This window comes from Phorcysia thermohydrogeniphila (assembly GCF_004339575.1).
Taxonomy (GTDB): domain Bacteria; phylum Aquificota; class Aquificia; order Desulfurobacteriales; family Desulfurobacteriaceae; genus Phorcysia; species Phorcysia thermohydrogeniphila.
Genome location: NZ_SMFV01000001.1, coordinates 282,730 through 396,654, shown reverse-complemented (window position 1 = coordinate 396,654; position 113,925 = coordinate 282,730). Strand labels below are relative to the sequence as shown.

At 44.6% G+C, this 113,925-nt stretch carries 113 protein-coding genes and 1 tRNA gene (2 of these 114 cut by a window edge); 63 read left to right on the top strand and 51 right to left on the bottom strand.

Translation table 11 applies throughout. From position 1 onward, the window contains the following. The 15 genes from CLV27_RS01965 to murC all read left to right on the top strand — a co-directional run. On the top strand, positions 1-500 hold the 3' portion of the coding sequence (locus CLV27_RS01965; protein ID WP_243644846.1) for a nickel-dependent hydrogenase large subunit. 664 nt of this gene lie to the left of the window's left edge; 500 of the gene's 1,164 nt are visible here — the last part of the coding sequence; its start codon lies beyond the left edge, outside the window; the stop codon is at positions 498-500. An 11-nt stretch (positions 501-511) separates the two neighbouring features. Continuing rightward, positions 512-1,249, top strand: a complete 738-nt coding sequence (locus tag CLV27_RS01960) for an NADH-quinone oxidoreductase subunit B family protein (RefSeq protein ID WP_132525285.1) — start codon at positions 512-514, stop codon at positions 1,247-1,249. 9 nt (positions 1,250-1,258) lie between these two features. Further along, the gene (locus tag CLV27_RS01955) at positions 1,259-2,161 is read left to right on the top strand and encodes a Coenzyme F420 hydrogenase/dehydrogenase, beta subunit C-terminal domain (RefSeq protein ID WP_132525283.1); all 903 of its coding nucleotides are present in this window, start codon (positions 1,259-1,261) and stop codon (positions 2,159-2,161) included. A gap of 1 nt (position 2,162) precedes the next feature. Then, positions 2,163-2,450 carry an ArsR/SmtB family transcription factor gene (locus CLV27_RS01950; protein ID WP_132525281.1) on the top strand — a complete coding sequence of 96 codons (288 nt, stop codon included), beginning with the start codon at positions 2,163-2,165 and terminating at the stop codon, positions 2,448-2,450. Positions 2,451-2,723: 273 nt separating this feature from the next. Continuing rightward, the gene (locus CLV27_RS01945; RefSeq protein WP_132525279.1) at positions 2,724-3,803 is read left to right on the top strand and encodes a hydrogenase small subunit; all 1,080 of its coding nucleotides are present in this window, start codon (positions 2,724-2,726) and stop codon (positions 3,801-3,803) included. Positions 3,804-3,831: 28 nt separating this feature from the next. Then, positions 3,832-5,562, top strand: a complete 1,731-nt coding sequence (locus tag CLV27_RS01940) for a nickel-dependent hydrogenase large subunit (protein ID WP_132525277.1) — start codon at positions 3,832-3,834, stop codon at positions 5,560-5,562. A gap of 47 nt (positions 5,563-5,609) precedes the next feature. Next, positions 5,610-6,251 carry a Ni/Fe-hydrogenase, b-type cytochrome subunit gene (gene cybH, locus CLV27_RS01935; protein WP_132525275.1) on the top strand — a complete coding sequence of 214 codons (642 nt, stop codon included), beginning with the start codon at positions 5,610-5,612 and terminating at the stop codon, positions 6,249-6,251. A 72-nt stretch (positions 6,252-6,323) separates the two neighbouring features. Further along, positions 6,324-6,860 (top strand): HyaD/HybD family hydrogenase maturation endopeptidase, encoded by a 537-nt coding sequence (locus CLV27_RS01930; protein ID WP_132525273.1) that lies wholly within the window; start codon positions 6,324-6,326, stop codon positions 6,858-6,860. Continuing rightward, complete coding sequence (locus CLV27_RS01925) at positions 6,861-7,100, top strand: HypC/HybG/HupF family hydrogenase formation chaperone (protein ID WP_132525271.1); 240 nt, start codon at positions 6,861-6,863, stop codon at positions 7,098-7,100. Between the two features lie 2 nt (positions 7,101-7,102). Beyond that, positions 7,103-7,453, top strand: a complete 351-nt coding sequence (locus CLV27_RS01920) for a hydrogenase maturation nickel metallochaperone HypA/HybF (RefSeq protein ID WP_132525269.1) — start codon at positions 7,103-7,105, stop codon at positions 7,451-7,453. A 3-nt stretch (positions 7,454-7,456) separates the two neighbouring features. Further along, complete coding sequence (locus tag CLV27_RS01915; RefSeq protein ID WP_132525267.1) at positions 7,457-8,155, top strand: class I SAM-dependent methyltransferase; 699 nt, start codon at positions 7,457-7,459, stop codon at positions 8,153-8,155. A gap of 2 nt (positions 8,156-8,157) precedes the next feature. Beyond that, positions 8,158-8,883 carry a hydrogenase nickel incorporation protein HypB gene (gene hypB / locus CLV27_RS01910; RefSeq protein WP_132525265.1) on the top strand — a complete coding sequence of 242 codons (726 nt, stop codon included), beginning with the start codon at positions 8,158-8,160 and terminating at the stop codon, positions 8,881-8,883. Positions 8,884-8,960: 77 nt separating this feature from the next. Then, positions 8,961-10,217, top strand: coding sequence for a TolC family protein (locus tag CLV27_RS01905; RefSeq protein WP_132525263.1), 1,257 nt, complete (start codon positions 8,961-8,963; stop codon positions 10,215-10,217). Next, on the top strand, positions 10,214-11,452 hold the full coding sequence (locus tag CLV27_RS01900) for an efflux RND transporter periplasmic adaptor subunit (RefSeq protein ID WP_132525261.1): 1,239 nt from the start codon (positions 10,214-10,216) through the stop codon (positions 11,450-11,452). Before CLV27_RS01905 ends, CLV27_RS01900 begins: the two co-directional genes overlap by 4 nt. Positions 11,453-11,464: 12 nt before the next feature. Continuing rightward, a complete protein-coding gene (gene murC, locus CLV27_RS01895; protein WP_243644831.1) occupies positions 11,465-12,817 on the top strand; it encodes a UDP-N-acetylmuramate--L-alanine ligase in 1,353 nt (450 codons plus the stop codon). A 6-nt stretch (positions 12,818-12,823) separates the two neighbouring features. Here the strand turns inward: murC and gatB are convergent, their stop codons facing one another. Further along, on the bottom strand, positions 12,824-14,281 hold the full coding sequence (gatB, locus tag CLV27_RS01890; RefSeq protein ID WP_132525259.1) for an Asp-tRNA(Asn)/Glu-tRNA(Gln) amidotransferase subunit GatB: 1,458 nt from the start codon (positions 14,279-14,281) through the stop codon (positions 12,824-12,826). A 70-nt stretch (positions 14,282-14,351) separates the two neighbouring features. On the opposite strand from gatB, the gene CLV27_RS08520 reads away from it, so the two are divergent. The 12 genes from CLV27_RS08520 to CLV27_RS01840 all read left to right on the top strand — a co-directional run bounded on the left by CLV27_RS08520 (position 14,352) and on the right by CLV27_RS01840 (position 28,646). Beyond that, positions 14,352-14,564, top strand: coding sequence for a hypothetical protein (locus CLV27_RS08520; RefSeq protein ID WP_207891590.1), 213 nt, complete (start codon positions 14,352-14,354; stop codon positions 14,562-14,564). Continuing rightward, positions 14,552-14,962 carry a DUF8196 domain-containing protein gene (locus CLV27_RS01885; RefSeq protein ID WP_207891589.1) on the top strand — a complete coding sequence of 137 codons (411 nt, stop codon included), beginning with the start codon at positions 14,552-14,554 and terminating at the stop codon, positions 14,960-14,962. Before CLV27_RS08520 ends, CLV27_RS01885 begins: the two co-directional genes overlap by 13 nt. Before the next feature lie 169 nt (positions 14,963-15,131). After that, complete coding sequence (locus CLV27_RS01880; RefSeq protein ID WP_132525257.1) at positions 15,132-15,671, top strand: hypothetical protein; 540 nt, start codon at positions 15,132-15,134, stop codon at positions 15,669-15,671. Between the two features lie 875 nt (positions 15,672-16,546). After that, positions 16,547-16,804: a hypothetical protein gene (locus tag CLV27_RS08475; RefSeq protein ID WP_165863657.1), complete on the top strand. Its 258-nt coding sequence runs from the start codon at positions 16,547-16,549 to the stop codon at positions 16,802-16,804. Positions 16,805-16,973: 169 nt separating this feature from the next. Further along, the gene (locus tag CLV27_RS01875) at positions 16,974-18,935 is read left to right on the top strand and encodes a transglycosylase domain-containing protein (protein ID WP_132525255.1); all 1,962 of its coding nucleotides are present in this window, start codon (positions 16,974-16,976) and stop codon (positions 18,933-18,935) included. A gap of 3 nt (positions 18,936-18,938) precedes the next feature. After that, on the top strand, positions 18,939-21,356 hold the full coding sequence (gyrA, locus tag CLV27_RS01870) for a DNA gyrase subunit A (protein WP_132525253.1): 2,418 nt from the start codon (positions 18,939-18,941) through the stop codon (positions 21,354-21,356). 17 nt (positions 21,357-21,373) lie between these two features. Beyond that, positions 21,374-22,657 carry a serine--tRNA ligase gene (gene serS / locus CLV27_RS01865; protein WP_132525251.1) on the top strand — a complete coding sequence of 428 codons (1,284 nt, stop codon included), beginning with the start codon at positions 21,374-21,376 and terminating at the stop codon, positions 22,655-22,657. Between the two features lie 5 nt (positions 22,658-22,662). After that, on the top strand, positions 22,663-23,805 hold the full coding sequence (locus CLV27_RS01860; RefSeq protein ID WP_132525249.1) for a sensor histidine kinase: 1,143 nt from the start codon (positions 22,663-22,665) through the stop codon (positions 23,803-23,805). A 46-nt stretch (positions 23,806-23,851) separates the two neighbouring features. Continuing rightward, positions 23,852-26,140 (top strand): outer membrane protein assembly factor BamA, encoded by a 2,289-nt coding sequence (gene bamA, locus CLV27_RS01855; RefSeq protein ID WP_132525247.1) that lies wholly within the window; start codon positions 23,852-23,854, stop codon positions 26,138-26,140. 21 nt (positions 26,141-26,161) lie between these two features. Then, a complete protein-coding gene (locus CLV27_RS01850) occupies positions 26,162-26,701 on the top strand; it encodes an OmpH/Skp family outer membrane protein (RefSeq protein ID WP_132525245.1) in 540 nt (179 codons plus the stop codon). Next, positions 26,698-27,699, top strand: a complete 1,002-nt coding sequence (lpxD, locus tag CLV27_RS01845) for a UDP-3-O-(3-hydroxymyristoyl)glucosamine N-acyltransferase (protein ID WP_132525243.1) — start codon at positions 26,698-26,700, stop codon at positions 27,697-27,699. The genes CLV27_RS01850 and lpxD overlap by 4 nt, the downstream gene beginning before the upstream one ends. Before the next feature lie 5 nt (positions 27,700-27,704). Then, the gene (locus CLV27_RS01840; RefSeq protein ID WP_132525241.1) at positions 27,705-28,646 is read left to right on the top strand and encodes an MJ1477/TM1410 family putative glycoside hydrolase; all 942 of its coding nucleotides are present in this window, start codon (positions 27,705-27,707) and stop codon (positions 28,644-28,646) included. Here CLV27_RS01840 and CLV27_RS01835 read toward each other — a convergent pair. The 8 genes from CLV27_RS01835 to gltX all read right to left on the bottom strand — a co-directional run bounded on the left by CLV27_RS01835 (position 28,643) and on the right by gltX (position 36,350). Next, positions 28,643-29,848 (bottom strand): FprA family A-type flavoprotein, encoded by a 1,206-nt coding sequence (locus CLV27_RS01835; protein ID WP_132525239.1) that lies wholly within the window; start codon positions 29,846-29,848, stop codon positions 28,643-28,645. The two genes, CLV27_RS01840 and CLV27_RS01835, sit on opposite strands and share 4 nt — an antisense overlap. Next, complete coding sequence (gene rd / locus CLV27_RS01830) at positions 29,848-30,012, bottom strand: rubredoxin (RefSeq protein ID WP_132525237.1); 165 nt, start codon at positions 30,010-30,012, stop codon at positions 29,848-29,850. The genes CLV27_RS01835 and rd overlap by 1 nt, the downstream gene beginning before the upstream one ends. A gap of 78 nt (positions 30,013-30,090) precedes the next feature. Continuing rightward, positions 30,091-31,713: an Rqc2 family fibronectin-binding protein gene (locus CLV27_RS01825; RefSeq protein ID WP_132525235.1), complete on the bottom strand. Its 1,623-nt coding sequence runs from the start codon at positions 31,711-31,713 to the stop codon at positions 30,091-30,093. Next, a complete protein-coding gene (locus CLV27_RS01820; protein WP_132525233.1) occupies positions 31,713-33,143 on the bottom strand; it encodes a hypothetical protein in 1,431 nt (476 codons plus the stop codon). Before CLV27_RS01820 ends, CLV27_RS01825 begins: the two co-directional genes overlap by 1 nt. Beyond that, positions 33,136-33,381: an RNA chaperone Hfq gene (gene hfq / locus CLV27_RS01815; RefSeq protein ID WP_132525231.1), complete on the bottom strand. Its 246-nt coding sequence runs from the start codon at positions 33,379-33,381 to the stop codon at positions 33,136-33,138. The genes CLV27_RS01820 and hfq overlap by 8 nt, the downstream gene beginning before the upstream one ends. Continuing rightward, a complete protein-coding gene (gene miaA, locus CLV27_RS01810; protein ID WP_132525229.1) occupies positions 33,378-34,298 on the bottom strand; it encodes a tRNA (adenosine(37)-N6)-dimethylallyltransferase MiaA in 921 nt (306 codons plus the stop codon). Before miaA ends, hfq begins: the two co-directional genes overlap by 4 nt. Beyond that, a complete protein-coding gene (locus CLV27_RS01805; RefSeq protein WP_132525227.1) occupies positions 34,291-34,857 on the bottom strand; it encodes a Uma2 family endonuclease in 567 nt (188 codons plus the stop codon). Before CLV27_RS01805 ends, miaA begins: the two co-directional genes overlap by 8 nt. Before the next feature lie 29 nt (positions 34,858-34,886). Next, positions 34,887-36,350: a glutamate--tRNA ligase gene (gene gltX / locus CLV27_RS01800; protein ID WP_132525225.1), complete on the bottom strand. Its 1,464-nt coding sequence runs from the start codon at positions 36,348-36,350 to the stop codon at positions 34,887-34,889. Positions 36,351-36,409: 59 nt separating this feature from the next. Between gltX and CLV27_RS01795 the strand changes: the two genes are divergently transcribed. Next, the gene (locus CLV27_RS01795) at positions 36,410-36,679 is read left to right on the top strand and encodes an EscU/YscU/HrcU family type III secretion system export apparatus switch protein (protein ID WP_132525223.1); all 270 of its coding nucleotides are present in this window, start codon (positions 36,410-36,412) and stop codon (positions 36,677-36,679) included. Here the strand turns inward: CLV27_RS01795 and CLV27_RS01790 are convergent. The 16 genes from CLV27_RS01790 to CLV27_RS01710 form a co-directional block, all read right to left on the bottom strand. Further along, complete coding sequence (locus CLV27_RS01790) at positions 36,651-36,932, bottom strand: flagellar biosynthesis anti-sigma factor FlgM (RefSeq protein ID WP_132525221.1); 282 nt, start codon at positions 36,930-36,932, stop codon at positions 36,651-36,653. The genes CLV27_RS01795 and CLV27_RS01790 overlap by 29 nt on opposite strands. A 59-nt stretch (positions 36,933-36,991) precedes the next feature. Beyond that, on the bottom strand, positions 36,992-37,339 hold the full coding sequence (locus CLV27_RS01785; protein ID WP_132525219.1) for a DUF6394 family protein: 348 nt from the start codon (positions 37,337-37,339) through the stop codon (positions 36,992-36,994). Then, positions 37,326-38,471: a potassium channel family protein gene (locus tag CLV27_RS01780; protein WP_132525217.1), complete on the bottom strand. Its 1,146-nt coding sequence runs from the start codon at positions 38,469-38,471 to the stop codon at positions 37,326-37,328. Before CLV27_RS01780 ends, CLV27_RS01785 begins: the two co-directional genes overlap by 14 nt. A gap of 2 nt (positions 38,472-38,473) precedes the next feature. Continuing rightward, positions 38,474-39,583: a pyridoxal phosphate-dependent aminotransferase gene (locus CLV27_RS01775; RefSeq protein WP_132525215.1), complete on the bottom strand. Its 1,110-nt coding sequence runs from the start codon at positions 39,581-39,583 to the stop codon at positions 38,474-38,476. Beyond that, on the bottom strand, positions 39,537-40,868 hold the full coding sequence (gene mtaB / locus CLV27_RS01770) for a tRNA (N(6)-L-threonylcarbamoyladenosine(37)-C(2))-methylthiotransferase MtaB (protein ID WP_132525213.1): 1,332 nt from the start codon (positions 40,866-40,868) through the stop codon (positions 39,537-39,539). The genes CLV27_RS01775 and mtaB overlap by 47 nt, the downstream gene beginning before the upstream one ends. A 610-nt stretch (positions 40,869-41,478) precedes the next feature. After that, positions 41,479-42,354, bottom strand: coding sequence for an ArsA family ATPase (locus CLV27_RS01765; RefSeq protein ID WP_132525211.1), 876 nt, complete (start codon positions 42,352-42,354; stop codon positions 41,479-41,481). Next, complete coding sequence (locus tag CLV27_RS01760; protein ID WP_132525209.1) at positions 42,351-42,620, bottom strand: DUF7990 family protein; 270 nt, start codon at positions 42,618-42,620, stop codon at positions 42,351-42,353. Before CLV27_RS01760 ends, CLV27_RS01765 begins: the two co-directional genes overlap by 4 nt. Next, positions 42,604-43,473, bottom strand: a complete 870-nt coding sequence (locus tag CLV27_RS01755; protein WP_132525207.1) for a lysophospholipid acyltransferase family protein — start codon at positions 43,471-43,473, stop codon at positions 42,604-42,606. The genes CLV27_RS01760 and CLV27_RS01755 overlap by 17 nt, the downstream gene beginning before the upstream one ends. Then, positions 43,427-44,506 (bottom strand): tetraacyldisaccharide 4'-kinase, encoded by a 1,080-nt coding sequence (gene lpxK / locus CLV27_RS01750; RefSeq protein ID WP_132525205.1) that lies wholly within the window; start codon positions 44,504-44,506, stop codon positions 43,427-43,429. Before lpxK ends, CLV27_RS01755 begins: the two co-directional genes overlap by 47 nt. Further along, positions 44,503-45,681, bottom strand: coding sequence for a 3-deoxy-D-manno-octulosonic acid transferase (locus CLV27_RS01745; RefSeq protein ID WP_132525203.1), 1,179 nt, complete (start codon positions 45,679-45,681; stop codon positions 44,503-44,505). Before CLV27_RS01745 ends, lpxK begins: the two co-directional genes overlap by 4 nt. Further along, positions 45,681-46,349 (bottom strand): 7-carboxy-7-deazaguanine synthase QueE, encoded by a 669-nt coding sequence (locus tag CLV27_RS01740; RefSeq protein ID WP_132525201.1) that lies wholly within the window; start codon positions 46,347-46,349, stop codon positions 45,681-45,683. Before CLV27_RS01740 ends, CLV27_RS01745 begins: the two co-directional genes overlap by 1 nt. Positions 46,350-46,514: 165 nt before the next feature. Next, positions 46,515-47,027: a cob(I)yrinic acid a,c-diamide adenosyltransferase gene (locus CLV27_RS01730; protein ID WP_132525197.1), complete on the bottom strand. Its 513-nt coding sequence runs from the start codon at positions 47,025-47,027 to the stop codon at positions 46,515-46,517. Beyond that, positions 47,018-48,136 carry a 1-deoxy-D-xylulose-5-phosphate reductoisomerase gene (locus CLV27_RS01725; RefSeq protein WP_132525195.1) on the bottom strand — a complete coding sequence of 373 codons (1,119 nt, stop codon included), beginning with the start codon at positions 48,134-48,136 and terminating at the stop codon, positions 47,018-47,020. Before CLV27_RS01725 ends, CLV27_RS01730 begins: the two co-directional genes overlap by 10 nt. Positions 48,137-48,138: 2 nt before the next feature. After that, a complete protein-coding gene (gene hisS, locus CLV27_RS01720) occupies positions 48,139-49,371 on the bottom strand; it encodes a histidine--tRNA ligase (protein WP_132525193.1) in 1,233 nt (410 codons plus the stop codon). Continuing rightward, positions 49,361-50,014, bottom strand: coding sequence for a uracil phosphoribosyltransferase (gene upp, locus CLV27_RS01715; RefSeq protein ID WP_132525191.1), 654 nt, complete (start codon positions 50,012-50,014; stop codon positions 49,361-49,363). Before upp ends, hisS begins: the two co-directional genes overlap by 11 nt. Continuing rightward, positions 50,011-50,691 (bottom strand): YfgM family protein, encoded by a 681-nt coding sequence (locus CLV27_RS01710; protein WP_132525189.1) that lies wholly within the window; start codon positions 50,689-50,691, stop codon positions 50,011-50,013. Before CLV27_RS01710 ends, upp begins: the two co-directional genes overlap by 4 nt. Positions 50,692-50,754: 63 nt before the next feature. On the opposite strand from CLV27_RS01710, the gene CLV27_RS01705 reads away from it, so the two are divergent. Further along, positions 50,755-53,073, top strand: coding sequence for an EAL domain-containing protein (locus tag CLV27_RS01705; protein WP_132525187.1), 2,319 nt, complete (start codon positions 50,755-50,757; stop codon positions 53,071-53,073). Here the strand turns inward: CLV27_RS01705 and CLV27_RS01700 are convergent. From CLV27_RS01700 to bcp, 11 genes are all read right to left on the bottom strand, one after another. Next, positions 53,070-53,978, bottom strand: a complete 909-nt coding sequence (locus tag CLV27_RS01700; RefSeq protein WP_132525185.1) for a histone deacetylase family protein — start codon at positions 53,976-53,978, stop codon at positions 53,070-53,072. The genes CLV27_RS01705 and CLV27_RS01700 overlap by 4 nt on opposite strands. Then, on the bottom strand, positions 53,975-56,098 hold the full coding sequence (rnr, locus tag CLV27_RS01695; protein WP_132525183.1) for a ribonuclease R: 2,124 nt from the start codon (positions 56,096-56,098) through the stop codon (positions 53,975-53,977). The genes CLV27_RS01700 and rnr overlap by 4 nt, the downstream gene beginning before the upstream one ends. A gap of 21 nt (positions 56,099-56,119) precedes the next feature. After that, positions 56,120-56,482 carry a toprim domain-containing protein gene (locus tag CLV27_RS01690; RefSeq protein ID WP_132525181.1) on the bottom strand — a complete coding sequence of 121 codons (363 nt, stop codon included), beginning with the start codon at positions 56,480-56,482 and terminating at the stop codon, positions 56,120-56,122. Positions 56,483-56,484: 2 nt separating this feature from the next. Then, the gene (locus tag CLV27_RS01685) at positions 56,485-57,405 is read right to left on the bottom strand and encodes a hypothetical protein (RefSeq protein ID WP_132525179.1); all 921 of its coding nucleotides are present in this window, start codon (positions 57,403-57,405) and stop codon (positions 56,485-56,487) included. Position 57,406: 1 nt separating this feature from the next. After that, a complete protein-coding gene (locus CLV27_RS01680; RefSeq protein WP_132525177.1) occupies positions 57,407-57,961 on the bottom strand; it encodes a C-GCAxxG-C-C family protein in 555 nt (184 codons plus the stop codon). Between the two features lie 76 nt (positions 57,962-58,037). Then, the gene (gene eno / locus CLV27_RS01675) at positions 58,038-59,324 is read right to left on the bottom strand and encodes a phosphopyruvate hydratase (protein ID WP_132525175.1); all 1,287 of its coding nucleotides are present in this window, start codon (positions 59,322-59,324) and stop codon (positions 58,038-58,040) included. Between the two features lie 11 nt (positions 59,325-59,335). Then, positions 59,336-59,791, bottom strand: coding sequence for a tRNA (adenosine(37)-N6)-threonylcarbamoyltransferase complex ATPase subunit type 1 TsaE (gene tsaE / locus CLV27_RS01670; RefSeq protein ID WP_132525173.1), 456 nt, complete (start codon positions 59,789-59,791; stop codon positions 59,336-59,338). Then, positions 59,784-60,173 carry an ExbD/TolR family protein gene (locus tag CLV27_RS01665; RefSeq protein WP_132525171.1) on the bottom strand — a complete coding sequence of 130 codons (390 nt, stop codon included), beginning with the start codon at positions 60,171-60,173 and terminating at the stop codon, positions 59,784-59,786. Before CLV27_RS01665 ends, tsaE begins: the two co-directional genes overlap by 8 nt. Then, positions 60,170-61,333 carry a succinyldiaminopimelate transaminase gene (dapC, locus tag CLV27_RS01660; RefSeq protein ID WP_132525169.1) on the bottom strand — a complete coding sequence of 388 codons (1,164 nt, stop codon included), beginning with the start codon at positions 61,331-61,333 and terminating at the stop codon, positions 60,170-60,172. The genes CLV27_RS01665 and dapC overlap by 4 nt, the downstream gene beginning before the upstream one ends. 10 nt (positions 61,334-61,343) lie before the next feature. Next, positions 61,344-62,117, bottom strand: coding sequence for a TIGR04219 family outer membrane beta-barrel protein (locus tag CLV27_RS01655; protein WP_132525167.1), 774 nt, complete (start codon positions 62,115-62,117; stop codon positions 61,344-61,346). Then, positions 62,114-62,593: a thioredoxin-dependent thiol peroxidase gene (bcp, locus tag CLV27_RS01650; RefSeq protein ID WP_132525165.1), complete on the bottom strand. Its 480-nt coding sequence runs from the start codon at positions 62,591-62,593 to the stop codon at positions 62,114-62,116. Before bcp ends, CLV27_RS01655 begins: the two co-directional genes overlap by 4 nt. A gap of 129 nt (positions 62,594-62,722) precedes the next feature. Between bcp and rpsT the strand changes: the two genes are divergently transcribed. The 5 genes from rpsT (at position 62,723) to CLV27_RS01625 (ending at position 66,795) form a co-directional block, all read left to right on the top strand. Continuing rightward, positions 62,723-63,010 carry a 30S ribosomal protein S20 gene (rpsT, locus tag CLV27_RS01645; protein WP_132525163.1) on the top strand — a complete coding sequence of 96 codons (288 nt, stop codon included), beginning with the start codon at positions 62,723-62,725 and terminating at the stop codon, positions 63,008-63,010. Between the two features lie 44 nt (positions 63,011-63,054). Further along, positions 63,055-63,129 (top strand) — tRNA-Val (locus CLV27_RS01640). 34 nt (positions 63,130-63,163) lie between these two features. After that, positions 63,164-63,850 carry a thiamine phosphate synthase gene (gene thiE / locus CLV27_RS01635; protein ID WP_243644830.1) on the top strand — a complete coding sequence of 229 codons (687 nt, stop codon included), beginning with the start codon at positions 63,164-63,166 and terminating at the stop codon, positions 63,848-63,850. Beyond that, positions 63,822-65,060 (top strand): O-antigen ligase family protein, encoded by a 1,239-nt coding sequence (locus CLV27_RS01630; RefSeq protein ID WP_132525161.1) that lies wholly within the window; start codon positions 63,822-63,824, stop codon positions 65,058-65,060. The genes thiE and CLV27_RS01630 overlap by 29 nt, the downstream gene beginning before the upstream one ends. Positions 65,061-65,067: 7 nt before the next feature. After that, positions 65,068-66,795 (top strand): ABC transporter ATP-binding protein, encoded by a 1,728-nt coding sequence (locus CLV27_RS01625; protein ID WP_132525159.1) that lies wholly within the window; start codon positions 65,068-65,070, stop codon positions 66,793-66,795. Here the strand turns inward: CLV27_RS01625 and CLV27_RS01620 are convergent. Further along, entirely contained in the window at positions 66,759-67,751 is a 993-nt protein-coding gene (locus CLV27_RS01620) for a glycosyltransferase family 9 protein (RefSeq protein WP_132525157.1), read from the bottom strand. The genes CLV27_RS01625 and CLV27_RS01620 overlap by 37 nt on opposite strands. Before the next feature lie 80 nt (positions 67,752-67,831). Between CLV27_RS01620 and CLV27_RS01615 the strand changes: the two genes are divergently transcribed. The 6 genes from CLV27_RS01615 to CLV27_RS01590 all read left to right on the top strand — a co-directional run bounded on the left by CLV27_RS01615 (position 67,832) and on the right by CLV27_RS01590 (position 76,199). Beyond that, entirely contained in the window at positions 67,832-68,920 is a 1,089-nt protein-coding gene (locus CLV27_RS01615; RefSeq protein WP_132525155.1) for a glycosyltransferase family 4 protein, read from the top strand. Between the two features lie 69 nt (positions 68,921-68,989). Beyond that, complete coding sequence (locus CLV27_RS01610; protein WP_132525153.1) at positions 68,990-70,306, top strand: nucleotide sugar dehydrogenase; 1,317 nt, start codon at positions 68,990-68,992, stop codon at positions 70,304-70,306. Then, on the top strand, positions 70,263-72,290 hold the full coding sequence (locus tag CLV27_RS01605; protein WP_132525151.1) for a hypothetical protein: 2,028 nt from the start codon (positions 70,263-70,265) through the stop codon (positions 72,288-72,290). Before CLV27_RS01610 ends, CLV27_RS01605 begins: the two co-directional genes overlap by 44 nt. Next, complete coding sequence (locus CLV27_RS01600; RefSeq protein ID WP_132525149.1) at positions 72,287-73,468, top strand: HlyD family secretion protein; 1,182 nt, start codon at positions 72,287-72,289, stop codon at positions 73,466-73,468. The genes CLV27_RS01605 and CLV27_RS01600 overlap by 4 nt, the downstream gene beginning before the upstream one ends. Then, positions 73,465-74,901, top strand: coding sequence for a TackOD1 domain-containing metal-binding protein (locus CLV27_RS01595; protein ID WP_132525147.1), 1,437 nt, complete (start codon positions 73,465-73,467; stop codon positions 74,899-74,901). The genes CLV27_RS01600 and CLV27_RS01595 overlap by 4 nt, the downstream gene beginning before the upstream one ends. Beyond that, positions 74,898-76,199, top strand: coding sequence for a glycosyltransferase family 2 protein (locus tag CLV27_RS01590; protein ID WP_207891588.1), 1,302 nt, complete (start codon positions 74,898-74,900; stop codon positions 76,197-76,199). The genes CLV27_RS01595 and CLV27_RS01590 overlap by 4 nt, the downstream gene beginning before the upstream one ends. On the opposite strand, the gene CLV27_RS01585 is transcribed toward CLV27_RS01590, so the two are convergent. The 4 genes from CLV27_RS01585 to CLV27_RS01570 are packed head-to-tail and all read right to left on the bottom strand — an operon-like array spanning position 76,182 to position 80,233. Further along, positions 76,182-76,652 carry a DUF8052 family protein gene (locus CLV27_RS01585; RefSeq protein ID WP_132525145.1) on the bottom strand — a complete coding sequence of 157 codons (471 nt, stop codon included), beginning with the start codon at positions 76,650-76,652 and terminating at the stop codon, positions 76,182-76,184. The genes CLV27_RS01590 and CLV27_RS01585 overlap by 18 nt on opposite strands. Beyond that, positions 76,649-76,945: an FtsB family cell division protein gene (locus tag CLV27_RS01580; RefSeq protein ID WP_132525143.1), complete on the bottom strand. Its 297-nt coding sequence runs from the start codon at positions 76,943-76,945 to the stop codon at positions 76,649-76,651. Before CLV27_RS01580 ends, CLV27_RS01585 begins: the two co-directional genes overlap by 4 nt. After that, positions 76,929-77,501: a DUF507 family protein gene (locus CLV27_RS01575; RefSeq protein WP_132525141.1), complete on the bottom strand. Its 573-nt coding sequence runs from the start codon at positions 77,499-77,501 to the stop codon at positions 76,929-76,931. The genes CLV27_RS01580 and CLV27_RS01575 overlap by 17 nt, the downstream gene beginning before the upstream one ends. Beyond that, positions 77,501-80,233 carry a tetratricopeptide repeat protein gene (locus CLV27_RS01570; RefSeq protein ID WP_132525139.1) on the bottom strand — a complete coding sequence of 911 codons (2,733 nt, stop codon included), beginning with the start codon at positions 80,231-80,233 and terminating at the stop codon, positions 77,501-77,503. Before CLV27_RS01570 ends, CLV27_RS01575 begins: the two co-directional genes overlap by 1 nt. Positions 80,234-80,629: 396 nt before the next feature. Here CLV27_RS01570 and CLV27_RS01565 point away from each other — a divergent pair, with 396 nt between their 5' ends. The 16 genes from CLV27_RS01565 to aspS all read left to right on the top strand — a co-directional run bounded on the left by CLV27_RS01565 (position 80,630) and on the right by aspS (position 95,753). Next, complete coding sequence (locus CLV27_RS01565; RefSeq protein ID WP_132525136.1) at positions 80,630-81,715, top strand: 4Fe-4S dicluster domain-containing protein; 1,086 nt, start codon at positions 80,630-80,632, stop codon at positions 81,713-81,715. Further along, on the top strand, positions 81,669-82,547 hold the full coding sequence (locus CLV27_RS01560) for an FAD/NAD(P)-binding protein (protein WP_132525134.1): 879 nt from the start codon (positions 81,669-81,671) through the stop codon (positions 82,545-82,547). The genes CLV27_RS01565 and CLV27_RS01560 overlap by 47 nt, the downstream gene beginning before the upstream one ends. Continuing rightward, complete coding sequence (locus CLV27_RS01555; protein WP_132525132.1) at positions 82,547-83,326, top strand: NADH-quinone oxidoreductase subunit B family protein; 780 nt, start codon at positions 82,547-82,549, stop codon at positions 83,324-83,326. The genes CLV27_RS01560 and CLV27_RS01555 overlap by 1 nt, the downstream gene beginning before the upstream one ends. After that, positions 83,310-84,551, top strand: coding sequence for a Ni/Fe hydrogenase subunit alpha (locus tag CLV27_RS01550; protein ID WP_132525130.1), 1,242 nt, complete (start codon positions 83,310-83,312; stop codon positions 84,549-84,551). The genes CLV27_RS01555 and CLV27_RS01550 overlap by 17 nt, the downstream gene beginning before the upstream one ends. A gap of 65 nt (positions 84,552-84,616) precedes the next feature. Next, the gene (locus CLV27_RS01545; protein WP_132525128.1) at positions 84,617-85,102 is read left to right on the top strand and encodes a cyclic nucleotide-binding domain-containing protein; all 486 of its coding nucleotides are present in this window, start codon (positions 84,617-84,619) and stop codon (positions 85,100-85,102) included. After that, entirely contained in the window at positions 85,090-86,949 is a 1,860-nt protein-coding gene (locus CLV27_RS01540) for a proton-conducting transporter transmembrane domain-containing protein (protein WP_132525126.1), read from the top strand. Before CLV27_RS01545 ends, CLV27_RS01540 begins: the two co-directional genes overlap by 13 nt. Continuing rightward, positions 86,946-87,788, top strand: a complete 843-nt coding sequence (locus tag CLV27_RS01535) for a respiratory chain complex I subunit 1 family protein (protein ID WP_132525124.1) — start codon at positions 86,946-86,948, stop codon at positions 87,786-87,788. The genes CLV27_RS01540 and CLV27_RS01535 overlap by 4 nt, the downstream gene beginning before the upstream one ends. Continuing rightward, positions 87,789-88,310, top strand: a complete 522-nt coding sequence (locus tag CLV27_RS01530) for an NADH-quinone oxidoreductase subunit B family protein (protein WP_132525122.1) — start codon at positions 87,789-87,791, stop codon at positions 88,308-88,310. Then, entirely contained in the window at positions 88,297-88,641 is a 345-nt protein-coding gene (locus CLV27_RS01525) for an NADH-quinone oxidoreductase subunit C (protein WP_132525120.1), read from the top strand. Before CLV27_RS01530 ends, CLV27_RS01525 begins: the two co-directional genes overlap by 14 nt. A 1-nt stretch (position 88,642) precedes the next feature. Next, positions 88,643-89,728 (top strand): hydrogenase large subunit, encoded by a 1,086-nt coding sequence (locus tag CLV27_RS01520; RefSeq protein ID WP_132525118.1) that lies wholly within the window; start codon positions 88,643-88,645, stop codon positions 89,726-89,728. Then, positions 89,704-90,078, top strand: coding sequence for a hypothetical protein (locus CLV27_RS01515; protein WP_165863644.1), 375 nt, complete (start codon positions 89,704-89,706; stop codon positions 90,076-90,078). Before CLV27_RS01520 ends, CLV27_RS01515 begins: the two co-directional genes overlap by 25 nt. 11 nt (positions 90,079-90,089) lie before the next feature. Continuing rightward, positions 90,090-90,482, top strand: coding sequence for a 4Fe-4S binding protein (locus tag CLV27_RS01510; RefSeq protein ID WP_243644844.1), 393 nt, complete (start codon positions 90,090-90,092; stop codon positions 90,480-90,482). A 218-nt stretch (positions 90,483-90,700) separates the two neighbouring features. Further along, the gene (gene mdh, locus CLV27_RS01505; RefSeq protein WP_132525112.1) at positions 90,701-91,642 is read left to right on the top strand and encodes a malate dehydrogenase; all 942 of its coding nucleotides are present in this window, start codon (positions 90,701-90,703) and stop codon (positions 91,640-91,642) included. Positions 91,643-91,651: 9 nt separating this feature from the next. Next, positions 91,652-92,497 (top strand): fumarate hydratase, encoded by an 846-nt coding sequence (locus tag CLV27_RS01500; protein ID WP_132525110.1) that lies wholly within the window; start codon positions 91,652-91,654, stop codon positions 92,495-92,497. Positions 92,498-92,676: 179 nt separating this feature from the next. Next, complete coding sequence (locus tag CLV27_RS01495; RefSeq protein WP_165863656.1) at positions 92,677-93,960, top strand: ComEC/Rec2 family competence protein; 1,284 nt, start codon at positions 92,677-92,679, stop codon at positions 93,958-93,960. 5 nt (positions 93,961-93,965) lie between these two features. Beyond that, positions 93,966-95,753 (top strand): aspartate--tRNA ligase, encoded by a 1,788-nt coding sequence (gene aspS, locus CLV27_RS01490; RefSeq protein WP_132525106.1) that lies wholly within the window; start codon positions 93,966-93,968, stop codon positions 95,751-95,753. Between the two features lie 32 nt (positions 95,754-95,785). Here aspS and CLV27_RS01485 read toward each other — a convergent pair whose 3' ends face one another. Then, positions 95,786-96,286, bottom strand: coding sequence for a ferritin-like domain-containing protein (locus tag CLV27_RS01485; RefSeq protein WP_132525104.1), 501 nt, complete (start codon positions 96,284-96,286; stop codon positions 95,786-95,788). A 72-nt stretch (positions 96,287-96,358) separates the two neighbouring features. Then, on the bottom strand, positions 96,359-96,988 hold the full coding sequence (locus CLV27_RS01480) for a phosphoribosylanthranilate isomerase (RefSeq protein WP_132525102.1): 630 nt from the start codon (positions 96,986-96,988) through the stop codon (positions 96,359-96,361). Between the two features lie 101 nt (positions 96,989-97,089). On the opposite strand from CLV27_RS01480, the gene clpX reads away from it, so the two are divergent. The 5 genes from clpX to glnD are packed head-to-tail and all read left to right on the top strand — an operon-like array spanning position 97,090 to position 102,565. Next, positions 97,090-98,325, top strand: a complete 1,236-nt coding sequence (clpX, locus tag CLV27_RS01475) for an ATP-dependent Clp protease ATP-binding subunit ClpX (RefSeq protein WP_132525100.1) — start codon at positions 97,090-97,092, stop codon at positions 98,323-98,325. Between the two features lie 9 nt (positions 98,326-98,334). Beyond that, positions 98,335-99,090 carry a triose-phosphate isomerase gene (gene tpiA / locus CLV27_RS01470; RefSeq protein WP_132525098.1) on the top strand — a complete coding sequence of 252 codons (756 nt, stop codon included), beginning with the start codon at positions 98,335-98,337 and terminating at the stop codon, positions 99,088-99,090. Then, complete coding sequence (gene secG, locus CLV27_RS01465) at positions 99,090-99,371, top strand: preprotein translocase subunit SecG (RefSeq protein ID WP_132525096.1); 282 nt, start codon at positions 99,090-99,092, stop codon at positions 99,369-99,371. The genes tpiA and secG overlap by 1 nt, the downstream gene beginning before the upstream one ends. Positions 99,372-99,389: 18 nt before the next feature. Then, positions 99,390-99,944, top strand: a complete 555-nt coding sequence (locus CLV27_RS01460) for a phospholipase D family nuclease (RefSeq protein ID WP_132525094.1) — start codon at positions 99,390-99,392, stop codon at positions 99,942-99,944. Continuing rightward, positions 99,941-102,565 carry a [protein-PII] uridylyltransferase gene (gene glnD, locus CLV27_RS01455; protein ID WP_132525092.1) on the top strand — a complete coding sequence of 875 codons (2,625 nt, stop codon included), beginning with the start codon at positions 99,941-99,943 and terminating at the stop codon, positions 102,563-102,565. Before CLV27_RS01460 ends, glnD begins: the two co-directional genes overlap by 4 nt. Before the next feature lie 8 nt (positions 102,566-102,573). On the opposite strand, the gene CLV27_RS01450 is transcribed toward glnD, so the two are convergent. The 8 genes from CLV27_RS01450 to folP form a co-directional block, all read right to left on the bottom strand. Next, complete coding sequence (locus CLV27_RS01450) at positions 102,574-104,310, bottom strand: ATP-dependent nuclease (RefSeq protein WP_165863655.1); 1,737 nt, start codon at positions 104,308-104,310, stop codon at positions 102,574-102,576. A gap of 85 nt (positions 104,311-104,395) precedes the next feature. Further along, a complete protein-coding gene (gene tsaD / locus CLV27_RS01445) occupies positions 104,396-105,370 on the bottom strand; it encodes a tRNA (adenosine(37)-N6)-threonylcarbamoyltransferase complex transferase subunit TsaD (RefSeq protein WP_132525088.1) in 975 nt (324 codons plus the stop codon). Further along, positions 105,367-105,612 carry a hypothetical protein gene (locus tag CLV27_RS01440; RefSeq protein ID WP_132525086.1) on the bottom strand — a complete coding sequence of 82 codons (246 nt, stop codon included), beginning with the start codon at positions 105,610-105,612 and terminating at the stop codon, positions 105,367-105,369. Before CLV27_RS01440 ends, tsaD begins: the two co-directional genes overlap by 4 nt. Beyond that, positions 105,609-107,492, bottom strand: a complete 1,884-nt coding sequence (locus tag CLV27_RS01435) for a DUF3857 domain-containing protein (RefSeq protein ID WP_132525084.1) — start codon at positions 107,490-107,492, stop codon at positions 105,609-105,611. Before CLV27_RS01435 ends, CLV27_RS01440 begins: the two co-directional genes overlap by 4 nt. A 12-nt stretch (positions 107,493-107,504) precedes the next feature. Beyond that, complete coding sequence (gene glmM, locus CLV27_RS01430; RefSeq protein ID WP_132525082.1) at positions 107,505-108,851, bottom strand: phosphoglucosamine mutase; 1,347 nt, start codon at positions 108,849-108,851, stop codon at positions 107,505-107,507. Next, on the bottom strand, positions 108,848-109,483 hold the full coding sequence (locus CLV27_RS01425) for a YbbR-like domain-containing protein (protein WP_132525080.1): 636 nt from the start codon (positions 109,481-109,483) through the stop codon (positions 108,848-108,850). The genes glmM and CLV27_RS01425 overlap by 4 nt, the downstream gene beginning before the upstream one ends. Continuing rightward, positions 109,467-110,279 (bottom strand): diadenylate cyclase CdaA, encoded by an 813-nt coding sequence (gene cdaA, locus CLV27_RS01420; RefSeq protein WP_132525078.1) that lies wholly within the window; start codon positions 110,277-110,279, stop codon positions 109,467-109,469. Before cdaA ends, CLV27_RS01425 begins: the two co-directional genes overlap by 17 nt. Further along, positions 110,273-111,481, bottom strand: coding sequence for a dihydropteroate synthase (gene folP, locus CLV27_RS01415; RefSeq protein WP_132525076.1), 1,209 nt, complete (start codon positions 111,479-111,481; stop codon positions 110,273-110,275). The genes cdaA and folP overlap by 7 nt, the downstream gene beginning before the upstream one ends. Before the next feature lie 61 nt (positions 111,482-111,542). Between folP and CLV27_RS01410 the strand changes: the two genes are divergently transcribed. Beyond that, positions 111,543-113,120, top strand: a complete 1,578-nt coding sequence (locus tag CLV27_RS01410) for a DNA methyltransferase (protein WP_132525074.1) — start codon at positions 111,543-111,545, stop codon at positions 113,118-113,120. Further along, positions 113,117-113,925: the 5' portion of a hypothetical protein gene (locus CLV27_RS01405; protein ID WP_132525072.1), read on the top strand. 475 nt of this gene lie beyond the right edge of the window; 809 of the gene's 1,284 nt are visible here — the first part of the coding sequence; the start codon lies at positions 113,117-113,119; its stop codon lies off the right edge, out of view. The genes CLV27_RS01410 and CLV27_RS01405 overlap by 4 nt, the downstream gene beginning before the upstream one ends.

Sequence of the window (113,925 nt, the reverse complement as noted above, 5' to 3'; positions counted from 1 at the left end):
ACTTTAATAGGATTACCTTTAAATACCCCCAAGAGCTCTTTGAAGGAGAGCTAAAACGGGAAGTAACGAACCTCTATCCCTTTATTGACGGTTTACCCGTTGAGACCGGGCCCAGAGCAAGGAAAGTTCTCTTTGAAGGTTACAGGCCGAAAGGGGGAGTGAAGGAGCTCCATATCTTGCGGGCTCTGGAGAATTTAGAAGCACTTGAAAGGATAAGGGAGATTCTTGAAAACCACTCTTTTAACGGAGAACTTTGGAACAGAACCTTCCCTACCTCAGACGGAGAAACTTTGGGTGTTGGAGTTCATGAGGCTCCTCGGGGGACTAACCTTCATGCCGTCAAGTTGGACAAGAGCGGGAAAATAACTTATTATAAGATTGTAGTTCCTACAGAAATTAACCTTATAGCTATTTCACGAGCTCTAAGGGGTGTGCCTGCGTCAAAGGTGGAGTTCGTGGTGAGAGCTTACGACCCCTGCATAGTTTGTGCTGTACACTAAGGGAGTTCGTAATGTTCTTCTCAAAGGAGGATTTTATATTTGAGGATGACCTCAAGGTAAAAGTAGGTTTCTTCCACTTTTCCAGCTGTTCGGGATGTCAAGTTTCCTTCCTTGACATGTTTGAAGATGCCGTTGAAATACTTGATACGGTAGAGCTTGTCTACTCCAATATGTTAACGAAGAGGGAAACTATACCCCGTATGCACGTTGCCTTCGCAGAAGGAACTTTGTGCATAGAAGACAAGAGACACCTCTCTTTAGCAAGGGAGCTTGCAGAAAAAGCAAACATAATCGTTACGGTTGGAGCTTGTGCTTCCTTCGGCGGAATAAGAAGGTTAAGCGTTGGGAGTCAACCTCCCCAACCGTCGCATCAGTCCTTTATTCCACTAACAGAAGTAGAGATACTTAAGGGAAAGATTAAGTACGCAATTCCCGGCTGTCCTCCCAACCCATCTTTGCTCTACAACTTCATGCTGGCTCTCCTTGAGGTAAACGAGGATTTCTTACAACCCTTTGAATTTATGGCTTCCTCTAAGGACGCTTCCGGCTACGATGTTGTCAAGGAAGTCATAAATAAGGGACTCTGCGTAGGATGTGGAACGTGCGTAACTGCGTGTCCGGCAAGGGCCCTTGGCTTTAACTACACTTACGGGAAGCCAACCTTTAATCCATTGTTCTGCGTTCACTGCGGTTCGTGCCTTGCAGCGTGTCCGCAGAGTTTCAAACCTTATCCACAACCGGTTTACTAAGAGGAAGAAATGCTAAGGCTGGATAGGAACTTCTTGTTGGGGAAGGTAAAAAGCATCTATCGTGTAGTTTCTGAGGGGGAAAATCCTCTCCAGTTAGTTCTTAAAAAGGTGATGGAACTGGAAATCATAGATGGGGTTCTTTCTGCAAAAAGGGAAGAAGAAAAGATAGTTCCAAAGCTCTTTAGAACTCCTGCTGAGATAGAGCTCTCTCCTATAAACAGCTCTTTTGGAATAAACACCCTTCTTAAAAAGGCCATTCAGAAGTATCACCTGAGTAGAATTGCGGTAGTTGCTCCTTCCTGCGTGATGGACGGCTTAAACAAGACCCAGTACTACGGTATCGGTTGTAACTGGGTAAAGACAGCGGTAGCTCTAAAAGTGGGTATCCTCTGTACCGGAGCGCTTACTCAGGAGAGTTTAAGCTGTGAAGTCCTTGACCTTTTGGGTGAAAGAGAAGAAGTTGAAAGGTGCTATTACACGGAGTTGGGTCTGGTTTATAAACTCTCCTCAGGGAAGGAGCTCCCGGTCAACGTGGAAGTTCACCACCACTACGTGAGCTCTGCCTGTAGGTACTGTTTGAACCTTTCAGCCAGAGGTTCGGATATAACTTACATTCCTGAAAGGGAAGAAAACAGCGGAATATTTATAATAAGGAGTGAGAGGGGGTGGAGAACCCTCGGATTGCTCCAGAAGAGGTTTCCTTCTCTCCTGAAATTTAATATTTTAAGAATATCAGACATTTCTTACGTTGAGGAACTCCTTAGGAAAAAGATGATTCTCAACATAGACTCTATCTTAGAAAGGGTTGAAATGGGACTACCGGGTTCCAAGTGGGATGGAAATAGGTTTAGGAAGTTTTACAGAGTTTGGAACGCGATAAGCGACTTTAATATTGAAGAGGAGGTATTCTAAAATGATTACCTACGAAAGTGTTCTGAAAGAAGAGTTCTTAGAGAAGGCAGAGTTCCTTAAGGTTCTTGGTCATCCAGAAAGGCTTGCAATAGCTCTTCTTGTTTACGAGCAAGAAATGTGCGTTAAGGACTTAGTTAACATCCTTGGAATTTCCCAGCCAAAGGTTTCCCAACACGTTGGACTGATGAAGGAGCTGGGAATCCTTTCCTTTAGGAAGGAAGGAACGAAAGTTATGTATAGGCTTTCCAATCCTGTTGTAAAGGAAATTTTAGACATCCTGTTTGGTTAAAGTCTTCCAGTTCTACTTATCTCTTCTCTTTATCTTCGTGTGGAGGGGGGTGTTATTTGTTGAATTCAGGATTGGCTGTGGTGGTTGTTTTTTTTTACCTGCCCGATTTTCTCGTTAGCATATAAAGAATTCTTTATATAAAAAATACTTAATTAAGTATCATAAAATTCAAAATAAAGAAAATAAAATCTTTATGATACTCTTGACGAGCTTAAAGACTTTCTCTAAAATCTTGTAAAAAGTTGATGCATAAACTGATATAAGGAGGACAAAATGGATAGAAGCATCTTTATGGGGGGACTCCCGGGAACCGTTTCACGAAGGGGGTTTCTTAGAGCCTGCGCTATAGCAACAGCTGCTATGGGACTTCCGATGGAAATGGTGACCAAAGTGGCAGAAGCTGCCCAGAACCCTCAAAGGCCCCGCGTTGTTTGGCTTCATTTTCAGGAGTGTACGGGGTGTTCAGAGTCTCTCCTTAGGGCATCACATCCAGACTTAGCATCTCTAATCCTTGACCTGATTTCCCTTGACTACCACGAAACTCTCATGGCTGCTGCTGGTAAGCAGGCGGAGGAAAACTTAGAAAAAGCTATAGAAGAAGGTAACTACATTTTAGTAGTTGAGGGAGCAATTCCCCTCAAGGATGGGGGAGTTTACTGTAAGATTGCTGGAAAGACAGCAGTAGAAATACTTAAAAAAGCGGCAGAGAAAGCAATTGCAATAATTACAATTGGAACATGTGCTTCCTTTGGCGGAATCCAAGCAGCTAAACCCAATCCAACGGGTGCAGTAGGCGTTAGGGACATCATCAAGGACAAGCCAATCATCAACGTCCCCGGCTGTCCACCAAACCCTCACAACTTCCTCTCTACCGTTCTGTACTACCTCACCTTTAAGAAGCTTCCTCCAACTGACAGGTATGGAAGACCCCTCTTTGCCTTCGGAAGGAAGATTCATGACCACTGCGAAAGAAGGCCTCACTTTGACGAAGGAAGGTACGTTGAGCAGTTCGGAGACGAAGGACACAAGCTTGGCTTCTGTCTCTACAAGGTTGGATGTAAGGGACCTGAAACCTACTCCAACTGTCCAGTTATCAGGTTTAACGATGTAGAAGTATGGCCTGTCTCCGTCGGTAACGGTTGTTACGGCTGTACAGAGCCAAACTTCTGGGATACCATGTCTCCGTTCCACAAGAGGTTGCCAAACGTCAAGATACCCGGTGGTAAGGGAATTCAGGCAAGCGCTACTGAAATTGGAAAGACAGCTCTTGGCGTTACAGCAGCGGCTATTGCAGTTCACGCTGGTGTTGGTATCGCCAAGAAACTTGCGACAGGTTCCAAGTCTGAAGAGTAACTAAAAACTCTATGGGGAGGTTTCAAAGATGGCTAAAAGAGTAGTCGTTGACCCTATTACGAGAATAGAAGGTCACCTTAGAATAGAGGTTCTACCAGAGAACGGCTACATAAAGGATGCCTACTCCTCTGCTCAGATGTGGAGGGGAATAGAGATAATCCTACAGGGTAGAGAGCCAGACGATGCGTGGATGTTTACCCAGAGAATTTGTGGAGTTTGTACAACTGTTCACGCTATAGCTTCCGTTAGGTCTGTTGAGAATGCTCTTAACCTTGAGGTCCCCTACAACGCTCAGATGATTAGAAACATCATAATTGCAGCCCATGCCCTCCACGACCACATCGTTCACTTCTACCACCTTTCAGCCCTTGACTGGGTTGACGTAGTTTCTGCCCTTAAGGCTGACCCTCATAAGACCGCTAAGCTTGCAGAGAGCATCTCTGACTGGAAGTTAAACGGTGCTTCCGTATTTAAGGCCGTTCAAGAAAAGCTCAAGAAGTTCGTTGAAAGCGGACAGCTTGGCCCCTTTGCCAACGGTTACTGGGGACACCCTGCAATGAAGCTTCCACCTGAGGTCAACCTCTTAGCGGTTACCCATTACCTTCAGGCCCTTGACTACCAGAGAAAGGCCGACATGGCAATAGCCATCTTGGGCGGTAAGAACCCTCACATCCAGAACCTTGCAGTAGGTGGCGTTTCTACTGCTGTTAATCCGGACCACGAAGCAACCCTCAATATGGAAAGGCTCTACTACATCAAGCAACTCCTTGAAGAGGTTAGAGAGTTCGTCCACAAGGTTTACGTTCCTGACGTGATTGCTATATGTGCTCTCTACAAGGAGTGGCTTCAGTACGGAAGGGGCGTTGACAACTACCTTGCAGTTCCAGACCTTCCACAGGATACAAAGGGAGAAGTGTTTGACCTTCCGGGCGGAACGATATTTGGGGGAGACCTCTCTACGGTCAAGCCGATTAAGAGGTTTGGAGACCCCTACTTTGTTGAGAACGTTCGTGAGTGTATTGCTCACTCTTGGTACAAAGGAGACTGGACCAGACATCCTTGGGAAGAAGAAACCGTTCCTTACTACACCGGATTTAAGCCAGATGGAACTGTTGACGAGAAAGGTAAGTACTCTTGGGCTAAAGCTCCAAGGTTCAAACGTGGCAACGAGTACGTTCCGATGCAGGTTGGTCCTCTTGCGCAAGTTCTCGTCGGATACGCCCTTGGACACGAGCTTACGAGGAAGTACGTTGATAGAGCTCTCTCAACTCTTAGCAGCTTAGCGGGCGTGAAAGTGGACGTAGATGCTCTCCAGTCCACACCGGGAAGACACCTTGCAAGGGCTATAAGGGCTCAGGTAATCTCCGACCTTGCGATAAAGCAGTGGGAGCAACTCGTTGACAACATTGGAAGGGGAGACCTTGAAATTTACAACCCACCTTCCTACCCAGCAGGAGAGATAAGGGGATGCGGCTTCCACGAAGCTCCAAGGGGAACTCTCTCCCACTGGTGCGTTATTGAAAACGGAAAGATTAAGAACTACCAGTGCGTAGTTCCTTCTACTTGGAACGTTAGCCCAAGGGATACAAAGGGACAAATGGGACCTTACGAGGCATCCCTCATTGGTAACCCAATAGCCGACCCAGAGAGGCCTCTTGAAGTTCTCAGAACAATCCACTCCTTTGACCCTTGCCTTGCTTGTGCTGTACACGTAATTGACCCGAAGGGAGAGGAAATAGTTAAGGTGAAAGTTCTTTAAGGGGAGCGGCGCCTCCCCCTTTTTAAGCCTATAGTAGGGAGGACAAAATGGCTGTTTATGAGAAAAAGTACGTCTGGAGCATACTGCTCAGGCTCTTTCACTGGTCCTTTGCACTGTCAATTTTTACCCTCATAGTTACGGGACTTTACATAAACTGGCCTTGGACAAACACTTGGATGGAAGGAAGCCACCAGTTCACGATGGCTACTATGAGGTGGATACACTTCATAGCTGGTATGATTTTTACCTGTGCGGTAATCCTCAGGCTCTACCTTTGGTTCTTCGGAAACAAGTATGAAAGGCTTACGGACTTCCTTCCGATTAACGGGAGAAACGTAAAGAACCTCTTTTCTACCCTCCTCTACTACGCATACCTTACAAACGAACATGAGGAGAGAGCTGGACACAACGCTTTAGCAGGAACTGCTTACTTCTTCACTATCATTCTCGCAGTTATTCAGGCCATTACAGGACTTTACCTTCTCTATCCTGAGAGCAATTTCTTTGGCTCACTTGGTTCTATCTTTGGAACTCAGCAAGAGGCAAGGTTCATACACCATCTTATCAACTGGTACTTTGCTTGGTTTATCCTCGTTCACCTCTACATTGTAGTTTGGAACAGCATCAGGAATCCAGAGGGTCTTGTTTCTTCAATCTTTGACGGTCACAAGTTTCTCCACAAAAAGTAAACCTTGTAAACTTTAACTTTGAACTTTAAAGGGGGAGGTTTCTCCCCCTTATATTTTTAAGGAGGAACTTAGGTGGAAAAGATAGGAGTTATGGGAGTAGGGAACGTTCTCCTTAGGGACGAAGGTTTTGGAGTGAAGCTTCTCTATATCCTTCAAGCAAAGTATGAATTTCCGGACAACGTTATCCTCATAGACGGAGGTACTGCCGGAATTCTCCTTTCTCCAGAGATTGACCAACTTGATAAGCTCCTCATCATAGACGTAGTAAGGGCAGAGGGAAAGCCGGGAGACATAAAGCTCTACGAGAAGGAAGATTTCTTTCTGGATAGATTACCTTTAAAACTCTCTCCCCACCAGCTCGGCCTTCAGGAAGTTTTACTTTTGAACGAGATAAAGGGAAGTTGTCCCAAGGAGATAAAGTTGGTTGGAGTTATTCCCAAGTCCATAGAAACGGGAACTAACTTGTCGCCCGAACTGGAGGAAAAGATACCTGAAGTTGAAAGGTTAGTTCTTGAAATACTAAGAGCTTGGGGAGTAGAGCCGAAAGAGAAAGAAGAGCCTGAAACCCTTAACCTCTGGTGGGAAAAGAAACCTTCTGAGGAGGCTTGAATGTGTGTAGGCGTTCCTATGAAACTTGTGGAGATTGACTATCCTATGGCTGTTGCTGAAGCCAAAGGAGTGAGAAGGAACATTAGCCTAATGCTCTTACCTGAGGATAAGGTGAAGGTTGGAGACTACGTGATGGTTCACGTCGGAAATGCTATAGAAGTCATTGACGAAAAGGAAGCTAAGGAGATCTGGAAGGTTCTTGACGAAATTATAACGGTACTTGATAAAGAGGGAAAGTAAGCATGCATGAAACCTCAATTGCTTTGGGGCTTCTTCGTTCTCTTTCTGAAATTGCAGAAAGAGAAAAGGCGAAGAAAATAACCAGAGTTAAGGTAAAAATTGGAAAACTTTCAGGTATTGTTATTGATTCCTTTAAGTTTGCCTTTGATGCCCTTAAAGGGGAGTTTAAAGAAGTGAAAGATGCCGAGCTTCTGGTGGAGGAAGTTTCTTTAGTTTACAAGTGTAAAGATTGTGGAAGAGAATTTGAAGTGGACTCTGTCTACTTTCCTGAGTGTCCAGCCTGCAAATCTTTAAATCTTGCCCTTATTAGTGGGGAGGAGCTTGAGGTGGTGGAGGTTGAATTAGAGGTTTAGAGAATGAAAGTTAAGGAAATTTTTAACAGTGATTTCGCGATTTACTACGAAAAGGTAATAAACAGGCTTACAAGTCCAATACAGATAGATAAGTGGCGAAAGACTTTAGTGAAAGGAGCTGTTGCTCTTCGTCCAGATGCTGTTACTGTTGTGGATTGTTGTTCAGGAGCTGGAAACGTTGGGAAGTTTTACTTGAAAGAAAATCCCCGTGCAGTCCTAATTAACTGCGACATAAGTAGGCCCCTTCTTGGGCTTGCTAAGGAAAATTTTGCCACTAATCAAAATGTTTTTTGTGTTTGTTCTGATAACAGATTCTTCCCGATTAAGGACAGAAGCGTTGACATTCTGTTTTCTTCTTTTTGCGTGAGAAATTCTCCAGAACCTTTGTTAACAGTTGAAGAGGCTAAGAGAGTAATCAAAAAGGGGGGAGTCTGGGCGATTCTTGACTTCTTTAAACTGGAGAGGGATGATGCCTGTACCGTTGCCAATAATTTCATATTTAGGTTTTTCATGAAGCTCAATGGCATAGTAGTGCCATCTTACTCAGAAGCCATAAACTACCTGTTTGAGTCTATAGAGAACTTTTACACTGCAAGGGAGTTTAGAAAAGTTCTCCTTAAATTTGGTTTCACCGTTGTTAAACTCAAGGAGTTTATGGGAGGAATTGCAAGCGTCTTAATAGCTATAAAGGAGGAGGTGTAACGATGTGTGACGTTTGTGGCTGTGGTAATCACGGAAATACTATGGTTGTTTCCGATGATTCAGCGAGGAAGACTGTAGAAGTGAAGAAAAGCCTTTTAGACGAGAATGAGAGGGTTGCTGAGGTAAACAGAAAGCACTTTGACGAAAAGGGCGTTTTGGCTATAAACCTTATCAGCTCTCCCGGTTCGGGTAAGACTACGCTCCTTGAGAAAACCATAGAGGCTCTAAAGGGCGAGTTTAAAATAGGGGTTCTTGAAGGGGACATAGAGACAGAGAGGGATGCTGAGAGGGTAAGGGCTAAGGGAGCTTATGCCGTTCAGCTTACGACAGGAGGGGCGTGTCACCTTGAAGCTCCCCTTGTCCACAAGGGTTTCCACGCCCTTGAAAAGCAGATGGATGGAGGAGCTCCAGATATCCTCTTCATAGAGAACGTTGGCAACTTGGTGTGTCCTTCTTCCTTCTACCTCGGGGAGCACGTAAGGGTAGTTCTCGTTTCCGTTCCTGAAGGTCCAGACAAGCCTGCAAAGTACCCAAAAGCTTTTAAAACCTCAGATGTTTTCATCATTACAAAGGCAGACCTTCTTCCTTACTTTGACTTTGACGTTGAGAAGGTTAAGGAAGAGGCTCTCTCCCTTAACCCTAATCTAAGGATATTTGTCCTTTCGGCAAAAACCGGAGAGGGAATGGAGGAGTGGCTAAACTACCTTAGGGAACTTAAAAAGGGCTAATTAAGATATTTGCTTTAAGGGGAGGGAGAGGGAAGTTTGTAAAATTTCCTTTACACTATCATTTCACGAGAGAAAGAATGAGAAAAATAGCTGCATTCATTTTAACGCTTCTAACCGCCACGAGTTCTTATGCCGTTACTACAGATGAACTAAAAGAGCTGATAGACCGCAATGCTTTGGGCCTTGTCAGCGAGAGGGCTTTAGTTGAAAAGAGCAAGCTCTCTGCAAAGGCGACCCTACGTTCTTTCTTCCCAACCCTTTCTCTTTCTGCCGGCGTTACAGAGTTTTACCCCAATCAAACCTTTACTTCAAAGTCTTGGGAACAGCAGTATACCTTAGGCCTTTCATTAACGGCTACGCCTGTTGACCTCAGAAAAAAGGTTCAGCTTAAGATTGATAGGTATTTCGTTAAGGTAGGTGAAGATAACCTTAATGTGGTTAGGCTTAGCTTGTACTACGAAGGAATATCCGCTCTCTTTAAGTTAAAAGCGCTGAAGGAAAAGATAGAGCTTAGGAAGAAAATTCTAAGGAACAGTCAGGAGATACTCTCTGTAGCTGAGAAGAAGTATAAAGAGGGGCTTGTCCTCATAACCGACGTTTTAAAGGCCGAGTCTGAGGTTGAAAGTGCAAGGAGCTCCCTCTCCGAAGCCCTTATGGAGTACATCCAGACCTTTAACTCTCTAAACGAGCTCGTGGACTACGCTCTTCCTGAAGGTGAAACTCCAGAAGTTGAGCTGAAAAAAGACTACTCCGTTCCAGAAAAAGAGGAGCTCCTGAAAAAAGCCTTTACCCTTAGACCTGAAGTGAAGAAGGCAGAAAAGGAGGTAAAAGTAGCCAAGCTAAGCGTGGAGCTCCAGAAAAAGACCCTCTCCCCTACAGTTAACCTTTCGGCCTCCTACTCCCGCTCTGGGACCTCTTTCTTCCCGAGAGAAAATAGCTATGACCTCTCCCTCTCCTTAAACTTTCCTGTCTTTGACAGCGGCGTAACCTCCCTCCGCTCAATGGCGGCCGAAAAGGATCTTGTTGTCAAGGAGGTAGAGCTCAAAAAGGTAAAAAACAGCGTAAAAACGGAAGTTCTAAACGCTTTAGAGTCCCTCAAGGCAAGTAGGGAGATATTAAAATCTTCAGAAGCCTTTTTAAAGTTTTCTCGGAGGTCCTATGAGAGAGCTCTAAACGAGTATAAACTCGGGGTCTCCGACATCGTTGCTCTCCTTCAGGCCCATGAGAACTTGAAGAAGGCGGAAGAGTCCTACATTGACGCCCTTCTGAAGCTAAACCTTTCTTGGCTTCAGCTGCAGAAGGCAACCGGAGAGCTCCTTGGAGGTAGGAAGTGAAGAAGTTTTTAGCATTTCTGTTAATAGTCCTTGCGGCGGTCGGTTTTATCTACTTTAAGTCAAAAAAAGAGGTAAAAATCGTTCCGGTAGAGACCGTTACCGTAAAGAGAGGGGAGGTCAAGAGGGTAATAGACGCAACCGGAATAATTAAGCCTCAGGTTGGAGCTGAGATAAAGGTGGGAGCACGGATTTCTGGAACGGTTGTTAAGGAGAATGTTAAGGTAGGCGACTACGTTAAAAAGGGAGACCTCATAGCCGTTATAGACAACAGGGAGCTGAAGGAGGAGCTTAAAAAGGCAAAGGCGAGGCTTGAGGAGATTAAGAGAACCTACCCTGAAAAGATAAAGGCTCAGGAGTTAAAACTCCAGTCAGCCCTTGCGGAGCTAAGGTCGGCAGAAGCTAAGCTTAGAGCAGAGGAAGAAAACTACAGGCTGAAAAAGTGGGAGCTTGAGAGGCAGGAGGAGCTCTTTAAAGCCGGCTACACAACCGAGCAGAAGCTAAAACAGGCGAGGTTTGAGTTTAGACAGGCAGAGAGTAATTTAAAGTCGGCTCAAGAAGCTTTGAAGAAGGCAAAGCTTGAGGTTGAAGTAGCTAAGAGGGACCTTGAAGAGCTAAAAAAGAAATTTAAAGCGGAGCTCTCTGTAGCAGAGGCTAACCTTAAGCAGGCAGAAATCCGCTACTCCTACTCCTTCATATACGCTCCGAAGAGTGGGATTATCTCCTTCGTTTCCACTCAGGAGGGGGAGACTGTTGTTGCAGGCCTTAACGCTCCTCAGTTTGTAACAATCCTTGACCCTGAGAAACTTGAAAACTGGATATACGTTGACGAAACGGAAATTGGAAAAGTTAAAAAAGGTATGGAAGTTGTCTTTACGGTTGATACTTACAGGGATAGAGTCTTTCGTGCTAAGGTAGAGGAAATTTACCCTCAGCCTGAAAAGAAAAACAACGTTGTCTACTACATAGTCGTTGCAAGAGGTTTTAAAAACGTAGAGCTCCTTCGCCCTGAAATGACGACCCACAACTCCATAATATCCGGAGTTAAAAAGGGCGTTCTTGTTGTTCCAAACGCAGCCGTCAAGTGGAAGAACGGAAAGTATGTCGTCTATAAAGTGGAGGGAAGGCAGGTTAAGGAAGTTCCTGTAAAGGTAGGCTGGAGCGATGAGCAGTTTACGGAGATAGTTTCTGGCCTTAAAGAGGGCGATACAGTTGCTATAAGGGTAGAGAAAAGGTAGTTTGGAGGGGCTTTGAAGGAAAGTTTCCGAATTCACATAGTTGGTATAGGCGGTATAGGAATGTCCGGAATAGCCCTCATTCTAAAGGAGAGGGGGTATGCCGTTCAGGGTTCAGACCTAAAAGAGAGCTCTATGGTAAAAAAGCTTAAAGAGAAAGGCATAAAGGTTTTCTTAGGACATAAACCCGAAAACGTTCACGGGGCTGACGTTGTTATCCACTCTTCTGCCGTAAAAGAGGATAACGTTGAGATACTTGAGGCTAAGAAGCTTGGCATTCCGGTAATTCCGAGGGCTGACGTTCTCTCTGACATAATGAGGTTTAAGGAGGGTATTGCCGTCGCCGGAACTCACGGAAAAACGACGACCAGCTCTATGATAGCGACTATTCTGTATAGGGCCGGTTTAGAGCCAACGATAATCGTTGGAGGAAGGCTTTCTTTCCTTGGAGGAATCAACGCCCAAAGTGGAAATGGAAGGTGGCTTGTTGCGGAGGCGGACGAAAGTGACGGAACCTTCCTAAAACTTACGCCGACTATTTCGGTAATTACGAACATAGATACAGATCATCTGGACTACTACGGTTCCTTTGAGAAGCTTAAGGAGGCTTTTCTTGATTTTGCAAACAGGGTTTCCTTTCACGGGAAAGTTATCCTCTGTGGCGAGTGTCCGAATGTGAGGGAGATACTGCCGAAGGTTTACAAGAGAAGGCTCGTTTACGGATTTAGTTCTGAAAGTGACTTTTACGCAAATGCTGTTACTCCTGTAGGTCTTGGCTCCATATTTACCGTTTTCTATAGGGGTAAGGAGCTCGGACGGGTAAAGTTAAACGTTCCGGGAAGACACAACGTCTTAAACGCCCTTGCGGCAATTGCCACTTCCCTTGAAGTTGGGATTCCCTTTAAAGAGGTGGCAGAGTACTTGGAGCTCTTCAGGAACGCCAGCCGCAGGATGGAGCTAAAGGGGACGGTGAACGGAGTTACCTTTATTGATGACTACGCCCACCATCCGGTAGAGATAGAGAGCTCCTTTAGGGCTCTTAAAGGGTCTTTCCCAGATAGGAGGCTCGTTGTTCTCTTTCAACCCCACAGGTTCTCAAGGGTGAGCTCTCTCTGGAGGGAGTTTGTTAACGTCCTAAAGGGGATAGAGAACCTCTACATCTGTGACATTTACCCTGCAGGTGAGACACCAATACCGGGAATTACAGCAGAAAGACTTGCAAAGGAGTGTGGTGCTGTTTACTGCGGTTCCCTTGAGGAAGCCTGTGCTATTCTCTCTGGAGTTTTACAGGAGGGAGACGTTTTCCTCTCAATGGGGGCAGGGGACGTTACAAGGGCCTTTGAACTTATAACAAAGGGCAGCGGCTAAGAACCGCTACCCCTCATCAAGAACCTGAGGAATTAGCTGGTTCAGGAGTTTCGGGTTAGCCTTACCCTTAGTTTCCTTCATGACTTGACCTATCAGGTACTTAACGGCTTTTTGCTTCTGCTTTTCGTTACCCTCTTTGTACTGCTTTACGGCCTTTTCGTTATTTGCAAGTACTTTCTTGATAATCTCTTTTAGGGCTGACTCATCGGATATCTGGGTAAGTCCCTTCTCCTCTACGATTGTCTTGGGCTCTTTGCCGCTTTTAACCATTTCAGGGATTATCTCTTCCTTAGCGACCCTTATGGAGACAACTCCCTTATCAACGAGCTCAAGGAGCTGGGCAACGTGCTCGGGTTTGGCTGGAGACTCTGATATCTCAATCTTCTCTTCGTTTAGAGCGCCAAGGAGGTCAGAGATGATGATGTTTGCTACCTTCTTTGCTTCTCCGGAGTAGCTCTTCGCTGCTTTCTCAAAGAACTCAGCTAAGGCCTTGTCCCTAACTAAGATGTCGGCGTCGTAAGGGGTTATCTTGTACTTCTCAATGAAGCGTTCCTTGACTTGGTCAGGGAGCTCCGGAAGTGAAGCCTTAATCGCCTCAAGCCACTCGTCGTCTATTATGAGAGGTGGAAGGTCGGGCTCCGGGAAGTACCTGTAGTCCTCTGCCTCTTCCTTCGTCCTCATAGTCTTTGTAATACCTTTCTGGGAGTCAAACAGGCGAGTTTCCTGAACAACTTCACCGCCGCTCTTTATAACCTTTATTTGTCTTTCAATCTCGTACTCGAGAGCTTTCTGGATAAAGCGGAAAGAGTTGACGTTCTTTATCTCCGTCCTGACGCCGAGCTTATCAGACCCCTTTGGCCTAACGGAAACGTTTGCGTCACACCTTAAAGAACCTTCCTCAAGGTTTCCGTCGTTTACACCTATCCAGACAAGGATATCGCGGAGCTTCTGCATGTAGAGCCTTGCCTCTTCCGGCGTGGAGATGTCCGGCTCTGAAACGATCTCAATCAGGGGAGTTCCGGCTCTGTTTAGGTCAACGTAGGAATTTGGGTCTAAACCTTCTCCGTGGATTGTCTTTCCTGCGTCCTCTTCAAGGTGGATGCGGCGAATTCTGATTTTCTTCTTTGTCCCGTCGGGTTTTTCTATCTCTATCCAGCCGTTTTCGGCAAAGGGAAGCTCATACTGGGTAATCTGGTAGGCCTTGGGGAGGTCTGGGTAAAAGTAGTGTTTCCTTGCAAAGACAGAATACCTGTTAATCTTGCAGTTTAGGGCTAAAGCGGCCTTTACGGCGTACTCAACGGCCTTTTTGTTGAGGACTGGAAGTGAGCCGGGCATTCCAAGGCACACTGGACAGACGTTAGTATTGGGTGGAGCTCCAAATTCGTTCTTACAGCTACAGAAAATCTTTGTATCTGTCAGGAGCTGTGCGTGAACTTCAAGACCAATTACCGCTTCAAACTCCATCCTCATCTCCTCTTGTTAAGTTCTTCTGAGCCCTATAATTTTAACCCAAAAAGTCTTCCGGAGGACGGAAATGGCCCTCATTGAAGAAAGGGTTGACAGACTTGAAGAGATGATGATGAGGCTCGTCTACATCCAACAGAAGACCGAGATGGGGATTCAGGAACTTAAGAAGGAGATGAAAGCTTTTAAAAACGAAATGCTGGAGTTTAAAGATTGGGTCAAGAAGGAAATAAAAAGGGTAAGCAAGCAGTGGGGGAGCTCGCCAACAAGATGGGAACTTTAGTAGAGGACATAGTCTTCCCGGCTACGAGACCCATTATTAAGAAATACTTTAACTGCGACCCTGAAATTTTGATGATGAACGTTAAGAGAAAGAAAGGTTCTTTGAGAGAAGAGGTTGACGTTATCGCTGTCTGTGAAGATAAGGTGTTTTTGGTGGAGGTTAAGAGCACTTTAGGAGCTGAGCACGTAAATGATATGAAAGAAAAAGTTGAAAGGTTTAGAGAGCTCTTTAGTGAATATAAAGGAAAAAAAATCGTTCCAATCCTTGCCACCTTAAGGATAGAAAAGGAGGTTCTTGACAAACTCACAAAAGAGAAAATCTACGGAATGGCCTATAGGAAGTGGGAGCACATGGACATTTTAAACTTTGAGGAGGTAGAAAAGAATCGTATCTGCTAAAATTCTTCTGTTAGACTGACCTATGAAAATTTTGAGGAGTTCTCCTTTTTTGTTTATTCTGTAGGTAAGTCTCAGAGCAAACTTTAGAAATAGTAATGAATTCAAGTATAATACTGATAATTAATACAACTCGGCAAAATGTAGAATTATAGTGGGAGGGTATTTAAACGTGAAGGAAGAGAATGAACCTCTTTTGATTACCAAATATGAAAAGAAAAGACTTATCCCTTATCTATTTATTGCTATTCTTACTATATTTTTGTTTGGTTTCGGAGCACTGTTTTATTGTCAGCAGCCCGGGGAATCATATTTAGAGTACTTGTTAACGAGGATAGGAAGCGTACTTCTTTTTCTGTGGATTATGTATTCGCTTATAGATCTTTTAAATACAAAGGAGTTTCGCATATATGAGGATAGGATAGGAAAAATAGCCAGAGTTTTAAAAGGCTTTCCACTTATAGGGAATAGGGTTGTTTACTATGATAATGCCTATTACGCACGTGCTCCAATTGGAATAAGGATATCTAACCAAAAGTCTTTTATAAACTTGAGAGGGTTTCTCCTTGCTGTCAAGTTTCTCTCTCGGGAGGATCAGGAAAAAGTGGCAGATATTTTCAGCAGGCTTTCGGGGAAAGGGAAAGAATTCTTTCTGAGGTGGGGAGTTACAAGTTCTGCCTCCAAGTTCAAAGATGATGGATTAAGTCATTAAGGAAGGAAAGGCTCAAGTTATGAAAGAGAACAACGAACCTCTTATAGTTACTAAGTTTGAGAAGAAAAGACTTATCCCTTATCTGATTTTTGTATTTTTTGGTATATTTTTATTTGGAACAGGAGTTTTGTTTTATCATCAGAAACCGAATGAGTCGTATTTACATTATTTATTCATCAAGTCATCCTCGGTGTTCTTTTTTCTTGGTAGTATTTATTTGTTTATGGAACCTTTAAACACAAAAGAGTTCCGCGTATATGAGAACAGGATAGAAAAAATAGCAAGAGTTTTTAGAAGAATTCCGCTTATAGGAAACAAGGTTGTTTACTATGACAACGCTTATTGCAGCCATGTTTGGGTCGGAGTAGAGTTGTGTAATTGCAGTAAGTTTCTTAAGTTCCTTATAGCTTTTAAGGGAATTCTCTTTTTTATTAAACTTCTTCCTCGGGAGGATCAAGAAAAAGTAGCAGATATTCTCAATAAAGTATCTGGTAGAGAGAAAGAACTTTTCTTGAAGTGGGGAGTTTTGATTCGTCCTTATAAATTTAGGCGTAGGTATGATTGAAACGAAATTTTGAATTAATTTGACGAGTGGTTATTAAAGCAGTTTTCCTATATAATTTGTGCTGTGAAAATGATTATTACGAAGGAAGTTTTTAGTCGTGGGAAAAGAGGACAAACCTCTTATAGTTACCAAGTTTGAGAAGAAAAGGTTGTTACCTTATCTAATTTTTATATCTCTTGCTGTACTTCTATTTGGATTAGGAATGTTGTTTTATCGTCAACGACCGGAAGAATCGTATTTAGAGTATTTACTCACAAGAGTAGTAGCAGTATTCTTTTTTCTACTTGGTATTTATGTGTTTATAGAACTCTTGAACACGAAAGAGTTCCGCGTATATAGGGATAGGATAGAGAAGGTAGCAAGAGTTTTTAAAAGTTTTCCGCTTATAGGAAACAAGGTTGTTTACTACGACAACGTCTATTATGGCCACATTGGAGTTGGGATAAAGCTATGTAACTGCAGGTTTCCGGTAGTTTCGAGAGGGATACTTTTTCTTATTAAACTCCTTCCTCGGGAGGATCAAGAAAAGGTGGCAGACATTCTGCTAGAGGGAAAGAGCTTTTCTTGAGTTGGGGAATTGTAAGTCGTGTTTACAAATTTAAGATTAAATGAACTTCATTTTTCTTTTTTGTAAGGACTCACCAGATTTTGGTCTTTCCGACGTCCTCGTAAGGTATATTTTTTTGCAGTGAAACTTAAAGCTTTTGCATCTTTAACTTGGCAACAGGAGAAGGAAGATGAAATTGGTAGCAAGGTTTTTATTCTTTTTCTTTCTTTGGACTTTGAGCGTTATGGCTTCACCGGCCTACAAAGAAAAGCTGTTGCCAGACTTTGCTTCCGTTGTTTACGACAGGAACGGAAAGATAATAGGCTTTTTCTACAAGGGTCAGTTTAGGCTCTACGCCTCTTACAAGGAGTTTCCAGAAGCTTTGGTAGATGCTGTTATAACTGCAGAGGATGAAAGGTTTTTTGAGCACAAGGGTATTGACCCTCTTGGTATCCTGAGGGCAGCTGTAACAGACTTAGCAAAAGGAAAAATCGTTCAGGGTGGAAGTACTATAACCCAACAGCTTGCAAAGCTCATTTACCTCTCTCCTAAGAGAACCATTGAGAGGAAGTTAAAAGAGCTTGCCCTTGCAAGGAAGTTAGAGGAGGAGCTAACGAAGGAAGAGATTTTGGAGCTCTACCTCAACTACGTTTACCTCTCAAATGGAGCCTACGGTGTAAAGGCTGCCGCGTGGGTTCTCTTCGGAAAGAGCTCCCTTAGAGAGCTCACCACCGCTCAGTGTGCCCTCCTTGCCGGAATCATAAGAGGGCCTGAGTACTACAACCCTTTCAAGCATCCAGAGAGAGCTCTTAAGAGGAGGAACTTTATCCTCCGTAAGATGCTAAGGAACGGCTACATAACAAGAGAAGAGTACGAGAAGGCGATACGTGAACCGTTAACCCCATTAAAGAGGCCGAACAGGCCAAGGGTTGCCGGCTACGAGCTTGACCTTGTAAAGTTTGAGATAGCAAGAAAAGGGATAGTTCCCTATGACTCCATCTATACAGCGGGTTACAGAATAAAGACAACCATTGATGAGAGGGCTCAACGGTTTGCTCAGAAAGTTCTTACTCGCTACGCCAAGAGATACGCTGAGGAACACGAGCTTGACGACCTTCAGTGTGCTGGAATGGCAATAAATACAAAAGGGGAAGTTCTCTTTGTAGTGGGGGGAACGGACTATAGAGAGAGTAAACTGAACAGGGCTTTTCAAACTTTAAGGCCGATAGGTTCAACGGCAAAACCCTTTACCTACCTAACTGCCTTTCAGAACGGCTGGTCTCCCCTTGACTTTATCTCAAACGAGCAGATAGAGATGCCAACTGGACAGATTGATGAAGAAACGGGAGAGGAGATAATCTGGAGGCCAGAGAACTACAGCAAGCGTTTCACCCCCTTCATTCAGGTAAGGAAAGCCCTCATGAAGTCCGTTAACGTAGCCACCATTCACCTTGCCATGAACTTTCCCCAAAAGATTAGGAAGAACCTTATTAAGTTTGAACTCATAAAAAGGAGCGACCCTTTTGACCTTTCCTACGTTCTTGGGAGTTTCTCTTCAAACCTCTACCGTATAGTAAGGGCTTACTCTGCTATTCAAGGGGATGGAGTGCTAAAAGAACCTTTTGTTATCTCTTGGGTGAAGGATAGACACGGTAGAACTATCTATCGGGGTTCTCCGACGTTAAAAATCGTTTCCGATTCCCAGTCTATAGAGCTCCTTCGCTCAATCCTTCAGGACGTAGTGAAGGAGGGAACGGCAAGGAGTATTTCCTACCTAACAAACTGGTTTGACGTTGCAGGTAAAACGGGAACAACAAACGAGTACAGGGATACCTACTTTACAGGCTTTACAACCTCATTTGTAATGAGCATTTGGTTTGGAAGGGACAGCTATAAAACGATGTGGGAAAGGGCTACCGGTGGAGGTGTAGCAGCGCCTCCTTGGGGAGTGATAGCAAGGAAGCTCTGTAAGCTCTACGGTTGTGGTCAATTTGAGCCAAGTTACGATGAGATAGTGAAAAACTATCCTCTCCCTATTCACTTCCCTGAAAGGGAGATGGAGGAGCTCTACTACGATGAACTTATAAACTCTTTAAGGGAAGATGAAGAAGGTATTGTTACAATTTCCCCTGAAAAAACCTTGGGAGGTTAAAGAGTGGAAAGAATTATTACCGTTCCGATAGAAGACGAAATGAAACAGTCTTACCTTGACTACGCAATGAGCGTAATTGTTGGTAGAGCTCTCCCCGACGTTCGCGACGGTCTAAAGCCTGTCCATAGGAGAATCCTCTACTCAATGTATCAACTTGGACTTTATCCTGATAAGCCTTACAAAAAGAGCGCAAGAATCGTTGGAGAAACCCTTGGTAAGTTCCATCCTCACGGAGATACAGCCGTTTACGATGCTTTGGTAAGGATGGCTCAGGACTTTTCAATGAGGTATCCCCTTATAGATGGTCAAGGAAACTTTGGTTCTGTTGATGGCGACTCAGCGGCAGCAATGCGCTACACTGAAGCAAGGCTTTCAAAGATTGCCGTTGAGCTCCTTAGGGACATAGAGAAGGACACTGTTGACTTTAAGCCAAACTTTGATGAAAGCCTCTTAGAGCCAGAAGTTCTTCCTGCCCGTTTTCCCAACCTCTTAGTAAACGGGGCGTCCGGTATCGCCGTTGGAATGGCGACAAACATTCCTCCTCACAACTTAAAGGAAGTTTGCGAGGCTGTAAAGTTCTTGGTTGACAACGAGAACGCTACAACAAAGGAGCTCCTCTCCTTTATAAAAGGTCCCGATTTCCCTACGGGTGCTGAAATTATTAATCCTGAAGGACTCTTAAAGATTTACGAGACGGGAAGGGGAACGGTAACCATAAGAGCAAAGCACAAAATTGAGGAAGTTGGCAGGAGAACAGCAATTGTTATTACGGAACTTCCCTACATGGTAAACAAGGCTGACCTAATAAAGAAAATTGCAGACCTTGTGAAGGAGAAGAAGATAGACGGTATTGCCGACATAAGGGATGAGTCTGACAGGGAAGGAATAAGGGTCGTTATAGAGCTAAAGAGGGATGCAACGCCGGAAGTTGTTCTCAACAAGCTCTACAAGTTCACTCCCTTACAGACAAACTTTAGCTTCAACATGATAGCTCTCGTAAATGGAGAGCCGAAACTGTTAAACCTTAAGAGGTACCTTCAAGAGTTTATTGAATTTAGAAGGGAGGTTATCCTAAGGAGAACTTCCTATGACTTAAGACGAGCTGAAGACCGTCTCCACGTCCTTGAGGGTTTGAGGGTGGCCCTTGAAAACGTTGACAGGGTGGTTGAGATAGTTAAGAAAGCAGAAAGCCCTCAAGCAGCGCAAGAAAAGCTCCAAAAAACGTTTGGCCTCTCAGAGAGACAGAGTAAAGCAATCCTTGATATGAAACTACAAAGGCTTACAGGCTTAGAGAGGGAGAAGATAGAGGAGGAATACGAGTCCCTTAAAAAGGACGTTGAATACTACAGGTTTGTTCTTGAGAGCAAGGAGGAGCAGAAGAGGCTCATTAAGCAGGATATGGACGAGATAATTGAGAAGTTCGGGGATGAAAGGAGAACTGCCATCGTCTCAAAAGAATCAGAGATAGACATAGAGTCAATGATAGAAGAGGAAGAGGTAGTTATCTTCCTTACACACAAAGGTTTTATCGCGAGGACTTCAGCAAGCAGTTACAGGACTCAAGGAAGGAGCGGAACGGGCGTCTTTGGTATCAGGACGAGGGAGGGAGACTTCGTAAAAGACGTAATAACAGCCTCCTCAAAGGACTACCTCTTGGTATTTACAAATGCTGGTAAAGTTTACTGGCTAAAGGCCTATGAGATACCGAAGGCTGAGAAAGCAACTCGTGGGCAGTCCATAAGGAATTTCCTTCCCGGAATGTCAGGTAATGAAGTAGTTTCAAGGATTATCCCTGTAAAGGATTTCTCTCTTGAATCCGACATCTTCTTTGTAACGAGGAGGGGTTACGTAAAGAGGACTCCCCTTAAAGAGTTCTCCAATCCACGCTCAACCGGAATAGCTGCCATTTCCTTGGAGCCGGGGGATAGGCTTATATACGTTGGCCTTGTTGGTGAGAAGGATAACGTTCTCCTCATTTCCAGCGGCGGAAGAGCTATAAGGTTCCACGTTCAGGACGTAAGACAGATGGGAAGGAGCGCCCGCGGAGTTAGGGGCATGCTCCTTGATGAGGACGATAGAGTTGTTGCGGCAACGGCAATTCAGCCGGAAGACGTTTACCTCCTCATCGTTATGGAAAAAGGTTACGGCAAAAGGGTTATGCTCTCAGAGTTTCCCCTTCAGAGGAGAGGCGGTAAAGGTCTCATAGCCGCAAAGCTCTCTGAGAGGACAGGAAAGATAGCTGACGCTACTACGCTTAAAGACGGCGAGCCGGTTATCTTAGTTTCCCGTCAAGGTAAAATAATACGGGTAAACAGCGGGGATATCCCTGTTTACGGTAGACACACAAGGGGAGTGAGGATTCAGAGGTTAGCAGAAGACGACTCTGTAGTTTCTGTTTCTAAAGTTCAAGAGTCAGAATAAGCTTAGGAGGTTAGACGGTGATTGACATAAAGCTTGTGAGGAAAGAGCCTGAGAAAGTAAAGGAACTTCTTTCCCGAAGGGATAAATCCTACGCTGCAAAGGTTGATGAGCTCCTTGCCGTTGATAGCGAGAGGAGAGCTCTCATAACAGAGGTTGAAGAGTTAAAGTCTAAGAGAAACAAGTACTCAAAGGAGATAGGAAAGCTATTTAAGGAAGGAAAGAGGGAAGAAGGGCTTAAGCTAAAAGAGGAAGTGGAAAAGATTTCTGAGAGAATTGTCTCCTTAGAGAAGGAGCTTGCGGAGGTTGAGAAGAGGTTTGAAGAACTTATCCTTTCCATTCCAAACTTACCCCACCCTTCAGTGCCAGTGGGGGAGGATGAGGAGGACAACGTAGTAGTTAGGTACTGGGGAGAGAAACCTGAGTTCTCTTTTGAACCGCTTCCCCACTGGGATATTGCTAAAGAGCTTGACATCCTTGACTTTGAGAGGGCAGCAAAGCTTTCTGGTTCTCGGTTCGTCATCTATAAGAAGTGGGGAGCGAAACTGGAAAGAGCTCTCATAAACTTCATGCTTGACCTTCACACGGGAGAACACGGTTACGAGGAGATAATACCTCCTTTCCTTGTAAACACAAAAACTATGACAGGAACGGGACAACTCCCCAAATTTGAGGAAGATCTTTACAAGATAAAGGATGAGGACCTATGGCTCATCCCTACTGCAGAAGTTCCCCTTACGAACATCCACGCTGGAGAAATCTTGCCTGAGAAGGAGCTCCCCAAATACTACACCGCCTACACCCCCTGTTTTAGGAAGGAGGCCGGCTCTCACGGTAAGGACGTTAGGGGGATTATGAGACTCCACCAGTTCAATAAAGTTGAGCTTGTAAAAATTGTTCATCCTGATACTTCCTACGAGGAGCTTGAAAAACTTGTAAGAGAGGCAGAGAAAGTCCTCCAGCTTCTTGGGCTCCACTATAGGGTTGTAGAGCTCTGCACAGGGGACCTTGGCTTTTCTGCAGCCAAGACCTACGACATAGAGGTCTGGATTCCCTCCCAGAATAGGTACAGAGAGATTTCTTCCTGCTCCAACTGTGAGGACTTTCAGGCAAGAAGAGCAAAAATCAGGTTTAGGGATAGGGACGGCAAAGTAAGGCTCGTCCATACCCTCAACGGTTCTGGCCTTGCAGTTGGTAGAACTGTAATTGCTCTCTTAGAGCAGTATCAGCAGGAAGACGGCTCAGTCGTTATTCCTGAGGTTTTAAGGGATTACCTGAAAACAGACCGAATTACGCCGGAGTAACGGCTTTGGAGACAGTACTTATTGCTGTTTCTCTCTTCCTGCTTACGCTTACTCTCGTTTTTGCCTACATAGCCTTTGATGAGAGGAGGAAGAGGGAGAGGGCCCTCCTCTCCATACGCCAAATTAAGCACAAAAAAACCGACCAGAAGCCCGACAGTACTAAACTCCTTTCAAGGGCTCTTAACCTTCTCAGGGAAGGAATCGTCGTTATGGACCCCTACGGGAGGATTATTTTTACGAACCGCTTTGCGAGGGAGCTCCTTGACATAAGCCCCGAAGACATGGGCAAGTTTTTCTATCAGGCCATAAAGAACTTTGACATCGTTTCTATGATAAACGAGAGCTTTAGCGAGGAGTATAAAGCTTGGAAGGAGAAGAAGATAAAAGACAAGTATGTCCAAATGATTTTTGCTTCCGATATGGACGAAAAAGTACTCCTTCTTATGGATTTAACTCCAATGAAGAAGTACGAGAACCTAAAAAAAGACTTTATAGCAAACGTTTCTCACGAGCTTAAAACTCCCTTGGCAGCGATGAAGCTTTCCTTAGAGACCCTTGAGGAAGAGTGCAAGAGTAACCCTTCTGCCGGTAAGTTCCTCAAAAAGGCCATGGAGAGGGTAAGGTACATGAACCAGCTTATAGAAGACCTCATAACCCTCTCCATGCTTGAAAGCGTTAACTTTCAGATGAGGCCGGTGGAAATAAAGCTCCTGCCGTTTACAAAGAAAATCGTTTCTGACCTTTCAGAGTTTGCCGAGAAGAAAGGGGTAATCATTAACTTGGATATTCCGGAAAACGCCGTGCTTTCTGTTGACGAGAAAATGCTTCACGCCATCCTGAAGAACCTCATAGACAACGCCATTAAGTACAACAGGGAAAACGGAACCGTTACCGTGTCCTACAGGGAACTTAAAAACGAGGTAGAAATTTCTGTCTGCGATACAGGCATAGGTATCCCAAGGTCGCACATCCCCTTTATCTTTGAACGTTTCTATAGGGTTGACCGCTCAAGGTCAAGGAAACTGGGAGGAACAGGTCTGGGACTTTCTATTGTGAAATTAGCCGTTGAGAAGTTGAACGGTGAAGTTGAAGTAGAGAGTGAAGAGGGAAAAGGTACTTGTTTCAGGATATACCTGCCGAAAAGGTAAGTTGTGCTATCATTAGCAACGTGAGCTGTGCTTTAGGGGGAGTAAATTGAGAAGACTGTTTGTGTTAATTGTTGTCCTCTTTGTTAGTTTGCTTTCACCCTTTTCCCGTGCAGAGGACAAGCAGTTAGTAGAGAAGGTTGAAATAATAGGGAATGAGACAGTTCCGGACAGTACCATTCTCTTTTACATATCGGAAAAGCCGGGAGAGGTTTACTCTCCTAAGAAAGTTGCGAAGGATATAAAGACACTGTTTAAACTCGGTTACTTTGAAAACATCTCGGTTGACGTTAAAGAGGGGAAGAAAGGGGTTATCCTCAGGTATTTTGTAAAAGAAAAGCCGATAATAACCGACATTGTCTTTAAAGGAAATAAGAACATTTCTGCAAGCAAACTGAAAGAAGAGCTTGGCCTTGTGGACGAAAACGGGGAGGAGAAGGAGTTAAGGGAACCTCTAAGCTACAAGTTCCTTGATGACTTGGCCCGAAAAATAGAGGCAGTTTACGAGAAGAAAGGGTTCCCCGGAACTCGCGTTTTCTATACCATAGATAGAACTTCACCTACAAAGGCGGTTGCCACTTTCGTAATAGAGGAAGGACATAAGGCAAACGTCTGTACCATTGAGATAAGAGGAAATAAGGCAATTGATTCTGGGGACATAAAAGACGTCCTTGAAACTAAGGAGAAATCATTACTTCACCTTAGGTTTACTGCTCCCCTTTCTGCCGCTAACTTGGAGGAGGACGTTGAGAAGATAAAGGAGCTCTACCACAGCAGAGGTTACCTTGATGTAGAGGTTGGAGAGCCAGAAGTAGTTAAGGAGAAAGACGACTGCTATAAGGTCATTTACACGATAAAGAGCGAGGGTGAACCCTACAGGTTTGGAAAGATAGTCTTTAAAGGAAATACCCTCTTTTCTTCTAAGGAGCTCCTAAAACTCTTTAAGAAGGTTCGTCCCGGTAAGACCTTTAACCAAGAGCTCGTTGAGAAGCTCTCTAACCGCATAGTTAAAAAGTACGGCGAGCTTGGCTTTATCTTTGCCGTTGCCGTTCCGGAAGTCAAGATTCATCCAGAAAGCCACACCGCAGATGTAATTTTCCACATTCACGAGGGAGAGAGAGCCTACGTTCGTTTCATAAACATAACGGGTAACGTTGCTACGAGGGATAGAACTATTAGGAGAGAGTTAGACCTTTACGAAACCGGCGTGTTTAACACCGTTAGACTTGAAAGGTCTGTAAGGAGACTGTTTAACACGGGATACTTTGAAAACGTTGACGTTAAACCAAAAATCGTTGAAGGCAACAAGGTTGACGTGAACGTCAACGTTGAAGAAAGGCTTACCGGTATGTTCTCCGTTGGTGCCGGTTACAGCTCCGTTTCAAAGCTCGTTGCGATGGTTAGCCTTTCAAAGGGTAACCTCTTTGGAACTGGAGATTCCGGTTCGCTCTCCCTGCAGGCAGGAGCAAGGGTCTTTTACTTTGACCTTAACTACAACCACAGGTGGTGGCTTGATAAACCTCAGACCCTCTCTTTGGGACTCTACAACAGGTACACAGAGTACTTCACCTACACGAGTAAGAGGACAGGATTCTCCTCCATGGTTTCCCGTAGGATATGGGAAGACTGGAAAATTGGTTTAGGTTACTTGATAGAGAGGGACAAGATTACGGACATTAGCGACGATGCGCCGGACATTATCAAGGATGAGGAGGGAGTGACAAAAGTAGGAATGGCAACGGCCTTTGTTTCAAGGGATTTGAGGGATAACAGGTTTCTTCCCCATAAAGGAGATTACTTCAGGATTACAACACAATTGGCGTCAGACTTCCTTGGGGGGGACGAGGACTTCTATAAAGTTATTGGTGAGTATGCCTACTACTTTAACTTAAACGAGCTCCCAACGAGTTTTGAGCTTCCCTTCGTAGCCTCGTTCCACGCTAAGGTTGGCTATGCTTCCGCCTTTGGTGGTACTACCAGACTTCCTATTGACTACAGGTTTTACGTTGGTGGAGATACTACCGTAAGGGGATTCCAGTGGGGTGAAGCAGGACCACAGGATGAAGAAGGAGACCCAGAAGGAGCAAACAGGGAGCTTATTTTTAACTTTGAAGTTGGATATGATGTAACGAAGATACTCAGGCTCATAGCCTTTGTAGATGTTGGTGGAGGCTGGTGGGATAAATATGACCTTGGGGATATGAGGAAGTCTGCAGGTATTGGCTTAAGGGTTCTAACCCCTATGGGGCCGATAAGGCTTGACCTTGGATGGAAGCTTGACAAGAGGGCTGGAGAGAGCTCCTCTGAGTGGCACTTTGGAATGGGAAGCTACTTCTAAAGGATAAAGGAGGAACTTGTTATGAAGAGAACACTTGTTCTACTCACTGTACTTTCCTTGCTGACGGGTAGCAGCGCGTTTGCTGCGAAGAATGAAGTTTCTCAGAAAGAGCAGGGATTTGCAGTTTACTACGTTGATATTCAGAAAGTTCTTAACGAGTCAAACAAAGGGAAGCAGGCAAGGTCTATCTTAGAGTCAAAGGTTGCACAGGCAAATGAGAAGATAAAGCAGATGGAGGAGGAGATAAAGAAACTGAAAGAGGAACTTAAGAATCCAGTCCTCAGCAAGCAGGCAAAGGCTGAAAAGGAGAATCAGCTCCAACAGAAAATTCGTGACCTTCAGAGGTTCAAACAGGACACTCAACTTGAAATAATGAACTTAGAGAAGAAGTACACGATGGAAATTCTGAAAGAAATTGATAAGCTCATTAAAGAATACAGGAAGAAAAACGGGATTCCTATGATAGTTGAACTTAGAACTGCTGGCATAATCGCTGCAGACCCTAAGTACGACCTTACCGATAAGATAATAAAACTCTACAACGAGCAGTCGGGACAATGAAGCTGAAAGAACTTGCAGAAAGACTTGGCTGTAGGTTGGTAGGTGACCCAGACATTGAAATTTCGGGTGTATCCGAGATTCAGAACGCTCGCAGTGGGGACCTTACATTTCTCACAAACCCGAAGTACAGGAAGTTTCTGAAAACTACTAAGGCTTCCGCAGTCCTTTTAGAGAAAGAGATACCGGACCTAAAGATTTCTCAGCTTGTATGTTCTGAGCCTTACGTTGCTTTCGCGAAAGCTCTGAATCTCTTTTACCCTGAAAAGCTTCCTGAGCCGGGAATTTCTGAAAAGGCTTCAGTTTCACCAACGGCGGAAATAGCTGAGGATTGCTACATAGGCGATTTTGCATTCATAGGCCAAAACGTGAAGATAGGAAAGGGTGTAAAGATTTTTCCCGGCGTTTATATCGGCGATAACTGCGAAATAGGAGACCACACGGTCATCTTTCCCAACGTAACCATATATAGCGGAACGAGGATAGGGAGGTTTGTTCGTATCCACTCAGGAACGGTGATAGGTTCTGATGGTTTTGGTTACGCCTTTAGTAAGGAAGAGAAGAAAATATACAAAGTTCCCCAAACTGGTGGCGTTGTAATAGAGGATTTCGTAGAAATAGGTGCGAACACTACCATAGACAGGGGGACGATAGGGGATACTGTAATAGGAGAGGGAACCAAGATAGACAACTTGGTGCAGGTAGGGCATAACGTAAAAATAGGGAAGTACTGTTTTATCGTTTCTCAGGTGGGTATTTCCGGAAGTACGAGGATAGGCGATTTCGTGACCCTTGCAGGTAAGGTAGGTGTTGCTGGCCACATAGAGATTGCGAGCAACGTTACGGTGGCAGCAAAGTCGGGTATTACGAAGAGCATTAAGGAGCCGGGAACTTACGCTGGCTTTCCAGTAAGACCTTACAGGGAGTGGAGGAAGATTCAGGCGCTCATTGATAGGCTTCCTGAGATTTACGAGAAGATAAGGAAGGTCCTTAAGGGGTAAGCAAGATGAAAAGGTTCTCTTTTCTCATTCTTTTTTCCTTTCTCCTTCTTGGAGGCTGTGGAGGGGAAAGTGAGGTTAAAGAAGAAAGCTCCTCACTAAACGTTAAAAGCTGGGGTTACCAACTTCAGGAAGCAAATCCTTCGGAAGTTGCCCTTAGCGGATTTGACCTTGTAGTTATGGACTACTCCTACGATGGAACTGAAGAGGGGGAGTACTCTCCTGAAGAGATAGAGAGTATAAAGTCATCAGGAGTGATTCCAATTGCCTACATAAGCGTAGGGGAGGCTGAGGATTACCGTTTTTACTGGAATCCCGACTGGCAGAGTTCTCCCCCCTCTTGGCTTGGTGAGGAAAACCCAGAGTGGCAGGGAAACTACGCCGTAAGGTACTGGGAGCAGGAGTGGAAAGATATAGTCCGTAGCTACATAAACAGGATAGCTGAGGAAGGTTTTAAAGGGCTCTACCTTGATAAGATAGACGAGTTTGAGTACTGGGACTCTCAGGGGGAACTTGAAAAGGGAGAACCTGCTAAGAGGATGATAGACTTCATAGTTGAAATTGCAGACTACTGCAGAAAGAAGATAGAGGGCTGTTACATCATTCCCCAGAACGGAGAGAGACTTCTTCTTTTTGACGAAGAAGGAAAACTCCTTAAAACCGTTTCGGCTTGGGCTGTAGAAGACCTTTTCTACGATGGAACTTCATTTGTGAGCCAAGATGAGGTTAACGAGAGAACCGCCCTCTTAGACAGAGTGAGAGGGGCAGGAAAGCCCGTCTTGGTTGTTGACTACGTTGATGATGGAAGTGGTTACGACAGAGAGAAAGAAAACCTTGAAAGGATAGAGGACTTCCGCCGTAGAGCCCTTGAAAAGGGCTATATACCTTACGCTGCTATGAGTGATAGGGAGCTTGATGAGCTCATAATAATACCGGGTCTTCAGCCTTAGCTTAGCTTCAAGCTGGCGTACTCTCTAACCTTCTCTGCTATTTTGTCTGCCAGCTCTTCAAGCCTTGTGTAGTCTTCCTCTTTTGGAAGACCTTTAACCATCACAGGTTCTATCCACTCTGCCTTCAAGTTCCTCAGCGTTTCCTGTATGTGCTTTACGGTTACAACGCCGTTCCAGCCGTAGGAGCCTATGACTGTGGCAAGTTTAGTTTTCGGTCTGAGGCAGTTTACAAGGTATGCAAAGGAGATTATTGCCGGGTGAGCTCCTGCAAGGACTGTTGGCGATGCAAAGACAACTCCTGCTGCGTCAACAAGGTCCATTGCAACGTTTCCGATATCAACGGAAGTTAAGTTGTAAGGCCTTACAGCAATACCTCTTTTGCTCAGCTCTGAGGTTAAAAAATCAACCATACGGCGGGTGCTCTCATGCATGGATATAAAAGGAATAATAACTAACGGTTTAACCTCGTCGGATACCCACCTTCTGTAGGCGTTGAGTATGAACTCTGTTTCCTTTATTACAACTCCGTGACTTGGAGCAAGTATCTCGGGCTGGAGCTTGTCTATGAGGGCAAGGTGTTTCTTTATGAAGTTCCTAAAGGGCATCATTATCTCTGCGTAGTACCTTTTCGTCTCTAAGTAGACCTTTGCCCTGTTTTCATCAGAAGTGTCAAAGAGTTCACTGGTTGCAATGTGAGAACCTAAAAAGTCACAGGTAAACAGAACTTTATCCTCAACGGCGTAGGTAAACATGGTTTCTGGCCAGTGAACCCAAGGGGCTAAGAAGAACTGAAGAGTTTTATCTCCGAGGGAAAGAGTTTCTCCATCTTCAATTACTTGAAAGACATTTTCTGGAAGGTCAAGAAGGTCAATTAGCATCTGTTTACATTTCTTATTTGTAACAACCTTTGCTTCTGGGTAGAGCTTAAGAATTTCTGGAATCATCCCGGAGTGGTCCTGCTCTGAGTGGTTTGAAACGATGTAGTCTATCCTGTTAACTTTTAGCTCTTTCAGGTTTCTTAAGAGTTCTTCTCCCTTAAGAGGTTCAACCGTGTCAATTAGTGCTGTTTTCCCACTTCCAAAGACTATGTAAGCGTTGTAGCTTGTTCCTTCAGGAAGCGTAACGAGCTCGTCAAAAATCGTTCTATCCCAGTCTACTGCCCCTACCCAGTAAATTCCTTCCTTTATCTTCTTTGCAGCCATCACTCCTCCACAGGTTCAAAATCTTCCTTTCCGGCTCCACACCACGGACAGGTCCAGTCCTCTGGGAGCTCTTCAAAAGGAGTACCCGGTGGAATTCCGTTATCTGGATCTCCAGTTTCTTGATCGTAGATGTAACCGCAGGGGATGCACCTGTACTTTTTCATAGTGACCTCCATAAGTTTCTCACTTTTTAATCTTATGAAGAAACTAAGGTAGGAGCAAGTAAACGGAAGGCAGGTTTTCTAACCTTTAGACGGCTTTTCGGGGTTATTCAGGAACTTTTCAAAGAGCTCTGATGACGCGTAAACTGTTTTCTCTCCTGAGTAGGTAACAAAGCCGGGAGGGGTACCTTTGGGTTTTTTCAGATTTTTTGCTTCTGTAAAGTCAACGGGGACTTTCCCTGAGCTTTTTGCCTTGCTGAAAAAGACTGCTGCGGAAGCTGCTAAGAGGATATCTTCATCGCTTGGCTCTTTACCGCTTTCAAGCCTTAAAATCACGTGAGAGCCGGGGGTGTCTTTTACGTGAAACCAGAGGTCGTGCTCGTTTGCTAAGCGAAAGGTTATAAATTCGTTTTCCCTGCTGTTTCTGCCAACTACTATTCTGTTTCCGGATGGAAGTCTGAAGATTTTTAGTTTCTTTTTCTCCCTTTTTTCTTCCTTCTTAGCGGGAAGAAAGGTATCAAGCTCTTCTTTCTGCGTAGCATCCCGAACGACTCCCTTTAAGAGGGAAATGGTTTCAAGCTCTTCCTCTATTTCTTTTTTCCTCTTCTTGGAATGTTCTGCTTTTCTAAGGAGCTTCCTGTACTGTTTGAAATACTCTTCAACGTTTCCCTTAGGAGAAATGGTCGGGTTAACGGGGATTACGACTTCTTTTCCGCTTACGTAATCGGTAACTTTTACCCTTTCCATTCCCGGCTTTAGAAGGTGAAGGTTGTATTTGAGGAGCTCTCCCAAGAGTTTCTTCTCTTCTGCCCGTTCCCTTAGCTCTTCTGGTGAGGAGAGTTCTGAGAGCTCCGTAAGTAGAGCCCTCTCCTTCTCTTCTAAGTCGCTCAAGATACGTTCTTTTAGCCTTTCAAGCTCTTCAGCTTCTACTTTTTCCTCAAAGTAGGCTTTCCAGCACTCTGTAAAGGGGAACTCTCCTGAGAACTCCCTTCTCTCAAGCTCTTTTAGTGAAAGGTAGGGAAACGTTGTCATGAACTTAGGTTTTCTGTCCTTAAGGTAAAGACAGGGAGTTTTGGAGTTCTTGTGTTTTTCAAGGAAAGTAGCGTATGCCTTTTCAAGGCTTCCGGTTTCTTTGAATAGAAGTGCTATCTCCTTGGCGTTGAGAGGAGATATGCCTGCCACGACCTTGTGCAGGTTCTTTTCTATACCTTCAGGGGTTACCTTCCCAAACTTTAACTCGGAAAACTCCTTCTTGTCTAAGGGAGGGTACTGGTACTCGTCTCCAACTTCAAAGGGCCTTACGGAGCTCTTAAAGGGTCTTAAGAGAGCGATGATTTTTCTGTTGCTATCTAAAAGGAGAACGTTTGCGTTTTTTCCAGTAAGTTCCAAAATCAGGTAGTAGGTTTGAACCTTGCCTGAGAGGCTCAGTTTTACGGTTTCTATCTCAATTACTCTGTCTTTAACGGGGAGTTTAACAGATTTTACGTAGGTTCCTTCAAGGGGTTTGAAGTTTTTTAATGAGTCTTGGGAAAGTGGACTCTGAGAGAGGAAGAGGGCGTTTGGTTGTCCGGTGTAGACGTTTAGAAAGAATTTACCCGCCTTTATGGAAAAGGTTTTTTGGTTACCGTAAACGGCAGAGATTCTCTCTTTCCTTAGAGCTTTTTCAATTTCGGGGACACACTTTTCTATGAACAGGTAGTCCACTAAACGGTACCCTCCGCTTCTCTTTCTGGAAGAAGGGAGTAAGCTTTCTGGAAATTGGCGTAGAGAGCTCTTGCTGCAGTTCCAGCAAACTTTCCTGAAAGTTTAATGAAGGGTTTTTGGAGCTCCGGAGAGGAGAAAGCTCTTACAAAGGCTTCCCTTGTTAGTTTTAGCTTTTCAAGAACTTCTTCAAACTCTTTTTCTGCTGCCTTTTTGGCTTCAAAGAGCTTCATCTGGATTCTGCTCTTTACGTTTACCTCGCCGTCGCCTGAGGTTTCAACGGAGATGAATATGCTCTCCGGGTAGTCTAAGAGAACCTTTGACTGAGCTCCGTCACTCTGGGTTGATGGCATGCAGCCAAAGGGTTTAACGGAGAGAACCATGTGGGCTTTCTTTTCTTTTACGCTGTAGATGTGCTTTGCAACTTCCAAATAACCTTCGCCACCTACGACTAAAGGGTCGTAGTAGTCTTTAGCAAGTTCGGCCAAGTACTTTTGTGGAGGCAGAGCTCTCGGCCTAAAGGAGAGAGCTCCCCTTAAAAGGTTGTAGAGCCACCTAAGGAGAGAAGAGGCAGTTTTGACTGCAATAAACCTTTTAATGCGCTGGTAAGAAAGCCCTTTAGCTTTTATCTCCAGCAACAATTTCTTTTCCTGCATAAAGAGCTGGTAGTCTATCCATCCAGCTATGGGTTCTGGTTTTACCTCTGCTCCTTCTTCCTCAAGCCACCTGTGAATACGGTAGTTGCCGTCCCCTTCTGTCGTGTGGGCCCAAAACTCGCCAATTACACTAACGACGGGTTTAACTCGCGTGTAGTCAAAGCGAAGGCTGTTTAAGCTTTTGCGGAGTTTGACGAGGATGGAGAGTATTTCCTTAACTTTGCCTCCCTTCTTCATAGCGGCGTAGAGTTCCTGAAGGTACTCTGAGATAACTTTGTCAACAGAGCCTTTCTCCACCTCGTAAGGTCTCAGCTGATAGCCAATGTCCCTCACAATGTCGGCAGTCCAGACGGCTTTTATGAGCCTCCATACCAAAGTTGGCGTTAGTTCAACCTCTCCTTCTGAAGAGAGCTTACTTTGGTTGAGTATAGAGATGCTGAGGTTTTTAAAGCCGGCCTCACGGACGGCGTGCCTGTACTCAGACTCGTACATTCCGAACCTGCAGGGTCCGCAGGCTCCTATAGTTGTAAAGGTGTACTCTTTCTCTACATCAACTCCTTCGGCGGCCTTCTGTTTGAGGAACTTTATAAGGTTGCCTATCGTGTAGTAGGCAGGGTTGCACATTCCCCTATTACAGAACTCCCTGCCGATGGCAAGGGAGACGTTATCGGGGGTCGGCAGGAACTCAGCCCTATACCCTACGCTTTCAACAGCTCCCTTCATGAGGAGCTCATGAGTCGGTGTAAGCCCGCCGAAAAGAATGGTCTTTTTAGCCATTACTCTCCTTTTCTTCCCTGTTTTCTGACTGGAAAAGGTTCTTTACAGGCCTTGCCGGAACTATGGTTGCTATGGAGTGTTTGTATATAAGCTGTTGGGTTCCTCCGTTTTCAAGCAGAATCGTAAACTGGTCAAAGAAGGTAATTACTCCTTGAAGTCTCGTTCCCCTTGCAAGGTATACGCTTACAGGAATTCTCTCCTTCCTGAGCCTGTTGAGGTAGGTATCCTGAAGGTTCATGTTTCCTCCCAGAAGTTTTTGATGTCGTTTTTAATTAGCTCTATTACCTCTTCTTCACTAATCTCAGATAGGTTTACCCACTTAAATTTAGGTTCTTTCCTGAACCACGTAAACTGGCGTTTAGCAAACTGCTTTGTTCTCCTCTTTAAAAGTCTAACGGCTTCTTCAAGGCTCATCCTTCCTTCAAGGTACTCTAAGATTTCCTTGTAACCAAGGGCCTGAAATGCCGTTAAGTTCCTGCCAAACTTTAGTAGCCACTTTGTTTCCTCTACAAGTCCTCTCCTTATCTGGGAGTCAACTCTGTCTTCTATCCTCCTGTAGAGCTCTTCTCTGTTCCTGTACAGAAAGTATCCAAGGAAGGGGTAGCGGGGCTTTTCTCCTCTTTCTGGGAAGGCGGTAATAGGTTTTCCTGTGAGCCTATAGACTTCAAGAGCCCTAATGATTCTTTTCCTGTCGTTCTTTCCTATCTTTTTAGCGTAGTCTGGGGAGACTTTAAGGAGTTCTGCGTAAAGCTCCTCTGTGGAGAACTTCTCTAATTCTTTCCTAACCTCTTCGCTTGAAGGGGGAGTTTCAGGAACGCCGTAGAGGAGAGCTCTTATGTAAAAGCCGGTTCCACCTACAACGATTGGAAACTTTCCCTTTTCCTGTATTTCCTCTATTGCCCTGTCGGCCACTTTTACAAAGTCCGCAACGGAAAACTTTTCATACGGTTCAACAACGTCTATGAGATAGTGGGGAATTTCTTTCCTTATCTCTTCAGAAACCTTGTCCGTTCCAATGTCAAGGCCCTTGTAAACCTGCATTGAGTCGGCGGAGATAATCTCCCCGTCTATTTCCCTTGCGAGCTGAATAGAGAAGTCTGTCTTACCCGTTGCCGTTGGGCCTGTGATAACTATGAGGGGTTTTCCCTTAGTCATTTGGGGAAATTTCTCCAAAAAGTTCTTCTAAGCTGATACTCAACTTACAATTTCCTCTTAGTGGGATTTCTACCTTTCCGGAGGTTTTGTCCTCTAAAAGGACTCCAGAGCCTTCTTTAAAGCTGTAAACCTTTAATCTTTTAAGCTCAGGGTAGACGAGGGCGTAAAACTTTACCCCTTCTTGCCTATAGAGCTCAAATTTTAATCCCTCGTCTCGCTGGGAAGAAGAAGGAGAGACTACCTCAAATATTAAGAGTGGAGGGACTTTTAGGTGTCCTTCAAGGTTTTTTAAGTTGCAGACTACCACAACGTCTGGTCTTACGACGGTGTTAAACTTTACAACCCAGTCAATTTCTGGAAGAACTAAACAACCTTTACAGTCAGCTTTTTTAAGTTCTCTGCTCAGTATGTAGACAATTCTTGATACTACAAGCTGGTGTTTAACGCTTGGAGAAGGAGACATAGCAAAGGGAACTCCTTCTACGAGTTCCCAGTCTCCCTTCCAGTTCTTGTAGTCTTCATAGGTGTAGTACTCCTTAAATTTCTCTGCTAGTCCCACTAAGAAGCTCCTGTATGAACTTCAATACTCTAAGATATATCACTTAACTGCTTAAGGGTGTTCTCCGTTCTCTTCAGGGTTCTCTCTTTGCCAAGGAGCTCTACTAAGATTGGGAGCTCCACACCACTCATTTTACCGGTAAGGGCGATTCTTATAGGCATAAAGAGGTTCTTGCCCTTGGCCTTCAGCTCCTTCCCGACTTCCTTTACAAGCTTCTTAAAGGCCTCTTGGGAGAGCTCCCCATCAAACGCTTTGAGTTTCTCGTAGAAGAGCTCAATAACCTTCACCCTGTCCGGATTTTCAGCGATAAAGTTCTTCGCCTCATCTAAGACTTCAAAGTCGTCCTTGAGGAAGGTCTCCATGTAGGTGGGAGCGTCGGAGAGAACCGTAAAGTAGTCCCTCGTTACTTCAACTACCCTTTCAAGCCACTTCCTATCAAAGGATGAGAGGGCGTATCCTGCCTTCTCAAGGTAGGGAATGAGGAGCTCTGTTAGCTTATCTATCGGGTAGCTCCTTATGTAGACTTGGTTCATCCAGTTGAGCTTTGTAGTGTCAAAGACGGCGGGAGCGCTGTTTACGTCCTTTATGTCAAATCTTTCTATTAGCTCTTCCATAGAGAGAATCTCTTTTCCGTCCTTTGGATACCAGCCAAGGAGTGCCAAGAAGTTTGTAAAGGCTTCTGGTAGGTAGCCCTTTTCCCTAAACTCTTTTACAGATGTTGAGCCGTGGCGCTTTGAGAGTTTACTCCTGTCTGTTCCAAGTATCATAGGTAGGTGAGCAAACTTTGGAGGGGTAAATCCAAGAGCCTCGTAAAGGAGCAACTGCTTGGGAGTGTTGGAGATGTGATCCTCTCCCCTTATGACGTGGGTTACCTTCATGAGGGCGTCGTCAACGACGACGACGAAGTTGTAGACCGGCATCCCGTTGGAGCGAACGATGACAAAATCGCCACCGAGCTGTCTGCTGTTTATTTCTATTCTTCCCTTTACGAGGTCTTCAAATACAATGACTCTATCCTCAGGGACTTTAAATCTCAGGACGGGCTTTCTGCCCTCTTTCCTTAACTTTTCCTTCTCTTCCTCCGTTAGGTGTCTGCACTTTCCGGTGTACCTTGGGGGCTCTCCCCTTTCAAGCTGTTCCTTTCTCATTGCTTCAAGCTCTTCAGGTGTACAGTAGCACTCGTAAACAAGCCCTTTCTCCTTGAGCTTCTCAACGTACTCCCTGTATATGTCAAGCCTCGCAGACTGCCTGTAAGGGCCATAGTCTCCCCCTACATCCGGTCCCTCGTCCCACTCAATTCCCATCCATCTAAGGGCCTCGTATATAACTTTAACTGCCTCTTCACTGTGTCTTTCTACGTCTGTATCCTCAATTCTCAGAATTAACTTTCCGCCGTAGTGTTTTGCAAAAAGGTAGTTGAAGAGCGCCGTTCTTGCGTTTCCAACGTGCATGAAACCTGTGGGGCTTGGAGCAAACCTTACGCGAACAGTCATAGGAGTCCTCCGGTGAGCGGGGATTTTGTTCGCAAAATTGTAGCAGTTATAATTAAACTATGGAGGAGAAAAAGGCTGTAGCTCTAAAGTACGAGAGGGAAAAGGATAACGCTCCTAAGGTTTTAGCAAAAGGAAAAGGGATTATTGCGGAGAAAATAGTTGAGTTAGCAAAAAAGCACGATATACCAGTTATAGAGGATAATGAGCTGGTGTCTTTCTTGGTTTCACTTGACTTAGGGGAGGAGATACCTCCCTCCCTCTATAAAGCTGTTGCTAAAGTATTGGCTCTTGTCTACTCGGCTACTCGCCAAGGATATCCTTCAAAATAGCCTCACTAATCCTATGAACGTCAATACTGTAAGTTCCTTCAGCAAGAGCCCTCTTTATCTCCTCTACCTTCTCGCGGGGTGGTGGCTGGAGTTCCTCAATCTGAGAGGAGAGCTCTTCAGACAGCGTTACCATTACCCCTTCTGTTTCCCCATCTGGGAGAGAATCTGAAGACCCTTTGCGAGCTCTCTTCAGTTGCCCTATCTCCTCGTTAATAGCGGCAAGGAACTCTGGAGAAATCCTATCTATTCTCAACTTTGTAACCCTCCGCTGCTTTCCCTACACTTACATTATCGGCAGAGGGAAGGCATATTTTACCACCAAGCTTCCTCTTTTGCCTCAAGGACCGTCTCAATTATAACAATAATTACTGAGAAAATATTGGCAACGAGTGCACCCCATGCAAGAGCTTCAACGAGTGTCATTCGGGCGCCCATCTCGTAGAAAATCAGGGCCGGTATTAGGTGTAGGTCGGCTGCTAAACTTGTGGCAAGGAGCTCTGCACTTAGGGTCTTTTTACTGCCAAGTTTAAGAAGGGTAGCTATGAGGTTGAACGTAACGGAGGCGATGAGCTCGTAAGGGTCTCCGTCGTAAACAAAGCCAACGGTTGTTGTAAGTGACATCATGATAAAAAAGGCCGTTCCAACTTTACCCCAGTCCATGGAGCCTCTCCTTTATCTTTTTCTTGAGCATTGCACCTCTTGAGGTAACTTTACCTTTGAAAAGAACTTTGATTGCATCCTGTAACCTATTCTTGGGAGCGACAACGACTAAGATATCTAGGGGTTCAATAACTACATCTCCACCGGGGGTGTATATAACTTTCCCGTCAGATTTTTTTACGGCAATGACAGTAATTCCAAATCTTTTCCTGAGGTCAATATCTCTCAGAGTTTTTCCAACAATTGGCGAGTCGCTCTGGACGACTAGCTCTTCTATGTCTATAAAGGTGTGTTCGCCAAAGAGTATCTCTTCAAGAAGGGATTTCTCGCCGAAGATTGGAGGTTTTCTGGCAAGTATTGCCATGCGTTTTGAAATTATGGACGGTATTGTCTCAACGTAGTCAGCTCCTACGAGCTTTAGCTTTTCCTTGAACTTGTCTTTCTTTACGAGGGCAAGGATAAAGAATGGATAGATGTTGTTTTTTGTGACGGCGTTCTTGACAGTTAGCGTTATTGCAAGGTTCCTGTAATCGTCAGTAGTTGCAACGATAGCTCCAACTGCAGTCTCTATGTTTGCGAGGTATAGGGTATTCTCGTCTGAGGGGTCAAGCTGGAGGTAGTAGTTTATCTCGTGTTCTTTCGCAAACTCTTCCAACTTTTCGGAAGGGTCTACGAGAACAACGGGTATCTTGTAGAACTTCATCTCCTTTATAAGATGGAGGACGTAGTCGTTCATTCCGAAAACTATGTAGTGGCCTTTGAGAGCAGAGATGTCATTTACCATTTTCCTGAACCTCAAGATTTTCTTTACCTCTCCAGAGGTAACGATGTTTATGAGAACCGCTATAGAGTATCCCATAACGCTGCCTACACCAAAGGTCATTACGGCAAGGTTGAATATCCTTGCCTTAACGTCCATGTTCCACATTTCACCGTAGCCTATGGTCGTAACAGTGAGAATGGTCATGTAGAATGCCGTTAAAAGGTCAACACCGGAGATGAGCATATAACCAACGGTAGATACCATTACAGTAATGAGGGCGATTATGAGGGGGGCACGGAACTTCATTAAGACTTCAAGTATTCTTTCCTGACCGTACTTTGGTGGTATGTACTTTTTTACCTTTCTCAAAGTTACCTCAGGAAGACGTAGAGTCTGTCAAGCCCCTCTTCTATGTTCCTTTCGTCCGTGCAGAACGAAAACCGGACAAAACGTTCCGTTTTATTATAGCCAAAGTCCCTTCCCGGCGTTATGGCCACTCCGGTTTCTTCTAAGACCTTAAAGGCAAAGGAAAAGCTGTCTTCTGTGAAGGCAGAGGCGTCGGCAAAGATGTAGAAAGCTCCTTGGGGATGTGCTGGTATGCGAAAGCCTAATTTTTTCAGACCACTTAACATTAAATCCTTTCTTTTTCTGAAGGTTTCAACGTTTCTCCTTAATTCTTCAAGACACTCTTCTTCAAAGCAGGCAAGTGCCGCTATTTGGGAAAGGGTTGGAGCTGATATGGCTACGTTCTGGAGAATTGCTACTACGTCTTTGACCATCCAGTCTGGAACTATCAGCCAACCTACCCTCCAGCCGGTCATGAGGAAGAACTTTGAAAAACCTGAAACTACTACAGCATTGTCAGTTACTTCCAGTACCGATGGAGCTCCCCTCCCATATGTGAGGCCGTGGTATATCTCGTCAGAAATTACAAAGGCCTTTTCGGAAATCTTCTGGAGCTCCTCTTTTGTGTAAACCACTCCAGTAGGATTGGAAGGAGAGTTAATTACCACTGCTTTTGTCTTTAGTTTTTCCGGTTTTACCTTAAACTCTTCTTCTGCTTCAACGTTGACCGGTTCTGAGTCAGCTTTTAAAAACTTTAACATGTTCTTATAGCAGGGATATCCGGGATCTGGGTAGGCTACGCTACCTATCCTCTCTGAGACGACCTTTAAGACGGCAAGGAGGCCTATGGAGCTCCCCGGAGTAACTATAACCTGCTCTGGGTTTACCTTAACGCCGTAAGTCCTCTCGTAGTACTCGGCTATTTTCTCCCTTAAGGGGGGAATTCCGGCTGTTTCTGTGTAGCGGAGCTCCGTCCTTTTTAGTGCCTCTAAGGCTTTTTCCTTAACGATTTCGGGGACAGGGAGGTCTGGCTCTCCAACTTCAAAGTGGATGATTTTCCTACCTTCCCTTTCAAGCTCCTTAGCCCTCTCAAGAACTTTCATTACGTAGAAGGGCTCTATCAACAACCTCTCCATAGTTTTCCTCTCTCTTTTCCCCTACCTTTGTCAGTTTTACTTTAACAACTTCTCCCGGTTTTAGCTCTTCATTCAGTATAACCCTTATGTAGTTTCCGGTTAGGGCGGTGGAATTTCCATCTGGCAGTTGAGAGAGGACGAGGGCTTCAAGCTCCCTTCCAACAAAACGCTCCCTGTACGCTACGCTTTTTCTCTTTCCAATCTCTCTTAAGATGGAAGCTCTTTCCTTTTTTACCTCCGGTGGAACGTCGTCTTTCATCGTTGCTGCAACTGTTCCCTTTCTCTTAGAGTAGGGGAAGACGTGAAGGTAGCCAAAGGGTATCTCCTCAACGAACTTTCTCGTTTCTTCAAAGTCCTCTTCCCTTTCTCCGGGAAATCCGACCATAACGTCCGTTCCTATGCAGATTTCCGGATTCCGTGAGAGTATCTTTTCAACTACCTTCCTAAAGTCCTCTGCCCTGTAGCGCCTTCTCATTAGTGTAAGGATTCTGTTACTTCCACTCTGAAGTGGTATGTGAAGGTGGGGGGCTACCTTCTCTGAGCCAGTTACTACCTCTATGAGGTCGTCGGTAAATTCAATCGGCTCAACGGAGCTGATTCTGAGCCTGTAGAGTCCGGGAATTTTGACGAGCTCTTCAATGAGTTTTGCAAGATTCCAGTTTCCCTCAAGGTCTACACCGTAAGCTCCTAAGTGAGTTCCGGTTAGGACTATCTCCTTGTAGCCTGCGTCAACGAGCTCCTTTACCTGTTCAATTACTCTCTGGGGCTCTTCACTTACCATCTTGCCCCGTGCCTTTGGGATGATGCAGTAGGAGCAGAAGAGCTCACACCCCTGCTGGACTTTCAGGAAAGCTCTCGTCCTGCCCTCGTAGTGTCTGATTGTAAGGGGGTAGAAATTCCTATCCTTCCATACGCCTTTTACGTGGATACGGGGGAGCTCCCCTTTAAGTCGCTTCTCAACGAGCTCTAAGATGTGGAACTTCTCTGTGTTTCCCGTTATGAAGTCTACCTCCTTTACCTTTTCAACTTCTTCCGGGTAGACCTCAGAGTAACAACCCGTTGCAACAATTAGAGCTTTTGGATTCTTCTGCTTTGCCTTCCTTAAAGCTTTACGGGACTTGGCGTCTGCCGTTGACGTTACCGTACAGGTGTTTACTATGTAGATGTCTGCTTCCTCGTCAAAGTCAACGACCTCGTAGCCGGCCTTTTTGAAGAGCTCTTCCATGTAGGCCGTCTCGTGGAAGTTCATCTTACAGCCGAGTGTATAGAAGGCAACTCTCTTCAACGGAGCTCTCCTTTTAGAGTTTGCTTTGTTATAATCTAAAAAGTTATTGTGGTCTTTGAAAGTTGAATAAGGTTAACGGGCAAAGTTAGGCTTGCTGAAACTTTTTGCTTGTAAGGGTTGATTTTTAGCGAGTTATAGAATTTGATAGAAATCTCAAGTTCTGGAGATATTGATTTTCAATATTTCCAGATTTTTGCTGTTGAAATGCCCGAAAAAGTGAGCGGGATTGCGACTTAAGATTGTTAACTATACCTAACATTCACCTAAAAGTTGAAATGCCCGAAAAAGTGAGCGGGATTGCGACTCCAACTTCTCTCGTCCCATTTCCTCATCCCTAACCTGTTGAAATGCCCGAAAAAGTGAGCGGGATTGCGACGAAACGCAGGCTCCTATGCCTGCCTGTGCAAGAAGTTCCCCAGTTGAAATGCCCGAAAAAGTGAGCGGGATTGCGACTCTCGTTTACCCATTTTTCCGCAACGAGTTTTGATGTAATGTTGAAATGCCCTGAAAAGTTGAAGGGATTTTCTTTCACGGGGAGGAGTTTTAAGGAAGGGGAAAAGCAGGTCTCATACTTTTAAGGGGGGAATCTGAGGGGGCTATGTCTCCCTCACTACTGAGAGTAGTTTAGTTGAGAAAGGAGGGAGTTCCCCACTTTCTTCAGGGGTTCAATTCCTACCGGTTCTTTTTTAAAGAGCTCCACAGTTACTACCTTCTTGCCAAAAATCTTTTCAAATTCTTTACAGTTCTTTTGACACCTGTTTAATACAACGAGTTTTACGTTTACTCCACTTGTTTCAAGCTCTTTTATCGTTCTCCTTGCTATCTCAATCGGCATTGAGTCCGGCGTTGTTACAACTCCAAAGGTTGTTATTTTTTCGTCTAAGAGCTTTTCCCTTAAGAAGAGAACCTGTTCCTTTCTCCTTTTAAGTATCTCTAAGACTGGGTCTTCCTCCTCTTTTCTGAGTCCTGCCATCTCCTCGTAACGGAGGGCTTCTTCCCTTAGGTTTATCAGCCTTTCAAGCCACTTTAAAAGGAGCTCCGGCAGTGCTATGAGCCTTACAGTGTAGCCCGATGGTGCTGTGTCAAAAACTATCCTGTCAAAAGATTTAAGGTTTTCTTTTAAAATCCTGTATATTGAGTCAAGGATTGCAAGCTCAAAGCTTCCCGGAGAGTAGAAGGCAAGTTTTATCTCTTCCTTTATCTCTTCAAGAATTACAGGGCTTACGATTTTTTCAGCTTCCTTCTCTACCCTCTTCAGGTAGTTCTTCATCTCCCTTTCAACATCAACCTCAATGGCGTAGAGGTTATCACAGACCTTTTTTACGTTCCCGCCGATTTCCTTTTTAAGGGCTAAGGATAGGGAGTGGGCAGGGTCTAAGGAGACCAAAAGGGTTTTGTAGCCTGAGGAGGCAAATCCTAAGGAGAGGGCAGAGGAAACGGTTGTCTTCCCCACTCCACCCTTGCCAGAAAAGAAAAAGACTTTCAAGGCTCTCCTACCTCTCCGAGGGCGCGGGAGATTACGCTCTTTCTGTCTGCCATTCTCCTCTCCCACCCCTTTATTTCAACTGCAATGTGGGGTAGGAGCTCCACAAGGTAGTAGTGAACGGGGTTTGGAATTCCGAGCCTGTGGCTCAATACCACGGTCAGTAGGTTGTCGTTTAGAACCTTAGCCTTATACTCAAGCTTGTCGGTTGCAGAGTCAAGGAGAGCTCCTTTAAAGAAGAGCTTTAGATTTTTAAGAAACTCCTTCACGCTCTTCCCTCCACTTTTTAAACTCCGGGGAGTTCTTCCACCTCCTGTGAAACCAGAACCACTGTTCTGGGTGTTCTCTCACGGCCTTTTCAATTGCCATTGTGTACTCCTGTGTCAGCTCCTCTACGCTCTTACCTTCTGGGTAAATCGGCTCGTAGGTTCTTATTACGTACTTTCCGTCCTCAATAAAGCAGAAGGCTGGAATGGCAGGCTTTCCGGTTTTTATGCTGAGTATTGCAGCACCCCTGTTCGTGTAGGTCTGCCTTCCAAGGAATGTTGTGAGAACTCCCTCTTTAACCTTTGGCCTCTGGTCAAGGAGAATCCCTACGTAGCGACCACGTTTTAGGTCTTTCACGATTTCAATGACGTTCCCTGTTGGAATGACCTTTATGCCCCAAGACTCCCTTATTGAGTTTATTATCCTGTCTACCCTTTTGTTTTTCATGGGCTTGGCAACTACAGAAAGCTTTCCTCCACTTAGGGCAGAAAAGAGAGCTCCCATCAGTTCCCAGTTGCCTATGTGGGCGGTTAAAAGGATACCTCCACCTTCGGGAACTTTTGATGGGTCAACGGGCTTAAATAGGCTCTTTAAGTAGTCAAAGGAGTAGGAAGGTAATCGGAAAAAGTCTACTGAGCACCTTATAAAGTTCTTAAGGCTCTCCTTGCCGATTTCTCTTGGGAAGCCGGTAAATAGAAGGTTTTCCTCTGTTACCTTCTTTATTCTCGGATAGCTGTAGAGGACTTCTGCTAACTTATCGCCTATCCTGAAGGCCGTTTCACGGGAGAGCTTGTTTACTGTAAAGAGGCTAACCCTTAAAAGTAGATACTCCAGCAGGTGTAAATTCTCCTTCAATTTCTTCCTCTTTTACCTTTTCCGTTCCTTCAAGGTTAGAGAGTATGAACTCTTTGAGCCCGTAGGCTTCAAGCCTTAGGACGGGAGCTCTTGCTTTGATTCCTTTACCCTTTAGCTTTATCAGGTCCTTCTCGGTAGTTACGGGGTTTTCAAGCCTTTTGAGTTTCTCAATCTCTTCTTCCGTATACTCGTGGTGGTCCTGAAAGATGAACAGGTTCCGTATGGTATATCCCATCCTTATGAGCATCTCTACGAACTGTCCCGGGTTGCCTATTCCACAGAAGACGTCTATCTCTCCTTTCGGAGGTTCTACTCTATCAAAGTTCTGGTTAACCCAGAACTTAAAGCTCTGCTCAGCGTGGAATATAGGCTTTTTAAAGGTTCGTAGGTATAGCTCAAGGCTTTCAAGTCTCTTTGTATCTACAAGGTTGCTTCGTGTTATGACAAAGCAGTCTGCTCTGCTGAGACCTTTTAGCGGCTCCCTCAAAAGGCCGAGAGGTAGGCAGTAGCCGTCGCCAAAGGGGTTAAAGGGGTCAATGGCAACGATGTTTATCTTGGGAGTAACTTTCCTGTGCTGAAATCCATCGTCTAAGATTACAACGTTTGCTCCGTTCTTAAAGGCAAACTTTATCCCTTCAACCTTTTCCTTGCTCACTACAGTTCTGTATTTTTTTAGGGCGTAGAGGGATGCTTCGTCTCCAAACCGTTTTGGGTCTGGCTTAGCGAAAGCGGGCCCTTTTTCCTTTCCTCTGTATCCCCTGCTGACAATTGCGGGAGAAAAGCCGACCTCCTCAAGGAGTAAGTAGATGGACTCTGTAAGAGGGGTTTTTCCTGCTCCGCCGGCGACGATGTTGCCAACGGAAATTATCGGAAGTCCTGAAGAAAAGGATTTAAGAAAACCGGCATCGTATAGGAAGTTGCGAAAAGCCATAGCTCCACAGTAGAGTTTTGAAAGCCCCCACAGGAAAGGGAAGAGGAGCTTCCACTTTCCTTCTTTCCTTACAACCTTCTTTCTCAGTTCGTCGGCGTTCAACCCCTCTCTCCTATGGATTCAAGGATTCTTTCAGTTACGCCCCTTTGCTTTAGGTAGGAGCTAAAGGTGTCCTCACAGAATTTATTATAAATTGTCTCGTTTGAAAGGAGATTCTTTAAGAGCTCTGGGAGCTCTTCCTTCTTAGCGGTTGGAATTTGCAGGAGCTCAGCCACGTCGCGAAAATCGTTACAGAACTTCCCCATAATGACCGGTTTTTTCCACAGGACTGCCTCAACAGGGTTGTGTCCGCCGATTCCGGGAACAAAGCTTCCCCCTATTATGCACACGTCGGCATAGCGGTATAAAGATGCGAGTTCACCTATCGTGTCAACTATGTAGAAATCAACATTCTTGCTTATTCTCTTTGTTTTGCTCCTGAAGGCTGTTTTTCCGGGGGGAGAGAGCTCCTTTGCTCTTCCGACGTGTCTTGGGGCTATGACTGTAAGGATGGAAGGAAAGTGTTCCTTTAACTTTTTGTGAACCTTAAAGGCTAACTCTTCCTCTCCGGGATGGGTACTTCCCCAGATTAAGACCTTCCTCTCTCCTTCTATATGGAGCTCTGCCAAGTTTTCTGGTTTGGGAACGTCAAGCTTTAAGTCTCCTACCGTAAAAACTCTCCCAAAACCTACCTCTTTTGCCCTTTCAGCGTCTTTCTCTGTTCTGGCAAGGAAGACGGCCTTGTCAACGAGAGGTTTTAAAAATTTCCTTAGGCGCTTGTAGTTTTTAAAGCTTCTATCAGATATCTTCCCGCTAACAAAGTAAACAGGAATGCCCTGTTCCTTTGCAGCTTTTAATAGTGAAGGCCAAATTTCGGTCTCGTAAATTAGAATCTTTTTGGGCTTTGTTTTCTTGAGGAAACTCTTTACTACTGGGTAGATATCTACTGGGAGTAGGCGAGAGGGAGTTTCGGGATAGAGTTTTTTTACCCTTCCTAAGCCGTAGTCGGTAAAGACTGTTATGGCGACTTTTCCCTTGAGAGCCCTTACAAGTGGCTTGACTGAGGTTGCTTCTCCAACGCTTGAAACGTGAAGGAGGATTTTTTCCTCTCCTTCCGGAAAAGAGGTGGAGAAGCGGGACAGTAGTGTTACGTTCCCCCGCTTCCTTGCTGCAAACTTTACCACAGGAAAGAAAGGTAAGAGGCCGAGAAGTACAGCGCTATAGAGCCATAAAAGCATCACTTTAGCCCAATAAGTTTGTGGACTTGGGGAATAATTCTAACGGAGAAAGCGTTTACGAATTCCCTATCTTCCACAACCATATGGGTAACTCTTCTGCACGTCTCTATATAGTCTTCAAAGGGCGTTTCAAGGGGTTGGATTACGATTGGTTCTTTTATGAGCTCACTGTTTTTAAAAGCAAATGTCTTTATGGTTTCAAAGTCCTTTTGGCTAAAAACTCCGAATTTTATGTAGGCACGTTCGTAAGTTTTCAGGAATTTCTTGAGGGATTCTTCAGGGAAAGTAACTCCCATTGTTGGAGGTTTAGGTGAGAGGACGATTTTTAGTTTTTCCCCCGGCAGGTCGTCCCTAAAGATGTGTCCACAGGTTTCTATAGTGATTCTTTTTATCCTTTCTTCCTTTGATAGGAGTCTAATTAGTAGGGGGAGGTTTTCTTCCTCAAGGGGTTCTCCGCCTGTTATGATAACTTCTGGCAGTTTTGATTTTAAAGCTTCTTTTACAATTTCCGTTACTTGTGCTGTTTTCTTAGAGTTCCATGCATACCTTGTATCGCAGAACTTACAGCCTACGGAACACCTTCCAGTTCTAATGAAGAAGGCCGGTTGGCCAACGTCTAAGCCTTCTCCCTGTATGGAGACGAAAGTTTCTGAGAGGGTAATTCTCATTTTGACCGTTTCTCTTCCTCTTCCTTTTTAACCACTATCGGAGACCTGACCTTTATGTCGTACTTCTTGCCAGCTATGTATCCGGCTGCCATTCCCGCCCCTCCTGCCACGAGGAACGGAATACAGCTTGAGAGGAATAGGGGTAAGAAACATACGGCTACCAACTTAAAAGTCAATCCCTTCCCTCGCATTTTCACCTCTGTAAAACGGGTGTTTGACAAGACAAAACTCCGTTACGTAATCTGCCCGCTTGATGATTTCTGCCTTTGCGTGCCTCCCTGTTAGGATAAGCTCAACCCTTGGCGGTTTCCTATCTATCAGGTCAATGACCCTACTTAGGGGAATTAGTCCTAAGTGAACAACAATATTTATCTCATCAAGAACTAAAATGTCAAATTTTTCTATAGCTTCCTCTGCAAGCTGGAAACCCCTTAGGGCAAGCTCTTTGTCAACTTCCGTTACGCAGAAGTCGTAATCTGGTCTTCCGGTCTGGATAAAGTGAAAGTTTGGTAACTTCTTCACTGCCTCTATTTCACCTGTAGGTTTTCCCTTTAGGAACTGTATGAAGCAACAGCTGAGTCCCCTACCTAAGGCTCTTAGGCAAAGGCCGAGGGCTGCAGAAGTTTTCCCTTTACCGTTCCCGGTATAAACGTGGACGAAGCCTCTCTTTAAAGGCATTCTACTACCTTTCTGGCCAGTTCTTTTGCTCTTCTATCAATCTCAACTACTTCCTCAACTGATGAGGGTTCTTCAAAGTCTGCTAACTCCATAGTCTTTTCTATCACCTTAGGTATGGCCGTAAAGGGAATTTCTCTCTTTAAGAAGCTTTCAACGGCGACTTCATCGGCTGCGTTTAGGACTATTGGGTATGGGTAGCCCATTTTAAAGGCTTTGTAGGCGAGCTCTAAGCAGGGAAAGCGTTCAGTGTCCGGCTCTTCAAAGGTTAACTCCAGTCCAAAGAGCTCCAGCCGGAGTTCTTCAACCTCCAAAGGTAGCCTCTCAGGATAACTTAGGGCGTAGGCTATAGGTATCCTCATGTCTGGAACGCCGAGCTGGGCGATAACGGAGTTATCAGAGAACCTTACAAGGGAGTGTACTATACTCTGAGGGTGAATGACGACCTTTACTTTTTCGGGAGGGAGGTTAAAGAGCCAACAGGCTTCTATTACTTCAAGTCCCTTGTTCATAAGAGTTGCGGAGTCAACTGTAACTTTAGTTCCCATACTCCAGTTTGGGTGTTTTAGGGCCTCTTCCGGCGTTACGTCCTCAAGATTTTCCCTCTTTCTAAATGGGCCTCCGGAGGCGGTAAGAATTATTTCCTTTACGCTATCCTTCCTTTCACCATTTAAACACTGGAATATTGCAGAGTGTTCACTATCAACGGGGATAATTTCTTTCGCCACTTCGGTGATAAATTTACCGGCACAGACTAAGGACTCTTTGTTGGCAAGGGCTAACCTTCCCCCTTTTTGAGCTGCCCAATAGGTTGGCAGAATGCCGGCAGAGCCAGAGATTGCCGATATACAGATGTCAAAGTCAACTGTTTCTATAAGCTCTTTTACGCCTTTAAGACCTGTGTAAAACTTCCCGTTGAAAGAGAAAAACTCTTGAGTTTCTACAAGGCAGACAGCTTCGGGTTTAAAAATTTCCGCCTGCTCCCTTAGTTTCCTCCCGTTCCTGCCGGCCACAAGTCCTATGACTTTAAACCTTTCGGGGAACCTTCTGATGACATCTAGGGAGCTCTCACCTATAGAGCCTGTTGAGCCGAGGATGAGTACCCTTTTCATCTTTAAAGCCTTGCAAGGAGGGCTTCTAAGGTATCTACCCTTTCTTGTTTACCAGTTTCAAGTTCTTTGAGGGAGTAAAAGCCTTCAGAGAGCTCCAGCTCGCCAATTATAACGGCGTATTTGGCTTTAACCCTGTCAGCAGCCTTCATCTGTGATTTGAAGCTTCCCTGCCTGTGGTCTATTTCTGCCCTAAAGCCTTTCTTCCTGAGGAGGTCAACTAATTTGAGCCCTTCTCTGTAGGCTTTCTCTCCTCCTGTTATGACAAACACGCCGTCTCTCTTTTCCTCTATATCGGGTAGTAGCAGCATTACCCTGTCAACGCCAAGAGCAAAGCCAAGGGCAGGAGTATCGGGACCTCCAAGCTGAGAGATGAGCTTGTCGTACCTTCCGCCTGCAAGGACGGTACTTTGAGCTCCAAGTTTGTCCGATTTAAACTCAAATACAGTTCTTGTGTAGTAATCAAGTCCCCTCACCAAGAAGGGGTTAACGTTAAAGTCAACTTTTAAAGCTTTCAGGAAATTCTTCACGCTCTCAAAGTGCTCGCTACACTCAGGGCACAGGTAATCGGTAATTAAAGGGGCTTTCTCTACTACTTCCCTACATTTTTCGTTCTTACAGTCAAGTACCCTTAGCGGGTTTCTCTCAAACCGCCTCTGACAGTCTTCACACAACTTGTCCTTTTGCTTTTCAAGGAAGTCTAAAAGTGCCTTCCGGTAGTCTGGCCTACACTTTTCGCAACCTATGGAGTTAAGCTCTAAGGTAAATTCAACATTTAAGTTGTTTAATATGTCAGAAGCTACCTTTATGACCTCTGCGTCCGCTCCGGGGGAGGAAAGGCCGAAAATTTCACATCCAGCTTGGAAGAACTGCCTTTTCCTTCCGGCCTGAGGCCTTTCAAACCTGAACATAGGACCAACGTAGAACCACTTTGTAAAGGGTTCTTTTGCAAAAACGCCGTGTTCTACGTAGGCCCTTACAGCAGAAGCTGTTCCTTCAGGTCTTAAGGCAATTACCCTGCCGCCTTTATCTTCAAAGACGTACATCTCTTTTTGAACTATGTCCGTCGTTTCTCCGACGCTCCTTGTAAATAGTCCAGCCTCCTCAAATATCGGTAGGATAACCTCTCTAAATCCAGCCCTCTTTACGATTTCCTTGAACTTTTCTACAACCTTCTCAAATTTTTCGCTTTCGGGAGGGATTAAATCCTCAACACCCCTTACAGCTTTAAACTCCATGGGACTCTACCACCTCCACGTTTTCTGTTCCACAGAACCTGTCCCCGGCATCTCCAAGTCCGGGAACTATGTAGCCGTTGCCGTTTAACTTTTCGTCAACCGATGCAGTTATGATAGTTAACCCTCTAAATTTTTCAAGCCTTCTAATCCCTTCTGGTGCAGAGACGATGGAGATAAAGGTTATGTTGTTTTCTTCAATACCTTTCTCAAGGAGGACTTTCACCGCCTGCTCTGCTGTTCCTCCCATTGCCAGCATCGGGTCAAGGAGAACGTAGCGAGCACTCTTTAAAAGAGGAAACTTGACGTAGTAGTTAACCGGCTGTAGTGTTTCCTCGTTCCTGTAAGTTCCAATAAAGCCGAGTCTTCCCTTAGGGAAAACCCTAAGGGCAGCTGGCAGTAGGGATAATCCGGCCCTTAAAATGGCTATGAAGACGACTTCTTCAGAAACGGTTTTTACCTTGGCAGGGGCTACAGGAGTTTCTACAGTTTTTTCCTTTAGTTTTAACTCTTTGAGGGCCTCTATTATGAGCAGTTCTCCTAATCGCTCAAGGTCTTCTCTAAAAACGTAGTAAGGTGTGTTTTTATCTCGGATTGTCGCAAGGAGTTCTTCTATAAGTGCGTTTTCCGGTTTTAGGAGCTTCACTCTGCAATCCTCCGGGCAAGGGTCGTTATAGGAAGGTTTGGATAGTCACCTTTGAGCGTTTCTAAGGCATCCTTCGCGCTCTCAGAATCTCCTTTTTTAAGAGCTATGAGAAGCCTGTCGTAGATTGCTTCTGGATAGGTCCAGTCTTTATCCCTCTTGATTTGGGAAATGATTTTTTGGGCAGCATCTAAATCGTTCTTGTCAATTTCTGCAGCTACCATTCCAGTTTTGGATGGAGGAGAGACTAAGAAACTGTCTGTTTTTGAGAGCTCTCTTAGGAGCTCTTCCTTCTTCTCAATCTTTGCAAGTAGAAAGGCGGCTATTTTTGTAGAAGGAGCTCCTTTATACTCCTTTAGGGCTTTAGAAAAGAGTTCTGTAGCTTTTTTCTCGTTTCCAGACCTTAAAAAGTAGAGCCCTTCGTCAACAATCCTTGCTGCTTTAAGTTCCTTTTGGTTTTTTTGCCATACGTATCCTCCGTAACTGCCAGCTATTACGGCGAAAAGTAGAAGGGCTCCTGCAATTTTCTTCCAGTTAGCTGAGAGGAAATGGGCTATCCTGTAAAGGTCAGAGACGAGTTGTTCTGCCTCTGGGGTGTCTATTTTCTCTGGTAAGTGTACGGGGAGCTCTTCCTTTTTCTTTTCTTTCTTCCTATATGCTCTGTAAGGTGGTTTTTTCAATGGAGACCTCCTAATATATTAATTCTGACACCTACATTGTAACAATTATTGGGATAGGAGAAATTGGCGGAGAGTTTTACACGTCTTAAAGAAGTAAGAAGGATAGGCTACCTACTTCTCTTAATCTTGGTAGCTTCAGTCCTTTTTATGGCAGGTAGTAACTACCTATTTAGAAAGGAAGTTGAAGAGGCCATTTACGTCTCTATTTTTGAGCAAAATAAAAAGAGACTGAAAGAAATAGTTGATGCTACTGTTCTTTCTTTTTCCAAGAAGGAAGCTCTCCTTAAAGAAGATATGAAAAGGAAAGTCAGGGAAGAAGTTCTTAATGCCCATAAAATAGCTACTTCTATATACAGAACCTGTAAAATTCTTAAATGCAGTGATAATAAAATTAAGAGGTTGATTCATGAGGCCTTAAAGGGATACAGGTTCTTTGAAGGCAAAGGGTACATTTTCATTGATTCCGTGAAAGGCCCTGTAGTTCTTAATCCCCTTTTTCCTGAGCTTGAAGGAAAAAACGTTTGGAATATAAAGGACGCCAAAGGGAAGCTTGTCCATAGGGAATTTGAGAGAACGGTTCTCTACTCTCCTAACAATGAGGGATTTGTTACTTACTACTGGTACCTTCCCGGAACGAAAAAAGTTGATGAGAAAATCTCCTTCTTGAAACTCTTTAAACCGTACAATTGGATAATAGGGGGAGGATTTTACCTTTCTGACTTTAAGGAGTACGTTAAGAGAATCCTAAAAGAGGAGGGGAGAATCTATAACCTCTTTATTGTTGACCTTAACGGAAAAACCGGTTCTTCCCTGCAGGAAAGAAGGCTTTTAGCTGTAGTTAGGAGACTCCCTCAAAAGGAGCTTGAATCAGGGCTGTTTATTAACAATGGTTCCGGGGTTTACTACCTGAGGCTTTACCGTAGGTGGAACTGGCTGATAGGAAGCTACGTTACGAAGGATGACCTCTTTAAGGAGGCCGTTGTTCTTAAGGGAGAGTTTATGGGCACTATGAAAGCTGCCCTTTTCGTAGGTTCGTTAGTTGTTCTTGTTATCTTCTCAAGCTCCACCCTTGGCATCTGGTACTTTATGGAGGAGCTTAGAAAAACTTTGCGGGAGCTCTTTAAGAGGAACCGTCAACTAACCAAGTTAAACAGGGAGATGGTACTTAGGGCTTATAAGGATAACATTACAGGACTTAGGAACAGAAATAGGTTTGAGGAAGACCTTAGAAAGGTAGCGACCTCCAAGGTTAACTTTGCCCTTGTGAACATCAGGAACTTCCGGGAGATAAACGAGCTCTTCGGTATGAAGGAGGGGGACAGAATACTTAGAACCTTTGGCAAATTCTTGAAGAGGCTGGCAAAAAGGGAGAACAAGTTCGCGAGGGTCTACAGGATAAGGGGAGACAGGTTTGGGCTTTTGGTTACTGATATAAGCGAGGGTGATTTTATTTCTATGGTTAAAAGAATTATTGCAAAGCTTGAGCAGCAGGAGTTTGAGGTTGGAGATATAAAGTTTAGGCTGGACGTAGTTGCCGGCATTTCAAGGAACAGGGAGCAGCCGATTATTGAGGCGGAAATTGCAGAGCAGGAGGCTAAGAAGAGGAATATGGACATATACGTGTTTGATGTAGACCTTGAGGAGCTCTACAGGGAGCTCCAGAAAAACATCACAATAGCGACGAAGTTAAAGGACGCCATTTCCAACGATAGAGTAATTCCTGTCTTTCAGCCTATTGTTGACCTCCAAACTGGAGAGGTTGAAAAGTACGAGGCTCTCATGAGGATTGTTGATGAGGACGGAAAGCTATTGATGCCGGGAGATTTTCTTCCTGTTGCGAAGAAGATATCCATTTACAACAAACTCTCTAAGAAGCTTATAGAGAAAGCTTTACTTACTGTTAGGGAAAAGGGGATAAAAGTTGCTCTAAATATCTCCTCAGAGGATTTAGTCTCTTCTACTATGAGGGACTGGTTAATTGAGGTTATCAGGAATTACGGCGTTGCCGATAAAGTTTGCTTTGAGATAGTGGAGTCTGAGGCCTTTAGCGACCTTCGTATCTTAGAAAGTTTCTACTCAAAAGTGAAGGAACTTGGGGCAGAGCTTGCTATTGATGACTTTGGTAGCGGTTACTCCAACTACGAGTACATAACAATTATAAAGCCAGACTACATTAAGATTGATGGTAGTCTGATATCAAAAGTAGTCCAGTCAAAAGATGCTGAGACCCTTGTAAAGCATATAGTTCTTTTCTCTAAGGAGCTGAATATAAAGACGGTTGCTGAGTTTATCTCCTCTGAGGAGATTCTGGAAAAAGTTAAAGAGCTGGGAGTTGACTACGGACAGGGATTCTACTTGGGGAAACCAACCCAGCTTAGTTAAGAGAACTCAGCGAGCTTCCTGAAGGTTATTCTCCCGCACCTCTCCAGAGCGTATAGGTTGTAACCTCCCTCTAAGGAAAAGAGAACGGGAATTTTCAGCTCTTCTGCTGACTCTAAAATCTGGGTGATTATGTATTCAATTCCGCTGTCTGTAACCTCAAGTCCCGCAAGTGGGTCATCCCGGTGGAGGTCGTAGCCAGCCGATACGAGTATTATGTCAGGGCTAAAGCTTTTAACGGCCTTTCTATAGGTTTCCCCGTAAGCTTTCTGAAACTCAGCGTCTCCTGTTCCTTCTTTCATCGGAACGTTAAGGACGTTGCTTCTGTTTTCTTTTGTGCTACCCGTTCCGGGGTAGAAGGGGTACTGGTGGGTGGAAAAGTAAAAGACTTCTGGAGTGTTTTCAAATATGTGCTGCGTTCCATTTCCATGGTGGGCGTCAAAGTCAACGATGAAGACTCTCTGGGCTCCTAAGGAGAGGGCTTTTACAGCGCCAACGGCAACGTTGTTGAATATGCAAAAGCCCATAGCCCTACCTTTTTCGGCGTGGTGGCCGGGGGGTCTGACGGCACAGAAAACAGAGCGGAGCTTCCCAGAGAGTAGCAGCTCAACCCCCATTTCCACAGCACCGGCGGCCATGAGAGCTACGTCAAAGGTGTACTCCCCATAGTAGGTATCTGGGTCAAAGAAGCCGGGAGCGTTTTCCCGGCAGGAAATTCTGACGTCTTCTATGTAGTTCTCAAAGTGAACGGCTCTTAGAATGTCGTAGCTAACGTTTTTGGGTTTTAGGACCGGAATGTTAAATTCCGGTAGAGATTTAAGGAAATACTTTAGCCTCAGGGCGTTCTCAGGGTGGGTAGGAAGGTCGTGCTTTAAGAATATATCGTCATAAATTACTGCTGTTCTCATTTTAGCTTCCTCACCATTTCAAACTCTGCTTTTCTGTTTTCGGTGTCAACGTGGAGGAGCCTCACGAGAGCTCTGTCCCCGATTCTAAAGACCGTTCTCGTCTTTTCTCCAACAAGGCAGTACTGCTTTGGAATACAGATGTAGTAGTCATTTTTCAGGTTTGTTACGTGGATAAAGCCGGGAATTAGCTGTTCTATGGTTTCAACGTAAAGTCCCTGTTCTGTAACTCCCGTGATAATAGCCTCAAAGACCTCACCTATATGGTTCTTTGCGTACTGGAGCTTTTTGAGCTCTATAACATCCCTTTCTGCTTCATCGGCGTTTATTGAACGTTCAGTTACGTGTTTACAGACCTTTTCAAGTTTTTCTTCCCAGTAGGGAATGCTATCTGAGGTAAATTCCCCTCTTAGGGCCATCTTTACGAGCCTGTGGAGCTGTAGGTCGGCGTAACGCCTTATAGGTGAGGTAAAGTGGGTGTAGTGGGTTGAGGCAAGGCCGAAGTGGCCAATGTTGTCGGGGGAATATTTAGCCCTTGCCATGGTTCTAAGCATTAGGTAGTTAACGAGCTTTTCCTCAGGTTTTCCTTCAACCTGCTCTAAGATTTTCTGAAGGAGCTTGGGCTGAATATCGTTCTTAACGGCGGGAACCCTTATGCCGAGTGACCTAACAAAGTTTAGGAACTCGCTAAGTTTTTCTCTATCTGGAGACTCGTGGACTCTGTAAACACTTGGGTAGTCTGACCAGAACATAAACTCTGCAACAGTTTCGTTGGCTGCAATCATGAACTCTTCTATTATTCTGTGGCTCCAGAGCCTTTCAGCTCTGTATATGTCTATCGGTTCTCCCTCTGTGTTGAGGACAACAACAGGCTCTGGTAGGTCAAAGTCAAGAGAACCTCTCTTGTAGCGCTTCTTGTAGAGTATTTGGGCAAGCTCGTACATAGCCTTTAGCGACTCTACCACGTGGGGGAACTTTTCAATTGCTTCTTCATCGCCATCTATTATCCTCTGTGCTATCGTGTAGGTGAGGCGGGCTTTACTGTGGATTACGCTTTCATAAATCTTGTAATCAATAACAGTTCCCCGCCTGTTTATTAACATTTCGCAGGTAAATGTGAGCCTGTCCACGTTTGGGTTTAGCGAGCAGATACCGTTTGAGAGTTTTTCGGGGAGCATTGGGATGCACCTATCGGGGAAGTAAACGCTCGTTCCTCTCCTGTAGGCTTCAAGGTCTAAGGCGCTTCCGGGTTTTACGTAGTGTGAAACGTCTGCAATGTGGACAAAGAGCCTGTAGTTTCCGTCTGGAAGTTTCTCTATGGCTACGGCGTCGTCAAAATCCCTTGCGTTTTCCCCATCTATGGTAAAACAGAGCTGGTCTCTGAGGTCTACCCTGCCTTCTAAATCTTTTTCTGTTACTTGGTCTGGAATTTTCTCTGCCTCTCTTAGAACTTCTGGAGGGAATTCAACCGGCAGGTCGTACTTCCTTATTATGAGCTCTATGTCAAGCTTAGGTCCTGTTTTGCCGAGGTTCTCTAAGAGCTTCCCAACGGGTCCACGGGTATCTGAGGGGTAGGATATGATTTCAACGACTACGTAGTCGCCGTCCTCTACCTTTTTACAGTCTTCGTGGGTAAGTAAAACATCGTAGCGGATTCTTTTATCCTCCGGTATCACAAAGCAGTGTCGGCGGTGCTTTTCTACCCTTCCGACGACTTTCTTTACTGCTCTCTCTATAACGGAGACGACCTTACCTTCCTTTCTACCGTCGGGAAATTCCTTAACTATCTCAACGGCGACTATATCACCGTTCATTGCACCGGCCATATTTTTGCCGGGAACAAAAACGCCTCTACCTCCATCTATAGGGTCAACGAACCCGAAGCCTTCCCTGTAGACGCAGAGCTTTCCGACGACAAGGTTGAACTTCTCAGGTAGGGCGTACTTGGCGCCTTTCAGCTTTACGAGCTTTCCCTCTTTGGCAAGCTCCTTTAGCTTTTCGCGGAGCTCCTGCCTCTCCTCTGGGGGTATTCCGAGGAACTTAGCGATTTCCCTTGCTTTTAGGGGTTTATTAAGCTTTTCAAGTGCCTTAAATATTCCTTCTTCTAAGTTCTTGTATTCCATTCTTTCCTCCAACTACTCATTTTACCAGCGGGGTAACCTAAGGAGTAGAGGTATTTCCTCCACAAACCTTACTCCGAGCTCTCTTAGTCTTTCCCTGAAAGAAGTATCAATCTTTAGTCCGTAAAGCTCTAGCACCTTAGTGAGCTTCCTGAAAATCGTCTCACCTTCGGGGTCAAAGTCCATAAGTAGAACTACTCCAACGTAACTTTCGGAGAGCTCTTCAGCTATGTCGTGGTACTTCCTCCCCTTCATGTCTACGACGTTTTCTATCCCGAACATTTCAAGGGCCTTTAGGTCTCTTTTACCCTCAACCAAAATTACCCAGTCTGGGTTTTTAAGGGAAAACTGCTTTAGCTCGCTTATGTAGACCTTTAGCTTCTCCATCTTTAGAACACCTTTACGAGTAACACCCCAACACTAAAATTGTAAACAATCGGCAGTCCGGCCTGTAATAGAAGGAGCATCGTTGTTATTCTTATAGGGTAGAGTCCTAAGTAATAGGGAAGAAGGTAGGCCCACCAGCTCCTTAGGAGGGAAAACATTGCGTTACCAACAGCCATTGTTCCTAAGATGTGGGTAACGGCGTAATTCCTTGCAAGCATTACCTTTATGAGGCCGTAGGCAACAGGCGGACTTATCGCTGCTGTTGTTATGTAAGTAATTTCCAGAGAATCAAAGCCGAGAGCTCCAAAGTACGGCCCGAGCTTGTTGGTCAGCCACTCCATAGCTCCTTCTTTTATGAGGAAAACAACCAGCAGGAACAGGGGAGTAAACTTTACTGTAAATAGGGCAGCCTCTTTTAAACCCTTTAACACGCCTTCTTTTAGGACTTTAAGGTTAACCTCAACCTTTACCGATTCATACTTTGGGTATTCAAAGTGTAACTTCCTGTAGCGGAGCCTGCCAATGATAGAGACTGTAGCTAAAACGACAATGTCAAAGGCCAGCCTAAGGAGTGCGTAGTATACTGCAACAGCTCCTATCAGTGGCAAGAGAACCGGCAGGTAGTAGCGGTAGAGGAACATAAGCCTCATTGGAAAGTTTGAGGCAAGGATTGCAAGGTAAAGGTCTACTGCTTCTATTTTCCCCTCTTTTAGGAGCTCTGAAGCTACAACGTGGGCAGCCCTTGGGGAGACTAAGTAAATCACTGGAACGTTCGTTAAGAGGGGATGAATTCCGAATCGGGAGAGGCGGAGGGTTTTTAGCCCCAGCCAGTTGACAAATTTCGTTTCAACGAGAACTGCTGCAAGAACGTAGCCGAAAGCTACGGCAGAGATGATTATGAAGTAGAGCTCCGTAAAGTTCATTTTATTTAACGGCAGCTACTGCATACTTTTTAAGGAGCTCCGCCGTCTTCCCTGCAATGTCTGCCGTTATGCGGGCGCACCTTTCTGTCCTTTCCCTGCTACGGGGGTTAATTTTTGTAGCCTTACACCAGTTTATTATTGAGTCCCTGCAGAGAATGGAGCCTGCCGGTGCCTTAGGTATGTGAACGCCACCTCTTCCTTTAAACTGTGGAAGGGGAGTTCTGTTGTGGTAGTTGATGATTTCTTTTACTGCTTTCTCTAAGAGTTCTTCGGGAAGGGAAGCAGCCAGTACATAGAAGGCTCCGGTTACTGCTCCACAAATGGAGCTCCACCTATAAGGGAGTTCCTCTGATAGAGCCCTAACTTTTTTAAAGTTTATTGAAAGGTTCGCTTCTTCGTAGAAGGCAGTTACAACTCCACACTCGCAGTTATACTTCCAGTAGAGATTGTAGGCTTTTTCTTTTATCCTTTCTGTAGAAGGGTTTTTTACCTCCTTTTTTCCTTCAAGAGTTTCAGAAATAAACAAAACGTTTTCCATTATCTTCTTAAACTCCAAGATTAAACCTCCTGTATTGTGTATTATTTGAGATGGAAAATTTAGGAAAGCCCCCGAGAGGGGGCAAGGTGTTTTCTTAGTCAAGGTTATAGAAGACTTCCGCTCCCCTGTAGACGGCAGCGTTCCCCAAGAGTTCTTCTATTCTTAAGAGCTGGTTGTACTTGGCGTTTCTCTCGCTCCTTGCAGGAGCTCCTGTCTTTATCTGTCCGCTGTTGACAGCTACCGCAAGGTCTGCGATGAACGTATCTTCGGTTTCTCCGGAACGGTGGGAGATGACAGTTGTGTAGCTTGCCCTCTTTGCCATCTCAATGGCTTCAAGGGTTTCTGTTACCGTTCCAATCTGGTTAAGCTTAATAAGGATGGAGTTTGCGAAACCTTCTTTGATGCCAACCCTAAGGAGCTCCGTATTTGTGACGAAAACATCATCGCCAACGAGCTGAACCCTGTCGCCAAGGGCGGCTGTAAGGAGCTTCCAACCCTCGTGGTCGTCCTCGGCCATTCCGTCCTCTATGGAGATGATTGGGTACTTTTCAACCAGATTCCTGTAAAAGTCAACGAGTCCTTCCCTGTCAAAGGTTTTTCCTTCTCCTGAAAGTTCGTATATTCCATCTCCCTTGTAAAACTCTGAGGATGCAGCGTCAAGGGCTATCAGGACGTCCTCTCCGGGAGTGTAGCCAGCCTCCTCTATGGCCTTGAGGATAACCTGAATTGCCTCCTCGTTTGAGGAGAGGTTTGGAGCGAATCCTCCTTCATCTCCTACGTTAGTTGAGTGTCCCATCCTCTGGAGAACTTTCTTGAGGGTGTGGTAGACCTCAACGCCCATCCTGAGGGATTCAGAGAAGGTCTCTCCGCCGACGGGCATTATCATGAACTCTTGAAGGTCAACGTTGTTGTCTGCGTGGACGCCGCCGTTTAGGATGTTCATCATCGGGACTGGGAGCTCCTTTGCGTTTGTTCCCCCAATGTAGCGGAAGAGTGGAAGTCCAAGCTCTTCTGCTGAAGCCCTGCACACTGCCATTGAAACGCCAAGGATAGCGTTGGCGCCGAGGTTGCTCTTATTTTCCGTTCCGTCAAGCTCAATGAGGAGCTTGTCAATGTTTGCTTGGTCTGTTGACTCAAGGCCTACTAAGGCTGGGGCGATTACTTCATTAACGTTCCTGACTGCCTTTAAGACTCCTTTTCCGTAGTACCTCTTTGGGTCTTTATCGCGGAGTTCAAGCGCTTCTTTTTCCCCCGTTGAAGCGCCACTTGGAACTAATGCCCTCGCTGTAACGCCGCTTTCAAGGGTTACCTCTACTTCAACTGTCGGGTTTCCCCTTGAGTCAAGAACCTCCCTCGCTTTAACGCTTTCTATTCTTGACATTAGACTCCTCCCTATGAGAGTTTTTTAAGAAGTTCGCGGCAGATTTTACCTGTAGAGTCGCTAATTTCAAACTCCCTCTCTTCCCCTGCCTGTCTGCACCTTATTTTGATGACTGGTAAACATTCAAGGAGCTCCTCTATCGTTTCTCCCCACTCAATAATTTTTGGCCTATTGTCTAAAAGGAGCTCTTCAATTCCTATGTCTTCAGCTGCTTCTATGGAGTCTAACCTATAAAGGTCCACGTGAATTAGCTCATCGTACTCGTGGACAAGGTTAAATGATGGAGAGGAGACATCATCAGCCGGAATTCCAAGGGCTTCCGCTATGCCCCTCGTAAGCTCAGTTTTTCCGCAGCCAAGTTCTCCGGATAGGATAACTACTACCTTTGGGGGTAAAAGTTCTCCTAATGCTTTTCCAAGTTCTCGGGTTTCTTCTACGCTCTTCGTTCTAACCGAGCACCTATTCAACTCTCTGCCCCACAAGTGAGACCTTTTTTATGCCCGATTTCCTGAGGGTATCTAAGAGAGAGAAGACGTAAAGGTAAGGCGTTTCTCTATCGGCCTTTATAAATACTGGACGGTTCCGTGGCAGGTGCTTTATCAGTTTGACTGGGTCACTGTAGACTTTCCCGTCGTAGTAGATTTTCCCCCACTTGTCCACGATGATTTTTACCACATCCCTCGTAGTTACTACTGCTGCACCGCCTTTTGGTACCTGAACCTTTATCTCTCCTCCAGAGATGAACTCTGTTGTTACTGCTAAGAAAATGACAAGCATCAAAGATAGGTCAAGTATGGGAGAAAGGTTAATGTCAGCTATGAGTTTCTTCCTTGTTTCCCTTATTCTCAACGTTTCTTCTCCATGAACTCTTTGTGGGCAATCTTCCAGACCTTTACAGCTTCTTGGCACTCTTTAAGGGTTGGAACGAGGGCGATACGGAAGGACCCTTCTCCTCCTTTTCCGAAGAACTCACCCGGAGAGATAACTATTCCGTAGCTTAAAAGGTGTAGAGCGTACTCCTCACTGGAAATACCTTCAGGTAACTTTACCCAGAAGTAAAAGGTAGCTTCAGGGTAGAGGAACTCAAGGCCTAATTCTTTAAAGAACTTAACGAAAATGTCCCTTTTTTCTTTAAAAATTTGTCTCCTTTCTTTAACGTGTTCTTCGTCGGACCAAGCGGCCCTTGCAGCCTGTTGGATGAAGTCTGGGGATGCCACGCCGAAGGAGGAGCGGTACTTAAGGTAGGTTTGAACGATTTCTCTATCGCCGGCAACAAACCCTGAGCGGTAGCCTGTCATTCCGCTCCTTTTGGAGAGGGAGTGAAAGACAACAGCTCCCTCTTTTCCAACCTCAAGAAGGGAGTGGGGAGGACGCTCAAAGTAGATTTCTGTGTAGCACTCATCGGAGCAGAGGATAATTTCGTACTCCCTGCATATTCCGTAAGTTTCTTCTAAGTAGGAAAGGGGTGCAACTGCCCCTGTAGGGTTGTGGGGGTAGTTAATCCAAACGATGGCGGTCTCTTCTAAGATTGACCTTGGGACTCTGTCAAGCCGAAGGAGGAAACTGTCCTCGTAGCGGAGCTCTACCGGGTAGGGTTCCCCGCCTGCAAATAGAGTTCCCCTCTCGTAAACCGGATACGCCGGGGTTCCGTATATGACCCTTCTTTTCTCTGTGTCCGTATCTATGAATACGAGGGGAAAGTGGAATATTGCTTCTTTTGAGCCGGCAGTCGGTATTACTTCAAGCTCTGGGTCAAGTTCTACGCCAAAACGGTTTTTAAACCAATTGGCGATTGTTTCCCTTAGGTCTTTCCTGCCTTTAACCGTTGGGTATTGACTGACTTCCGGGACGGCTTCTATGAGAGCTCTCCTTATGAACTCCGCCGTTGGCTCTTTTGGGTCTCCCGTTCCAAAGTCGTAAATCTTCTTACCGGCTGCCTTCAGTTCCTCTTTTGCCTTGACAAGCCTATCCATCGGGTAGGCTTTTAAGTTCCTTATCCTGCTGTTCATAGAGCTCTCCTTAGAAGAGGAATCCGGCCTCTGCAAAGAATCCCTTTATCTTCAGGTCTGAGGAGACGTCGCTTATGTCGTCAATCTTTAGCCTTTGGTACCTGTATCCAGTTCCAATAAACAGGTGCTTTGCGGGGAAAACTTTTAATTCTCCTACAGTTTCGTAAAACTGGCTCCCGGAGTATCCTATCCAGTTTCCTGAAAATTCAAAGCTGATAGAGTCTATGGGCTTTATACTCCCTGCCAAGTGGAGCATAGGAACGGGAATGGTAGCGCTTTTGGACTCTTCAATTCCTCTTGTTAGGTCTCTAACCTTTGCGTAGCCGTCTATTACCTTGACATTTATTCCAGCATTAAGGTTTAATTTCCCCGCAGTTAGGGTTCCTAAGAAAGGAACTCCATAGTAGAGGGTTACGTCAATCTGGTTTGCTTCCAGTTCACTTTCCACAAGGTCATTTGCCCTAACGGTAATATTACCGAAAGAAAACTCCTTGCTAACTATTCCCCTTCCAGAAAACTTCATCGGCGTGTACTGAACTCTGATGTCTGGGAGTATAGGAATTCCTTCTATCAGAAACCATCCTGAAGCTTTCGTTTTATCGGAAATGTGAAGGTCGCTCTCAACGTCAACGTGGGTCTCGGTTGTAATGAGGCCGTTTTCTCTGTACTCTATCCATCCTGACGGATTTTGGTTCCAACCGCCTATCCCAGCGCTGATGGTTATTGCGGTTGCACTCGTTGTTGTTGCAAGTAAGGTTGTCGCTGCAAGGATTAACTTTTTCATTTCTTACCTCCTGAAAATTCCTGAATTTTCTTAAGCACGCTATCTGCGTGACCCTTGACTTTTACTCTTTTCCAGACGTGGGCAATTCTACCTTCAGGGTCTATCAAGTAAGTTGTCCTTACGACTCCGTAGTATTCCTTTCCGTACATTTTCTTAAGCTGCCAGACGTTGTATCTCTTTATTACTTCCTTTTCCGTATCGCTTAAGAGCTTTACTCTTATCCTCTTCTTCTCCTTGAACTTCCTGTGGCTCTCTACGGAATCTGGACTAACGCCAAGGACGACAGCACCTACTTTCTCAAACTCTTCAAGCTTTTCGGAAAAATCTTGAGCCTCTTTCGTACACCCGGGAGTGTTGTCCTTAGGGTAGAAGTATAGAACTACCCATTTTCCCCTGAAATCCTTAAGGCATACGGTGTTCCCGTTTTCATCCGGCAGGCAGAAATCGGGAGCTATAGTTCCTACTTCTAAGTCCATACAATCCTCCTAATTTCTGAACTTAAGGAAATTATACACCCCGTTAATTTTCACCGCAGACCTTGCCTTTCTAAAATTCTTGCTATAAACTTCACCACGCAAATTCAATCTTAGGGTGGAGGAAACGGAATGCCCAATACAAAGTCTGCTAAGAAGAGGCTCCGTCAGAACATCAAACGTAGGGAGAGGAACAGGTACTACATAAGGAGAATGAAGACTGAGGCTAAGAAGGTTCTTCAGGCCGTAGAGGAGAAGAACTTAGAGCTTGCTAAGGAGCAGCTTAAAGTAGCAATGAAGTGGATTCAGAGGGCAGCTTCAAGGGGTGCTATCCATAAGAATGAAGCTGCAAGGAGACAGTCTAAGGTAGCTAAAGCTGTTGCTAAGCTTGAAAAGGAACTTGCTGCTCAGAGCCAATAGTTGAAATTTCTGAAGAAGGCGCTATATTATTGACCGTCCGAAGTAGGGCCGTAGCTCAGTGGGAGAGCGCCACCTTGACGCGGTGGAGGTCAGGGGTTCGAAACCCCTCGGCCCTACCATTTATGTCTACACTCCTTCCTTGAGGGTCTCAAGTTGAAAAATCAGAAGAAAGAAGAATCCCTTCTAAAAATTTCTGAAAAAATAGACCTGTCTCTCTACGTAATAACCGACGAAAGGTTCCTTGACTTAACCAATATTTATGAAGCCGTTGAGAAGGCAATTTTAGGTGGCGCTACCGTTGTTCAGTATAGGGCGAAAAAGAAAACTGCTAAAGAAATGTTTCAAGAAGCCCTTATTGTTAGGGAAGTTACTAAACGTTACGGCGTTACATTTATAGTTAACGACAGACTTGATTTAGCTCTTGCAGTAGGAGCAGATGGGGTTCACGTCGGTCAGGATGACCTTCCTGTTAAGGCAATCAGGGCAATTGCTCCTTCCAGTTTTGTCGTAGGTCTTTCCACTCACAATTTGGAACAGGTAAAGAAGGCAAACAGCGAGGGGCTTGCAGACTATATAGGTTTTGGTCCTGTTTATCCGACAACTACTAAGGAAAATCCAGACCCTGTTACCGGTGTTGGAGCTCTCTGTGAAGCTGTAAAGGAGTCCAAGTTACCGGTAGTAGCAATTGGCGGGATAAATCCAAATAATATTGCTCCTGTTTTGAAATGTAAGCCAGCGGGGATAGCCGTAGTGAGGGCAGCCTTTGAGGAGGGAGACCCTGAAGAAAATGTCTCTAAGCTGAGGAGGAAGATTGAAGCCTTTAGAACTGTGGGGGAGTAGACTAATAGTCCTTTCGGCTTTTCTCTTTGCAGTTGCCATTCCAACCTCCATGGCCCTTGATAATATCGCTGCAGCTGTAGGGATATTAGGAGCTATACTGCTACTTCTTACTTCTTCTTTTAAGCCTTTTCCCCCAATTAAACCGTTTCTTTTCTTTCTTGTTCCTGAAGTAGCGCGCTATTTAATTTTTTCTCCTGTGAAAATTTTCAAAAAAACCGACTTTGACCATCACCTTATTTCATACTTTGTCTCTTTTAGGGTAGCAAAGGATAAAGAGGTTTTTAATAAAGTTGTAACCCTCTTGATGGTTTCAACGCTTGCACTGTGTTTTTCGGTAGTCTTTGAAGCTTTTACCCATCAGAACATAAAACATATTGATTGGAGTACATTATCTTTTCATACAGAAATTTTGAGAGCGAGAGGATTCCTAGATCACCCTTTGACAACAGGAGGGGTGTTATACCTCCTCATAGTGCTTTTTGCTATCCTCTACTTTCGTGAGAAGAAAAAGAGTCTCCTGCTGCCTTTACCCTTCCTTCTTTTTTCTCTTCTCCTCAGTGAAAGTCGCTCTTACTGGTTGGCCTTTGTAACTTTTGTTGTTCTGCTTTCTCTCTTAAGCTTTAGGGAGAACAAGCGTTTGACGCTTATCTCCTTGGGAGGACTCTTTTTGGCGGGAGCTCTAATCTTTCAAGTTCCTGCACTGAAAGAGAGGTTTTACAGTATCCCTGACACGAAAAGTTACGGTAGCAACATTATAAGGCTTATGATATGGAAATCCCATTTTAAGGCCTTTAGCAAGGATTACACCCTCTTTGAAAAACTCTTTGGAACTGCCGATAGAGCTGGAAGTTTGGCTTGGAAACACTTTGGAGAGGCTTATGAAGAAGTTACGGGGAAAAAACCTCCGCCTCCTGAGGAGCTTAAGAAGTTCTTCTATGAAGGCCTTACTCATAATCTTTATTTAAAGTTCCTCACTAAGTACGGCATAGTTGGTCTAATTGGATATCTAATCTTTTGGGGCTACGTCTTCGCCTTTAACCTATTAAAGCTAAAAAGTGTAAAGGAGCCGCTACTTGTAAAAGCTTTCTTAGCGGGTTACACAGGTTTCTTAATCGCCTCTTTCTTTGAAAACAACTTTACAGATGCGGAAGTTCAGTTTACCCTCTTTTTTATCCTCGGCTTGAATTTTGCCCTGCTGGAGGAGACGTAAGGAGGTTATGAAGCGTTTTCCTTGGTGGCTCTTTTCTTACTTGAAGGGGTATAAGCTCCTTCTGTTTGCTGCAGTGGTAAGTATGCTCGTTAACGCCGGCGTTACGTCTTACCTTGCCTACTTCGTAAAGAACATAGTCAACTCCGTTTTCGTTAATAAAGACCAAGAAATGATAAAGCTGATTCCCTTTATTCTTGTAGCTCTTGTTCTTCTGAAAGGAATTGCCTTCTTTATTAACTACTATACTATGTCTTACCTTGGTCAGGTAGTAATTACTAAACTCAGGGAAGACCTTTACGATAAGGTTCTCAGGCTTCCTATGGAGAGGTTCCTTTTAGAGCCTCCGGGGACCCTTATATCAAAGATAATAAACGATACAAACCTTTTGCAGGACTTTACGTCTCGGCAGGTTGCTACATTCCTGAGGAACCTTCTTACCGCTTTAGGGTTAATTGCTGTAGTTTTCTATCAGGACTTTAAGCTTGCCTTCTTCGGTCTTGTTGCTCTTCCTCTGATTGGTTACCTGATATCCAGAATAGGGAAAAAAATTAAAAAGTATACTGGTAGAATGCAGGATAGACTTGCCGTTGTTACTGGTCACCTTTTTGAGGGTATAAAGAATATAAAAGAGATAAAACTTCTCAGCATAGAGGGAAAGTTTTCCGCTCTTTTTAAGAAAGACAATGCCAAGTATTTTAAAGAGTTCATGAAGATAAAGAAAGTAGAAGGTATCTACCCTCCTGTTGTTGAGTTTGTTGCGGCTTTGATTGTTGGGTTTTTAATTTTTTACGGAGGAATGAGGATAGTTAAGGGAGAGCTTACGGCTGGAGCTTTCTTCTCCTTCATTATAGCCCTTATAATGGCTTATGAACCTGTAAGGAAGCTGGGGCAGAACTACAACAAAATTCAGCAGTCTATAGCTGTTGCAGAGAGAGTAAAGGAAATTTTGGACCTTCCTGACGAGTACAGCCTCAAAAGTGGAAAGGAGGAGCTTAAGGCTCAAATTAGACAGCTTGAGTTTAGGAACGTTTGGTTCAAGTATCCCAACTCGGAGAGCTTTACGCTTAAAGATGTTTCACTCTCGTTTGAATCGGGTAAAAAGTACGCAATAGTGGGAAAGACTGGAAGCGGAAAGAGTACTTTGATTAGCCTTATTCCCCGTTTTTATGACCCTGAAAAAGGGGAGCTCCTTGTAAATGGGAAAAACATAAAAAACTTTACTCTGAGGTCCTTAAGGAAAAGGATAGGGGTTGTAAGTCAGGATATTGTTATCTTTCGTGGAACTATTAAGGAGAACATAGCTGTTGGTAAGCCGTCTGCTTCCTTTGAGGAGATAGTTGAAGCAGCAAAGGTTGCCTGTATTCACGACTTTATCGTTTCCCTCCCGGAAGGGTATGATACGGTAATAGGAGACGGGGGGATTCAGCTTTCCGGAGGACAGAAACAGAGGATTGCAATTGCCCGTGCTATTCTTAAAGACCCCGATGTTCTTATACTTGACGAAGCTACAAGTGCCCTTGATTCAGAAACGGAAGCGGCTGTTCAGAGAGCACTTGACGAGAAGTTTAAGGATAGAATACTGATAGCTATCGCCCACAGGCTTTCAACGGTTGTTAATAGTGACAGGATAGTTTTCTTAAAGGAAGGGAAGGTGGTCGGAATCGGGAAGCACGAGGAACTATACGAGAACCTTTCAGACTACAGGAAGCTCTGTGATATCCAGTTTTCTATTTGAGAGAAGGCTTCCTCTGGGGAAAGTTCTCTGTAGCAAGCAAGGTTTTTTTTGCATTTCTTCCAGTTGTTGCACGGCTGACAGGTGAGCCCCTTTTTGACTTTTAAAATTCTTTCGTTCTCTGGAAACCAGCCTTCGTTTGGTCCTAAAATAACTATAGTTTTCTTTTTAAGAGAAAAAGAAAGATGGGAGGAAAATGAGTCGTTCCCGACGAAGAATGCACAGAAGCTTACGACAGCAGCAAAGGTTCTGATAGGAAGTGGAGAAGGAAGATTCAGGCCCTCCTTTAGTTGACTGAAGGCCTTTTCAGCATACTCTTCTTCGCCCGGTGCATAGCAAATAAGGGGTATAAATCCCGTTTTCTTGGCTATGAAGTTTGAAAGGACTCCGAACTTTTCCGGCTCCCAAGCTCTGTTCATTCTCCGTGAGGTTGGGACAACTACGAAGAAACCTTTCTCTTCAAGTCCGAGCTTTTTTAGAACTTTTCTACCTGACTCTAATTCTTCTTCTGTTAAAAAGAGCTCAGGATAGTACTTTTTCTTTACGTTTATTCCGGCTCCTTTTAGGAGCTCCAGCCTGTCCCAAACTGTGTAACCTGTTTTCTTATACTCAACGAGTACGTCGTAGTAAAAGTTGTCTCCCTTTTTCTTGAACGCGACCTTTTTCTTGGCGCCAGAAAGTAGAGAGAGCCTCTTTGTCCTGCCCGTTCTTTGAGGGTCTATTAGAAGTTCGTACTTTTCCTTCCTAACCCTAAAGGCAGTTTTAAGTTCTGGAACAATCCCTCTCTCTAAGACGACGACAGAATCTATGTAAGGATTATTTCTAACAATTTCTGCTCCTGTGGGTGACGTTAAAAAGTGAACCTCTGCTCCTTTTACGTGTTCTTTTACTGCTCTGCAGAGTGCAGAGCTTAGTAATATGTCCCCAAGCTGATGAAGCTGGATAATTAAAGTTTTCATTTAGGTCTGCCCCTAAGATAGAATTACGGGAACAGAATCTACGCTGATAGACTCTGCTGTGCAACTAAAGGAAGGTTAGAATGAAAATACTGCAGGCAACTACTGCTATTGGTTGGAGTGGTGGAACTGAGCAGTGTTTTCTACTTGCAAAGTATATGAACGATATGGGTTATGAGACGCATATTCTTACCTTTAGAGGGTGCGAACTTGATAGAAGGGCTGAAAAACTTGGCATAGAAAGGGTCTACTTTCCAAACACTAAGAAGTTAAGTCTATCGGAGGCTAAAAAACTTGCGGAAATTATTGAAGGTTACGATGTAGTAAACACACACATTTCTAAAGCTCACTGGTTTGTTTGGATTTCTTCCTTTCTGGCTAAGAAAAGACCAGCAGTTGTCTATACGAGACGGGTGCTTTACGACATTTCACCTCTATCCGCTTTTACTAAGTACAGTATTAATGTTGATGGGATAGTAGGAATATCCCCAGAAATTTGCAAAAAGCTCCAAAAGTATCCAATCCTTAGGAAAAAGGTCTACTATATTCCTTCTGGTATAGAGCTTGACCGGTTTTACTCGGGGGAGGAGGTAGAGCTCAGGAAAGAACTCTCTATTCCAGCCGACGCTTTGGTAGTTACCAACGTTGCGAATTTCTCGCAGGTAAAGGGACACCACGTACTTCTTCCTGCTTTTAAGAAATTCCTTCAGACTACTAGAAAGAAGGCCTTTCTGTTACTGGTTGGGAGAGATACCTGTGGAGAGGAGTCTACTTCGCTGATTAAGAAGTACGGGTTAGACACCCAAGTTATTCCTTTGGGCTTCCGCAGGGATGTTCCCCGTATACTCCGAGCTACAGATATTTTCGTTTTTCCGTCTGTTAAGGAGGGCTTAGGAAGTTCTCTCCTGCAGGCTATGGCTACTGGGAGGATAGTTGTAGCCTCCTACACAGGAGGGATAAAAGACTACCTAAGGCATATGGAGAACGGTATAGCAGTTGAGCCCGGAAGCGTTGATTCGCTCTACCGGGGTCTTTTAACGGCGCTGGAAAACCTTAACAACGAAGGAATGAAAGTTTCTGCCAGAGAGACTGCAGAAAAGTTTGATATTAAAAACGTAGCGAGGAAAACCTTAAACCTTTACAAAGAGCTCCTTAGGGCTCCGTTATCCTAATAGAAAATTAGGAAAGTTTTGATACCATATATCCCAAACATTCCGTATTTTCTATAGAGGTTTCCCGTTATGGTTCTGAAATTTCCCACCTACGAGGATTTTGCTAAAGGCAAAGAAAAGATTGCCGTTGTTGGCCTTGGTTATGTAGGACTTCCCCTTGCCGTTATACTGGCAGAAAAGTTCAGGGTTGTCGGATTTGACGTTAGTCCTGAAAGGATTAAGGAGTTAAGGGAAGGTTTTGACAGGACTGGAGAAGTTGAGACGGAAAAACTTAAAAGGGTAAACGTAAAGTTTACGGACAGAGAGGAAGAGCTCTCTGATTGCCGTCTCATCATCGTTACCGTCCCAACGCCTATTGACAGGCACAAAATACCGGACTTGACCGCTGTAAAGGCAGCAACGAGAACAGTAGCTAAGCAGATGAAGCCCGGAACGGTAGTTGTTTACGAGTCAACCGTTTATCCGGGAGTTACTGAGGAGGTCTGCGTCCCTATTCTTGAGAGGGTCTCAAGGCTCAGGTACATGGAAGAGTTTAAGGTCGGCTACTCCCCAGAAAGGGTAAACCCGGGCGATAAGGAGCACACCATAGATAAGGTGGTTAAAGTGGTTGCCGGGTGCGATGAGGAGACGTTGGAGCTCCTTTCTGCCATTTACGGTTCGGTAATAAAGGCGGGTATTCACAGAGCTCCCAACATAAAGACGGCAGAAGCGGCAAAGGTTATAGAGAACACTCAGAGGGATTTAAACATCGCCCTGATGAACGAGCTTGCCCTTATCTGCCACAGGATGGGTATAGACACGAGGGACGTTCTTGAGGCGGCTGCTACGAAGTGGAACTTTTTAAGGTTTGAGCCGGGGCTTGTAGGGGGACACTGTATAGGTGTTGACCCTTACTACTTGACCTTTAAGGCTCAGGAGCTTGGCTACTACCCTGAGGTTATTTTGGCAGGCCGGAGAATAAACGACTACATGGGAAAGTTTGTGGCAGAGAGCGCCGTCAAGCTGATGATAAAGGAGGGAAAGCAGGTTCTTAACGCAAAGGTTCTGATTCTTGGCATAACCTTTAAGGAGAACATAAGGGATGTAAGAAATAGCCGGGTTATTGACATATATGAAGAGCTCCAGAGTTTTGGTGTAGAACCTTTTGTTTACGACCCCCGCGCAATACCGGAAGAAGTGGAGAAGGAATACGGCATAAGACTCCTCTCTTCTCCCGAAGAGAGAGCTCCCTACGATGCCGTTATTGTTGCCGTTAAGCACGACGAGTTTAGAGCCCTAACTCCTGAGTTCTTTAGAAAAATTTCTGTTTCAAAGCCGATAATCTTGGACGTTAAAGGAATTTATGACAAGGATAAATTTAAGGATGTTGCGTTTTGGAGGCTATGAAAAGGTTTCTTTTCTAATTTTTTTCTTCTTCCTGTTAGTTCCCGCGTGGGGAAGGGAGCTCTCACTCTTTGTTTCAGAAAGCGTATCAAAAAACCTTCTTAGTGTGGCCGAGAAAATCCTTGATTCTTCTCTTAATCCTCCTGAGAAGGGACTTAATCTACTTAAAAGTTTTATGCTGGAAACTGTCTGTCAAAGCTCAGAGTACCAACTTAAAGGAGAGCTCTTAGGGGCTGTTGCCGAGGAGTTAGAAAGAGACTGGGGGCTTAAGCTCGGGACTAACCTTAGGTTTTCAACGGGTGACTTAAACCTCTACGACCGTTCAGCCCGCCTTGGAGTAACTTGGGATATCGTGAAAAATGGACTCCTTGAAAATCGGCTTAAAGAGAGGGAAGTTCTGCTAAGGAGGGAGCTCCTTGCCTTAGAGGAGAGCCTAAAAGGAAAAAAAGACTCCTATACTTGTAGGAGGAATCTTATTGCTTACTACTTTGCTGTCTTAAAAATTCCCATTTTAGAAAGAAAGCTAAAGGTTCTTAAGCACCTCTACGGCGTTCTCAGGGAAAGCTACTTTAGGGGTTTTTCTCTGGCGGATGACGGCTTTGAAGTGGAGCTTGAACTCCATAAAACAGAAGAGAAGCTCAAATACTACAGAAAGCTGATTTCTGTTCTGTGTAGTGGAGATGAGGACTATTGTAGGCTTTCCCCTAAGGCTTTTACCTACCCGCCGGTTCTGCGTTTAGAGTTCCCTGTTTTGATAAAGGCAGTTAAGCAGGACAGTAAGAGGGAAAGGCTAAAGGAGCTCCAAAGAGAGCTTGTAGAGCTTAAAAGGAGCTGGGTTCACGACCTTCAGCTTCAAGTTTATTTAGCCTTTTCTACGAAAGGGGACGAGACCCTCTTTTCAAAGAAGGGTGTAATTACTGGAGTTTCACTCTCAGTACCTTTACGAAGGAAAAGTCCCTTGGTGGAGGAGCTGGAGCTCCAGCAGGCCGAAGAAGAGGTTGAAGCTGGAAAGAGGAAACTCCTTGAAACTCTCTTTCAGCTTTACGACTTACAGGAAGAGAAGGTGAGCGACGCCGTTAAGATGTGGTATCGGCTGAAGGTAGCAGCAGAGAGGCTGAGGCGTTCGCTTTTACCCGTGGAAAGGCAACTTCCTTCAGGGAAAGTTTACCTAAGGGATTACATTACTTTCCTTAAGTCCCTTAGCAACTTCTTGGACGTTCAGTATGAGTTCCTCTGTAGCGAGGAGCTCCTCTACCGTCGTCTCGTTTACCTGCTCCTTTTCAGCGGTGTGGACTGGGATGATAGTCTTGTCAGTTCCGTGTCCTTAACTCCCCTTTGGGATAGGATGCGTAAAGGCGAAAGGAGCGTTTTCGTAAATCGGAAGACTTTAAGTGCTTATCCTCCGTTTATCTTAGAGAACTTCCTGATTGCTAAGGGTATAAGGAAGTTGGAGCTTCCAGTAGAGGCTGTAGAGAAGGGGGAGTATTCACGTCTTCTTAAGCATTTTAAAGAAAAGGGTATAGACTTGGAGGTTGTCTTTAACGTTTCTTCCCTTGATTCCTTAGAGGTAGCCGTAAAAAGGGTAAGGGAGCTCCTTAAGGCCGGTTACAGTTTAAACCTTGACCTGAGGGGGCTTGACGGCCGAGAGGTCAAGGAGATTATCGGTTTTATTGGTAAAGTTCACGACTTAGCTCTCCATAGCGGTCAGAGCTTGACGGTTACTCTTCCAGATAAGTTTCGGGAGGAGCTAATTCACGATTTGGCCTTGAACTGCGATAGGCTTGTAGTATCTACTCCCCTTTTGAAATTACCAAAGGGTAAGTTTGGGTTGCTCGTAGAGGTTAAAAAGTTTGGGAGTGAGGAGGAGCTTGAAGGCTTTATTGATAAGGTTTATTCTAAGCTTGGGGTTAGTTCCTTTGTCCTTTACGACTTGGAGAGCTTAGTGGAGCTCTCCTCTCTAAACTTCCTCGGTGCGGAGAATAGATGAAGCTCAGGAACAGAAGGTCATACCTAAACTACGTTCCTGAAGGAGAACCTCCCGTATCGCGGAAAAGAACGGTTGCCTTTTATATTTACCTGATTTTCGTTCTTTCGGTGGCCGCCTATGCTATCTACCTGATTTACGAGAACTTCCTCTACGTAGAGGTATCCGGCTACTTGGAAGTTCCCAAGTCTGTCGTTTCCTGCCAGAAAAGTGGAGTTGTTGAGCGTCTCTACGTTAAGGAAGGACAACGTGTTAGCAGGGGGGAACTACTTGCTCTTGTTTCTTCCTCTTACGAGGTAAAGGGCTCTCCTTTTAGGACAGTTAGCTTAGAAAGGGAAATAGGCGAGAGGAAACTTGAGCTTGAGAGGGTTCTTAGGGCTCTTGAGGCTTTAAGGTCCAAAAGCTCGGTGGATTTGTCGGTTCTCATACCTGAGCTCTTAGAAGTTGAGAGGAAGATAAAGCTAACGGAGGCTTCTTTAAAGGAGAAGAGGAGGGAGCTCCTTCAGCTTGAAAAACTCATTACTTACAGGGAAAAGGAGGAAAGGGAGAGCAGGTTACTTGAGCTTTCAACAATTAATGCCGAGGAGCTCCTTAAAGAAAAGGCCCAATTGAGTAGCTTGAAAGGAGAGATAGACTTACTGCGAGAGGAGCTTAAGGCCTTAGAAGAGGAAAAGAGGCGGCTGATTAGAGCTAAGGAGAGGGAGCTCTCCATCAGGGTGAACGAGCTGAAAAAAGAAATAGATGTTCTAAATTCGGCTCTTAGGAGCCTAAAAGTTCCGCTAAGAACGGTAAAGCTAAAGGTTGAAGTCAGGTCTCCCGTTAGCGGTAAAGTCATAAAGGTGCTTAGTAGAGAAGGCTTCCCGGTCTCTTCTGGAAAGCCCCTTATGGTTATTGTACCGTCAGGGAGCAGAGTTTACGTTACCCTTTTCTGCAGTCCAAAGAAGGCTATCTACTTCTCCAAGGGTTCAGAGGTAAAGCTGATACTGCCTGACGGGAGAGAGGTAACCGGTAAGGTTCTTGAGAAGTATTCTGCTGCACTACCTTACGCTGAAGAGCTTACAAAGGAGTACTGGCCTGTTACTTCTCCCGTTAGGATTGAAGTTCAAGTAGACGCCCTCTACGGTGAGCTATGGGAAAAGCTTGATGGCATAAAGGTTAAGGCGAGGGTAAGGAAACTGTGAAGGTCTACGTAATAAAGGATTTAGTTGAGCTTCCGGACTTACCGGTTGAAGTAGCCGGAGAACTTGATTTGGAGGCATTAGAGAAGGGAATTTCTGAAGCTCCAGAAGCCTTCTTGGTATATACGGCTAACCCTTCCTTTTTAGAGAAGGCATGTCAGGCTATAAGGCACCTCTCCGACCCTCTACTCTACCTCAGGCCTATCCTACTGTTGGAGGGGGAGGAGCAATTTTCAAGAAGGTTTAGGGCTATGGCCGATGTTGTGTTACCTGCTGAAGCGGAAGGGAGAGAGGTTAAAAGACGCCTAAGGAAAGTAGACAGGATTAACCAGCAGATAGATAGACTTAACGTCTTTCAAGGTGTTTCAGACTCCAACGTTGTTTTAAAAGTTCTCCGCTATATCTATACGAGAGGTGGAGAAATAGAGCCTGTTAGGGACGCCTTTTCGTTCTTTGGTCTTTCTTACCCGCCCCTTGAAAACTTCTTTACAAGGCAGGATTTTAGCGTTTTCAACGTCCTTGATTTGCTTGAAGAGAAGAGGTTTCTCACGGGAGAGTTTTACGAGAAGGTTCACTTCTGCAACAAGTGCCATTTTGCCTTCCTAAACTTCATGGAGGTCTGTCCCAACTGTGGTTCTGGAGACCTTACCATAGAGAACCTGATACACCATTTCCCCTGTGCCTACGTAGGGCCTGAAGAGGACTTTAAGAAGGGCGATACCTTTGTATGTCCAAAGTGTGGAAGGGAGTTGAAAGGTCTGGGTGTAGACTTTGACAGGCCGGCGACCATATACAGGTGTAACCACTGTAGGTACGTAACTCAGGACCCTCAAGTAAAGACTGTCTGTTTTTACTGCGGGAAGGAAAGCTTTCCGGAGGACCTCATACTGAGAACCGTTAAGGCTTACAGGCTGACGGCCCTTGGGGAGAACGTTGCCATCTACGGAATGGAGAGCCTTCTCTTTACAGCTCTTAAAGAGAACCTTGACCTTCTCTCCTACGAGACTTTCCTTACGATTTTGAAGCTGGAGATAGAAAGGTGCAGGAGGTATGGAGTTAGGAGTAGCTTGGTGGCATTTCAAATAGTTAACATCAACGAGATTTACGGAAGGCTGGGAAGTAGAGCTTTAGAACTCTTTAAGGAAATCAGTGCAGTTATTAGGGCAGTAACCCGCAAGTGTGACGTCGTTTCCATAATGAACGAGAGCTTGATACTCATTCTTCTGCCCCACACGCCGGAAGGAGGAGCGGAAGTCGTCCTTAACAGGATGGTAACGAGGATAAACCAGCTTCTCCTACAAAACCTTGGTATTGAGGTAATCATCAAGTTTGGTAAAAGGGAGATATCAGACACTGACAGGGAACCTGTAGCTCTAATTGAAACTCTCCTGAATGAGATGGTTCTTTACGAAAAAAAAGGAGAGAGCGCAAGTTGAGTTACTTTGAAAGTGTAATTGATTTTCTCAGTAGACACTCTCTTGAAGAGCTCGTCTTTATGTTCTGGCCTTTCTTTTTCTTTGACCTGCCGAGGTTCGTTATCCTTGATACCCTCTGTCTGGTTTACTTTGGAATAAAGAGACGGTTGGAGAGGAAGAAAAGACAGTTTGCAAGGTACATGCTGTACCGGGAAAATCCCTTGGTTTCTGTAATAGTTCCCGGCAAAAATGAAGGGAAACACATTCCGGCCCTTGTTGCCTCTATAAAGAGGCAGACCTACAAGAACGTAGAGCTGATAATCGTTGATGATGGCTCTGACGATGATACGCCTATAATTCTTGAAAACCTTAAAAGACAGGGTCTTATAGACAAGGTTTTTCGGTGTGAAGTGAGGGGAGGAAAGGCGTCTGCAGCTAACCTTGCTCTCAGGTATGCTGAGGGAAAGTTCGTTGTCCACCTTGATGCAGATAGCCACCTGAAGGAGGACGCTATAGAGAACATAATTCTGCCCTTTTACGCCTACAGGGACGTTGGAGCTGTCAGCGGGGATATCAGGGTTAAGAACCTGAACTACAACGTTCTTACAGACCTTCAGGCTGTTGAGTACTTAAAGTCCATCAGTACAGGAAGGATAGTAACGTCCATGCTTGATATACTCAGGATTGTTTCAGGGGCATTTGGGGCTTTTAGGAAAGATATCCTTGACAGAATAAAGGGTTGGGACGTTGGTCCCGGCTTAGACGGTGACATAACCCTAAGGATAAGGAAGCTCGGTTTTAAGGTAGTTCACGAGCCGGAAGCCGTATGCTATACCTCTGTCCCTACGTCCCTCTTGAAGCTGGCAAGGCAGCGCTACCGCTGGGATAGGTCTTTAGTTCGCTTTAGAGTTCGCCGCCATAGGGACATGCTTTCGCCCTTTAATAAGAACTTTAGGCTTTCAAATGCTCTGACGGTGATGGAAAACCTTTTCTACAACATGGTTTTGAATATTAAGTGGTGGATATACCTGTTCCAGACTTTCTTTGTTTACCACCACGATTTAGTTTTTATCTTCCTTATAAACTACCTTCTCTACTTGGGAGCGAACGTTATTGAATACGCTATGGCCGTTTTAATCTTAGGGAAAACCTTTAGGAGGGGAGAGTTTCTTCTCTGGATTTACCTGCCCCTAATGCCGATTTATACGGGAATTTACTTGAGGGTGGTACGAACCTTTGCTCACTTTATGGAGCTCCTCTTCAAAGTCTCCTACTACGACCGCTGGAATCCTTGGAAAGTATCAAGACTGCTCAAGTGATAGCCATTTAATAGTATCCTCAACTTCCTTAGGGTAAATTTCCCTCTCACCGTTGGTGATTACTACTGCACACTGGAAAGAGCCTTTAAGGCCGAAAAGGATGGATTTCTTAAAGAAGAGAGCTCTCGCTTCTCCTTCCGGTATTTCTGCCTCTTCTGCTTCTAAGAGGAGTATGAAGGTTGAGAGGTAGTGGCCTTCGGGGGTTTTAAGGAGCTTCTTTGACAGTCTCTTTAGGAGCTCCAACTCTTCTTTAGCCTTTTGAATGTTTACGGATTTTAGTCTCTTACTTAGGAGGTAGAGGTAACTGACGATTTCGTAGTCTTTCATAAAGAAGGTGGTATGAACGGTCCTTAGCTGGAGCTCCCCAAAGAACTCAAACCGACAGCCGTCAATTTCAAAAGGTTCTATTATTTTCCCGTACTTTAAAAACTTCTCTTTTACAGCCTCTTTCATTTTACAAATAGTATAACTTCTTCACCCTCCTTTCCTTTTACAAACATTTCCCTTGCAAGTTTTTCGTAGTAGAACTTTTTGTTTTTTTCAAAGGCTGAGATTTTTTCCCTTAGTATCTCGTTTCTGTTTTTCCAGTACTCCTTCTCTCGCTTTAGGGCTCTATAGGTCTCTTTGAGTTCGGTGTAAGTCCTCAGTGAGTTCTCTCCGAGGAAGTAGCTGTAGAAGGCCCAGGGCGCAAAGAGCGCCCAGAATAGAAATAGCCACCTGAACTTACACTTAAGACTCCGGCTCAATTAGTCCTCTCTCAATTAGTTCCTCGTTGTAGTAGCGTCTATAGAGAGCGTACCACTCAGGAGTTCCCTCATATATAGGACGGGAGTGGGAGGCAATCTTTTCCCTAACTTTCTGGTCTATTTCTCTCCTTAAGGCTGCTACTTCTTCAAAGGATTTGACAATCGCTGCCCTTATGATGCCCCTTTCCTGAGTGTAGTCAAGCTCGTCATCGGTCAGAATGAGCCTTAAGATTTTTCCGGCTAAGTAGTTGGCCTTGTCCCTTGAAAAGATGCTTCCCACAACGGAAATGCCCCTTTCCTTTGCAAGCTTTTCCTTTATCAGCTTTCTGGCCTTGTGTATGGAAACTCCCCTGTAGGTAACCTCTTCGGCGTTTTCCTGAATTATCCTCTCGGCCTCCTCTTCAAGTTCCTTTTCTGCTACGTAGTCTTCGTAGAGGATGTTATAAACCTTTTCTTTAAACGATTCGGGGTCGTCCGCTATGACGTATTCTTTCTCAAGGAGGTTGTTAGCAACTTTGTCTGCAAGGAGCTTCAGGAAGCGATTCTTTTTAGCCATCACTCCTCCTTTCCAATTCTTTGCAGAAGAGATTTTACCCTTTCTGCAGCAATTTCTCCTTCCTTGGTTCCCCTCTTAAGCTTCACGACCTTCTGGTAGAGTTTAAGAGCTTGTTTAAGGTCTCCCTTCTCTTCAAAGAGCTGGGCAGCCCTATAAATAGCTGTTGAAGCCCAAGGTTCAACGTCTGGATACTCATAGGCGATTTTCATGTAGTTGAGGATAGCTTCACTCGTATTCCCCATTTTGGCCTGTAAAGAGGCTTTCCAAAATAGGGATTCTACTTTCTGCTCTTTTCTCTTTGCCTTCTTCATTGCCTCGTTGATGAGGAGGTTGGCTTCCTTTAGCTTCCCTTCTTTCTCGGCGAAGATTGCAAGGTTTATGAGATCATCGTAGGCAAGCTTTGAGAGGTTTCCGGAAGACACAAGCTTCTCAAGGAGCTCCAGAGCTTTTTCTCTATCCCCTGTCAACTTGTAGTAGCCTGCAAGCTTTGCTATGAAGGTCTCCCTCTCTTCCTTGGGGATATTCTTAATGTCTTTTACGCTTTCAGCGGCCGAGTAGGCATCAACCAGTTTGCCCATTGCTAAGTAGATTTTGAACCTGAGGAAGTTTTTGAGGTCCTTATCGGACTGGTTTTTCAGAGGTAAAAGTTTTACGTCTTTGAGAGCTCTGGAGTAGTTCCTGCGCTTTAGGTCTATGTAGACCAGCTTTTTCACTATCTCTTTTCTTAGTTCCTGAGATGAAGTCCTTTCAAGGGCTAATTTTAAGAGTCCGTAAGCCTTTCCGTACTCGCCGACTGAAACGTAGTCCTCAGCTTTTGAAACGAGAGTATCTACCGTTTCTATACTGTTTTCGGGGTTATAGGCGATAAACTTTGGGTCGTTAAAGAGAAGGGGTTCAAGGTTACCGGATTTAAAGGCCAAGTAGTTGATGAACTGCTTAGCGTACTGAGAGGTGTTTTCATCGGTAGACAGGTTAAAAACGGTTGTAAGGTATTCCATAGCCCTGTTGGGGTTTTTCCTTTCAAGGGCTGTAGCTAAGAGGAGAGCCCCAGCAATTTTTTCTCTTTCTGGGAGAGAAGGAAGGAGTTCTTTAATCTTTTTAAGGTTATTAGAAACAGCAGCTGCGAGAAGGGATGTTACAGGAGAGCTAAAGCGAAACTTATTAAGTTCCTTCACTTTCTTCAGTTCTTTTGACAAGTATATGAACCTTCCCTCATTAACTTCTGGGTAGAGTCCTTTCCTTTTCAGGTAGAGTTTGAGCAGCTTGTAAGCTGCTTCCTTTTTTCCGAGCTGGTATAGGTCAAAGGGAAGGAAAGTCATTACCTCACCGTCTTTCTTCTTGATTGACAGGAAGTACTTTACGCTGCTTCTAAAGTTTCCGGAGTTCCTGTAGGCTAAAGCAATCAGCTTTTTAACTTCATCGCTGCGTTTCTTTAGCTGTGATTCTGCGTACTTTAAGAGCTTAAGGGAAAGGTTCGTATTTCCCTTTAGAAGGTAAGCTTTTGCAGCTGGGACAACGGCTTCGGCGTAGTAGGGGGTGTTCTGGTAGCTGTTCATCAACTCTGTGTATACGGTGCTTACAACATCTGCGTTTACGCTACCGAGCTTGCCAAGGAGGAAGAGGGTTCTTGGCATGGAGAGCTTTTCACTTCCCTCTTGTACAGCCTCTTCAAGTGTAGAGAGAGCTCTCATGTAAAGCCCTCTCTCGTAGTAGATGTATCCAAGGTCGTGGAGAGAGCCTACTTTTTCCGGTATTTCGGTAGAAAAGGAGAATATGAGGGCCTTGAGGTAGAGCTCTGGATATAGCTTTTTAAGCTCTTTAAGTTCAAATTTGCCCTTGTAAAAGTTTAAGAGAACCTTAATTTTTTCTGGGGTTTGTGGACGGGAGACGTTAAGGCCTATTAACTGAGGTATCTTTCTCGCTTCCCCAAGCTTAAAGTAGCACCAAGCTTTTAGATATCTTTCTTCTTCTGTTTTTGGGTTCTGCAAAAGTTTTAAAGCTTCTTTGTACTTGCCGTTAAGGTAGAGAACCTTTGCGAGCTCTAACCTTGCCCTGTCTGATGGGTATTTCTTGTAGAGCTTTTCGGCTTCAAGGAGAGCATCTTTAAACCGTTTTTTCCTCTCAAGGTACTTAACGAACTGAATTCTCTCTTCAGGAGACTCAAACCACCTCCCGTAAGCTTCAAATATAAGGTCAGCAAGGGAAGTGTTACCTTCTTCCGTTGCCTTCTTTAAAGCTAAGCTCAAAAGTCCGCTTTCCTTTACGGCTCCCTTGAGTTCTATGTCTTTTGAGGCTATGCTGAGAAGGTAGTAGAGCTCCTCGCTACTTGGGGGGAAGTTAGCGATAGTTTTGAAGAAAGCGACCTTGTCTTTTATTGATAGGGGAGTTAAATCATCTTTTTTTATAAGTTCTTCTATAGGTTTTCCCTCTTTTAGTCCGAGTAAAGTTTTTAAGCTTAGGAGCTCTCCCCTGTGAAACCTCGGGAAGTTCTTTTCCCAGTATCTTATAAACTCTTTTAGATTCTTAAAATCGCCCGATTTAAGGAATGATAGGTAAATGTACTTGTAGTATTTCTTAAAGCTCTCTGGGGAGAGGCTTTCAATGTTTTCACTAAAGGTCTTTGAAGCTAAAGAGTAGAGTCCGTCTTTAAAGAGTTTTACGCCAAAGCTTAAGTCTGCAGCGTAAGAGGCGGTTGTTAGGAAAGCTGAAATGAGCAGGATTTTTGCTCTCATCGTGTTCTCCTTTGACTGTTGGCTTTAAGTGTTGATAAAAAAGTCTACCATCTTGTCTTTTCTCCTTAAAGTTGTTGAAAACCTTTGCGTTGCTTGTCTTATCAAAAGTGTGCGGGTGTCGTTTGCTTATTGGCAAGGGCTGGCTGTAGTGGTTAGGTGAGTTTATTTAGCTGGTAGGTCTTCACAAGGAAAGTTTTGTTTGGCTTGTCAAAGGGAGGGGAAAGCGATGAAATGCCTTTTTAGACTTTTATTGCTTCTTTGCGTAGAGAAAACCTTATATTAAGCTTGTCTTATATAAGATGGAACTTATCTAAATTTAGAAATTGAAAAATACTTGACTCAATCAGTTTATTTTTATATAAATACCTAAAAATCATAGTGAGGAGGATTTAAAAGTTGGAGTTTCACATAGACAAGGCGAAAGTTCTCCCGAAGGAGAACTTGGAAAAGTTCTTGGAAGGTCTTAAGAAGCTGGGAAGGTTAATAGCTCCCGTTCGCAAGGGTGAAAAGTTTGTCTTTGACGTGATAAGAGACGTTTTGGACGTAGAAATCAACTACACGAGGACTATTCTACCGCCTAAAAAGTTCCTCCTTCCTTACAGAAGGGAGAGGTATACGTACAGCACGGATACCTTAGAGTTTAAGAGCAGCTTCCGTCCAGTGGAGCAGATTATTTTCGGTATCCACTCCTGTGACCTTCACGGAATTTCAATTCTTGACTCCGTTTACCTTAGGGACAATCCAGACCCGAGGTACCTTGAAGTTAGGAAGAAAACGGTTTTAATTGGAATTTCTTGCCGTCCAGACGAGTACTGTTTCTGCCTCTCAACGGGGACTGCTTTCCCAGATGGTGCAAACTGGGACCTCTTCCTGACGGATATAGGAGACGACTACTTTGTCAGCATTGGAAGTCCTAAGGGAGACGAAATTATCCTCAAGCTCCGGAAAATATTTAGGGAAATAACTAAAGAAGACCTTGATAGGTATAAGAAGAGCACTTCCTTTAAGAAAGCTCTCTTTGAAATAGAGAAGCTTCCAGACTTTGGAAGAATCTCTCAAGTTATTGAGCTGGAGTACGACTCTCCTGTCTGGGAAGAAGAAGCCAAAAGGTGTCTTGGCTGCGGAACCTGCACGAACGTCTGTCCAACCTGCTTCTGTTACACGTGCGTTGATATACCAGACTTAGACGGCAGAAAGGTTGCGAGAGTTGAATTCACAACCTCTTGCCAGTATCCCTATTACTCCCTTGTAGCGGGAGGTCACTACTTCAAGCCAACGAGGGCAGATAGATTCAAGCACCGCTACTACCACAAGCTTGTTGGATACCTCTACCAAATAGAAAAGCTTGGGTGTGTTGGTTGTGGTAGGTGTAGTGCTGAGTGTCCCGCCAAGATAAGCATGGTTGAAACAATAAAGAAACTGAGAGGAACAGCAGATGAAGAAGAGCTTAGAGAAGCTCCTGAACAAACCACTACCGGGTGACCCGCTACTGCCTCATAAAGCTCTCATAACGGATGTTGAGGAGCTGGCTCCGGACCACAAAAAGTTTTCCTTCACCTTCTTGGATGAGAAGCTTAACAGTTCTTGGAATCACATACCGGGCCAGTTCGTAATGATAACAGTTCCAAAGGCGGGTGAAATTCCCATTTCTATCTGCTCCTCCCCTACAAGGAGGGGAACGATTGAACTGACCGTTAGGAAAGTTGGAAGGAAGACGGAGGTTCTCCACAGGCTTAAGCCGGGAGACCTTGTTGCGATAAGGGGACCTTACGGTAACGGCTTCCCCGTGGAGATAATGGAGGGACACAACGTCCTAATAATTGCAGGCGGTTTGGGAATAGCTCCTCTACGTTCCCTCATCTGGTACATCCTTGACCGTCGCCACCTCTACAAGGAGGTTTACGTCCTCTACGGAACGAGGAACTACGAGAGCGTCCTCTACAAGGAGGAGCTCAAGAGACTCCGTGAAAGGGATGACGTTAAGTGTCTCTACATACTTGACAGGATTGAAACTGAAGAGGATAGGCAGTGGACAGATAGACAGGGACTTTTAACGGAGCTCATTCCCGAAGTAGACCTTGACCCTACGGAAACTTACGTTGCCGTATGCGGTCCTCCAGTTGCCTACAGGTTCATAGGTAAGGAGCTCCTAAAAAACGGCTACCCGGAAAGTCAAGTTTTCGTTTCTCTTGAGAGGAAGATGGAGTGTGGAATCGGTAAATGTGGCCACTGTCAGATAGGCTACAAGTATGCCTGCGTTGACGGACCAATCTTTCCGCTCTGGGATACCAAAAACCTTCCGGAGATGATCTGATGGTGAAGATAGGAATAATGGGACTTACCGGGTGCTCTGGTTGTCAGTGCGAGATACTCAACTGCGAGGAAGCCATTTACCGCCTTATTGAGAAGGTGGAGATATCCTACTTCCCCCTTGCTCAGGACAACAATAGCTTCGGGGAGTTTGAGATTCTCTTTGTTGAGGGTTCGGTTACTACAGAGGAGGACGAGAGGAAGGTTAAAGAGGGGAGGGAGAGGGCTAAGTTTCTCGTGGCTGTTGGAAGCTGTGCCTGTTACGGGGGAGTTCAGTCCCAGAGGAACGACGAGGCTTCCTTAGAAGAGATGCTCCTTGCAGTTTACGGCAGGAAGGAGCTCCCCGTAAAGGTTCAAAAACCCCGTGCAGTTTCGGAAGTTGTAAAGGTGGACTACGAGCTCCCCGGGTGTCCCCTTGACAAGAGGCAGTTTGTTTACGCAGTTGCCTCCATTCTTAACGGCGTGAAACCCTTCTTCCCGAAGATTCCGGTTTGCCACGAGTGTAAGCTCTCCGAGACTGAGTGCCTAACACTAAAGGGTATTCCCTGTCAGGGGCCAGTTACGTTTGCCGGATGTGGAGCTCCCTGCACAGCTTCAGGGGTTGGCTGTCAGGGTTGTAGAGGTAACTGTGACTTCCCCAACTTTGAGGAGATGGTGGAGATTCTCAAGAAAAACGGCCTTTCAACTGGAGATGCTGTGAAGTTCCTGAAGGTCTTTAGGGGCTACCAGTCTAAGGAAATCAAGCTTTCAGAAGGGGTAGTAGAAAATGAAAAGGGAGCTTAATATAAACCACTTAACGAGAGTTGAGGGACACGGAGCTGTAAACATAGTTATTGAAAATGAAATGTTAAAGGAGATAAAGCTCCGTTTCACCGAAGGACCCCGTTTCTTTGAATTTATAACGAGAGAAAGGCTCTACAGCGAAATTCCAAAGATAGTTTCCCGTATCTGCGGTATCTGTTACGTTTCTCACAGGCTTGCCTCAAGCCTTGCCGTTGAGGATGCCTTTGGGGTTAAGGTAACACCGGAGATAGAGCTCCTCAGGAAACTCCTCGTCGTAGGTGAATACCTTGAAAGTCACGCCCTTCACCTCTACTTCCTTGCACTTCCCGATTACATGGGCTACCCGTCGGCCATCGCTATGGCTAAGGACTACCCCAACATAGTTAGACGGGGCTTCTTTATCAAGGAAGTCGGCAACAGGATAATGAAGCTCATAGGTGGTAAGACAGTTCACGGCGAGAACATCTTGCCCGGAGGCTTCAAGTCAGTTCCATCTGTTGACGACCTTAAAAAAGTTCAGGAGGACCTCCACCGTGTTCTTCCAGAAATAAAGGCAACGATATCCCTTTTTGATTCCCTTGACTATCCTGAGTTCAACGACCCCCACGAGCTCCAGATGTGTGTAGAGGCTGACGACCCGCTCTCTTTCGGCGATAAAGTAACCCTCTCTGACGGGACGGTCTTTACTAAGCAGGAGTACGAGCTCTTCGTAGAGGAAAAAGTTTCCGACTACAGCACTGCCAAGTGCTCAACTATAAAGGAGAAACCTTTCCTCATAGGTCCTCTTGCGAGGGTAAACCATTACGCTGATAGACTTTTAGAAGGAACAAAAAAACAGCTTTTCCTCCTTAAAAACAGCTTCCCATCTTCAAATTCCCTCCATGCCAACCTTGCAAGGGCCATAGAAATCTTAGAGTTTGCCCTTAGGGGAATTGAGATAACAGAGGTACTGATAAACGCATCTCCCTTTAAAGGTGAAGTCCCCGTAGCTCCCAAAAAAGGAACGGGCTTTGGCGTTAAAGAGGCGCCCCGGGGAACACTCTACCACCGTTACTCTTTTGACGATACCGGAAGGTGTGTCTCAGCTAACATCATTACCCCAACTGCTCAGCTTCAGGCCGTTATAGAGAGAGACCTTAAATCCCTTGTTGAAAGGTCTAAAGAAGCCTCTGACGAAGAGCTCAAAAAGCGAGCTGAAATGCTTATAAGGGCCTACGACCCCTGAATTGCCTGTGCGGTCCACCAGTTTGGTGGAGAAACACCGTTAGTAAAGGTGGTTAGGAGATAGGAATGGTAAAGAGTTCACTTGTTGAAGAGTGTAAGCTGTTTAGTTCCTTTTCGCCTGAGGAAAAGGAAGTTCTTTCTCAAGTCCTTGAGGATGTTAGTTTTGAGAAAGGCTGTCTCCTCTTTGACGAAGGAGACCCCGCCGATTTCTTTTACTTCTTGAGAGAGGGAAGAGTTGCCCTTTTTAGGAGCGACAACTTTGGCAGGTGGAACAAGATAGCCGTTGTTTACGGGGGAACGCCCCTCGGGGAGTGTGCCTTTCTCCTTGGCTGTACCCATTCCCTTAAGGCCGTAGCGGAAAGGGACGTCAGAGCTCTAAAAATAGACAGGGAAAGTTTTTTACGGCTTAAAAGTGAAGAGCCAGCTTTGGCCGTTAAGCTCCTTGAGGCGGTTGTCGCGGTTCTTTCTACAAGGTTGAAAGAAGAAGACAGACGATACGCCGAAATCTGTGGCTTCTTCAATACAACAGGAGGTAGGCAATGGAGCAGGTAATAGGAGGACTGATTCTCCTGCCGTGGCTCATGGCACTTGCAGTCTTTCTCATTCCTTCCCACAGGGGAAGACAGCTTGTTACATTCCTCTCACTTCCAGTTCTCACCTACCTTGCCTGCAAGGTCTGGAACGCAGAGCTCCCACTTTTCATCCACACACCCCACTGGGTGGAGACGGCAGTAACCGTCTTTGACTACTTACTCTTGGGATACTTCTTCTATCAGGGTATAAAGTTTAGGAGTTTCTTAGTTTCGGTTCTTGCAGCTGCTCAGGTTTTCCTCCTCACTTGGGCTCTCATGATACTCCCTGAGTCATACACGGCTCCAATCTACGTTGACAGGCTATCAGCATTTATGTACCTCATCGTTGCGACTGTAGGCTCAATCATCTGTATCTATGCCACTAAGTACATGGAACAGGAAAACGTTGATAGAGAAAACAGGTTCGTTGCGATACTCCTTTGGTTCTTAGGCGTAATGAACTTTGCAGTTTCTGTAAACAACATTGAGTGGTTCTTTGCCCTCTTTGAAACCACAACTCTTGCCTCCTACATCCTGATTAGGTTCAGGTGGGACGATATCTCTATCAGGAATGCCATTAGAGCTCTCTGGATGAACCAAGTAGGTGGAATCGCAATCCTCTTTGCGATTCTCTTTGCCGTTAAACACCACGGAGTTTACAACTTCACGGACATCTTGGCGATTGATAAGAAAACCCTTTCAATGATACCCCTCGGTTTCCTTGCTATCTCGGCCCTTGTTAAAGGTGCACAGATGCCCTTCCACAGGTGGCTCCTTGGAGCTATGGTGGCTCCGACACCTGTTAGTGCAATCCTTCACTCCGCTACGATGGTTAAGATTGCTCCATACCTAATCTTGAGAATCTCACCCGTAATTAAAGGAACACTGCTTGCAAAGCTCCTCATTACGACAACCGGTTTTGTCTTCGTAGCAGCAGGTCTTTTAGCTCTGACACAGGACAACTTCAAGAAAATCCTCGCTTACTCTACGATTTCTCTCCTTGGGCTTATGATGCTCACTGCCAGCATGGGAAGCCCCATCGCCGTACTTGCATCACTTCTTCTCATACTCTTCCACGCGATTGTTAAAGCTCTCCTATTCCTTGAAGCGGGAATTATGGAGAAGCTCTTTAACGCTAAGTACGTAGAACAGATGAGACAGCTTGTTGAGAAAGCACCAATTACTGTTCTCTTTATATCCATTGGTTTTATGAGTATGACAATAGTGCCTTTTGGAATCTTCATAGCGAAATGGCTTACCTTAGAGACAGCTTCTAACTTACTCTCCCACGGTGCTTATATCGCTTCAATTATTCTCGTTACAGTTGGAGGAGTTGTTCTAACGCTCCTCTACTTTAAGGTTATCGGCGTAATGGCGAGGAAGAGGGGAGAGTTTTCCCACTTCCGCTTAGAGAAGCTCCCCTTCATCTACTTCTTCACAACGACTCTCTACGTTGTGGCTACTATGGTCGGCTCAATTTACATTGCACGTCTTTCAACGGACTTCATTAACCCGGTTGTTAAGGACATAGTTGGTGCTGCTGCGCAGATTAAAGCTTCTGGCCTTACCCTCTACACGCCTTTCTCTGAGATTTACGGCTGGCAAATTATTGGCGCAATCGTTCTCCTGCTACTCGTTCCAATCCTTGCTTACTTCATCCACTTCAGGAATACAGACAGGGTTTACGAGTACACCTGCGGTGAGAACATAGAAATGACCATTGGAACTTACGACTTCTTCTGCGTGTCCAAGATAGAACCGTTTATTGAAACAGCTGCAGTTGCCCTCTTCATCATGACACTCGTTTTTGGTGGAGGTCTGGTATGAGCGGAACGCTGGCAATCATCCTGACCATCTTGGCTCCGGTGATTGGAGGTCTTATCTACGGTCTTGAGAGGGTAGTAAGGGCAAGGATGCAGAACCGTCAGGGGCCTCCTCTGCTACAGCCCTTCTACGACTTCCTTAAGCTTATGGACAAGCGCTCCATTATTGTTCACTCTTTCCACGCCTTTATGGGAATTATGTACTTAGTGGGAACGTGGTTTTCCCTCTACGTTCTCCTCTCAGGTGGTGACATCCTGATAGCTATCTTCTTCCACGTTCTCTCACTTGCCTTCTTGGTAATTGGCGGTTTCAGCGTTCGTTCTCCCTACTCAGTTGTCGGGGCAATGAGGGAGCTCTTACACATGGTTGCTTACGAGCCGGTCTTCGTAATGGCAGCGGCCGGCCTTTACCTCGTAACTGGAACCTTCCAGATTTCAGAGATTCTCAAGTCTGACGCTGTTCCTATTTTCTCACTGCCACTTGTTTTTATAGCTTTTCTCCTTACGCTTCCGGCGGTTCTTAAAAAATCCCCATTTGACATTGCGGAGGCCCATCAGGAGATTATTGGTGGACCGGAGATTGAGTACTCCGGTAAGTTCTACGAGGCCGTTTACACGGCTAAGTGGATTGAGTACGTTTACGCTTTCTTCTTCGTCTTCCTCTTTGCAGGTGGTAACTACCTGCTTGGAGCTCTCCTAACAGTTTTTGCCTTCTTCTTCGTCAACCTCGTAGACAACGCAACTGCAAGGTTCACCTTCCGTCAGATGATAGCTTTCCACTGGTACGTTCTTGTACCTCTCGTTGTAATAAACCTTATGCTACTTGCACTCTGGAGGGCGTAAATGAAACTGAACGGATTTAGGAAGAAATCACCGTGGATACTTCACTACAACACAGGTAGCTGTAACGGATGTGATGTAGAGATTTTGGCGTGCCTCGGGCCAAAGTACGACCTTGAGAGGTTTGGAATCTTAAATCGTGGAAATCCCAAGCAGTCCGACATTCTCTTAGTGACAGGCCCCGTTACGAAAAGGACGAGGGACAGGCTTATCAGGCTTTACATGGAGATGCCAGAGCCCAAGGTCGTTGTGGCCATTGGTGCTTGTGCCTGTAGCGGAGGGGTTTTCAGAGGTATGTACAACGTAGGTAACGGAGTGAACAACTTCATTCCTGTTGACGTCTACGTTCCCGGCTGTGCAGCAAGGCCGGAGAGCATTATAGACGGCGTTGTTAAAGCCCTTGAGATTCTTGAGAAAAAGAAGAAGGATATGGAGTTGCCACACAGATGCAAGGAACTAAAGAGAGAAAGTAGCCGTAGAAAACTCCTTGCAGAGTGTACGAGGAGGTACCATGAAGGTAGATGAGGTAAAAGTTCCTTTAAGGGAAGTAAGAAAGGCAATTAAAGAGTTCTATAACCCAGATGAGTGGCACTTTATAACTGTTAACGGAACGGACCTTGGCGGTAAGGTTGAGCTTAAGTGGTTCTTTGCCAAGTACGGCGAGAAAGAGGTTTTCAAGGTATTTACCGCTGAGGCAGGTTACGACGATGAAATTCCAACAATTACCTACATTATTCCTTCTGCTTGGATTTCCGAGTGGGAACTTGCAGACCTTTTAGGACTTAACGTTGAGGGAGCTAAGAAAGGTCTCTTCCTTGAACCAGATAGCCCTCAAGCACCTTTAAGGAGAGGTTAAGATGGGGAAGAAGATAACGATACCATTTGGTAGCCAGCACGTTGCCCTGCCTGAACCTATAAGGTTCGTTTTCCAGACTGAGAACGAAAAGATTGTTGATGTTGACGTTGACGTTGGTTACGTCCACAGAGGAATAGAGAAGGCCTGTATGACCAAGTTTAAGTACATGCAGGTTGGCTACGTTGTCGCAAGGGTTTGTGGCCTTTGTGCTATCTCTCACACTTTAGCTTACGTTACAGCCGTTGAAAGGCTCATGGGAATTGAGGTTCCAAAGAGAGCTCTCTACCTGAGAATATTGGTGAGCGAGCTTGACAGGATTCACTCCCACCTGCTTGCAATGGGACACCTTGCTGAGGTTGCCGGTTATGAGAACCTCTTTATGCACACCTTCCGTGACAGGGAGCTCGTTATGGAGCTCCAAGAACTCGTTACCGGTAACAGAATCCAGTTTGACTACGCTTGCATAGGAGGAGTAAATAGGGATCTTACGCCTGAAGTAGAGAAGGAGCTCCGTGAAAAGCTCAAAACACTAAAAGAGAAAGTTCTCTGGCTAAAAGATGTCTATGAAAACGACTACAGTATCAAGTACCGCTGGAAAGGAGTTGGAGTTATAACTAAGGAGATGGCAAAGGAGCTTAACGTAGTAGGACCTCCTGCAAGGGCTTCTGGCCTTGCAACTGACGTCAGGAACGAGTTTGACTATCTGCCTTTCAAGGAAGTTGGCTACCGTATGGTTGTAAGGGATGAAGGAGACGTGTACGCGAGGAACATGGTAAGGGCTGAGGAGACGGTTAACTCCATAGAAATGCTCTTTAACGTCCTTGACGGTATGCCTGAGGGAGACATAAAAGTGAACGTTAAAGGTCTTCCTGAGGGTGAATCTTTCGTTAGAATTGAGGCTCCGAGGGGAGAGCTCTTTTACTACGTGAGGGGTAACAAGAAAATGGTTCTTGAAAGGCTCAGGATAAGAGTTCCAACATTTGCTAACATACCAGTTATGAGGGAGCTCTTTGTCGGGATGGAGTACGCCGACGTTCCGGCTGTTGTGATAAGTTTTGACCCGTGCCTGTCCTGTACGGCGAGGTAAAGGATATGTGGAGACTTTTCCTCTGTCTTTTTATCGGATTAGTTCTTTTCTTTCCGTTTAAGCACGTTCTTTCCTGTAGTAGTGACTGTTATAAGTGCCACAGTAGCATACCGGCTGATAAAAACCACGAGGTTTTAAAAAGTTGCACTTCGTGCCATCCAGACCACGATGAAAAGGCCTTAAGCAGTAAATGTGGAGCAGACTGCTTTGACTGCCACTCTGTAGCAAGGGTGATGAGCTCTTCACCGGCTCACAAGGTTATCGGCCAGTGTATAGACTGCCATAAAAAGCTCTCTCCTAAAGAGAGTCCGGCGGTTGAGGAGCTCTATAACCAACTTATTGGAGGTTGAAAGTGAAGCAGATGCTAATTGAATCTATAAAAAACCTTTTCTCAAAGCCTGCTACGTTAAAGTATCCTCTTGAACCCTCTCCAACACCTCCAAACTACAGGGGATTTATCGTTTACAAGAAGGAGCTCTGTATCTTCTGTACCAAGTGTGAAATGGTCTGCCCTCCGGGAGCTATAAGGTTTACCTACAACGAGGACGACACTAAGGAGTTCCACTACAATCCTTACCTCTGTATCTACTGCGGTGAGTGTATAAGAGCTTGTCCAAAACCGGGCTGTTTAACCCATGCTCAGGAAGCAGCTCCTCCTGCAACGGCTACTACTATCCCTGACTGGGATTCTCTTGAGAAAAAGGCCGACGAAAGCAAAAGAGCATGGCTTGCTTCTAAGAAGAAGAAAAAATAATCAGGTCGTCTCCCCTTTACGGGGGAGATGACCTTTTGTTTTCTATTTACCTTTCTTGCCTTCCTGCTTAACTATTCCCTGATTTAGAGTAAAAACTTGCTTTAATTAGGTATGTGCATTTGGGAGGGAGGAGAGCTCATATCACCTGAAAGTAAAAAGCGTGTTAAATTCGTGTTAAAATATTCTCCACCTTTTAACATCACCTGAAGGAGGGAACCTTGAACAGAAAAAAAATAACAATAGTCGGTGCAGGAAACATAGGTGCAACCCTTGCTTTACTCCTTGCAAGAAGAGAGACGGCCGACATAACACTTGTAGACATTGATGAGGGTATAGCCAAGGGAAAAGCCCTTGACATTATGGAAGCCTCTCCAATTCTTGGATTTAACGCCCACGTTACCGGAACTGCCGACTATGCCGATACGGCAAATTCCGACGTCGTTGTTATTACTGCCGGTTTCCCCAGAAAGCCGGGAATGAGCAGGGATGACCTTCTTTTTAAGAACTTTGAAATTGTAAAAAGCGTTTCTGAGCAAATTAAAAAGTATTCCCCTGATGCCTTCGTAATTGTTGTAACGAATCCTCTTGACGCTATGACTTACACTGCCTTAAAGGTTACAGGTTTTCCAAAAGAAAGAGTTATGGGAATGGCAGGCGTTCTTGACTCTGCCCGCTTTGCGTACTTTATCTCAGAAAAGACAGGAATATCCGTTGAAAACATAAAGGCCTTTGTTATTGGCGGTCACGGCGACGATATGGTTCCTCTTAGGAAGTACACAACAATTAGCGGTATGCCTGTAACAAACTTCCTCTCCGATGAGGAGCTGAGCGAAATAATTGAAAGGACACGCTTTGGCGGTGGTGAAATTGTTCAGCTCTTAAAGACAGGTAGCGCCTTCTACGCTCCGGCTGCTTCTATCTTGGAGATGGTTATTGCTATTCTTTGGAACAAGAGGAAAATCCTCTCTGCAAGCGTTTACCTTGACGGTGAAATTGGTGAGTACTACGGAGCTTCTGGCCTCTGTGTTGGAGTTCCAATAGTTCTTGGTAAAGAGGGAGTTGAGGAGATTATCAAGCTTGACCTATCAGATGAAGAGTGGCAGCAGTGGAGAAAATCTGTTGAGTCCGTAAGAAAGCTCGTTGAGAAACTACCTCTTTAGGGGAAAAAGATGAGGGAAATTCACGTTGACCGTGTAAGGGAAGCCGTCAAAAAGCTCTGTATGGAGGCAAACTACTTTCTCCCTGAAGATGTCCTGAACGCCTTTAAAGAGGGTAAGGAGAAAGAAGTATCTCCTGTCGGTAAAAACGTTCTTGACATACTCCAAGAAAACGCAAGGATAGCGGCAGAGGAGAGAATTCCCTACTGTCAGGATACAGGTTTTGCCGTTATCTTCGTTGAAATCGGGCAGGACGTGAGGTTTGTCGGTGGTAGTCTGGAGGAAGCAATAAATAAGGGAGTTGCAGAAGGGTATACAGAAGGCTTCTTGAGAAAGTCTATCGTCTCCGACCCCCTCTTTGACAGGAAGAATACGGGGAATAACACCCCAGCAGTTATCCACTACGAGATAGTTCCGGGAGATAAGGTAAAAATTACGGTGGCCGCTAAGGGGGGCGGTAGCGAGAATATGAGCCGCCTTGCAATGCTGAAACCTGCCGATGGCATTGAGGGAGTAAAGAGGTTCGTCATAGAGACTGTTAGCAACGCGGGTCCAAACCCCTGTCCGCCAATAACCGTTGGCGTTGGAATAGGTGGAACCTTTGAGAAGGTAGCATACCTTGCTAAAAAAGCCCTCCTTAGACCGATAGGTCACAGAAATCCCGACCCAAGATATGCAAGGCTTGAAGAGGAGCTCCTTGAGGAGATAAATAAGCTTGGAATAGGTCCTTCTGGCTTTGGTGGAAAAGTTACAGCCCTTGACGTTAAAATTGAGTGGTATCCTTGCCATATAGCATCCCTTCCTGTGGCCGTTAATATTCAGTGTCACGCATCTCGCCACAAGGAGGTTGAGCTGTAGTCTCAAGACCTCTTGAAAAACACACAGTTTACGTTCTTTTTCTCTCTTTTTTTGCGCTGGCTCTAAGAGAGCCAGCCTCTCCGTTTTTTCCCTTTCTTTTAATGTCTGTCTTTATCCTTTTTGTCCATTACGCTGCGAGATTCCGAGCAAGGGAGCTCGTCCCCGGAATACTTCTAGTTTTGTTCTTTCTTGCTTTTTTTTCCCTTTTTAGGCCGATTGCTTCTCCAGATAGAGTTGTCTGGATAAGCGAAAGGAGCGAAAACTTAAAGCTTGCCCTTCTTGAAAACGGGAAAAGAGTAAGATTAAGGGATGACGTCAAAATCGGTGATATTGTTGACGGTAGTGGACACCTTCTTACGGAGGGAAATAGGCTCTATAGATTTCTTCCAAACCTAAGGCATTCACTCTACAGGAAGGTAGAAGAAAACGTTGACTACCCGATTTCTACAGTTGTTGGGGCTGTAACCCTTGGGGTAAGGTACGAGCTCCCCTACGCCGTTAAAGGCTACTTTCTCCTATCAGGGCTTTATCCCTTCTTAGCGATTTCTGGACTTCACGTTGGGATAGTTATCGGAGCTCTCGCAGGACTTCTCAAACTCCTAAAGGTTAAGAGACCTCTGACTAAGGCGACACTCTCTATCCTTCCCCTGATGCCTTTAACGGGTCTTCCCCCTTCTGCTGTAAGGGCTTACCTTTTTATGCTCTTTATTTCGCTGGGTATTGAAAATTACAGGAAAGTTTCGCCTCTTTACCTGCTTAGTGTTGTCTTTTTGGTAGCTGTTATAACCAGTGGAATATCTCTTTCTGCGGTTCTCTCTTTCTCCGCAGTTGCTGGTATTCTTTTGCTATCCTCTTCAGGTGGCAGCAGAATTACGAAATTGCTAAAGGTCTCCATAGCGCCGTTCCTATTTACTCTTCCTGTAGTTCTTTACACTTTTGGAACTGTAAATTTTCTTTCGCCGATAAATTCTATTATTGCCGGTTTCCTCTTTTCTCCCTTCCTAATTCTTTCTTTCTTAAGCGAGGTTACACTCTTTAAGCTGGATTTCTTGGTCAGAGCTCTTGAGTTTGCCGGCTTTTACTTCTTGAAAGTTTCTCAGTTCCTATTTAATTTGACTAAAAGTTTTGTCTTTTACTTTAAAGTACCTTTTTGGCTTTCAGGAGTCTGTATGGTTCTAATGCTCACTCTCATCCTTGCCGGCAGGAGAAATCTCTTGCTTGTTCCGCCGGTGTTACTTCTTGCTTATGCTCTTTTTACTTCTTCTACTATTGAAGGTAAGAAAATAGAGATTGAAGGCTGGAGACTTAACTCCTTCCGCTTTATCTCAACAGAGGGGAGAGTTCTAAGGAATTGCCAAATTTATTCAAGTTACGTTCTACCGGTTACAAGGAAGTTTCTTCCTGAGAATGAACTTATAGACAAAAGGGCTATAATTCACCCGTCAAAACAAAGTGAGAGGTAAGGGGAATGCTTGAGCATCTTGGAGACTTTAAGAGAACCCACTACTGCGGTGAGATTTCTACTGCGGACGTAGGTAAGAAAGTTAGAGTCGCCGGATGGGTTGACACCACGAGGGATCACGGAGGAGTTGTTTTTACCGACTTAAGGGATAGAACGGGCATAGTTCAGGTTGTCTTTACTCCTGATATAAGCGAGGAGCTTGTTGAGAAGGCGAAAAAGTTAAAACACGAGTTTGTTATAGCTGTTGAAGGAACTGTAAGGAGGAGGCCTCCCGGAACGGAGAACCCAAAGTTAAAGACCGGGGAGGTTGAGATATACGCTGAAAAGCTAAAGATACTCAACAAGTCCCTACCGCTACCGTTTCTCATTGAGGATGATATTAAGGTAGGGGAGGACGTAAGGCTCAAGTACCGCTTCCTTGACCTAAGAAGAAACAAAATGATGGAAAACATTATCTTTCGCCACAAGCTCTACCAGACAGTAAGGAGAGTCTTTAACGAGGAAGGTTTTATAGAGATAGAGACCCCCTACCTTACAAAAAGTACTCCGGAGGGAGCAAGGGACTTTTTAGTTCCGAGCAGAATCTACCCCGGAAAGTTCTACGCCCTTCCACAGTCCCCTCAGCTCTTTAAGCAAATACTCATGGTGGCAGGCTTTGATAAGTACTACCAGATAGCTCGCTGTTTTAGAGATGAGGACCTAAGGGCAGACAGACAGCCCGAGTTTACACAGATAGACTTTGAGATGTCCTTCGTTAGTGAGCGGGACGTTATGGACGTTGCCGAAAAGGTTATTAGGACTGTTTATAAGGAGCTCCTTGGCGTAGAAATTGGCGAGATTCCCGTAATGACCTACGATGAGGCTATGAAACGCTTTGGAACGGACAGGCCTGACACAAGGTTCGGCCTTGAGCTAAAGGAAATTACTGATGTAGCTAAAACTTGCGGTTTTAAAGTCTTTAGGACTGTTGTTGAGAACGGCGGAATAGTTAAGGCTATAAACTTTAAGGGCGGAGCTAAACTCTCAAGGAAAGAGATAGATGATTTAACAAAGTTTGTCGGAATTTACGGTGCTAAAGGTCTTGCTTGGATAAAGGTTACTACAAACGGCCTTCAGTCCCCGATAGTTAAGTTCTTTACAGAAGGGGAGATGAATGAAATCCTAAAGAGGCTTGAGGCAGAAGTTGGAGACATACTCTTCTTCGTTGCTGATAAGCCTGACGTCGTTAACGCAGCCCTCTCTAACTTGCGCTTAAAGCTTGGAAGGATGGCAGGCCTTATAGACGACAGTAAGATTAACGTTCTCTGGGTTGTTGACTTTCCGATGTTTGAGTGGAACGAGGAAGAGAACAGGTGGGAGGCCCTTCACCATCCCTTTACAAGTCCAAAAGAGGAGGACGTTGAAAAGCTCCTTGAAGACCCAGCAAGCGTCAGGGCAAGGGCCTACGATATGGTTCTAAACGGCGTTGAAATTGGCGGCGGTAGTATCCGTATTCACAGGGAGGATATACAGGAGAAAGTATTTAAGGTTATTGGACTCTCTGACGAAGAGGCAAAAGAAAGGTTTGGCTTTCTCCTTGAGGCTCTAAAGTTTGGAGCTCCTCCCCACGGCGGAATGGCCTTTGGCCTTGATAGACTCTGTGCCATAATGAGAGGGGAAGAGTCCATCAGGGACGTTATAGCATTTCCGAAGACACAGAGAGGGCAGTGTCTCCTTACCGGAGCTCCCGATACCGTCAGGCCAGAGCAGCTTGAAGAGCTCCACATCTCTGTTGAAGTTGAGGAAGAGGAGTAATCCAAGCGGTGGCCGAAGGCCACCGCAGTTTTTTATCCTTTTAAGAAATTTAAGTTTTCTAAATCTTCAAGGAGAGACTGTAAATCCTCCTCGTGCTCCATCTCATCGGTCATTATCTGAAGGGCAAGGTTGTAAGTTACCGGGTCAATGTCTTTTGTTATCTTCATTATCTCGTTGTAGGTGTCAATTGCGCACTGCTCTCCCTTTATGTTCTGCTCAAGAATTTTTCTAACAAAGGGGTCTTCTGGAGTGTCGTAACCGCAGTTTGTCAGCTCAAACCACCGCTTGGGAGATAGAACGGGAGTTCCTCCAAGCTCCAGTATCCTCATTACGAGCATATCGGCGTGCCTGAGCTCATCGTTTGCGTGCTGGACAAGCTCCGCAATTACTGCATCCTTCATTGGCCCTTTAACAACCTTCGCACCTATCCAGTACTGGTAGTAGGCGAGCCACTCGTCGCAGAGAGCTCTGTTAAGTAGTTCAATTATCCTGTCGGCGTGCTCGCCGACGAGCTGGCGGGCTTTCGTTCCCATAGTGTTCTCCTTACTGGTGTTTAGCTATTCCTTGCCTTTAAGCTATTACCCATGAAGATTAACTGCAAGTTTTTATCTGCACTTTGCTGCTTTTACGAAAGCCCTGACCTTTTCCCTGTCCTTTTTACCGGGGCTTTCCTCAACGCCGCTGCTTACGTCAACGGCAAAAGGTTCTACCTCTTTCACCGCTAAGGAGACATTCTCAGGGTTTAAGCCTCCAGAAAGAATTAGCGGGATCTCGGGAAATGTTTCCTTAACAGCCTTTGCAATCTTCCAGTCAAAGGTTTTTCCAGTTCCTCCGTAAGAGTCCTTTGAGAAGGTATCAAGGAGGATGGCTCTTATCTTTCCAACGTAAGGCCCGATTTTTTCAACTTCTTCTACAGATTTGAGTCTAAAGACCTTTATTACCCTATTAGCCCCGATGTAGTCACAAACTTCTGGTGGTTCATCGCCGTGTAGCTGGGCAAAGTCTAAGTGGGCGTAGCTTAAAATTTCCAGAACTTTTCTTGGGTCTTCGTTAACAAAAACGCCAACTTTCGTCACAAAGGGCGGAAGCTGTGAAGTGATTTGTCTAACGTCTATGGCTTTTATAAACCTTTTACTCTTTTCATACATGATAAAGCCTAAGGCATCTGCTCCAGCCTCTAAGGCGCTAAAAGCGTCCTCTCGGTTGGTAAGGCCGCAGATTTTGACTTTAACCATTCCTGACCTCCTTACTTCTCCAGTATCTGGCATACTATAGCACACCAACTGCTTAACGGATTATATTTTGTCTGACAAAAACGAGTTCTGAAGGAGAGAATATGTTTGAGACAAAAGTTCCTCTAAGGAAGTGTTCTTTCTGCGGGAGAGACCAGACAAAAGTAGAGGCCTTGATTACAGGTCCCGGTGGTGTTGCCATATGTAACTACTGCATAGATGAGTGCTACGATATGATTCACCACGAGGGGGAGAAGAAAGAGAGCTCTCCAATATCTATAGACAGACTCCCCACTCCGAAAGAGATTAAGGAGTTCCTTGACCAGTACGTAATCGGTCAGGATGAGGCCAAAAAGGTTCTCTCCGTTGCAGTTTACAACCACTATAAGAGGATTATGTCAGGGAAAGATACTGACGACGTTGAGATAGAGAAGAGCAACATCCTTCTCATAGGTCCTACCGGTTCTGGAAAAACTCTCCTTGCCCGCTCTTTAGCAAGGCTTCTTGATGTTCCCTTTGCCATTGCAGACGCAACGACCCTGACAGAGGCCGGTTACGTTGGTGAGGACGTTGAGAACATACTCCTTAGGCTCATTCAGGCGGCCGACTACGACATTGAGAAGGCAGAGAGGGGCATCATTTACATTGATGAGATAGACAAAATCTCAAGGAAGAGTGAGAATCCCTCAATTACGAGGGATGTCTCAGGAGAGGGCGTTCAGCAGGCGCTCCTTAAAATCTTGGAGGGTACTATTGCCAACGTTCCTCCACAGGGAGGACGTAAGCATCCCCACCAGCAGTACATACAGATAGATACGACGAACATTCTCTTTATTTGCGGTGGTGCTTTTGTAGGACTTGAAGACATTATTGCCCGCAGGATAGGTAAGGGAGCGATGGGCTTTACTGCGGATGTTGACAAGAAGAAGGTTGATAGGGACGAACTTCTAAAGCATGTTGAGCCTGATGACCTTGTAAAGTTTGGGCTTATCCCAGAACTCATAGGAAGGCTTCCTGTCGTTGCTACTTTGAGCGAGCTAAAAGAGGAGGACCTTATTAGAGTTCTCAAAGAACCTAAGAATGCTCTCGTTAAGCAGTACAAAAAGCTCTTAGAGCTTGAAGGTGTTGAACTTGAGTTTACCGATGATGCCCTAAGAGCAATAGCTAAGGAGGCCATAAGGAGGAAGACGGGGGCAAGGGGTCTCAGGGCAATTATGGAGAAGATAATGACAGACGTTATGTTTGAAGTTCCTACCAGAAAGGACATTAAAAAAGTTATAATTGATGCCGATTCTGTAAAAACAGGGAAACCAAAATATGAGCTTGTGAGGGCATCTTAGGAGGGTAGGGTGAGGAGACTTCTCATCGCTGGTAACTGGAAAATGCACAAGACGGTTCAGGAAGCAGTTGAGCTTGTCAGGGAGCTGAAAAACTTAGTTTCAGACGTTAACGATAGGGATATACTCGTCTGTCCTCCTTTTACGGCTCTCTACGCTGTGAAAAAGGAACTTGAGGGCAGTAACATAGCCCTTGGCGCTCAGAATATGTTCTACGAAGAAAAGGGAGCTTTTACCGGAGAAATTTCTCCTTTAATGATTAAAGACGTTGGCTGTTCTTACGTTATTCTTGGCCACTCTGAAAGAAGACACATCTTCGGCGAAACAGACGAGCTGATAAACAAGAAGGTTCTCTCTGCCGCTCGCCACGGACTTATTCCTATCCTCTGTGTAGGAGAGACTCTACAGGAGAGGGAAGAGGGTAAGACAAAGGATGTAGTTGAAAGGCAGGTGAGGGAAGGGCTTAAAGGGCTTAACGAGACTTCAGAGTTTGTGATAGCCTACGAGCCGGTTTGGGCTATCGGAACGGGCAAGACTGCAACTCCTGAACTTGCAGAAGAAGTCCACTCCTTTATCAGGGAAGTACTTTCTGAAATGTTTGGAGCTGAAAAAGCAGATAGCGTTAGGATTCTTTACGGTGGAAGTGTAAAGCCAGAAAACGCAGCAGGCCTTTTGAGACAGCCTAACATTGACGGAAGCTTAGTTGGAGGTGCAAGTCTTAAAGCAGAGAGCTTTGCCAAGATTATAAAGTTTGATGTGGAGGAGTGATGTTTACTGCGCTTCTCATTTTTCACGCTCTCATAGCTATCTTGCTGATAATTGTTATCCTCATCCAGCCGGGGCAGGGCGACAGTGGGGCTATGCTGGGAGGAGCAGGTTCCACTTCTGCCTTTGGAGCCGATACGGGAGCGGTTCTCACAAAGACCACCGCAATCCTTGGAGCGATTTTCATACTCAACTCCCTCCTCCTTTCCATTGTAGGCTCTAAAGTGGCGGAACCTCCTTCAGTTATTGAGAAGGTTGTTTCACAGCAGCAAGGGAACAAGTAACGGAGGGGTTTTGGTCTTATGAGAGGCTTAAAAAGATTCCTTTTTGTATTCCTTCTTTTCCCGCTATTTTGGGCCTTTGCAAGTTGTCAGCAGAGCTCTACAACCACTGTTAGCGGCTCGCCTTCAATTTCTGTCTACTTCTCTCCCCGAGGAGGGGCTACTTCTGCCATTGTTTCGGAAATTAAAAGAGCCGAAAAGAGCATTGACGTGGCCATCTATTCTTTTACCAGTAGGAAGATAGCAAGGGCTCTAATAGCTGCCCACAAAAGGGGAATAAGGGTAAGGATAGTTGCAGATGAAGGGTCAGCAAGGTCAAGGAACAGTGTTCTTCCGCTCCTTGAATCTGCTGGAATTCCGGTAAGGTACAAGAGAGGAAGCGGTGGCGGCCTTATGCACAACAAGTATGCCGTAGTGGACGGGGAAACCGTTATAACTGGAAGTTTTAACTGGACGGTAAGTGCAGAAAAGCGAAACGATGAGAACTTATTGGTAATAAAAGGGCTTCCCGCTGTTGTTAAGGCTTACGAGGAAAATTTTGAGAAACTATGGGAGCTTGCGGGGCTAACAAATTGAAGGATTTAGAGTCCTTAAAGGAGAAATTTTTCAGGGAGAGGGAGAGGGTAAAGGAGCTCCACTTTAACAAAGAAACTGGATTTGCAGTTGCCGATGCTCTTAAAAAGAGCCTTGATTCCCTTATAAAGCCGGCTTTTGAGCACTTTTTTGGGGAGTGGGATATACCCGTTACCTGCTATGCTTTGGGCGGTTACGGACGGGGAGAGCTCAATTTCCACTCAGACATTGACCTAAATCTCATATATCAGGGAAAACTTACTGAGGCTCACCTTGAAGATATTGAAGCCTTCTACTACTTTCTCCTTTCATTAAAGCTTGACCTTGGTTTTTCTCCAAGGAGCGTTGATGAGGCCTTGGAGCTCTCTCAAAAGGACCTTTCAATCTTTACTAACATCCTCCAGCGAAGGTTTCTCTCAGGAAGTAGAGAGCTTGACCGCCTCTTTTCTGAGAAGTTCAGTGAGTTTCTTGAGAAAAACAGGAAATCGTTAGTTCTTGAAATTGTTGTTGCAAGGAGTGATAGGTATAGGAAGTTCTACGGGACTGTCTATTATCAGGAGCCAAACGTCAAGGAAAGTAAAGGAGGGCTCAGAGACCTCCACGAGGCCTTCTGGGTTTCAAAAATCGTTTACGGTATAGAGAACTACTCCGGTTTCCTTGACAGGAAGATACTTGACAGAAAGAACTTTAGGGACGTGATATCTGCATACGATTTCCTCCTTAGGGTGAGAAACCACCTTCATATTACTTCTGGCAGGAAGAGCGATATTCTCTCCTTTGAGATGCAGAGAGTAGTTGCTGAGTACTTCGGCTTTCCTCAGACAAGGAGGGGCGTAGAACAGTTTATGAAGAACTACTTTAACGCTGCTACTGACCTCTCTGTAATAACAAAAGAGGTCATAAAGGGCGCACTTGAAGAACTTGAAAGGGAAGAGACTAAAGTATTTATTCCTGCAGTTCTTTCAGAGAACAAGCTAATTGACGGCGTCTTCTACGTAGAAGGTAACGTTCTGTTTGTAAGTGAAGAGAAAGAAGGCGATGTTCTGAAAGACCCTACCCTTGTCCTTAAAGGTTTTAGGCTAGTTCAGGAGAGGGGATTGGAGCTCTCCGCAGGAACCTTTTCACTCTTCAAGCTCTCTGCAGAGACGAACAAGGAAAAGTTCAGGAAAAAAGAAGTTCTCTCCCTCTTCAGGGAGATACTAACTGCCAGAAAGAGGCTCTCTTATACCTTAGAGATAATGCACGACACAAAGGTTCTTGGTGCTCTCATTCCGGACTTTGAGAGGTTAAGGGGACACTTCCAGTACGACACCTACCACAAATTTACGACGGACATCCACTCAATCCTCACTGTAAGGGAGCTTGAGAAGATAGAAGAAAAGGGAACAAACGCGGCTTCCGTTAAGGAAAAGCAGGACTTTTATCAGATACTGCAAGATTTGGAAACTCCTCACGTTCTCTTTGTTGGAGCTCTCTTTCACGACATCGGCAAGGGTAAACCGGGAAGGCACGAGATAGTCGGGGCAGGGCTCACGAGAAAATACCTCTCTGAGATGGGCTTTTCTAAAGAAGAGATAGAGGAAGTTGCATGGCTTGTAAAGAATCACCTGAGGATGTTTCACCTTGCCTTTAGGAGAGATATATCAGACCCAGAGCTTGTTGAACAGTTTAAAAATGAGTGTGGAACAGAGGAGAGACTAAAGAAACTCTTTCTTTTAACCTATGCAGACATAAAAGCGGTTGGCCCCGGTGCTTGGGACAACTGGAAGAGTACACTCCTTTGGACCCTCTACCGTTCAACCCTTGCCCTCTTTACGGAGAAAAAGAGTGCTGAGGAGCTGATAGCCGAAAAGCTTAAGAGAAGGAAGGGGAAGGTTAAGGAGCTCCTTAAAGGAAAGATTAAACCTGAATCCATAGAGCGCTTCTTTGAGAATGCCGATAGGGATTACCTGATTACGTATCCTTCTGATGAGATAGCGAATCACCTTCTCCTTATGAAAAAGATACGGAAAGAAGGTAAAGAGTACGCTATCTATAGTGAAAGCTATCCAGATATTGGCTTTACAAAACTTACAATCGTTACAAAGTACAGGAGGGGGCTCTTTAACGAGATAGCGGGAATCCTCTCTTACCTTGGCATAAACATTAAGGGGGCAAATATCAATAGAGCTATTGAGGACGATTGCGAGTGTATGGTCTATACAATTCACGTCTCAACAGTTGCCGGAGAGGCTCTACCCTGCGAGAGGATAGAGAAGTTTGAGGAGCTCCTTTCTAAGCTCTATTCTGGAGAGTTTTCCTCAAAAGATTTACCTCCCGACCTTATGAAACCTAAATCCTTTAGGCGGAACGTTCCGCTACCGGAAAACAAGGTTAAGATTGACAACAAAACTTCTGAAAGGTACACAATCGTTGAAGTTTCCACCTACGACAGGCTTGGAGTTCTCTATGCTATAACGAAAGTTCTTATTGACATGGGAACGCGCCTTAGAAGGGCAATTATCACTACGGAAGGTAACAGGGTTATAGACAGCTTCTACATAACCGATATGGAATACAGGAAGATTACCGATGAAGATTTCTTGAGGGAGCTCTCAGGAAAAATATTGGAAGTTGTAAGATAGAAATTATTTTATGTTAGTTTAAAGTCTCTAATGATTTGGACTATTTGATTGATGAAATACTGCAAATTATCACTTTTGTCTTCTATCATTTGCCTAATTATTCTTTCTCCGTGCTTTATTTCGTTATACTCCCAGTTAGGAATATTCCTTTTTTGTCTTACTTTACTTGCTATCAATTCTTTAACATCATCATCGGGTAGTATGTCCCTATCTAAAGAAATATTGAAAACCTTCTCTATGGCTTTTCTGCTAAAAAGATTTTCTATACTTTTTACAGTTGCATCATCTTTCTTCCATAGATAGCACTTAATACCTTTTTCTTCTAGATGATTGAAGTCATCATTAGAAAAGTCTTCTATAGCATCTCCATCTAATAGGATAGCAATGTTTGGATTTATAGAGCGAACGGAGTCAACATTTCTAACTATATGTTTAGCATTTCCTTTGCCTCCTAAGTGCAGTATGGAAACGTTTAGTTCTTCCCAAGAAGAAACGTTGAGTTTATCTCTGAGGTTTTCCATTAGCAGGTTAATTATTTTTTTAAGAATTAGGACATCTGAAGGTCCTTCAACAAATATTACACCATTTGATAGGTAAATGTCGCTTGGCCTTATTTCAAGTTCTTCAAGAATTTGTAGTTGACTTTCTAATTTTCTTATTCTTGTTTCTCCATTGCTTTTGTAAAGTAGGCAGGTAGTTTCAGTATTGGAATTATCAATAAATATCGGGGAATGGGTTGTTAATATAACCTGACCTCGTAGACAGAAATCCTTTAATATACCGAGAAGTTTCTTTTGAGCACCAGCATGGAGGAACACTTCAGGCTCTTCAAAAAGTAGGATATAGCCGTCACCGATTTTTTGTTTTCTATATATTTCTAATAGTGATAGAATCATGTATCTTTGGAAACCGTTACCTTTGTAGTTAACCTCTACATGGTCGTTTAAATACTTATCTTTAATTTTTATTTTTGGAACAAAGGCCTTTTTTATATCTAAACCTTCTATCTCTATCCGGATGTCTTCAACATCGTCCCACAGTTTTACTAATTCGTCTTTTAAACTTTTAGCTATGCCTTCTGTAGCTTTTTCTATTGAATTTTTTAGTTCTCTTTTTAGGTCTTCTATTGTTTTCTTTGTATTCTTTTCGTCTTTTTTATCTTTTTCGCTTACCGTATTTGATTTCTCAATAATAGGAATTAAAAGTCCTGACATTATCGTGTTTCTTTGAAGTTTTACTTCCTCTTCTACGTTTTTCAATGCAGGAATAAATATCACTTTTGGCAAGTATTGCTTAATGGCTTTAATCTTTTGCCTACTTCCAAGAGATTGTCCAGCTTTAAGAGAGCTTTCTCCAATAAAAATATCTTCTTGAGATTTTATTTTTCCTTCTTCCTCTGATGATTGCTTTTTTTCATATGAGAATTGCTTTCTGATAAAAATTCTCCTATCTTGATTATTTTCAATTGATAGAAGTTTTATTCCCTTCTCTCCATGTTCGGAGGATGGCTCAAAAACTGCGATAATTTCAATAGGCTGTTCAAAGTTTCCTTTATGGAAATCACTTGTTGTTACTTTTTCTCCATTCAAGAGTATTTTTATAGCTCTTAATAGGTTTGATTTCCCTGCATCATTTTTTCCAACAATAACTGTGAAATCGCCGATTTCCAAAAACTCCTCTGTATCTGGAAAAATGTTGAAAGACCTAAAGTTCTTGATTTTAATCCCCTTAAGCTTCAGTTTCACGGTTTCCCCCGTTTCTGCTTTCCCTTGTATTATTTATCTAATATTGTTTGCAATTATAGCAGAAAAAAGGAAAGTATGTTTATCGTTAAAGACCTAACCTTGCGACAGCGTTTAGGGTTAAGGGGTCCTCTCCTTCTAGTAAGAATCTTTTAAAGCCGACGTAGGCAACCATTGCACCGTTATCTGAGGTGTATTCCATTTTTGGTAAGTGTACTCTGTAGCCTTCTTCTTGGAGCTCCAACAGCTTCTCCCTTAGTAGGGAGTTTGCGGAAACTCCACCGGAAACGGCAATGTCTTTAACGTTAAACTCTTTTAGGGCTTTTTTTAGCTTTCCGACTAAGTACTCTATTGCCGTTTTCTGAAAGGAAGCTGCAATCTGCTCTGCTGGGTAGCCCTTTTCTACTAATCGCCTTACTGCCGTTTTAAGACCGCTAAAGCTGTAGTTAAAACCGGGAACTTTTGGTTTGGGGAGCTCTAAATACTCTCCGCTGTAGCTCTTAAAGATTCTATCTATTATCGGGCCCCCCGGATAGCCAAGACCGAGCATTTTGGCAACTTTGTCGTAGGCCTCGCCGACGGCATCATCAAGGGTTTTCCCGATTACCCTGTATTTCCCGAGTCCCTCAACCAAGATTAAAAGCGTGTGTCCTCCGCTTACTACTAAGGCTAAAAAGACTTCTGGAGGCGTAGAACCTATGAAGGGGGAGAAGACATGGGCCTCAATGTGGTGAACTCCTTTAAAAGGAATGTTCAGACAGTAGGCGATACCCTTGCCAAAGGTTAGCCCGACAAGGAGTGCAGGCAGGAGGCCGGGAGCTCTCGTAACTGTAATGAGTTCAATATCCTTAACCTTTATGCCTGCAACTTTTAAAGCTTCTTCAAAGACTATATCTATGTTCTCTGCGTGCTTTCTTGCTGCAATCTCTGGAACAACCCCTCCAAAGGGTAGGTGAAACTGGTGTTGGGATGAAACTATGTTGGAGAGAACCGTGTTTTTAGAGCTATCATAAACGGCTATAGATGTATCATCACAGGAGGTATCTATTCCAAGAACAATCATTTCTCAACCTCTATGTCCCAGTAAATTTCGGGGTACTTACCGAGCCTTTCCTGCTCCTCCATTGCAACTCTTGTAACTGCATCTGCCACTTTCATCTTTACATCAGTGCTCTTTTCGTGAACGAAAACCTTTAAACATGTATCTATGTAGATCTCACATATGGGAACAACTTCTACCTTTTTTACTTCCGGTAATTTTTCAAGGGCTTCAACCAGTTTCGTTGTTAAATCCTTTTCTGTCATTCCTCCTGCTCCTTCTTTAGAACAATTATCTGGTTCCTGATTGTTTTAACTGCGGTATTAAAGAGGTCCCTCAAGTCCTGATACTCTTCTGGACTGATAACGTTCTTTGTAAGAACCATCCGGGAGCGCATTCTCACCTTAGAGTCTTCTACCTTCCATTCTATGGAGAAGCTACCTACCCTGTTCTGGAAGAAAAAGTTTTCGGGCTTTAGGTAGAGCTTGTACTTTTTTGGAATTTTTAGTTCAACTTCGCTAACCTTTGACATTTTATAGCCGACAACGTAGGGGTACTTCCTCTTCTTTGCTGCAACTAAGGAGACAATTCTGCTGTAGTCGGGAGCGGGGAACTTTGCAAGGAGAAAGTGGGATGTAAGAGTTCCGTAGTTTCTATCTTTTCCTTCTATCTCTATGGTTACGTCTGGAACGTTTAAGTCTTTATAGTCAGAGAGCTTGAACTCCTCTACGTCAAACCCCGGGGAAACCTGTGAGGCAAGTCCTTCAACGTGTCTTTTTACGGAGGAAGGTGTTGAGTTTATAAGCCTTGCTCTTTCAAAGACGCTGTAGACTCCTTTGTAAATAAAAGTGAAGTGGCCGTGGAGCTCTCCTAATGGACTTAGACTAAAGCTTCCTTTAAACCCTTCAAGGTTTTCTAAAGGCGGGGCTACAGGAGTTCTATCAACAGTGCCTTTCTCTTTTTCGGTATCTACAACTAAGACGTTCCTTCCCTGATCGCTGGCAGGAAGGTGTTTATAGGGAACGTAGTCAGACGTTGTGTCCATGTAGAGGAATTGGCCGTTAACCTTTATGGCGGCGATTTCGTGGTTGAAGGCCGTTGGGAGGGGCACTTCAGGGTCCATGTTTGACCTGCTTAAGGTAGGAATTAGAACGGGATACCCTTTTACTCCTATGACTTTAAGCATAGCTATAAGGAGCGTAGCGTGGTCCTTACAGTCTCCATACCTGTTCTTTAGGACTTCAGAGGCTTTATGGGGCTTGTAGCCGTTTATCCCAAACTCCATTCCAACGTAACGGATGTTCTTGGCGACAAAGTTGTAAATAGCTCTTATCTTCTCTTCCTGAGTCTTTTTACCCTTAACTATCTCTTCAACAGTCTTTCTTACGGTCTCATCTGGTTTTAAAGCTTCTCTTGCAAGCTCTGAGTACCACTTAGCAACCTGATCCCAGCTTTTTAGCGATGTAATGACGACTTTCTTTGCAAGTTCTCCAAGGGGAGGAGCGTTTGGTTCTTTCTCTATAGGAGGAACGTCTTCTAACTTCCAGCTAAGGACGACGTAATCTCCTTCTTCCGAGACTTGAGGATTTGCCTCCTCATCGGTCATGTTGTAGGTCTTGAACTTGTAGTACTTGTTCTTTGGAATGTAAGCCTTGAAGGTTGCTTCTTTCACGGGATATTCGTCCTGAAAGAAGTTCGTTGTCCAGAACTCATTCTCCATGTAGGGTTTAAAGGTCTCTAATACAAAGGCGTACTTAATAACGGCTCCTTTCGTGACTGCCGGCATTGAAATAGTTTGGTATTTAAGGTCTGAGTAAATAGGAGCTTCAGAGACAAAGGGCGGGTAGACAATGTTAAAGGCCTTTTTATCGGGCTTTACTACAGTGCCATCAGGGAGGACCGTATAGGCGTAAAGAATCTTTAGCTTCTGGTGCTCTGTGGAGAAAGGAATAACAATCTCTCCAAAATCTTTTATCCCTCTCTTGTCAAGGATTTTTACCGCCCTTTCCTCTTTCCAGACCTTTCTTCCATCGGGGAAGAACTTTACTTCAGAGTGGTCGTAGAGGATGAGAGCTCCAAAGTCTTTCGCAAGAACGCTAAGGGGAAGGAGAACAATAAACAGTATGGCGGTTAGAAGCCGTCCCATGGAGACCTCCTATTAAAGGGCTATACCTTCTTCTTTTACTGCTTTTTGTAAGTCTTCTATTATGACGTCAATTAGGTTCTCGTCCTCTGCTTCAACCATTATCCTGAGGACGGGCTCAGTTCCGGAGTAGCGGACTAAAACCCTGCCCTTTCCGGCCAGTTTCTCTTCAGCTTCCTTTATTGCGTTCTGGAGCTTTTCAAGTTTCTCAAGAGGAGGTTTTTCTTTGACCCTTATGTTCTTTAGCTTCTGAGGGAAGGTCTTTACCATGGAAGCGAGCTGGCTCAGCGGTTTCTTGACGGATTTAGCGATTGAGGCAATGAGAATTGCTGTCAGGATTCCATCTCCAGTTTCGCTGAACTCTTTGATAATTACGTGGCCTGACTGTTCGCCGCCAACGAGAGCTCCGACCTCATCCATCTTCTCTGCCACAAACCTATCACCTACGGGAGTCCTGTGGAGGTTGAGTCCCATCTCTTTAAGGAACACTTCAAGTCCCATGTTGCTCATAACTGTTGCGACCACTTCTTTACTCTTTTGAGCGTAGTGGGCTGCGAGAATGGCTATGAGCTTGTCGCCGTCCACTATATTGCCGTTCTCATCAACGGCAATGCACCTATCGCCATCTCCGTCAAAGGCAAAGCCCATGTGGAGGTTAAGGTCTCTGACTTTCTGGGCTATAAACTCTGGGTGGAGAGCTCCACACCCTTCGTTTATGTTCTTCCCGTCGGGTTCAGCGTTAAAAACGAAAACCCTTGCTCCGAGGGATCTAAAGACCTGCGGTGCTATCTGAAAAGTAGCGCCGTTTGCGCAGTCAATTCCTATCTTTAGACCTGCCAAGTACCTTCCAGCAGATTCAAGGTGTTTTTCGTAAGACTCAACGAGGTTCTCTCCGTCAAAGACCCTTCCGATATTTTCCGGCAAGGCTTTGGGTAGTTCGTACTTGTTGAATACAACGAGTTCCAGTCCCCCCTCTTCTACTTCAGAGAACTTCTTTCCTTCCCTTGTAAAGAACTTTAGGCCGTTGTACTCGTAAGGGTTGTGGGAGGCCGATACCATTACGCCGCCGGAGAGGTTACCTTCCCTTACGAAGTAGGAGATGGCGGGGGTTGGAACTGTGCCGACGTCTATTACGTCAACGCCCGTGGCTGTAAGTCCGCTAATAAAGGCGCTCTTAATCATGTCAGAAGAGAGGCGAGTATCTTTACCGATAACGACTGTGTGCCTTTCGTCTGGAAACTTAGCGTTGAGGTAAACGCCGTAGGCTATACCTATCTTTTGAACCATTTCAGGAGTCAGGGGATATTTATTGGCAATGCCTCTTATTCCGTCCGTACCGAAGAGCTTCCTCTTTGCCTTCATTTTGCCTCCCTTACCGTGATTTTTACTGTGTTCGGTTCTACCCGGTACTTGCTAACGAGTTTCAGGTGAATCTCTCCTTTCCCTTTAACTGATGACAAGTCAACCTTTTCTGTTTCAACGTATTTTACGCTGTTTTTCGCGTCTTTCGGGAGGTAAACGATAACGTAGTTAGGGGAGATGTCAAGTTTTAAACCTTTTTTCAGGCCAACGATGTTTAGCTTTACTGGAACAGCCTTTTCTATGAGATTTTCTACTTCTACGGTAATGCTCTCGGGATGTATTTTTTTAACCTTTACGGACTGGATAGGAAGGATAAGTCTTGACTTGTCTATTTTTACTGATATCTTGCCGTCTTTGTTGGGGAGTAGATTTGCCGGTAAGACGAATTTAACGGTTCCTTTCTCTCTCAGTATGATGAGGTCTTTTCTGTAGCCTTCAACGAGTATCGTTACCACCTTCGGGTGGTAGTCAATTATCCTGTAGTTGCCCGTCGGAATGGGGTGGATTTTAAGCTGGAGCTCCACCTCCGAGATTTCCCTGTTCACTGCCAGTAGCCATAGTAGGGTGGCAAAAAGCAGAGCAAGAACCTTGTAGTGGAACCTGTAAAACACTGCGTCAAGCAGCTTCTTCACTCTTGCTTCTCCTTAAGCTGAAAAAGGAGTTTTTCTCCTTTGCCTTCTTAACGAGCAGTCCTTTGAGAACTTTCTTAAGCTTTTGGGGGTCAAGGTCCTTTATGAGCTTTCCGGTATAGGCAACGGAAACGGCGCCGGTTTCTTCAGAGACAACGACGACAACTGCATCTGTTTCCTCGGTTATCCCTATGGCAGCCCTGTGCCTTGTTCCTACTGTCTGAGGGAGGTTGGGGTTAAGGGAAAGAGGTAAGAAGGCTCCGGCCTTGTAGATTTTGTTTCTCCTTATTATCGTTGCGCCGTCGTGGAGGGGAGTTCCCGGCCAGAAAATTGTGATAAGGAGCTCCTTAGAAACCTCTCCGTTAATGGCCGTTCCAGCCTCAACGTAGTTGTCAAGGTTAACCTCCCTCTCAATGACCATAAGAGCTCCTATCCTATCTTCAGACATTGCAGCTGCAGCTCTAACGATTTCTTCTATTACTTTTTCAGCCTCTTCTTCGGAAGAAAAGATGCCAAAGTGTTTTTCGCCAATTCGTGCAAGGATTCTCCTAATTTCTGGCTGAAAGATGACGAGGAGTGCAAAGATACCGATTGTTATCAGGTTGTTAAAGATGAATGATAAAGTGTAGAGGTGGAAGAACTTCGCAATAACGCTCAAAATGAGAAGGAACAGGAGACCTATCAGTATCTGAATTGCTCGGGTTTGAGAGAGGTAAATGAAAATCCTGTAGATGAGGAAGGCTACAATTAGTATATCTATTACGTCCCAGAGCGTTATTTTGGGGAAAGTCTCTAACAACTTGCCTCCTCAATGGCTAAAAGGGTGTCAAGGAACTGCTTTGTTTCCTTTACGTCGTGAACTCTAAGGATTTTTGCACCTTTTAGGACGGCTATTGCCGCTGCTGCGAGGCTTCCCGGTACTCTACGGGCTGGAATTTCTTCTCCCGTTACAGCACCTATGAAACTCTTCCTTGAGGCTCCTATGAGTATTGGTAGTCCGAATACTTTGAGCTCTGAAAGCCTTTTGAGAATGCAAAGGTTGTCTGTGACCCTCTTACCAAAACCTATTCCCGGGTCAATGATGAGCTGGGAACGTTCTACGCCCCTTTCTTCTGCCATTTTTATGGTTCTCTCAAAGTACTCAACAATTTCCTTAACTACGTCCTCGTAGTAAGGGTTCTTCTGCATGTCCTTCGGAGTTCCCTTAATGTGCATGATTACTGCAGGACACTTCCTCTTTGCCACGAGCTGTGCCATTTTGCTGTCAAAGTGAAAACCGCTTATGTCGTTAACGATGTCTGCTCCTGCGTTAAGAGCTCTCTCAGCAACGGAAGACTTGTAGGTGTCTATGGAGATAAAGAAGTCATCTCCAAGTTTCTTCCTCATCTCCTCAATTACCGGAATGGTTCTTCTTATCTCTTCCTCCAAAGGAACGGGCTCTGCGCCGGGGCGGGTTGATTCGCCGCCGATGTCAATAATCTGTGCGCCTTCTTTTAGCATCTCTTCGCATCTTTTGAGAGCTCTATCGGTAGAGCTGTAAAGTCCTCCGTCAGAAAAGGAATCGGGAGTTACGTTCAGGATTCCCATTATGACAGGTTTTTTTAGGGAAAGTTCTTTTCCCCTGTAGGAAATCGTGAAGGAGTCTTTCCTATATTCTGAGAGGGTTTTTTGGAGCTTTTCGGAGAGCTTTTTAAGACCAAAAGGTTGTAGCTTGAGTTTCTCAATTAGCCTTTCAAGTTCCCTTTCTGTAACCATTAGAAGGACAGTGCACTTTCCCTTTTCAAAACTTGAGGCCTTCCTTGGGACGGCACAGTCCCCTCCAAGAGCTATAGCGTCCTGCTTTAAAATGTTTGCGGCTCTTGTGTCAATGTCCTTTACTTCAAAGAGTAAGACCTTCCCTTTCTTTGAAAGAATTTCTACACCTTGAGGGGTGTTACCTATTTTCAGCAGGTACTCTTTTAACTCTTCCGGGTCTTTGAATTCCTTAGGGACAATAAGCATCCTTTCCTCTTGCTATCTTTATTGCTTTACTATTATACTGTCAACCTCAAAGGAGGTGGCAGTGGAAGAGCTTCTTTCCCTAAAAGAGGCCGCTCAGCTTCTATCAGAGCTGTTTAACAGGAGTATTTCGGAGACGAACATATCCTACTTGATAAACTACGGAAGAGTAAACGGTTACAGAAGAGACGGAAAGCTGTTTGTTTCCCTAAGGGAGCTAAAGGAGTATTACGAAAAAAAGCAGGAGGAAGAGAGAAGGAAGTATGAGGCCTACTTAGGGAAGGAGATAAACTGGCACTTATCCTTTGACTGGGTTAAGGAATCTGAAAGGACAAAGCATGTCCATCGTCTTCACCCTTACAAGGGAAAGTTTATTCCTCAGCTTGTTGAGTACTTTCTTGACGAGCATACAGATGAGTTTAAAAGAGAGGTCTTTTTTAGGCCGGGGGATATAGTACTTGACCCTTTCTGCGGTAGTGGAACAACCTTGATTCAGGCCAATGAACTTGGCATTCACAGCATAGGTATAGATGTCTCTGAATTCAACACTATTATTGCTGAAGTAAAGTTTGCAAATGTTGATCTTACAGAGCTTGAACTTTCAGTGAGAAGTATTTTGAGAGACTTAAAAGCGTACGAGTCTCAGGAAAAGCTGACAGAATTTGAAGAAGAGCTAAAGAAAAAGCTTCAAGAGTTCAACCAAAGATACTTTCCCTCTCCTGAGTTCAAGAAACTTTTCAGAGCCAACAAAGTAGAAAAGAGCTACTTAAAGGAAAAAGAGAGGGAGTTTTTAGAAATTTACCTAAATCTTCTAAGGAAGTATGGCGTATCCTTAGAAAGTCCATCTCAAGGGAAATTCCTTGATAGGTGGTATTTGCCGAGCGTTAGAAGAGAAGCAGAGATTGTTCTCTCACGTATAGAGAGGGTGAAAGATGAAATATTGAAAAAGACTTTAATGGTAATCTTGAGCCGCTCAGTTCGCTCTGCACGAGCGACAACTCATATGGACTTGGATAGGTTAAAAGAACCTCAGTATGTTCCTTATTACTGCTATAAACATTTTAAAATCTGTAAGCCTGTCTTTCGGTTGCTTCCTATATTCCAAAGATACGCGAAGGATACTTTAAGAAGGTTATCCGAGTATAAGAAACTAAAAACTGATGCTTTTCAGGTGGTTCTTACAGGGGATAGTAGAAAGATAGACATATTTGAGGAGGTGAAAAGGAAGAATAGGAAATTTTATGAGCTCCTTAAAAGGCAAAAGATAAAGGGTATTTTTACTTCACCCCCTTACGTAGGACAGATAGATTATCACGAACAGCATGCTTATGCCTATGAACTCTTTGGAATAGAGAGGAGGGACGAACTTGAAATAGGACCTCTCTTTAAAGGTGAGGGGTTAGAAGCTAGAAGAAGCTATATTGAGGGAGTTTCACAAGTCTTGAAAAATTGCTTGAGATATTCAATTGATGATCCTTACGTTTTTATAGTTGCTAATGATAAGTATAATTTGTATCCAGAAATAGCCAGAAGGGCAGGATTGAAAATAGTGGAGGAGTATAAAAGGCCCGTTTTAAATAGAACGGCAAGAGATAAAAATCCTTATGGGGAAAGTGTGTTTTTAATGAGGAGGATTAAATGAAGGAAGAATTGGAAAAGTTAAAAAAGTTGATGGATCACTTAATAGGTTTATTTGAATTTTTCGACAGGGAAGATGAGTTTAAGGAGGTTTCAAAGATACTGCAACAAGTTAATTTTAGGATGGATTATATTTTGGGTAATAGACAGATAGTATTGTCAGACCTTATAGAGTTTATAATTTTCGGAAGACTTGCGTATTTTATGCAAAGTAGGCCTAACGAGTCTAATAAGAAGCTTTTTTTGGAGTTCCTTTTGGGTTTGATTAATTTATTAATGAAAATAGATAGTCTCTCAGTATCTGAAAATAGGAGAAAATCATTTATAAAAAAACTTCTGAATGAGAAGTTATATTTAGATGAGCAAGATAGAAAAAATTTGATGATGCTAAAAGTTTGGAATAGACCCATAGGGATGCCTTTAAAGGAAATTCTTAATTCTTTAAGAGGGTTTCAGAATCTTAAGAAAGGAAATAAAAAGAAGTTAGAAAATTTTATAAAGGAACTAAATAAAGTTTATGACTCTGTTCTACCCAAAACAGCTGGTGGCTTATGGCATGAATTAGGAACGTATGCTTTTATGTTAAACTTAGATTTAGGTTATATTATTCCTTTACTGATTCATCAAAGAATTTTCAGCTATTCGGATTATTTAGTTCCTCCTGACTTTCTATTATTAACTTATGATTCAAAATTATACGGGATTGAGGTTGGAGGAAAAAAAGAAATACAGTCTGGGTTATTCTCTGCAAAGACAGGAATACCTACAATAACGATAGATACTTCAAATTCGAGAGTTTCCGATAGATG

Excerpts from the sequence above, each read along its gene's own strand:
- CLV27_RS01960 (WP_132525285.1), top strand. The coding sequence starts at position 512 with ATGTTCTTCTCAAAGGAGGATTTTATATTTGAGGATGACCTCAAGGTA.
- CLV27_RS01955 (WP_132525283.1), top strand. The coding sequence starts at position 1,259 with ATGCTAAGGCTGGATAGGAACTTCTTGTTGGGGAAGGTAAAAAGCATC.
- CLV27_RS01950 (WP_132525281.1), top strand. The coding sequence starts at position 2,163 with ATGATTACCTACGAAAGTGTTCTGAAAGAAGAGTTCTTAGAGAAGGCA.
- CLV27_RS01945 (WP_132525279.1), top strand. The coding sequence starts at position 2,724 with ATGGATAGAAGCATCTTTATGGGGGGACTCCCGGGAACCGTTTCACGA.
- CLV27_RS01940 (WP_132525277.1), top strand. The coding sequence starts at position 3,832 with ATGGCTAAAAGAGTAGTCGTTGACCCTATTACGAGAATAGAAGGTCAC.
- cybH (WP_132525275.1), top strand. The coding sequence starts at position 5,610 with ATGGCTGTTTATGAGAAAAAGTACGTCTGGAGCATACTGCTCAGGCTC.
- CLV27_RS01925 (WP_132525271.1), top strand. The coding sequence starts at position 6,861 with ATGTGTGTAGGCGTTCCTATGAAACTTGTGGAGATTGACTATCCTATG.
- CLV27_RS01920 (WP_132525269.1), top strand. The coding sequence starts at position 7,103 with ATGCATGAAACCTCAATTGCTTTGGGGCTTCTTCGTTCTCTTTCTGAA.
- CLV27_RS01915 (WP_132525267.1), top strand. The coding sequence starts at position 7,457 with ATGAAAGTTAAGGAAATTTTTAACAGTGATTTCGCGATTTACTACGAA.
- hypB (WP_132525265.1), top strand. The coding sequence starts at position 8,158 with ATGTGTGACGTTTGTGGCTGTGGTAATCACGGAAATACTATGGTTGTT.
- CLV27_RS01905 (WP_132525263.1), top strand. The coding sequence starts at position 8,961 with ATGAGAAAAATAGCTGCATTCATTTTAACGCTTCTAACCGCCACGAGT.
- gatB (WP_132525259.1), bottom strand. The coding sequence starts at position 14,281 with ATGGAGTTTGAAGCGGTAATTGGTCTTGAAGTTCACGCACAGCTCCTG.
- CLV27_RS08520 (WP_207891590.1), top strand. The coding sequence starts at position 14,352 with ATGGCCCTCATTGAAGAAAGGGTTGACAGACTTGAAGAGATGATGATG.
- CLV27_RS01885 (WP_207891589.1), top strand. The coding sequence starts at position 14,552 with ATGGGAACTTTAGTAGAGGACATAGTCTTCCCGGCTACGAGACCCATT.
- CLV27_RS01875 (WP_132525255.1), top strand. The coding sequence starts at position 16,974 with ATGAAATTGGTAGCAAGGTTTTTATTCTTTTTCTTTCTTTGGACTTTG.
- CLV27_RS01850 (WP_132525245.1), top strand. The coding sequence starts at position 26,162 with ATGAAGAGAACACTTGTTCTACTCACTGTACTTTCCTTGCTGACGGGT.
- lpxD (WP_132525243.1), top strand. The coding sequence starts at position 26,698 with ATGAAGCTGAAAGAACTTGCAGAAAGACTTGGCTGTAGGTTGGTAGGT.
- CLV27_RS01840 (WP_132525241.1), top strand. The coding sequence starts at position 27,705 with ATGAAAAGGTTCTCTTTTCTCATTCTTTTTTCCTTTCTCCTTCTTGGA.
- CLV27_RS01835 (WP_132525239.1), bottom strand. The coding sequence starts at position 29,848 with ATGGCTGCAAAGAAGATAAAGGAAGGAATTTACTGGGTAGGGGCAGTA.
- rd (WP_132525237.1), bottom strand. The coding sequence starts at position 30,012 with ATGAAAAAGTACAGGTGCATCCCCTGCGGTTACATCTACGATCAAGAA.
- CLV27_RS01820 (WP_132525233.1), bottom strand. The coding sequence starts at position 33,143 with ATGGCTAAAAAGACCATTCTTTTCGGCGGGCTTACACCGACTCATGAG.
- hfq (WP_132525231.1), bottom strand. The coding sequence starts at position 33,381 with ATGAACCTTCAGGATACCTACCTCAACAGGCTCAGGAAGGAGAGAATT.
- miaA (WP_132525229.1), bottom strand. The coding sequence starts at position 34,298 with ATGACTAAGGGAAAACCCCTCATAGTTATCACAGGCCCAACGGCAACG.
- gltX (WP_132525225.1), bottom strand. The coding sequence starts at position 36,350 with ATGACTGTTCGCGTAAGGTTTGCTCCAAGCCCCACAGGTTTCATGCAC.
- CLV27_RS01795 (WP_132525223.1), top strand. The coding sequence starts at position 36,410 with ATGGAGGAGAAAAAGGCTGTAGCTCTAAAGTACGAGAGGGAAAAGGAT.
- CLV27_RS01785 (WP_132525219.1), bottom strand. The coding sequence starts at position 37,339 with ATGGACTGGGGTAAAGTTGGAACGGCCTTTTTTATCATGATGTCACTT.
- CLV27_RS01775 (WP_132525215.1), bottom strand. The coding sequence starts at position 39,583 with ATGGAGAGGTTGTTGATAGAGCCCTTCTACGTAATGAAAGTTCTTGAG.
- CLV27_RS01745 (WP_132525203.1), bottom strand. The coding sequence starts at position 45,681 with ATGCTTTTATGGCTCTATAGCGCTGTACTTCTCGGCCTCTTACCTTTC.
- CLV27_RS01740 (WP_132525201.1), bottom strand. The coding sequence starts at position 46,349 with ATGAGAATTACCCTCTCAGAAACTTTCGTCTCCATACAGGGAGAAGGC.
- CLV27_RS01730 (WP_132525197.1), bottom strand. The coding sequence starts at position 47,027 with ATGCCTTTAAAGAGAGGCTTCGTCCACGTTTATACCGGGAACGGTAAA.
- CLV27_RS01725 (WP_132525195.1), bottom strand. The coding sequence starts at position 48,136 with ATGAAAAGGGTACTCATCCTCGGCTCAACAGGCTCTATAGGTGAGAGC.
- hisS (WP_132525193.1), bottom strand. The coding sequence starts at position 49,371 with ATGGAGTTTAAAGCTGTAAGGGGTGTTGAGGATTTAATCCCTCCCGAA.
- CLV27_RS01700 (WP_132525185.1), bottom strand. The coding sequence starts at position 53,978 with ATGAGAACAGCAGTAATTTATGACGATATATTCTTAAAGCACGACCTT.
- rnr (WP_132525183.1), bottom strand. The coding sequence starts at position 56,098 with ATGGAATACAAGAACTTAGAAGAAGGAATATTTAAGGCACTTGAAAAG.
- CLV27_RS01690 (WP_132525181.1), bottom strand. The coding sequence starts at position 56,482 with ATGGAGAAGCTAAAGGTCTACATAAGCGAGCTAAAGCAGTTTTCCCTT.
- CLV27_RS01685 (WP_132525179.1), bottom strand. The coding sequence starts at position 57,405 with ATGAACTTTACGGAGCTCTACTTCATAATCATCTCTGCCGTAGCTTTC.
- eno (WP_132525175.1), bottom strand. The coding sequence starts at position 59,324 with ATGTCAAGAATAGAAAGCGTTAAAGCGAGGGAGGTTCTTGACTCAAGG.
- dapC (WP_132525169.1), bottom strand. The coding sequence starts at position 61,333 with ATGAACAGCAGGATAAGGAACTTAAAAGCCTACCCGATGGATAGGCTT.
- CLV27_RS01655 (WP_132525167.1), bottom strand. The coding sequence starts at position 62,117 with ATGAAAAAGTTAATCCTTGCAGCGACAACCTTACTTGCAACAACAACG.
- bcp (WP_132525165.1), bottom strand. The coding sequence starts at position 62,593 with ATGGACTTAGAAGTAGGAACTATAGCTCCCGATTTCTGCCTGCCGGAT.
- rpsT (WP_132525163.1), top strand. The coding sequence starts at position 62,723 with ATGCCCAATACAAAGTCTGCTAAGAAGAGGCTCCGTCAGAACATCAAA.
- CLV27_RS01625 (WP_132525159.1), top strand. The coding sequence starts at position 65,068 with ATGAAGCGTTTTCCTTGGTGGCTCTTTTCTTACTTGAAGGGGTATAAG.
- CLV27_RS01620 (WP_132525157.1), bottom strand. The coding sequence starts at position 67,751 with ATGAAAACTTTAATTATCCAGCTTCATCAGCTTGGGGACATATTACTA.
- CLV27_RS01615 (WP_132525155.1), top strand. The coding sequence starts at position 67,832 with ATGAAAATACTGCAGGCAACTACTGCTATTGGTTGGAGTGGTGGAACT.
- CLV27_RS01610 (WP_132525153.1), top strand. The coding sequence starts at position 68,990 with ATGGTTCTGAAATTTCCCACCTACGAGGATTTTGCTAAAGGCAAAGAA.
- CLV27_RS01605 (WP_132525151.1), top strand. The coding sequence starts at position 70,263 with ATGACAAGGATAAATTTAAGGATGTTGCGTTTTGGAGGCTATGAAAAG.
- CLV27_RS01600 (WP_132525149.1), top strand. The coding sequence starts at position 72,287 with ATGAAGCTCAGGAACAGAAGGTCATACCTAAACTACGTTCCTGAAGGA.
- CLV27_RS01585 (WP_132525145.1), bottom strand. The coding sequence starts at position 76,652 with ATGAAAGAGGCTGTAAAAGAGAAGTTTTTAAAGTACGGGAAAATAATA.
- CLV27_RS01575 (WP_132525141.1), bottom strand. The coding sequence starts at position 77,501 with ATGGCTAAAAAGAATCGCTTCCTGAAGCTCCTTGCAGACAAAGTTGCT.
- CLV27_RS01570 (WP_132525139.1), bottom strand. The coding sequence starts at position 80,233 with ATGAGAGCAAAAATCCTGCTCATTTCAGCTTTCCTAACAACCGCCTCT.
- CLV27_RS01560 (WP_132525134.1), top strand. The coding sequence starts at position 81,669 with ATGAAGAAGAGCTTAGAGAAGCTCCTGAACAAACCACTACCGGGTGAC.
- CLV27_RS01555 (WP_132525132.1), top strand. The coding sequence starts at position 82,547 with ATGGTGAAGATAGGAATAATGGGACTTACCGGGTGCTCTGGTTGTCAG.
- CLV27_RS01550 (WP_132525130.1), top strand. The coding sequence starts at position 83,310 with ATGAAAAGGGAGCTTAATATAAACCACTTAACGAGAGTTGAGGGACAC.
- CLV27_RS01545 (WP_132525128.1), top strand. The coding sequence starts at position 84,617 with ATGGTAAAGAGTTCACTTGTTGAAGAGTGTAAGCTGTTTAGTTCCTTT.
- CLV27_RS01540 (WP_132525126.1), top strand. The coding sequence starts at position 85,090 with ATGGAGCAGGTAATAGGAGGACTGATTCTCCTGCCGTGGCTCATGGCA.
- CLV27_RS01535 (WP_132525124.1), top strand. The coding sequence starts at position 86,946 with ATGAGCGGAACGCTGGCAATCATCCTGACCATCTTGGCTCCGGTGATT.
- CLV27_RS01530 (WP_132525122.1), top strand. The coding sequence starts at position 87,789 with ATGAAACTGAACGGATTTAGGAAGAAATCACCGTGGATACTTCACTAC.
- CLV27_RS01525 (WP_132525120.1), top strand. The coding sequence starts at position 88,297 with ATGAAGGTAGATGAGGTAAAAGTTCCTTTAAGGGAAGTAAGAAAGGCA.
- CLV27_RS01520 (WP_132525118.1), top strand. The coding sequence starts at position 88,643 with ATGGGGAAGAAGATAACGATACCATTTGGTAGCCAGCACGTTGCCCTG.
- CLV27_RS01510 (WP_243644844.1), top strand. The coding sequence starts at position 90,090 with ATGCTAATTGAATCTATAAAAAACCTTTTCTCAAAGCCTGCTACGTTA.
- CLV27_RS01500 (WP_132525110.1), top strand. The coding sequence starts at position 91,652 with ATGAGGGAAATTCACGTTGACCGTGTAAGGGAAGCCGTCAAAAAGCTC.
- aspS (WP_132525106.1), top strand. The coding sequence starts at position 93,966 with ATGCTTGAGCATCTTGGAGACTTTAAGAGAACCCACTACTGCGGTGAG.
- CLV27_RS01485 (WP_132525104.1), bottom strand. The coding sequence starts at position 96,286 with ATGGGAACGAAAGCCCGCCAGCTCGTCGGCGAGCACGCCGACAGGATA.
- CLV27_RS01480 (WP_132525102.1), bottom strand. The coding sequence starts at position 96,988 with ATGGTTAAAGTCAAAATCTGCGGCCTTACCAACCGAGAGGACGCTTTT.
- clpX (WP_132525100.1), top strand. The coding sequence starts at position 97,090 with ATGTTTGAGACAAAAGTTCCTCTAAGGAAGTGTTCTTTCTGCGGGAGA.
- secG (WP_132525096.1), top strand. The coding sequence starts at position 99,090 with ATGTTTACTGCGCTTCTCATTTTTCACGCTCTCATAGCTATCTTGCTG.
- CLV27_RS01460 (WP_132525094.1), top strand. The coding sequence starts at position 99,390 with ATGAGAGGCTTAAAAAGATTCCTTTTTGTATTCCTTCTTTTCCCGCTA.
- tsaD (WP_132525088.1), bottom strand. The coding sequence starts at position 105,370 with ATGATTGTTCTTGGAATAGATACCTCCTGTGATGATACATCTATAGCC.
- CLV27_RS01440 (WP_132525086.1), bottom strand. The coding sequence starts at position 105,612 with ATGACAGAAAAGGATTTAACAACGAAACTGGTTGAAGCCCTTGAAAAA.
- CLV27_RS01435 (WP_132525084.1), bottom strand. The coding sequence starts at position 107,492 with ATGGGACGGCTTCTAACCGCCATACTGTTTATTGTTCTCCTTCCCCTT.
- glmM (WP_132525082.1), bottom strand. The coding sequence starts at position 108,851 with ATGAAGGCAAAGAGGAAGCTCTTCGGTACGGACGGAATAAGAGGCATT.
- folP (WP_132525076.1), bottom strand. The coding sequence starts at position 111,481 with ATGCTTATTGTCCCTAAGGAATTCAAAGACCCGGAAGAGTTAAAAGAG.